The sequence below is a fragment of the Isoptericola sp. b408 genome (genome assembly GCF_030588085.1).
Classification (GTDB): Bacteria; Actinomycetota; Actinomycetes; order Actinomycetales; family Cellulomonadaceae; genus Isoptericola; species Isoptericola sediminis.
In genome coordinates, this window is record NZ_JAUQYQ010000003.1 from 142,319 (window position 1) to 257,661 (window position 115,343).

Genomic DNA, 115,343 nt, shown 5'->3' on the forward strand with positions numbered 1-115,343 from the left:
GTCCTCGTCGAGGGTGCAGGTGGCGGTGATCTCGAAGGGGTCGGTGACCTCGACGGCGTGCTCGGAGGCCTCGACGACCTTGTCGACCGTCAGCGAGCCCGTCTCCTCCTCCTCGAAGACGTAGCAGACGGTCCAGTTGCTGACGTCCGCGAGCTGACCACCGTCGGTGAGCGGCGAGATGTAGTTCTGCGGGGACGGCTCGTCCGGCGGGAGGTACGGGGCCTGGTACAGGTTGGCGTCGTTGCTGCCCTTGACCACCACCGCGAGGATCACGACGCCGGCGTCCTCGCCGTCCTCGGTGATCTCGACGTTGACGGCGGTCTTGCCCTGGTACGCGTCGACGTCGCCGGAGTAGGTGTCCACCGTCGCGGAGATGTTCCCGTCGCTGTTGCCGCTCGTCTCCCCGGTGAGCTCCATCGCATCGGGGAACCCCGCCTCGGCGCAGGAGTTGACGTTGCCCGGGAGGACCGTCGCGCGGGGATCGGAGGAGTCGTCGAGGTGCTCGTCCGCCGTGACCGGTGCCGCAGCGGCGATCGAGAGTCCGATCGCCGCCGCGGCGACCGCGCCGATCCGTCTGATGCTGATGCTGACCATGATCCGAACCCCCGTGTCCGTACTCCTGCGATCTTCTCGGAGTGTAGATCTCGGGGGCCGGCGGACGGCAGGGTATTCACCCCTGGGCGGGACGCGTCATCGACAGCACGTCGAGGGCCTCGTCGAGCTGGGCCTCGGTGACCTCGCCGCGCTCGACGAACCCGAGCGCCACCACGGCCTCGCGGACCGTGATGCCCTCGGCCACGGCCTTCTTGGCGACCTTCGCGGCGGCCTCGTAGCCGATGACGCGGTTCAGCGGCGTGACGATCGACGGGGAGGACTCGGCGAAGGCGCGCGCCTTGTCCACGTTGGCCGTCAGACCGGTCACCGTCTTGTCCGCGAGCACGCGCGAGGCGTTGGACAGCAGGCGGATCGACTCGAGCACGCCCTGGGCGATGACCGGGATCTGCACGTTGAGCTCGAACGATCCCGTCGCCCCCGCCCACGCGACCGTCGCGTCGTTGCCGACCACGCGCGCCGCGACCATGAGCACGGCCTCGGGGATGACCGGGTTGACCTTGCCCGGCATGATCGAGCTGCCCGGCTGCAGGTCCGGGATGGCGATCTCGCCGAGCCCGGTGTTCGGGCCGGACCCCATCCAGCGCAGGTCGTTGCAGATCTTGGTCACCGACACGGCGATGGTGCGCAGCGCCCCGGAGAGCTCGACCAGGCCGTCGCGGGCCGACTGCGCCTCGAAGTGGTCGCGCGCCTCGGTCAGGGGCAGGCCCGTGTCCTCGCGCAGCAGCTCGATGACGCGCTGCGGGAACCCGGCCGGGGTGTTGATGCCGGTGCCGACGGCGGTGCCGCCTAGGGGGACCTCCGCGGCGCGGGGGAGCGCGGCCTCGACCCGCTCGATGCCGTAGCGGATCGCGGCGGCGTACCCGCCGAACTCCTGGCCGAGCGTGACGGGCGTGGCGTCCATCAGGTGCGTGCGGCCCGACTTCACGACCCCGGCGTACTCCTCGGCCTTCGCACCCAGCGCGTCGGCGAGGTGCTGCAGCGCGGGGATCAGGTCGCGGACGACGCCGGCCGTGGCGGCCACGTGCACCGAGGTGGGGAACACGTCGTTCGAGGACTGCGAGGCGTTGACGTGGTCGTTCGGGTGCACGTCTCGGCCCAGCGAACGGGTCGCCAGCGTCGCGAGCACCTCGTTGGTGTTCATGTTCGACGAGGTGCCCGACCCCGTCTGGAAGACGTCCACCGGGAAGTGCTCGTCGAGCTCGCCCGAGGCGACCTGGTCGGCCGCGGCGGCGATGGCGTCCGCCACGTCGCGGTCGAGCACCCCCAGCTCGGCGTTGGTCAGGGCGGCGGCCTTCTTGACCCGGGCGAGCGCCTCGATGTGACTGCGCTCCAGCGGCGTGCCGGAGATCGGGAAGTTCTCCACGGCGCGCTGGGTCTGGGCGCGGTAGAGGGCGTGGGCGGGCACGCGCACCTCGCCCATCGTGTCGTGCTCGATGCGGTACTCGGTCGCGGGCGCGTCGGCGCTACCGGCGGCGGTGTCGGAAGTCATGCGTCTATGGTGCCGCACCCGGCACCGCCGCCGTGCGTGAGAGGTGTCACGCGCTCAGCGCAGCGGCTCCTCGCCCACGTCGCCGGCGACCTCGATGAGCCGCGCCGAGCCCTCGGCGAGGTCGTACTCGACGCCCACGATCGCCACACGCCCCTCGTTCACGGCGGCGTCGAGCGCCCGCGAGTAGCCCCGCAGGGTCTCGACCGTGTGCCGCACGTGGGCGGTCCGCAGGCGGTCGGCCAGCACCCGCTCGTCCTCCTCCTGGTCGGCCGGGCCGGTCAGCTCGGCGATCGAGGGGATCACCTTGTCGACCACCGAGCGGACGAACCCCGGCGGGTGCTCACCCGTGCGCAGGGTGTGCGCCGTGGCGCCGACGGCCCCGCACGAGTCGTGGCCGAGGACCACGATCAGCGGGGCACCGAGCACCTCGACGCCGTACTCGATCGAGCCCAGCACCGTGGTGTCCACGACGTGTCCCGCCGTGCGCACCACGAACACGTCGCCGAGGCCCTGGTCGAAGACGAACTCCGCCGCCACGCGCGAGTCGGAGCACCCGAAGACCACCGTGTGCGGGTGCTGGGCGGCGGTGAGCTCGGCGCGCCGGACGGACATCGGCGACCTCTCGGCCGGCTGGTCGTGGACGAAGCGCTCGTTGCCGGCACGCAGCGAGGCCCAGGCTTCCTTGGGGGTCATGCATCCTCCAGGTCGTCGATCCACGGCGGGTTCGCCCCCGCACGTGACACGGTCACGGCCGCCACGGCGGCGCAGCGCGAGAGCAGCCGCTCGACCGTGGCGTGGTCGATCGTAGCCAGCGCCTCACGGCGGTCGGCCCCGAGCAGGTCGGCCGACCACAGGCCGTCGAGCAGGGCCCCCATGAACGAGTCCCCGGCGCCGACCGTGTCCACGACCTGGACCGGCCGGGACGGCACGTGCACCTCGCCCGTCGCGGTGACGGCCGTGGAGCCCTCCCCGCCGAAGGTGACCACGACGAGGGCCGCCCCGAGCTCGTGCACCCAGCCGCGCGCGACGTCCAGCGGGGCGGTCTCGGGTGCCAGCCACGCGAGGTCCTCGTCGCTGACCTTGACGACGTCGGCCAGCCGCACGAACGACTCGACCCGTTCCCGCGCCGAGGCCGCGTCGCCCATGAGCACGGGCCGGGCGTTCGGGTCGTAGGTGATGGTCGACGTCGCGCGCGCGGCCTCGACGACGGCCCGCACGTCCGCGGCACCGGGTTCCAGCACCGCGCCGATCGAGCCGGTGTGCACGGCCAGCGTCCCGGCGTCGGCCCGCGTCCCGGCCGGTACCCGCCACTCGAGGTCGAAGTCGTAGGTCGCCGTCCCGGCGGCGTCCAGCGTGGCCCGGGCCACCGAGGTCCGTGTCGCGGCGTCGCTGCCCGGCGTCACCGTGACGCCCGAGGCGGCGAGCCAGGACCGGACCGTCTCGCCCCGGTCGTCCCGACCGATCCAGGTGGCCAGGCGGGCGTCGCGGCCGAGTCGTCCGAGCGTGAGCGCGACGTTGGCCAGCGAACCGCCGGGGTGCTCGGTGCGCGTCCCGTCCGGCCGCTCGACGACGTCGACCAGCGCCTCGCCGACGGCGAGCACGTGCGACGTCATCGGCCCTCACCGTCCGACGACGCGGCCTCGGCGCTCGTGGCGGACTGCGCGGCGGCGAGCCGCTCGCGCGCCCCGTCGAGCCACTCCTGGCAGCGGGCGGCCAGCGCCTCCCCGCGCTCCCACAGGGCGAGCGACGTCTCGAGCGGTTCGCCGCCGGCTTCCAGCCGGGTGACGACCCGGACGAGCTCGTCCCGCGCCTGCTCGTACGACAGGGTGCCGACGTCGGGGGCGTCGGTCGGTCCGTGGGTGGGATCTGCGTCGGTCACGAGGACAGTCAACCGCACGTCCCCGACATCGCGCCCGGCGGGTCCGGGGAGCGGATGGCCGGTCTGCCGGCACCGAAATCCGGTTGCCGTGACGGGCCCCGGCGACGGACGATCCGGACATGGGTCATCTGGAGGTGGCGCACGTGGACCACGTGCTGCCCGACGGACGTGCGCTGCTCGACGACGTGTCCTTCCGCGTCGGGGAGGGCAGCACGACCGCGCTGGTCGGCCCGAACGGGGCCGGCAAGACCACTTTGCTGCGCATCCTGACCGGCGCCACCCGCCCCGACGGCGGCACGGTGACCGTCAGCGGCGGGCTCGGGGTGATGGCCCAGTTCGTCGGCTCGGTGCGGGACACCACGACCGTGCGCCAGCTCCTGGCGTCCGTCGCACCGGAACGGATCCGGCAGGCCGCCCGCGCGGTGGAGACCGCGGAGGACGAGCTGCTCGCCGTCGACGACGAGGCGGCGCAGATGCGCTACGCCCAGGCGCTCGCCGACTGGGCGGAGGTGCGGGGCTACGAGGCCGAGACGCTGTGGGACGTGTGCACCACGGCGGCCCTCGGGATCCCGTTCGAGCGGGCGCAGTGGCGGGAGGTGCGCACGTTGTCCGGCGGCGAGCAGAAGCGGCTCGTCCTCGAGGCGCTGCTGCGCGGGCCGGACGAGGTGCTGCTGCTCGACGAGCCGGACAACTACCTGGACGTCCCCGGCAAGCGGTGGCTGGAGGACCAGCTGCGGGCGACCCGCAAGACGGTGCTGCTGGTCTCCCACGACCGGGAGCTGCTGGCCGGGGTCGCCGACCGCATCGTGGCCCTCGAACCCGGCGCGGACGGCTCCGAGGCGTGGGTCCACGGGGGTGGGTTCGCGACGTTCCACGCCGCGCGCCGCGAGCGGTTCGCCCGGTTCGAGGAGCTGCGGCGGCGGTGGGACGAGAAACACGCGCAGCTCACCAAGCTCGTGCTCACGCTGCGGCAGGCGGCCGCGAACAGCCCGGACATGGCCTCTCGCTACCGGGCGGCCCAGACGCGCCTGCGCAAGTTCACCGAGGCCGGCCCGCCGCCCGAGCCGCCCCGGGAGCAGGAGGTCCGGATGCGGCTGCGTGGCGGCCGGACGGGGACCCGGGCCGTCACCTGCGAGGCGCTCGGGCTCACCGGCCTGATGCAGCCGTTCGACCTCGAGGTCTTCTACGGCGAGCGGGTCGCGGTGCTGGGGTCCAACGGGTCCGGGAAGTCGCACTTCCTACGGCTCCTGGCCGGCGCCGACGTCGCGCACACGGGGGAGTGGCGGCTCGGCGCGCGCGTGGTCCCCGGGCACTTCGCGCAGACGCACGCCCACCCGGAGCTCGCGGGCCGCACGCTGGTGGACGTGCTGTGGGCCGACCACGCGCAGGACCGCGGCGCGGCCATGTCGGCGCTGCGGCGCTACGAGCTCCACGGTGCCGCGGACCGTCCGTTCGACCGGTTGTCCGGCGGGCAGCAGGCGCGCTTCCAGATCCTGCAGCTCGAGCTGGGCGGCTGCACCGCGCTGCTGCTCGACGAGCCGACCGACAATCTCGACCTCGCCAGCGCGGACGCGCTGCAGGAGGGGCTGGAGGCGTTCGAGGGCACGGTCCTTGCGGTCACGCACGACCGCTGGTTCGCCCGCGGCTTCGACCGGTTCCTCGTGTTCGGCGCGGACGGCCGGGTGCGCGAGACCCTCGAGCCGGTCTGGGACGAGGACCGCGTCGAACGCGTCCGCTGACCCCGCACGCGTTGCCCACGACCACGCGGGCAGGTGGGTGAGTCAGGGCGAGGTGGAGGTGACCTCGGCGTCGAGCGCGCCCACGGCGAGCCGGACGTGCACGGGATCACCGGCGGCGACCTCGTCCGCGGCACGCACCACCGCACCGTCGGCACGCTGCACGACGGCGTACCCGCGGTCGAGCGTGGAGGCCGGCGAGAGGGCGCGAACCTGTGCGGCGAGCCGGCCGACGTCGCCGGACGCCGTCAGCAGGGCCGCGCGCAGCAGGTGACGGGCGTGCCGCACGTGCTCGGCGACCTCGGTCGCGCGACCGTCGAGCATCGACTCCGGCCGGGCCAGGACCGGCCGGGAGCGGACGGCGTCGAGACCGTGCTGCTCCCGCTGCAGCATGGCGCGCACCGCGCCCCGCATGCGCTGACGTGCCTGGACGACGCGGTCGCGCTCCTCGGCGACGTCGGGGACCACGCACTTGGCGGCGTCCGTCGGGGTCGAGGCCCGGTGGTCCGCCACCAGGTCGACCAGGGGGGTGTCGGTCTCGTGCCCGATGGCGCTGACCAGCGGCGTCGTGCACGCCGCGACACGCCGGACCAGGGCCTCGTTGCTGAACGGCAGCAGGTCCTCGACCGACCCGCCGCCGCGCGCCAGGATGATCACGTCGACGCTCGGGTCGGCGTCCAGCGCCGCGAGGGCGTCGCCGACCTCCGTCACCGCGTTGACGCCCTGGACCGCCACCTCGCGGATCTCGAAACGGACCTGCGGCCAGCGGGCGCGGGCGTTGACCACGACGTCGTGCTCGGCCTTGGACTCCCGGCCGCACACCAGGCCGACGACGGACGGCAGGAACGGCAGCGGGCGCTTCCGCTCGACGTCGAACAGCCCCTCGGCCGCCAGGACCCGGCGCAGCTGCTCGATCCGGGCGAGCAGCTCGCCGACGCCGACCTGGCGCACGGCGGCGGCTCGGAGGGACATCCGCCCGGCCTTGATCCAGAACTCCGGCTTGGCGTGCACCACGACGTGGTCGCCCACCTGGGGCTTGGCGTCGAGGCCGTCGAACGCCCGGGTGAGCATGTTGACGGGCAACGACGCCTCGACGTCGGTGTCCCGCAGGGTGAGGAACTGCATCCCGGACCCGCGCCGGTAGGTGTGCTCGACGACCTGACCCTCGACCCACACCGGGGACATGCGCGCCACGTAGTCGCGGATCTTGTTCGACAACAGGCGCACGGGCCAGGGCCGCTCGGCGGTCGTCTCGGCGGCCCGCTCGGGCAGCGGCTGGACGTCGTGGCCCGTTCGGTCGGGTCCGGTCGCGTCGGTCACGGCCCCCAGCATGCCCCACGCCACCCACAGCGCTCCTGACGTGGGAGGTCCTGCGGCGTCGGCCGTCACCGACCCTCCACACGGGCCTCCTACACTGTCACCGTGACTGCGACCGCACCGGCCCCCGTCCCCCCGACCTCGACCAAGCGCGTCCTGCTCGCCGCGCCGCGCGGCTACTGCGCCGGCGTCGACCGCGCCGTGGTCGCGGTCGAGAAGGCGCTGGAGAACTACGGCGCCCCTGTGTACGTGCGCAAGGAGATCGTGCACAACAAGCACGTCGTCGAGACGCTGCGCGAACGGGGTGCGATCTTCGTCGAGGAGGCCGACGAGGTCCCGCGCGGGGCCCGCGTGGTCTTCTCCGCCCACGGCGTCTCCCCGGCCGTGCGCGAGTCCGCAGCCTCCCGCGACCTGCAGACCATCGACGCCACCTGCCCGCTGGTGACGAAGGTGCACAAGGAGGCGGTGCGGTTCGCCAAGGCGGACAAGACGATCCTGCTCATCGGCCACGACGGCCACGAGGAGGTCGAGGGCACCGCCGGCGAGGCGCCGGAGCACACCATCGTGGTGAACTCGCCCGAGGAGGCCGACGTCGTCGAGGTCCCGGACCCCGACAACGTGGTGTGGCTGTCCCAGACGACGCTGTCCGTCGACGAGACGATGGAGACGGTGCGCCGCCTGCGCGAGCGGTTCCCGAACCTGGCCGACCCGCCCAGCGACGACATCTGCTACGCCACCCAGAACCGCCAGGTGGCGGTCAAGAAGCTCTCCCCGGAGTGCGACCTGGTCATCGTGGTGGGGTCGGCCAACTCGTCGAACTCCGTGCGTCTGGTCGAGGTGGCGCTGGACGCCGGGGCACGCACGTCCTACCGCGTGGACCGGGCCGCCGAGATCCAGGACTCCTGGTTCGAGGGTGTGACCACCGTCGGCGTGACCTCGGGTGCCTCGGTGCCGGAGATCCTCGTCGACGACGTGCTGCGCCAGCTCGCCGAGCGCGGCTACGGCGAGCCCGAGGAGGTGCGCACCGCGACGGAGGACCTGGTGTTCTCGCTGCCGCGCGAGCTGCGCCCGCCCCGCGACGCGCGCCAGCTCCCGATCCAGCCCGCCTGAACCCGGCCACTCCGGTCCGGGACCCGGCCGCGCCTGCCGGGCTCAGCCGGCGGCGGACTCGCCGCGGGGGGTGTCGGCCTGTGCGCGCTGCAGCGCGCGGCGGTCCGTGTCGACGAGGTCCTCGACCGAGTCGCGGTCGTCGTCGATGCTCACCTGGCCGATGCCGACCACGCCGCCCTCCTCGGCGGCGAGCAGCTCCGGCTTGGTGATGGGGCGGGTGGTCTCCTCGAGGCCCTTCATCTCGTCGATCTCGTCCCGCGCGTCGACGACGTCGAGCTCGACCATGCGGCGCGCGGACGTGAGCACGTTGCGTTCCAGCGAGCCGATCATCTTGTTGTAGTTCTTCGTGGCGCCGTCGAGGGACTTGCCCATCTTCGTGACGTGGTCGGTCATCGTCACCAGGCGGGAGTGCAGCTCCTTGCCCACCTTGAGCACGCGCTGGGCGTTGTCGGCCAGGGCCTGCTGGCGCCAGGAGTAGGCCACGGTGCGCAGCAGGGCCAGCAGCGTCACGGGGCTGGCCAGGATGACGTTCTTGCGTGCGGCGTCCTCCATGAGCGCGGGGTCGCGCTCCAGCGCCGCCGACAGGAACGACTCGGCCGGCACGAACATGACGACGAACTCGGGGGCGTTGTCGAACAGGTCCCAGTACCGCTTGGACGCCAGGTCGTCGACGTGCTTGCGCATGTGCCGCACGTGCGCCGCCATGCGCTGGTCGCGCACCGCCGGGTCCTCCGACTGCTGGGCCTCCAGGTAGCCGAGGAACGCGACCTTGGAGTCGACCACGATGTGCTTGCCGCCGGCCAGGTTCACGACGAGGTCGGGGCGCAACGTCTCGCCGTCGTCGTTGGTCGCCTGGACCTGGACGTCGAAGTCGACCTGCTCGATCATGCCCGCGGCCTCGACGACACGCTGGAGCTGCAGCTCGCCCCAGGCGCCGCGCTCCTGCGAGGAGCGCAGGGCGGTCACCAGGTCGCTGGTGCCCTTGCGCAGCTCGCCCGAGACGTCGGCGAGGCTGCGCATGTTCTCGGTGAGACGGGAGTCGAACTCGATGCGCCGCTTCTCCTGCTCGGCCACCTCCGTGCGGACCTTCTCCAGGCTCTGGCCGATCGGGTCGACGAGCGCCTTGAAGGCCTCCTCGCGCTGGGCGAGGGCCTCGTCGTGCCGGACGGTGGACTGCTTGAGGCGCTGCTCGGCCAGCTCCAGGAACTGACGGTTGGAGGACGACAGGGCCTCGCCGGCCAGCGAGCGGAACTGCTGGGCCATGCGCTCCTGGTCACCCTTGACCTCGGCCACCTGGCGCTCGGCCTGCTCGCGCACCGCGGTCACCTCGCGCTGGTGGCGCTGCTCGGCCTCGGCCACCCGACGGTCGCCGTCGCCTCGCGCGAGCTCCACCTGCTCGCGCAGGTGGGCGATCTCGCGGCGCGCTCCCTCGAGCTCGCTGTGCAGGCGGACGGTCTCGATCTCCTCGGAGCGGTTCCGTCCGACGGCCCGCGAGGAGTGCCAGAGCCACCCGAGCACCACCCCCACCGCGAGGGTGCCGAGTGCGAGCAGCAGAGCGGTCGTCGTCTCCATGCACGCCAGGCTGCCACGGCCCACCGACACCGCGAGGACGACCCACCGTGAGCAGGTGCGACGGAGGGCTACGGTGGGGCCGTGACGCATCCCGCCGTGCCCCCCGACACCACCGCGGCCCTCAGCCTGCGGGGCCTGTGGAAGCGGTTCGGCCAGAAGATCGCCGTGGCCGGGATCGACCTGGAAGTGCCCGCCGGGTCGTTCTACGGGCTCGTCGGGCCCAACGGCGCAGGCAAGACGACGGCGCTGTCGATGGCCACCGGTCTCCTGCGACCGGACTTCGGGACGGCGCACGTGCTCGGCGTCGACCTGTGGGCCGAACCGGACCGGGCCAAACCCCTGCTCGGGGTGCTGCCGGACGGTCTGCGGCTCTTCGACCGCCTCACCGGCGCCCAGCTGCTGACCTACGCCGGGCTGCTGCGCGGCCTCGACCGCGACACCGTGGCCCGGCGCAGCGAGGACCTGCTCGCGGCGATGGACCTCGCCGCCGACCGCGACACCCTCGTGGTCGACTACTCCGCGGGCATGACCAAGAAGATCGCGCTGGCCGGCGCGATGATCCACGCGCCGCGCGTGCTGGTGCTCGACGAACCGTTCGAGGCCGTCGACCCGGTCAGCGCGGCCAACATCCGCGACATCCTGCGGCGCTACGCCGACGACGGCGGCACCGTGGTCGTCTCCAGCCATGTCATGGACCTCGTGCAGCGCACGTGCACGCACGTGGCGGTCATCGCGGGTGGTCACGTGCTCGACGCCGGCACCGTCGACGCCGTGCGCGCCGGGCAGAGCCTGGAGGACCGGTTCGTCGACCTGGTCGGGGGCCGCAAGGAGTCGGAGGGGCTGGAGTGGTTGCGCACCTCGTCCGACTCAAGCTGACCCTGCTCGGCAACACCCTGCGCCGCAGCGTGTGGCACACCATCGGGCTCGTGGTGGCGACGCTGTACGGGCTGTCTCTGGTGTTCCTCGGCGTGGGCGCCGCGGTCGTGGGCGGCCGGGCCGACCCGGTGCTGACCGGGCAGTTCGTGACGCTGGTGGGCTCCGTCGTCGTGCTGGGCTGGTGGGTCGTGCCGCTGTTCGCCTACGGGCTGGACGCGACGCTCGACCCCCTCCGGTTCACGACCTACGCGATCCCGCGCCGGCAGCTCGTCGCGGGGCTGGCCGCGGCCGCGCTCGTCTCGGTGCCGGCCCTGGTCACGTCCCTCGCCGCCCTCGGGGTCTCCTTCGCCTGGGCCTCCGACCCGGTCGCGCTGGTCGCTGCGCTCGCGGGCGCCGTCCTGGGGGTCGGGCTGTGCGTCGTCGGGGCGCGGGCCTCCACGGCGCTCTGCGCGCCGTTGCTGGAGTCGCGGCGCTACCGCGAGGTCCTCATGGTCGTCGCGGTGATCCCGCTGCTGGCGATCGGTCCCTTCTTCGCCTGGCTGTCGTCGAGGACCGCCGCACGGGGCGAGGTGACGGTCGGTCCTGACGAGCTCGTGCCGTCGGCCCTGGCGCCGGCGGCACGCGTCCTCGCCTGGACGCCGTTCGGGGCGCCCTGGTCGATCCCGGCGGCGGTGCACGACGGCGCGTGGGGACTCGCCGGCGCGCGGGTGGCCGTCGCGGCGGGGACCCTGGCGCTGCTCGCCGTGATCTGGGACCGGGCGCTGGCCCGGGCGCTGGTCAGCCCGCGCGGAGGTGCCGCCGCGGGAACGGCCCGGGGGCTCGGATGGTTCGGCCGGCTGCCCGCGACCCCCATGGGCGCCGTCGCGGCGCGGTGCGCCACCTACTGGCTGCGGGACCCGCGGTACGCGACGTCGCTGGCGGTCGTCCCGCTGCTCCCGGTGGTCCTCGTGGTCGTCGGAGTCTCCAGCGGGTCGGGTGCCGGGCTGCTCGTGCTCGTGGTCCCGGTCGTGGCGTTCGTCCTCGGCTTCGCGGTGTCGAACGACGTCGGCTACGACAACACCGCCTTCGCGCTGCACGTGGCGACCGGTGTGCCGGGCCGCGCCGACCGCTGGGGGCGCATGCTGCCGGTGCTGGCGCTCGGTGTCCCGCTCGTGGCCGCGCTGTCCGTCACGAGTGCCGGGGTCGCCGGGCGGTGGGATCTGCTGCCCGCGTTGCTCGGCGGCGGCCTCGGGGTGCTCGGAGCCACGCTGGGCACCTCCAGCGTGGCCTCGGCGCGCCTCGTCTATCCCGTACCGAGACCGGGCGAGAGCCCTTTCCGGACGCCGCAGGGCGCGACCGTGGCGACGCTGGTGGCGCAGATGGCCGCGGTCGCCGTCATCGTGGCCCTGCTCCTGCCGACCGTGGGAGCGGGTGTCGCGGCAGCCGTCACCGGGGCCGGAGCATGGTGGTGGGCCACCGGCGTCGTCGGCGTCGCCACCGGCGGGGCCGCCGTCGTCGTCGGTGCGCGGTGGGGCGCCCGCGTGTACGAGCGGCGTCTACCCGAGCTGTTGTCGCAGGTCAAGAACTTCGCCTGACGACCCCCGCGCTCGGGCGTGTCGGGTCGACCTGGAAGAATGGGTGTCGTGAATCCCGAGAACGACCGACCTTCCGTGACGCTGCCCGAGGGCTGGACGGTGGTGGTTCCGGACCTTGCCGACGTGCCCCGGCTGGGCGAGCTCCGGGCGCTGCAGGCCGCTCCGCACACCGGATCCGACACCGCCGACACCGCCCAGATCGAGAACGAGATCGCCGGCGCCGCCTCCTGGACGCGGCGCCACCTGGCGATCAAGGACCCCGACGGCGTGATCCGCGCCTGGGCCCACGCCCACGACCGCGCGGCCGGCCGCAGCGTGCTGGGCATCGAGATCGACCGCTCGCTGCCCGAGGGCACGCAGGACCTGCTCGCGGCCTGGTGCTACGCCGAGCTCGCCCAGATCGGGCGAGAGATGGCCCAGCTCCGCGGCGAGTCCACCACCCAGCTCGACGCCGGTGCCTTCGCCGGGGACGACCGGTTGCGCGGCTGGCTCACCGACGCCGGGTTCCGGCACGTGCGCACCTGGTGGCAGATGTCGCGTCCGGTCACGCCCGCCGACGCCGAGCCAGGGGCCTTCCCGGACCCGAAGCCCGGCGTGTCGATCCGGCGGGTGGCCCAGCACGACAACGGCATGCCCGTCGCCGAGGACCTCAACGCCGTCCACCAGGTGCTCGAGACCGCGTTCACGGACCACTTCAACTCCTACCAGGAGTACTTCACGGAGTTCGTGCAGCGGCTGCGCGAGGACCCCGGGCACCGCTGGGACCACTGGTGGCTCGCCTGCCTCGACGTCCCGGAGGACCCGGAGGCCGAGGAGTTCCCCGCCGGCGCGCTGGTGGGGTCCGAGCTGGCGCCGGACGACTCCGGGGTGCGGGGCACCTACGTCGACTACATCGGTGCGCTCGCCGAGGCGCGGGGCCGGGGAGTCGCGACCGCCCTGCTGTACGCGGTGATCGCCGACGCCGCCTCCCGCGGGCGCAACCGGGTCGGCCTGGAGGTCGACGCGGACAGCCCCACCGGTGCCGAGTCGCTGTACACCAAGCTGGGCTGGCGCACGAAGTACGTCACCGAGTCCTGGCACCGGGACATCTCGGTCGACTGACGCGGTCCTCCCCGGGGATCGACCCGTCCGGACCGGGATCGACCCGCCGTCGATCCCGGCCCCGAGGGGTCGATCTCACAGGGGACGGGCCCCGCGTGGCGCGTAGGATGGGCCGACGTGGCACTCACTATCGGCATCGTCGGCCTGCCCAACGTCGGCAAGTCCACGCTCTTCAACGCACTGACCCGGAACTCCGCGCTCGCGGCGAACTACCCGTTCGCGACGATCGAGCCCAACGTCGGGGTGGTCCCGCTGCCCGACGAGCGGCTGGGCAAGCTGGCCGAGATCTTCTCCTCGGACCGGGTGCTGCCGGCCACGGTGTCGTTCGTCGACATCGCCGGCATCGTCAAGGGCGCCTCCGAGGGCGAGGGCCTGGGCAACCAGTTCCTGGCCAACATCCGCGAGGCCGACGCGATCTGCCAGGTGACCCGCGCCTTCGACGACGGTGACGTCATCCGCGTCGAGGGCTCCACCGACGCCTCCGGCGACATCGAGACCATCTCCACCGAGCTCATCCTGGCCGACCTCCAGACGCTCGAGAAGGCGCTGCCGCGCATGGAGAAGGAGGTCAAGATCAAGAAGGGCGACCCCGTCCTCTACGCCGCGGCGAAGAAGGCCCAGGAGATCCTCGAGGAGGGCACCACCCTCTTCCAGGGTGCGGCCGCCGCCGGCCTCGACCTCGCCGAGGTGGCCCCGCTGCAGCTCATGACGGCCAAGCCGTTCATCTACGTCTTCAACACCGACGACGCCGGGCTGGCCGACGAGGCCATGCAGGCCAAGATGCGCGAGCTCGTCGCCCCGGCCGAGGCGATCTTCCTGGACGCCAAGTTCGAGGCCGAGCTCGTCGAGCTCGAGCCGGACGAGGCCGCGGAGATGCTTGCCGAGACCGGCCAGGAGGAGTCCGGTCTGGACCAGCTCGCCCACGTCGGCTTCGACACGCTGGGCCTGCAGACGTACCTGACCGCCGGGCCCAAGGAGGCCCGGGCGTGGACGATCCGCAAGGGCTGGACCGCCCCGCAAGCCGCCGGCGTCATCCACACCGACTTCGAGCGCGGCTTCATCAAGGCCGAGGTCATCTCCTTCGAGGACCTCGTCGAGGCCGGTTCCGTCGCCGCCGTGAAGGCCGCGGGCAAGGCGCGTGTCGAGGGCAAGGACTACGTCATGCGCGACGGCGACGTCGTGGAGTTCCGCTTCAACGTGTGACGGGCTGACGCCACGATCGGCCGAGAGGCTGGTCAGGCAGTGCGACCCCACGGAAGGGGCCAGATCGTCGGGTCTGGCCCCTTCCTTGTGTCCTGGCCCGGGCTGGCAGGGTGCAACGGCACGAGCTCCTCGGTGTGGATGACGTGGGCATGGTGGAGCAGCCGGTCCACGGCCGCGGTGGCCATCCGCGACGGCGTCCTCACGCACAGCGTGCAGGGCGGTACCTGACTGACATCATGGAAAGGTCCGAGGGAACAACAATCCTTGACGGATTCAACTCTTGATGGTGAGAGGTTGTCATGAGCGTGTACCGGGTGATCGACGTGATCGGGACGAGCTCCTCCTCCTGGGAGGACGCTGCGGCAGAGGCCATCAGAACCGCGAAGGGATCGCTGCGTGACATCAGGGTGGCTGAGGTGACCCAGCAGGACGTCGTCATGGGTGATGGCGGGGAACTGGTCTACCGGACCCGGCTCCAGCTGTCGTTCAAGTACGAGTCGGAGTAGCCAGCGCCGGGTATCCGTGAGCCGCTGAGTGTCGCGCGCGGACGTTCACGTCGTCGCACGTCCACGTCGGTACGCCGTCAGCGGCATGACCTCGAGGTGCATCGCCGTCCGCCCGGACTCGGGATCAGGGGCGAACACGACCCGGATCGGGGAGAGCCCGGCGGGCGTCAGGTCGAGGCGGAACGCGAAGGGGTCCTCCGGGTCGTCGGGCGCCAGCTCGACCCCACGGTAGAGGAACGGGACCGGGTGGAGGCAGCGCAGCACGAGCCGGCCCCGGCGGACGAGCACCTGGATCCCGGCCCCGACGACGGAGCGCAGCCGCAGGTCGCCGAGCGCGCCCGGGAGCGTGTACGTGCCGCAGACCTGGTTCCAGACCTCGGGGCGCTGGGCGACGTCGGTCCGCACCGCAGCGGGCGGGACGCCGAGGACCCGCCGGAGCAGCGTGTTGGCCTCGTCGGGGACCCAGAACATGCCCAGCCGTGCCCCGGTCACCACGAGGAAGACGGCGGTCCGTGCGTCGGGGGCGAGGACCAGGACGGAGTCGAAACCGGGGATGATCCCCTGGTGCTCGGCGGTCGGGTGATCGCCCAGGCGCCCGCGGAAGAACGCGAGGCCCATCCCGGGGATCCGCGGGTCCGGCTGGTAGTGCGGCGCGTCCATCTCCGCGACGGTCCCGGGAGCCAGCGCGCGACCGTGCGCGTTCGCTCCGCCGCCGACCAGTGCCTCGGCGTACCGCAGCATGTCGACCGGCGTCGACCAGGCGGCTGCCGCGCCGATGGTGGCCATGTTCGTCACGGGCACCGGGCGGGGCCCCCGCGCCGTCAGGCGGTAGCCGGTGGCCCGCCGCGGGTCCCCGGGCCGGGACTGGTCGAGGTCCGTGCTGGTCATGCCCCACGGCGCGAAGACGTGCTCCGCGAGGTGGTCGGCCAGCGGGGAGCCGGTGACGTCCTCGACGATCTGACCGAGGGTCGCCGGTCCGTGGTTCGTGTAGCAGAACCGGGTGCCGGGCTCGGCCACACCGTGCAGGACACCGCCGTAGTAGTCGCCGAGGGCCGGTGCCGGGACGTCGGCCGGGGTGCTCTCCCCGAAGTCCGGCCGGACCGCGTGACGCAGGGACAGCGACTCGGGGAGCCCGGCGGTGTGGGTCAGGAGCTGCCGCACGGTGATTGGCGCCGGTCCCGGCGGTGCGAGCCGGAAGCTGCGCAGGTAGTCGTTCGCGGGGGCGTCGAGATCGACGAGTCCCCGTTCCACGAGCTGCAGGACGGCGACGCCCGTGAAGGTCTTGGTGATCGACGCGACCCGGAAGGCGGTGTCCGCCGAGACCGGGGAGCCGGTGGCCAGGTCGGCGAGGCCGCTCGTCGCGACCTGCGTCGTCACGCCGTCCTCGACCAGGCCGACGGCGATCCCGACCGCCGCCCGGCGGTGACGGATCGCCTCGACCTCCGCGTCGAGGTCGATCGCCGTGGCTGCCGACATGTCGCCAGGATAGGCAGCGGCGTCGGCACCCGCCCGTGGCGTGGGCGCCCCCGCGCGGGGGTCAGCCGAGGCTCCACCCGCCATCGGTGGCGATCACCGATCCCATGACGTACGACGACTCCGGTGAGGCCAGCCACCACAGCGCCGCGGCCGCCTCGTCGGCACCGCCGAGCCGCTGCGCTGGCACCTCGCGGCGCACGGCCTCCTGGAACTCCGGGTCGGCCACCGTCTCGGGCGGGAAGTAGGAGGGGTTCTCGATGAAGTTCGGGGCGATGCCGTTGACCCGCACACCGCGCCCGGACACCTCCCACGCCACGCTCCGCACGAGAGCGGCCTGGGCGGCGCGCGCCGACTCGTACCCCGCGATCGGGTTCGACGCGGTGCGCAGGGCGGTGGCCGACGTCGGCACGACGATCCAGCCGCGCCCGGCCTCGAGCATCGACGGCAGGCAGGTCGCGAAGATCCAGTACAGCGGCCGCACCAGGCGGGCGTGCAGCTCGTCGACGACCGCGTCGTCGTAGGCGGTCACGGGTGCCACGGTGATCGGGGCCTCGAGGTTCGCGACCACGACGTCGAACGGCCCCTCGGCGGCGACGACCGCCTCGAGGTCGGCGCGCGAACCCAGGGGCTCGCTCAGCGCGGTGACGTCCTCGCCCTCCGCGGTGAACCGCTCGACGGCGGCCGGCCCGAGGAACTCCTCGGCGTCGGTGACCAGGACGCGGCGGGGTGCGTGCGATGCCATCGTCGGAGGCTACGTCCCCACCAGGAGTCCGGCCAGCCGCCACTCGAGCGCTCCGTCGACGGCCCGGCGGGCCTCGAACCCCTGCTCCACGAGCAGCCGGGCGGCGTCGTGGGCCAGGACGCAGTAGCGGCCGCGGCAGCAGGCGACGATCTCCGCGTCCCGGGGCAGCTCGGCCAGCCGCCCGACCAGCTCCTCGACCGGGATGTTGCGGGCACCCGGCAGGTGCGCCGCGTCGAACTCGGCCCGCGGGCGCACGTCGAGCAGCACGGTGTCCGTCTCTGCGAGCCGGCGCCGCAGCTCGGCGGTGCCGACGGCCTCGGTGTCGTCCGGGCCCAGGTACGTCCGCCGGGCGGCGTCGGTCTGCGGGCGCCGGTCCTGGGCGACCTGGCGCAGTGCGGCCCACAGCGCGGCCACGTCGTCACCGGCCAGGGCGTAGAAGACGCGCTTGCCAACACGTCGCGAGGAGACCAGCCCGGCCTCGCGCAGGGTCTGCAGGTGCGCGGAGCACGTGCTCGTGCCGAGCCCGGCGGTCGCGGCGAGGTCCTCGACGCTGCGGGGTCCCTGGGCCAGCAGGTCGACGAGCTCCAGGCGCCCGGGGTTGCCCAGGGCCTTGCCGACGGCGGCGAACTGCGTGAACAGGGCGTCCTTGGCGCGGCGCTCACCCATGACGTTCCTCCGCGGGATCGGGGCGGTGCAGGGTCTCGTACATGCGCACCGCGACGACGACGCCGGACGCGGCGGTCAGCGCGGCGACGGTCCAGACGGCGGCGCGGACGCCGAGCAGGTCGGCGACGACACCGGCCAGCAGCGCCCCGGCGACGAAGCCTCCGTCACGCCAGAGCCGGTAGACGCCGACGGCGCGGGCGCGCCAGGCCGGGTGGGCGACGTCGCCGACGGCGGCGAGAAGCGTGGGGTAGACCAGGGCGGTCCCGGCGCCCAGCAGCACGGCCGCCACGGCCCAGGCCGTGAAGTCGTCCGCGACGGCGACGAGGGCGAGGGCGCCGGCCTGGAGCCACATCCCCGCGACGATCATCGGCTTGCGGCCCCAGCGGTCGGACAGGGCGCCGGTGACGAGCTGGCCGGCGCCCCACACGGCGGGGTAGAGCGCGGCGAGCACACCGATCCGCCCGACGGACAGGCCGGCCCCCGCGAAGAGGATCGGGAAGAGGCCCCAGGCGAGCCCGTCGTTGAGGTTGTTGACGAGCCCGGCCTGGCTGGCCGACGACAGGGCGCGCTCGCGGAAGCTGGTCTGGGTGAAGACCTGGCGGTCGGTGAGTCCCGCGTGCAGGTGGTCGTGGCGGCCGTCGGGTCGCGGTACGTGGTGGGCCGCCTCGAGGCGGGCGTGGTCGCGGGTCTCGCGCACGAGCAGCGTGGACAGGCCGAGGCCGACGGCAGCGAAGGCGATGCCGAGCAGGAACGGTGCGGGGCGCAGCCCGTAGGCCTCCGCCAGGTACCCGGTGGCCAGCGCGGTGACGGCGACCGCGGCGTACCCGGCCGCCTCGTTGAACCCCATGGCCAGGCCGCGGCGGGCGGGTCCCACGAGGTCGATCTTCATCACCACCGTGGTGGACCAGGTCAGGCCCTGGCTGACGCCGAGCAGGACGTTCGCGACGATCACCCAGCCCCACGTCGGTGCCCAGATGAGCAGCAGCGGCACCGGGAGGGCCACGAGCCACCCGGCGACCAGCACGGGCTTGCGCCCCCAGCGGTCGGCCCAGGTGCCCGCGACGTAGTTGACGGCGGCCTTGGACAGGCCGAACACCGCGATGAACGTCAGGCCGGCGGTGTAGGCGCGCAGCCCGAACTCCTGCTCCCCGAGCAGGGGCAGGACGGTGCGCTCCTGGCCGAGCATGCCGCCGACGAGCGCGTTGACCGCGACGAGCAGGGCGAACTGCGGCGCGTTCTGGCGCAGCCCGAGACGGATCGGGAGGGTTGACCGTGCCGGGGAGGTGGGGGTGCTCATGCCTCGTGCTTCACCTGATCGTTCCATGGATTGATGGAATGACCGTACCAGGGGCCGACGACCGTCGTCCCGTCCTACCGGTCGACGGCGTCTCCCGTGGTGGAGGGCACGAGGCACAGCAGTCGCGTCCGGTCGCGGTCCCGGGCGCGTTCCAGCCGGCTCAGGGCGCGGGGCGTCGCCACGGTCGCGCGGTGCTGCGGTCCGACGGCGAACAGCGGAACCACGGTGCCCGATCCAGCGGTGGCGGCCTCGACGGGCAGCCAGGTCAGCGCCTCCTCGCCGTGGCCCACGGAACGCAAGGTGGCGAGCGTGACGTCCGTGCCGAACGCCCGCCGCCGGGCGGGCATGCGCCGCCGCCACGCGGCGCCGATCCCTTGGACGGTGTCCCCGGCGCGGCCGGGCACGTAGTGCACCCGGCTCGACCCCAGCACCCCGGCGGCGAGTCCCATCGCCACCGCGTTGTGCTCGACCGAGCCGCCGGTCACGACGGCGGAACCGATGCCGGCGTCCGCGAGCATGACGGGCAGCTCGTCGGCGTCGAGTCCTTCGGCGAAGAGGTCGTACGGGCGCTCCTGCTCGGCAGGCTCCGCGACGTCGCCGGTCACCACGACGACGGGGACGCCGGCCTCGGCGAGGCGCGTCGCCAACGGGCGTGCGACGGCCTCGGGGCCGAAGAACGCCACGCCGCCCGGGACCCGGCGACTGACGCCGAGCAGACGCGCCACGACCGGTGAACCGAACCCGTACACGATGCCGGCCCCGATGATGACCGCGAAGGTGACGGGCACGACCGGTCCCGGATCGAGCCCTGCGGCCGACAGGGAGATCGCGTAGGCCGACACGGTGGACGCCGCGACGACGCCCCGGGGCGCCACGGAGGCCACGAAGCCGCGCTCGGCCCGGGTCAGCGAGGTGCGCACCGTGCTGAGGAGCGTGGCCAGCGGACGGGCCGCGAGCACCAGCACGCCGAGCAGGACGAGCGAGGGGACGAGGACCGCACGCAGGTCGTCGAGCTGGATCTGCGCAGCGAGCACGATGAACAACACGCCGATGACGAGGGTTCCGACGGTCTCCCCGAAGGAGCGGACCCGGGAGACGAAGGCCCACCGCTGGTTGGCGAGGACCAGCCCTGTCGTCAGGGTGGCGAACAGTCCCGCCTCGGGAAGCAGCGAGGTGGCCACGACGAAGACGGCGACCGCCATCATGAACGCCACCGGGACCTGCAGGTCGTCGGGCACGAGGAAGTACCGCAGGGAGGCCACGAGCACCATGGCACCGGCGAGACCGACGGCGATGCCGAGGCCGGCCGTGGCGAGGAGCTGGCCGGCCCCCTCGAGGACGGCTCCCGAGGTGACGACGGTCAGCACAGCGACGCCGAGGGCCGCACCGATCGGGTCGAGGAGCGTCCCTTCCCAGGTCAGCAGCTTGCTGAGTGCGGACGACGGACGTGCTTGCGCCAGGATCGGTCCGACGACGGTCGGTCCCGAGACCACGAGGACGGCCCCGAGGAGCACCGCGACGCCCGGTGCGAGCCCGAACACGAGGTAGGACGCCGCGGCGCCGACTGCCCAGGTGACGACCAGCCCGACGGTGACCAGCCGCAGGACGACCGTACGGCTCTGACCGATGTCGGCGAAGCGGAGCGAGAACCCGGCGTCGAAGAGGAGCAGCCCGACCGCGAGGGTGATCAGCGGGTCGAGGCTGTCGCCGAAGAGGGCCGGCGGGTCCACGAGGCCGGTGACCGGACCGGCGAGGATGCCCGCGAACAGCAGCAGCACGATGGCGGGGGCGTGCAGGGTGCGCGCCAGCCACTGGGCGCCGACGCCGAGGGCGACCACGGTACCCACGTTCACGAACACGTCCACGTCGTCCACGACGGATCCCTCCCGGGCCGCGCCGGCAGACGCCGCCGTACTCAGTGAACCGCCGCCCGCGCCCGGGCGCACGGGGACGGGTTCCCGGTCGGTCGCGGTGGCCGGGCCGTGCGGAACCGGGTCAGGCGGCGCGCACGGCGGCGGCGATGTCGCCGGGGGACCCGTGGAAGGGGGTGCCGTGCCCGGGCAGGACCCACGAGGCGCTGAGGTCGGCGAGCCGGTCGAGGGAGGCCAGGGCCGCTGCCGGGTCGTCCGTGAAGGGGGCGGGCTGCGCGCCCTCGCGCCCGGTGAGCACGTGACGGGTCGTGAGGGCGTCGCCGACGAACACGGCGTCCACGGCCGGCACGTGCACGGCGATGCTGCCGGGGGAGTGCCCGGGCAGCCCGACGACGACCGGGCGGCCCGGCAGGTCGAGCGTCTCGCCGTCGGTGACCGTCACGACGTCCTGCACGTACCGGGTCCGCAGCCCGTTCTTGGACAGGCTGTAGGCCAGGAAGCCGACCATCGGGCCGAACCGTGCGGGGCCCATCGGGACCTTCGGCTTCTCCCCGGTGCGCACCCGGTGCGCGTCGGCGTCGTGGACCAGGACCGGGACCCCGGCCTCGCGGCGCAGACGTTCGGCGAAGCCGATGTGGTCGGAGTCCCCGTGCGTGAGCACGACGCCGCGGACGTCGGAGAGCGGGCGGCCGATCGCGTCCAGCTCGCGGTGCAGGTCGCGCCAGTGACCGGGCAGCCCGGCGTCCACGAGCGTGATCCCCTCCGGCAGGTCGACGAGGTACGAGGCGACGATGTCGTTGCCCAGGCGGTGCAGGTGCGGTGCGATCTTCATGGCGGACCTCTCTCGGTTGACATGGCTACGGTACGTAGCCATGATGGCTAACGTCAATAGCCAAAGGAGGGCGGACGTGCCGACACCCCGACGCACGACGAACGCGCAGGTCGTCGCTGCCGCGCAGGAGGTCCTCGAGGCCGCCGGGCCGGCGGGGCTCACCATGCAGGCCGTCGCCACGCGTGTCGGTGTCCGTGCCCCCTCGCTGTACAAGCGGTTCCACGACCGGGAGGCGTTGGTCGCCGCGGTGAGCCGGGCGTCCGTCGAGGAGCTCGGCCGGTGCCTCGAGGCGGCGGCACCCGAGCTCGAGGCTCTCGCCGTCGCCTACCGCGCCTTCGCCCATGAACGGCCCGAGGCGTTCCGGCTGATCTTCGCCGTCTCGGCCCCGCAGGAGGTCCTGCGGCGCGCAGCGGGGCCCGTCGTGGACGCGTGCGCCCTCGTCGTCGGTGAGGATCACGCGCTCGACGCGGCCCGGCTGTTCACCGCGTGGGCGACCGGGTTCCTGCACATGGAGCTCGCCGGAGCGTTCCGGATGGGTGGGGACATCGACCAGGCCTTCGACTACGGCCTGCGCCACCTCGTGGCCGGACTGCGGGCCTGACCTCGCCCGGCTCGGGGTCGGCGCCCTCGCCACCCCGCACCGGACGCCGGCGTCCGGTCAGCGGGACTCGTCCGGCGAGGACGGCGGATCGGCCGTATGGTCACGGAAAGGCGTCGCTGTCAAAACGGCTCGACAGGCGCAATTCCCTCCATCATCGCCATTCCATAACATGGAAATAGGACGAATATGTGATGGAATCTGAACGGTGTTTCTTCGCGGTTTCGGCGCAACCGCCGCGTTCGTCGCCCGTGATTCTTGGCAGTCTCAGATCCATAACGATCACCTCCAATTCCGGAAAGTGGCATTTTCGGCTGCGGATCGCTGGGTACGGTGTGGCGAACACCACGGACCCTCCGGCGGTGAGGTTGGCCACTCGCAACTCGAGCGGTCGGTCACGCCAGGCGGGGGGCCCTTCCCATGAGGAGGAACCCAGTGAAGATCAGGCGTGCAAGCGCGGCCGTCGCGGCCGTCGCCACCGGCGCACTCCTGCTGTCGGCCTGCTCCAGCCCGGCAGCGGACGACCAGCCGGAGACCGAGGAGTCGATGGCGGAGGAGTCCGCCGACACCGAAGAGATCAGCGACCCCTGCAAGGTCGACACCGGTGTCACCGAGTCCGCGGACGGCGAGATCCAGTACTCCGCCGGCGAGGTCCAGTGGGCGGGCTACAACGGCCTGCTGCCGGACACCTACTCGACGTACAACTCCGTCGTGAATGACCGCATGATGGGCGGCTTCATGTACTTCGGCGTCGACGGCACCATCTGCCAGGACGAGGAGTACGGCACGTTCGAGGCCATCTCCGAGGACCCGCTGCAGGTGGAGTACACCCTCGCGGACGACGCGGTGTGGTCCGACGGCACCCCGATCACCTACGCCGACTACCTGCTCGACTGGGCCACCCAGGCGATCACCGCCGACGGCGCGGTCACCGAGGACGCCTCGGAGGAGCCGCTGTTCAACCACGTCTCCGGCCTGACCCTGGGTGACTACGTCCCCGAGGGCCCGCAGGCGGACTCGCCGGACGCCAAGTCGTTCCAGTACGACTACGAGCGCGTCTACGCCGACTGGCAGCTGAACGTCTCGGGCGCCTTCCCGGCCCACATCGTGGCCGACCAGGCCGGCGTCAGCCTCGAGGAGCTCGTCACGGCCATCGAAGAGGTCGACATGTCGGTCCTCAAGCCGGCGGCCGAGTTCTGGAACACCGGCTGGCTGTCCTCGACCCCGGGCGAGCTGCCCGACCCGGAGACGGTCCCGGTCTCGGGTCCGTACATGCTCAAGGAGGACGGCTGGATCGCCGGTCAGTCCATCACCCTGACGGCCAACGAGAACTACTGGGGCACGCCGCCCGCGACGAAGGAGCTCACGTTCCGCTTCGCCGCCGCGGACACCCACGTGCAGGCGCTGCAGAACGGTGACCTCGACGTCATCGAGCCGCAGGCCACCGTCGACACGATCCCGCAGCTCGAGCAGATCGGCTCGTCCGTCGAGGTCCTCACCGGTCAGACCCTGATCTGGGAGCACCTGGACTACAACTTCGGCGACAGCTCGGTGTTCGCCGACAACCTGGCCGCCCGTGAGGCGTTCGCCTACTGCGTGCCGCGTCAGAAGATCGTCGACGACCTGATCAAGCCGATCGACGAGAACGCGGTCGTCATGAACGCCCGCGAGGTCTTCCCGTACCAGACCGAGAAGTACGACGAGGTCACCGCCGAGTCCTACGACGGCCGTTACGACGAGGTCGACCTGGAGATGGCCACCGAGAAGTTCGAGGAGGCCGGTCTCGAGGAGGGCACCGAGATCCGCATCGGTTACTCCGCGCCGAACCCGCGTCGTGCCGACGAGGTCGCCGCCATCAAGTCGTCGTGCGACCAGGTGGGCTTCAACATCGTCGACGCCGGTGACCCGGAGTTCTTCGCCGCCGGTGGTGCGCTGGAGACCGGTGACTGGGAGATCGCCCTGTTCGCCTGGGCCGGTTCCGGCCAGATCGCCTCCGGCCAGAACATCTACGCCACGGGTCGCCCGCAGAACTTCAGCGGCTACTCGAACGAGACGGTCGACGAGGCCTGGGAGACCCTGGCCTCCACGGTCGACGAGTCGGTCCACCTGGAGCAGACCAAGGTGATCGAGAAGGAGCTGTGGGACTCGCTGTTCGGTATCCCGCTGTTCGCTCACCCGGGTGTCGTCGCGCACTCGGCCGACCTGGAGAACGTCCGCTTCACCGCGGCCCAGGACGGGATCGTCTGGAACGCCGAGCAGTGGTCTCGCGCCTCCTGACGTCCTGACGTCCTGACCGCCTGACAGGCAACGTGTGGGGGCAGGGAAGACCTCCCTGCCCCCACACGCCTGCCTTGACCGTAAAGGGGCACAACGTGCTCAAGTTCATCCTTCGACGCCTGGGGATCTCGTTCCTCGTGCTGTGGGCGGCCTCGCTGCTCATCTTCGTGCTCACGATCAACTCGGGTGACCCCCTGGCAGATCTGCGCGAGTCCAACGCCGAGAACCGAGACAGCCTCATGGCCCTGCGCACCGCGCAGATGGGGCTCGACCAGCCCTGGTACGAGCGGTACCTCGAGTGGCTGTCCGGCGTGGGTGGCTGCTTCACCGGCAGCTGCGACCTCGGGACGACAGTCAACGGCGCCAACGTCCTCGACCTCACCGCGCAGGCCGCCGGTTCGACGCTGCGGCTCGTCACGCTCGCCACGCTGCTGGCGATCGTCGTCGGCATCGCCGCGGGCATCGTCTCGGCGATCCGGCAGTACGCCGGGTTCGACTACACCGTCACCTTCCTCGCCTTCCTCTTCTTCTCGCTGCCCGTCTTCTGGGCGGCGGTGCTCCTCAAGGAGTACGGCGCGATCCGCTTCAACGACTGGATCGCCAGCGGCGACATGGAACCACCGATGATCCTCGGCTTCGCCCTGTTCGCCGGGCTGATCATCCCCGCCGTCCTCGGCGGGCCGTGGCGACGTCGGATCTACACCGGCGCGGCCACCTTCACCTTCGTCGCGGTCCTGCTCTACGTGCTCAACGTCCTGAACTGGTACCGCGCCCCGTTCTTCGGTCTCGGGATGGTGCTGCTGACCTCGCTGGGCGCAGCCGTCCTGGTGACGGCCATCATCGCCGGGCTCGGCAACCGCCGGGTGCTCTACGCGGCCCTGACGACGGCCGTCGTCGGGACGCTGAGCTACCTGCTCTTCAGCGGGATCCTGCTCGAACCGACCTGGCCGCAGCTCATCGGGCTCTTCGTGCTGGCGATCGCGGTGTCGATCGGGATCGGCGCCGCGTGGGGTGGTTACGCCCGCAAGCAGGCGATGTTCATCTCCGCGGTCACCGGGATCATCACCTCCGGTGTGATCGTCTTCGACATCCTGGTGGCGCACTGGGCCGGGTTCCTGCAGCTCAAGTCGCGGCCGATCTCGACGATCGGGTCCCAGACGCCGAACTTCACCGGCGACTTCTGGGAGTCCGTGCTCGACTCGGGCCTGCAGCTCATCCTGCCCACGATCGTGCTGACCCTGGTCTCGGTCGCCTCGTACTCCCGGTACACGCGGTCCTCGATGCTCGAGGTCATGAACCAGGACTACGTGCGCACGGCCCGGTCCAAGGGCCTGTCCGAGCGGGCGGTCATCACCAAGCACGCCTTCCGCAACGCGCTGATCCCGATCACCACCATCGTGGCCTTCGACTTCGCGGGCCTCATCGGCGGTGCGATCATCACCGAGCGCGTCTTCGGCTGGCGGGGCATGGGTGCGATGTTCCAGGAGGGGCTGAACCGGGTCGACCCCGACCCGGTGATGGCGTTCTTCCTGGTGACGGGCACCGCGGCGGTGCTGATGAACATGCTCGCCGACATCGCCTACGCCTACCTCGACCCACGGATCCGGCGGTGAGACCCATGACCGGACCCCGTACGCACCACACCTGCGGAGCGCACCATGACTGAACTCCAGAATCCGCCGGCCGAGGAGAAGTCCTACAGCCAGGGCCAGCTCGTGCGGATGCGGTTCTTCCGCCACAAGGGCGCCATCATCTCGATGGTGGTCATGGCGCTCGTGATCCTCGTCGCCTTCACGTCCATCGGTATCGGGCCCATCCCGGGCTGGTGGGACAAGGTGCCCGAGCTGCAGTACCCGAAGATCGACGACGGCTCCCCGACGTGGACGCACCCCTTCGGTCAGGACACGGGCGGCAAGGACTACTTCTCGCTCGTCATGCTGGGCACCCAGAAGTCGCTGATCATCGCCTTCGGGGTGGGGCTCATCTCGACCGTCATCGGGACGCTCGTCGGCGCGCTGGCCGGGTACTTCCGGGGGTGGATCGAGTCGGTGCTCATGCGCATGACCGACCTGCTGCTCGTCATCCCGCTGCTGGTGCTCGCCGCCGTGCTCGGCAAGATGGCCAGCTCCTGGGGCATCTGGGGGTTGACGCTCATGCTCGGCATCGTCACGTGGACCGGGCTCGCCCGGCTCGTGCGCGGCGAGGTGCTCTCCCTGCGGGAGCGTGAGTTCGTCGTGGCGGCCTACGCCGTCGGCACGAGCAGCAGCCGGACGATCTTCAAGCACATCCTGCCCAACGCCATCGGGACGATCATCGTCTCGGCGACGCTGACGATCTCGGCAGCGATCCTGCTCGAGTCGGCGCTCAGCTTCCTCGGGTACGGCGTGCAGGCACCGGACACGTCGCTGGGTCTGCTCATCTCCGAGTACCAGACGGCGTTCACGACGCGCCCGTGGCTCTTCTGGTGGCCGGGACTGATGATCCTCGCCATCGCCCTGAGCGTGAACTTCATCGGCGACGGTCTGCGCGACGCGTTCGACCCCCGCCAGAACAGGACCAAGGCCTGATGACCACCCTCGACCTCTCCTCCGCACCGGACGCCACCATCCCCGGCGAAGCCGTGCTGTCCTTCACCGACCTCGAGGTCACCTTCGGCACCGAGTTCGGCGACGTCCACGCCGTCAAGGGCATCTCCCTCGAGGTGCACCCCGGCGAGGTCGTGGCGCTCGTCGGTGAGTCCGGGTCCGGCAAGTCCGTGACGTCGACGACGGCGCTCGGTCTGCTGCCGGGCAACGCCCGGGTCTCCGGACGTGTCCAGGTCGGCGACCAGGTGGTCGGCGACCTGGACCCGGCGGGTCTGCGCAAGATGCGCGGCAACGACATCGCCATGGTGTTCCAGGAGCCGATGACGGCGCTGAACCCGGTGCTGACGATCGGTGACCAGCTCACCGAGGCGCTGCAGCTGCACGGCATCGCGTTCGGCAAGCAGGCGATGGCCCGAGCGGCCGAGCTGCTCGACATGGTCGGCATCCCCGAACCGCAGCGTCGCCTCAAGCAGTACCCGCACGAGCTCTCGGGCGGGCAGCGGCAGCGTGTCGTCATCGCGATGGCGATCTCCTGCGACCCGAAGGTGATCATCGCCGACGAGCCGACCACCGCGCTCGACGTCACCGTGCAGGCCGACATCCTCGACCTGCTGCGGTCGCTGAAGGACAAGCTCGACACGGGCATCCTGCTCATCACCCACAACATGGGCGTGGTGGCCGACATGGCCGACCGCGTCGCCGTGATGTACAAGGGCGACATCGTCGAGACCGGCAGCGCCCACCAGGTGCTGACCGACCCGCAGCACGACTACACCAAGCGTCTGCTCAAGGCCGTGCCGCACCTCGGCGAGGGCAAGGGGCAGGACGACGAGGCGGTGGTCCGCTCCGCGGACACCGAGGACGCCGGCGGGAGCACGCCGGCCCTCGAGCTCGACCAGCTCGTCATCGAGTACCACCGGCTCGGCAAGCCGCCGTTCCGGGCCGTCGACGACGTCTCGTTCACCGTCGGCGCGGGGGAGATCGTCGGTCTCGTGGGCGAGTCCGGGTCGGGCAAGTCCACGATCGCCAAGTGTGCTCTCGGGCTCATCCCCGCGCGGTCCGGTTCCGTGCGCATCCTCGGCGAGGACTTCGGCGCGCTGCGCAAGAAGGAGCTCAAGGACCTGCGCCGTCGCATCGGCGTCGTGTTCCAGGACCCGGCGGCCTCGATCAACCCCCGCTTCCCCGTGGGTGAGGCCATCAACGAGCCGCTCGCCGTGCACAAGATCGGTGACCCCGCCTCGCGCGAGAAGCGGGTCATGGAGCTGCTCGACGCCGTCGAGCTGCCGCGGTCGTACTACAACCGGTACCCGCACGAGCTGTCCGGCGGGCAGCGCCAGCGCGTCAGCATCGCTCGCGCCCTCACGCTCGAACCGGAGCTGATGGTCGCGGACGAGCCGACGTCGGCGCTGGACGTGTCGGTGCAGGCGTCGGTGCTGGAGATGTTCCTCTCGCTGCAGCGCGAGTTCGGGTTCGCCTGCCTCTTCGTCAGCCACGACCTGGCCGTCATCGACCTCCTGGCCCACCAGGTGGTCGTGATGCAGGAGGGACGCATCGTGGAGAAGGGCACCCGGGACGAGGTGCTGCGCTCACCGCGCGAGGAGTACACCAAGCGGCTGCTCGCCGCGGCCCCGGTGCCGGACCCGGACGAGCAGCGGCAGCGCCGGGAGGACAGGCACCGGCTGCTGGCCGAGTTCGGCGACGAGGTCGCCGAGATCCGGCTGCGCGACCAGGCCTGACCGCTCGCCATGGTGCGCACCGCGTGGCGGCGTGCCGTCGCGCACCGCGGCCTCCTCGCCCTCGTCACCCTGCTCGTGGCCGCGATCGCGGCCACGAGCGGGGTGACCGCGGGAGCGGTCGCCGCCACGACGACGGACGCCGCCCGGGCGGCCCTCGGCGGCGGCTCGACGGCGTCGCTGCAGGTGACGACCCGACTCGCCGAGGACCCGGCGGCCCAGGACGCCCGGGTGCGCTCCACGGTCGCCGACCTGTTCGGCGACGCGCCGCTGCGCATCGACCGCGCCGAACGCCCCGACGGTGACGACATCCCGTTCGTCGAGTGGACCCTCGTCCCCGTCGTCGGCGAGGTCCTGCCCGCGGACCTGGCCGGGTTCGCCGCGGGCGGTAGCACTCTCCACGGTGCGCTGCGCGCCGCCGACGCCGTGGCCGTCCGCGGCCTGACCGTCGAGGGGGACCTGGCGCAGCGCGCGGCCGCCGAGCAGGAGGCCCAGGCCGCCGCCCGGGCGGTGCTCACGGTGCCGGTCGTGCTGCTGGTCCTCGTCGCCCTGGTCGCGCTGGTGCAGGTCGCACGCCTGCTCGCCCAGGCGCGGGAGCGGGAGACCGAGATCCTCGTCGCGCGCGGCGCCGACGGCCGGCAGATCACCGCCGCCGCCGGCCTCGAGGCACTCGTCGTCTGCCTGGGGGCCGCCACGCTCGGGACCGCGGCGGCCGCGGCCGCGCTGGCCGCGACCGGGTCGCCCCCGCCGGCGTCGACGGTGCTGGTGGCCGGCGGCGTGCTCACCGCGTTCGCCGGGACCACCGTGCTCACCGTCGTGACCGGCACCCGGGCCCGAGCGGTCGCGGGCCGCCGGGTCGCCGACCGGTCGGGGCGGCTGCGGCGCGCCGCGACGGCAGGCACGGTCGTCGGTGTCGGGCTGCTCGCTGCCGCGAGCACGTGGCGGCTGGTCGACCTGGGGTCGCCGCTCGTGGTCGCCGACGGCGGCACGACCTGGGACCCCCTCGCCGCCGCCGGACCGGCGGTGGCCCTGTCCGCGCTCGGACTGCTCACGCTGGCTCTCCTCGGCCCGGCCGCGCGGGCCGCGGCCCGACTGGCCGCGCGGCGCGACGGGGCCACCGCGGTGCTGGCCTCGCGGCAGGTGTCCCGTGCTCTGGGGGTCGCCGCGGTCCCGGTGGTGCTGCTGGTGCTCGCCGGGGGAGCGTCCGTCCTGGCCGCCGCCTATGCCGGCACGGCTCCGCAGGCCCGCGCCGACCTGGCCGCGCAACGGCTCGGCACCGACGTCCGGGCCGTCGTGGCGCCGGGTGCACGGCTCGCGCCGGGCCGGCCCCCGGTGCGGACCGAGCCGCTCGCCCGGACGGAGGGGGCGGCGGGAGCGATGCCCGTGCTGGCCGAGGACGCAACCGTCCAGGGAGATCCGCTCGGGCTGCTCGCGACCCCGGTCGGGGCCGTCCACGGGGTCGTCCGCCCGGCGTCCGCGGCCGACGCGACCACCCCGCTGCGCGGTCCGGACCCCTTCGCCGGCGCGCCGTCGCTGCCGGAGGGTGTCACCGCGCTGGAGGTCGACGCGGCGGGGCTCGCGATCGCCGACACGTCGCTGCTGGCTCCCCTCTACCGGGGTCGCGTGGACCCGACCCTGGACGTGGCCGTGACGCTGTGGGTCGCCGACGCGACCGGCAGCCTGACGATGCTCGACGCCGGTCGCCTCGAGCTCGGGGAGGAGCCGGTCGACGAACGGCTGGACGTGCCGTTGCCCGAGGGCCTCGCCGCCGCCGACGACCTGCGGCTGGCCGCCGTCGAGTGGGACCTCGACGGCGTCCTGGTGCCGACGGAGGCCACGGTGGCGGTGCGCGGGATCGACGCCCGGACCGCCGGGGGCACCACCCCGCTCGACCTCGCCGGCACGGCCTGGTCCCGCGCGGGGACGGCACCGGCCGTCACGGACGGGGACGTCCTGGGTGCGGAGCTGACCCTGGAGGAGCGGGACGGGACGTGGTTGCGCCTGGTGGCCCACGACGGGACGGCCGCCCCGGGGGCCACCGACCGCCCGGTCGTGCCCGCCGTGCTCACCCGTGCCGCGGCGCAGCGGTGGGACGCCGCCGTCGGTGAGGAGCTGGAGATCACGCTGACCGGGACCGAGGTCGTCCTGCAGGTCGCCGGGACCACGGACGTCGTGCCCGGCCGGCCGACGGCGGAGGCGGCCTGGGTCGACCTGGGCCGTCTGGACGCCGTGCTGCTGGCCACGACCGGCCAGCTGCCCCGGCCCGCCGAGGCGTGGGTGGGCGCTGCCCGCCCGGTGGACCCTTCCGCGGTCGGGGACCTGGCGCAGGCCGTCGAGGGCGCCCTGGGTGGTGCCGGTGGGGCGGACGGGACCGAGGTGCGGACAGCCGCCGACGTCATCGGGTCCGACGGCGGCTCCCCGGTCCGGCTCGCCATGGTCCTCGCCGCCGCCGGTGCGACGGCTCTCGCGGTCCTGGGGCTCGCGGTCGTCGCCGCGGCGACGTCCGCCACCCGCCGGCACGAGGTCGTGGTGCTGCGCGCCCTCGGCGTCGGTCCGCGGTCCCAGGGGCGGGGGCGCGCCGTCGAGCTCGTCGTCCTCGGCGCGGTGGGGCTCGGCGCCGGGGTCCTGGCCGGGGCCGGGGTGGCGGCGGTCACCGTGCCCGGTCTCGCGCACGCCGTGGTCCGCGGCGGCGTCGTCCCCGACCTCGTCATCAGCCCCGGCGTGCTCGCGCCGCTGCTCGCCACGGCCGCGCTCGGGGTCGTCCTCGTGGCGGGTGCGGTCTCGTCGCGGGTCGCCGCCCAGGCGCGGGACACCGCCTACCGGACGGAGGTGCGATGAGCCTGCTCCTGCTGGTGCGTCGTCACCTGCGCACCGCCGCCGGTGCGACCGCCGCCCTCGTCGCGGTCACCCTGCTGGCCGCCGGCACGCTCTCGGCGGTGCCGCGCGCGGTGGCGGCCGTGCACGCCGACCAGCTCGCCCACGTGACGGCGCAGTCGTCCCCCCTCGCCGCCGACCTCATCGCCACGACCCCGGCCTTCCCCGGGTACGGGGAGGGGTACGAGACGTACGGCGGCGTGCACCGCGAGGAGACCGGCGACGACGACGCGGGTGTGGTGCCGCCGGAACCGGACCTGGACGGCTACCTGGCCGCGCTGCAGGACGTGACGGCCGACCAGCCCGCGCCCCTGTCCGCCGTCCTCGGTGCTCCCGACCTGCTCGTGGCGGCGGACCGCACGGTCGTGGAGCGGGTCGACGGCAACGACGTCGCGCAGCCGGGCGTCGTGCCGCAGGCCGGGCCGTCCGCTCCGGAGCACGTGGAGGTCGTCGACGGACGGTGGCCGCAGGTGACGCGCGTGCCGTCCGACACGGCGCAGCTGCTGCCCGGTTCGGACGGTGTCGTCGAGTTCGAGCCGGACCCGATGGAGGTGGCGGTCTCGACCGCCGTCGCCGCCGAGCTCGACTGGACGCTCGGGTCGGTGCACGCCACCGGCGAGCCGCTCCTGCCGCCGCTGCGGGTGGTCGGCCTGTGGGAGCCCCGGGACGGTGCCGCCGACTACTGGACCCACGTGCCGCGCACGACCACTCCCGAGATCGTCTTCGACCCGAACATCGGCAAGATCGTCACGGCGGGCGTGTTCGCCGACCCCGCGACGCTGGGTGCGTGGGTGGACGCCCCGTCGACGCGGATCTGGTACCCGGTCGACACCTCCGACGTCTCGGCCCAGGGCGCGCCGGCGCTGCTGTCCCAGCTGCGGGGTCTGACGGCGCGGACCACCACCGTCGTCGAGGGGGACGCCGCGGTGCTCGAACCGGCGTCCGGCCTGCTCGACGTGCTCGAGACGACCCTGGGGCAACGGGCAGGGGTCGACGCGATCGTCACGGTGCTCGCGGTCGGTCCGCTGGGTGCCCTGGTGGCCGTCCTGGTGCTGGCCGCCGGCCTGGTGGTCGACCGGCGGCGTCCGACCCTCGCGCTGCTGCGGGCGCGGGGTGCCTCCATGACCGGGGTCCGTGCCGTGGTGGCGCTGGAGGGTGCGGTCGTCGGGCTGCCCGCCGCTGCCGTCGGGCTGGCCGTGGGGCTCCTCGTCGTGCCCGGTGAGGTGACGGTCGGTCAGCTGGCGGCGACGGCCGCGTGCGGGGTCGCCCCGGCGCTCGTCCTGGCCGCCGTCACCCCGGCCGCCGGGCTGCGCGCCGCCCGCGCGGACCTCGGGACGGTCCCGGCACGGCGCCGGCGGGCCCGCCTCGGCATGGAGGTCGCGGTCGTGGCGGCGGCCGCGGGGACGTCGTGGCTGGCGGTCGACCGCGGCGTCGTCGCGTCCGGTGCGGGGGCCGGCACCACCGGCGTCGACCCCCTCCTGGCCGTGGCGCCGCTGCTGGTGGGCGTCGCCGTCGCCCTGCTCACGCTGCGCCTCGTGCCGCCCGTGGTGCGCGCCGCCGAGCGGGTCGCGGCGCGACGACCGGGGATCGTGCCGTTCCTGGGTGCGGCGCGTGTGCGGCGCGACCCGGCCGGAGGTCCGTTGCCGGCGGTCGCGCTCGTGCTCGCCGTCGGGGTCGCGATGTCGTCGCTCGTGTTGTCCGGCACCGTGCGCCAGGCGATCACCGAGGAGGCCTGGAGCGAGGTCGGGGGAGACCTGCGGGTCGCGGGCCCCGTCGTCGACGCCGAGACCGTGCCCGCGCTCGAGGCCGTCGCGCAGGTCGACGCGGCGGCGTCCCTGGCCGACGCCGGCCGCTACCCGCTGGGCCGCGTCGGCAGCGGCACGCCGGTGACGGTCTGGACGACGGACACCGACGCCCTGGGACGCGTCCAGCGCGAGGTCCCGGGTGCCCCGAGCGGCCTGGACCGGCTCTCGACACCCGACGACGGCCGGCTCCCCGTCGTCGCGGCCGGGAACGCCGCGAGCGGACCGACCGAGGGGCAGGTGCTGTCCGGACCCGGCGGTGCCCGCGTGGAGATCGTCGTGGTCGACCGCGTCGACGCGCTGCCGGGCCTGCCCCCGTCGTCGGGTGCGCTGCTCGTGGACACAGCGCTCGCCGGGGAGCTGGCCGGGATCGAGCCGGGTACCGCACGACTCGCGCTGCTCGGCCTGGCCGACGGCACGGACCGCGCCGGCCGGGACCGGGTCGAGGCGGAGATCGCCGCTCTGCTGCCGACCGCCGTGGTCGACGACCCCCGGGCGGGGGAGCGGGCGCTGCTCGCCGCGCCGGCCACCGGCGGCCTGGCGGCGGCGTTCACCGTCGCCGTGGTGCTCTCGGTGGCGCTGTGCGTCGCCACCGTGGCGCTCATGCTCGTGCTCGGCACTCCGGCGCGCAGCCGGGTGCTCGCGGTGCTGCGCACCCTCGGCCTGCCCCGGCGCGCCGAGCGGGGACTCGTGGCCTGGGAGGTCGGCCCGTGGGCCGGCGCCGCGCTGCTGGCCGGCGGCGTGGTCGGCCTCGCGGTGCCGGCGCTGGTGGTCGCCGTGGTCGACCTGACACCGCTGACCGGGGGTGACGGTGCCCCGGCGCTGGTCGTGGACCCGTGGGGCCCGGTCGCGCTGGCGGCCGGGCTGCTGGTCGCCGTGGTGGCGGGGACGTCGCTGGTGCGGATCACCGGCCGGGGCCCCGGGACCGACGCGTGGCGGACGGCGACGGACTGACGAGGGAGAGGACGGACGATGAGCGAGATCCTGTGCCGCGGTCTGGTGCGCATCTTCGCCACCGACGGCGTGGAGGTGCAGGCCCTCCAGGGCCTGGACCTGGTGGTCGAGGCCGGCGACCTGGTGGCCGTGGTCGGGGCCTCCGGGTCCGGGAAGTCCACGCTGCTGGGCATCCTGTCCGGTCTGGACACGCCGACCGGGGGCTCCGCCGTCGTGGCGGGCACCGACCTGCTGACGATGGGACGTCGTGACCGGGTCACCTACCAGCGCCGGACGGTCGGCTTCGTCTGGCAGCAGACCTCCCGCAACCTGCTGCCGTACCTGACCGCGGCCGAGAACGTCCGCCTCGTGCTCGACCTCGGTGGCGGCTCCCGGTCGGAGCGGGCCGAGCGCACGACCGAGCTCCTCGACCTGCTGCAGGTGGCCGACGTCGCCGACCGGTACCCGGCCGAGATGTCCGGCGGGCAGCAGCAGCGGGTGGCGATCGCGGTGGCCGTGGCCAACCGGCCCCGGGTGCTGCTGGCCGACGAGCCGACGGGGGAGCTCGACGAGGCCACCAGCGCGGACGTGCTGGAGGCGCTCCGGGCCGTGAACGCGGCCACGGGCACCACGACCCTCATAGTCACCCACGACCCGGCGGTGTCGGAGCACGTGGCCCGCACCGTGCAGATCCGTGACGGCCGGACCTCCACGGAGGTGCTGCGCCGTACCGCGACGGACGCGGACGGCGTGCAGCGGGACGTCGCCGAGGAGTTCGCCGTGCTGGACCGCGTCGGCCGCCTGCAGCTGCCGCACGACGTGGTCGAGACGCTCGAGCTGCGCGACCGGGTCCGGCTGCGGCTCCGGGACGACCACGTGCAGGTCCGGCCGGACCGTGACCCGACGGGGGAGAGGCAGTGATGACGACGCCGGTGGTGCGGACCGAGGACGTCCGCCGTACGTTCGGCCGGGGGGCCGGTGAGGTGCACGCGCTGCGCGGGGTCTCCGTCGCCGTCGCGCCGGGCGAGCTCCTGGTGGTGCGGGGCCCGTCGGGCTCGGGCAAGACGACGCTGCTCAACGTGCTCGGCGGCCTGGACCGCCCGACATCGGGCCGGGTGTGGCTCGACGACCGCGAGCTGACCGCGATGGACGAGGACACGGTGCTCGCCCTGCGCCGGGACGAGATCGGCTACGTCTTCCAGTCGTTCGGCCTGCTCCCGGTGCTCTCGGCGGCGGAGAACGTCGAGGTCCCCCTGCGCCTGCGCCGGGTCCCGGCCGCGGACCGGACGCGACGGGTGGCCGACGCGCTGGACCGGGTCGGCCTGGCGGAGCACGCCGACCAGCGGCCCTACGAGCTCTCCGGCGGGCAGCAGCAGCGGGTGGGCATCGCCCGCGCCCTGGTGGCCGCGCCGCGGGTGCTGCTGGCGGACGAACCCACCGGTCAGCTCGACACGGCGACCGGTCGCCGGGTGATGGACGTCCTCGCGGAGCTCGTGCACGCCGAGGGCGTCGCGGCGGTGGTCACGACCCACGACCCGGAGCTGGTCCGGCGGGCCGACCGGGTCGTGGACCTGCACGACGGAGCGGTCGACGTCACCCTGTGAGGTGCGTCACATTCCGGTGCCACGGGGTGCATGGGAACGCTCCCAGATGTACGCCACGTTCCGATCAGGTCACGATCGCGCCATCAATTCCGGCAGATGGTGACCGGGGCCACGATCCAGGGGTTAGGCTCCTTGGCGCATCTTGTGCTGCGGGAGCGGATCAGCTCCCGCCCCCCTCGCTGCCGGAGCATCCCTCCGGTGGCGTGCACACCAACTCAGGAGGACACGTGACACCTCGAGGACGTTTGGCAGGCATCGGGGCCTTCACCCTGGCCTCGGCCCTGCTTCTCTCCGCCTGCGGCGGCTCCGGAAGCTCCGAGGAAGGCGACTCGACCGCATCGGGCGACGGCGAGAGCGCCGGCATCGTCTCGATCAGCAGCGGTGAGCCGCAGAACCCGCTGACCCCGGGTATGACCAACGAGGTCTACGGCGGTCTGGTCGTCAAGAACATCTACTCCGGCCTCGTCTACTACACGGCGGACGGCGCGATCGAGAACGAGGTCGCCGAGTCCATCGAGTCGGAGGACAACAAGACCTGGACGATCACCATCCAGGACGGCTGGACCTTCTCGGACGGCACGCCCGTCACGGCGAGCAGCTTCGTCGACGCGTGGAAGTACGTCGCGAACCTGGACAACGCCCAGAACCAGCAGTACTTCTTCAACGGCTTCGAGGGCTTCAGCTTCGAGGAGCCCTCCGACATCGCCGTCGAGGTCGTCGACGACCTGACCTTCACGGCCGAGCTGTCGGAGCCCGCGTCGGACTTCCCGCTGTGGGTGGGCTACTCGGCGTTCAACCCGATGCCGGAGGCCTTCTTCGAGGACCCCGAGGGCTTCGGTGAGGACCCGATCGGCAACGGCCCCTACGAGCTCGAGTCGTGGGAGAACGACAGCCTCATCACGCTCGTGCCCCGCGAGGGCTACGAGGGTCCGCGCCAGCCGGCCAACGGCGGGCTCGAGATGGTCGCGTACGTCGAGGAGGACACGGCGTACAACGACATGCTCGACGGCAACCTCGACGTGCTGCCGAACGTGCCGTCGTCGGCCTTCGCCACCTTCGAGGACGACCTCGGTGAGCGTGCCGTCAACCAGCCGGCCGCGGTGATCCAGGTCATCAACGTGCCCGAGTGGCGCGAGGAGTTCCAGGGTGAGGCCGGCGTCATGCGTCGCAAGGCCATCTCCATGGCGATCGACCGCCAGACCATCACCGAGCAGCTCTACGGCGGTGCTCGTACCCCGGCGAAGGACTTCACCTCCCCGGTCATCGACGGCTACTCGGAGGACATCCCGGGCTCCGAGATCCTCGAGTACGACCCCGAGGCCGCCAAGGAGATGTGGGACGAGGCCGAGGACATGGACCCGATCGGCGACTACACGCTGCAGATCTCGTCCAACGCCGACTCCGACCACCAGGACTGGATCGACGCGGCGTGCAACACCATCCGCGCCGACCTGGAGATCGGTTGCGAGTTCGCGCCGTACACCACGTTCGACGAGTTCCTCGACGCGCGTGACAACGAGACGGTCGAGGGCATCTTCCGCGGTGGTTGGCAGGCCGACTGGCCGTCGATGAGCAACTTCCTGGGGCCGATCTACGGCACCGGGGCCGGCTCGAACGACATGAACTACTCGAACGAGGAGTTCGACGCCAAGCTCGCCGAGGCGGCCGCCGCCGAGGACCAGGAGACCGCCGTCGAGCTGTACAAGGAGGCCCAGGAGATCCTGTTCCAGGACGTCCCGGGTATCCCGCTCTGGTACCAGAACGCGACCGGCGGCTACGCCGAGACCGTCGAGAACGTCGAGTTCGGCTGGGACAGCGACCCGATCCTGTACCAGATCACCAAGGAGTGATCCACCGCTGACACGGACGGGGCACCCGCCTCGGGTGCCTCGTCCGTCGTCTGTTTTCGAGTAGTCGACCCGATCCGGTACGGTCTGCGTCGACCACTCGTCGCGAGGGGCGGGGGTGCCCATCGGCACCCCCGCCCCACCGCTGTCCGCGTCCTCCTTCGGTCGCGGCACGATGAAAACCCGTAGCCTGGGGGGACCCCCTGGGCACACGAGGAGACAAATCGCATGCTCTGGTATCTCGGACGCAGGCTCCTACAGGTGATCCCTGTGTTCCTCGGGGCCACCCTGCTGCTCTACGCCATGGTGTTCCTGCGGCCCGGTGACCCGGTGGCCGCGCTCGGTGGTGAGCGCGGGCTTCCCGAGGCGGTGCAGGAGCAGATCCGGGCCGAGTACAACCTGGATCAGCCCTTCATCATTCAATATCTGTTGTTCCTCCGCGGTGTCGCGACGCTGGACTTCGGCGTCGACTTCCGCGGCCGCGAGATCACCGAGGTGATCGCCAACGCCTTCCCCGTCACGATCCAGCTCGCTCTGATGGCTCTGGTCATCGAGGCGGTCTTCGGCATCGGCTTCGGGCTCGTCGCCGGGATGCGCAAGGGTGGCATCTTCGACGCGACGGCGCTGGTCGTCAGCCTCGTCTTCATCGCGGTCCCGACGTTCGTCGTCGGTTTCGTCCTGCAGATCGTGGTCGGCGTCCAGCTCGGCTGGCTGCCCGTCACCGCAGGACGAGATCCCGACTTCATCAGTCTGCTGATGCCGGCGATGGTGCTGGCGGCCGTGTCCTTCGCGTACGTGCTGCGACTGACGAGGACGTCGGTGGCCGAGAACCTCTCGGCCGACTACGTGCGCACGGCGCGCGCCCGCGGTCTGCGTCGCACGCAGGTCACCGGCCGGCACGTGCTGCGCAACTCCCTCATCCCCGTCGTGACGTTCCTCGGTGCCGACATCGGCGCCCTGATGAGCGGTGCGATCATCACCGAGGGCATCTTCAACATCAACGGTGTGGGCGGGACGCTCTACGACGCGATCATCCGTGGCGAGAGCATCACCGTCGTGTCGCTGACCACCGTGCTGGTGCTGGTCTACATCGGAGCGAACCTCCTGGTCGACCTGCTCTACGCCGCCCTCGACCCGAGGATCCGTTATGCCTGAGAACCGTTACGAAGAACCGCTCGGCGCGCCGGCGGTCCCGGCCCCGCGCCCCGGGCAGGAGCACTTCACCGCACCGAGCGACGAGGGCGGCCTCGGCGCCGTCGACGCGGTCAAGACCGACGAGACGCCCACCAGCCTCTGGCGCGACGCGTGGAACCAGATGCGCCGCCGGCCGCTGTTCTGGATCGCCGGGACGGTCATCGTCGTCGTCGTCCTGGTGGCGGCGTTCCCCGGGATGTTCACGTCGATCAACCCGCGTGTGTGCGACCTGTCGAAGGCTCTGGAGGGCGCCCAGCCGGGCCACCCGTTCGGCTTCGACCGGCAGGGCTGCGACATCTACTCGCGCACGATCTACGGCGCCCGCGCCTCGGTCGTCGTCGGCGTGCTCGCCACGTCGATGGTCGTGATCCTCGGCACCACGATCGGTGCGATCGCCGGCTACTACGGCAAGTGGTTCGACACGATCCTCAGCCGCGTCACGGACATCTTCTTCGCGATCCCGCTGGTGCTCGGTGCCATCGTGATCATGTCGGTGTCCAGCAACCGCACGAGCCTCCTGGTCGCCGGGGTCCTGGCGATCTTCGGCTGGACGCAGATCGCCCGCATCACCCGCGGCACCGTGCTGTCGGTGAAGAACAACGAGTTCGTCACCGCCGCGATCTCGCTGGGCATGGGGCGCGGCCAGATCCTGCTGCGGCACGTGCTGCCGAACTCGGCCGCTCCGATCATCGTCTACGCGACCGTGGCCCTGGGCCAGTTCATCGTCGCCGAGGCGACGCTGAGCTTCCTCGGCATCGGTCTCCCGCCGGACGTGGTCTCCTGGGGTGGCGACATCAACGCCGCCCAGGGTGCGATCCGGACCGACCCGGAGATCCTGCTCTACCCGGCCGGCGGCCTGGCCGTGACGGTGCTCGGCTTCATGATGATGGGCGACGTCGTGCGCGACGCCCTCGACCCGAAGGCTCGGAAGCGATGACGACACAGTTCCCCGTGAGCAACGGCGACGCGAAGTCCGAGAACGGTCCCGCGGTCGTCGACCCCAACACGCCCCTGCTGGAGATCAGCGACCTGCAGATCTCCTTCACCACCGGGGTCGGTGAGGTGCACGCCGTGCGCGGCGCGAACCTCACCGTCTACCCCGGCCAGAACGTGGCCATCGTCGGCGAGTCCGGATCGGGCAAGTCGACCACGGCGGCCGCGATCATCGACCTGCTGCCCGGGACCGGCAAGGTCACCGGCGGGTCCATCCGCTTCGCCGGCCGTGAGCTCGTCGGTGCGCCCCGCGCCGAGAAGGAAGCGCTGCGCGGCCGCGCGATCGGCATGGTCCCGCAGGACCCGATGTCCAACCTCAACCCGGTCTGGCGCATCGGCACCCAGGTGACCGAGGCGCTGAAGGCCAACGGGTTCAAGGGATCCAAGGCCGAGCTGCGCACCCGCGTCGCGGACGTGCTGGCCGAAGCCGGCCTGCCGGACGCCGAGCGCCGGGCGCGCCAGTACCCGCACGAGTTCTCGGGCGGCATGCGCCAGCGCGCGCTCATCGGCATCGGTCTGGCCTCCCGGCCGCAGCTGCTCATCGCGGACGAGCCGACCTCGGCCCTGGACGTGACCGTGCAGCGCCAGATCCTCGACCACCTGGGCGAGATGACCCGGGACCTCGGCACCGCCCTGCTGTTCATCACGCACGACCTCGGGCTCGCCGCCGAGCGTGCCGAGCACCTCGTGGTGATGTTCAAGGGGCAGATCGTCGAGTCGGGCCCGGCCCAGCAGATCCTCGCGGACCCCCAGCACCCGTACACCAAGCGACTGGTGGCCTCGGCGCCGTCGCTGGCGTCGCGCCGCATCCAGTCGGCACACGTCCAGGGCCGGGAGTCCGAGGAGCTGCACGCCCACCACCTGGGGCAGAAGCCGCCGGCCACGAACGAGGCGGTCAAGGTCACCGACCTGACCAAGGTGTTCCAGATCCGCGGGGCGCGCCCCGGGTCGTCGACGGACTTCACCGCGGTCGACGACGTCTCGTTCACGCTGGGACGCGGCCGGACCCTCGCCCTGGTCGGGGAGTCGGGCTCGGGCAAGTCCACGGCGGCCAACATGGTGCTGGGCCTGCTGGAGCCGACGTCGGGCACCGTCGAGTTCGACGGCACCGACGTCTCCACGCTCAACCCGAAGCAGGCGTTCGAGTTCCGGCGTCGGATCCAGCCGGTCTTCCAGAACCCCTACGGGTCCCTGGACCCGATGTTCTCGATCTTCCGCTCCATCGAGGAGCCCCTCAAGCTGCACGGCGTGGGGTCCAAGAAGGGACGGGAGAAGCGGGTCCGCGAGCTGCTCGACATGGTCTCGCTGCCGCAGTCGGCCATGCGCCGGTTCCCGAACGAGCTCTCCGGCGGTCAGCGCCAGCGCATCGCGATCGCGCGTGCCCTGGCGCTCAAGCCGGAGGTGGTCGTGCTCGACGAGGCGGTCTCCGCCCTCGACGTGCTCGTGCAGGCCCAGATCCTGGACCTGCTCGACGACCTGCAGTCGGACCTCGGTCTGAGCTACCTGTTCATCACCCACGACCTCGCCGTCGTGCGGCAGATCGCCGACGACGTCGTGGTCATGCAGAACGGCAAGGTGGTCGAGCAGGCCACGACCGACGAGGTCTTCGACAACCCGCGCAAGCAGTACACACGCGACCTCCTCGACGCGATTCCCGGCGCTCACCTGGTCGGGAACGTCGCGGGCGGCTGACCAGCGCCGCACCGCACCCGCGCGACCCAGGACGCCGCGGACCCCACCGGGTCTGCGGCGTCCTGCGGTTGCCGTTCTTCCCTGATGCCGACAGTCTGAGAGTTATGCCACGCCGACCATCGACCCTCGCACCCGCTGTCTTCTATCCCGCAGGTGGACTGATCCTGGTCTTCGTCCTCCTGGGAATCTTCGCCACCGACTGGTTGGCGGACCTCATGTCGACCCTCCAGGCCATGGTCATCAACGGCTTCGGCTGGTACTACGTCCTCATCGTGGCGCTCTTCGTGGTGTTCGCGATCTACGTCGGGCTGAGCCGCTTCGGTGACATCACCCTCGGCAAGGACGACGAGACGCCCGACTTCAAGCTCCCCGTGTGGTTCGCGATGCTCTTCGCGACCGGCATGGGCATCGGCCTCGTCTACTTCGGCGTGGCGGAGCCGCTGTGGCACTACACCGATCCCAAGCCGGGCGTCACCGGTGACTCCGCCTCCCTCGCCGGTCAGGCGATGGGGCAGACCTACCTGCACTGGGGCTTCCACGCCTGGGCGATCTACGTCGTCATCGGCCTGGCCCTGGCGTACGCCATCCACCGCAAGGGCCGCCCGGTGTCCATCCGCTGGGCCCTGGAGCCCCTGCTGGGGGAGAAGCGCGTCAACGGCTGGCTCGGCAACCTCATCGACGTGCTGGCCATCTTCGGCACCGTCTTCGGTGTCGCCACGTCGCTCGGCCTCGGCGTGCTGCAGCTCTCGGCCGGCCTCGAGTACCTCGGTGTCGCCGAGTCCACCGTCGCCCTGCAGATGGGTCTGATCGTCGCCATCACGGCGACCGCGGCGCTTTCCGTGGCCTCCGGCCTGGAGCGCGGCATCAAGTGGCTGTCCAACGGCAACATGATGCTCGCCGGCGCCCTGATCGTCGTCGTGCTGCTCCTCGGCTCCTCCCTGTTCGTGATGCGCGAGTGGGTCCAGTCCCTCGGCTTCTACCTGCAGAACGTCATGCAGATGACCTTCGACACCCTGGCGTTCCAGGGGCAGGACGGACTCGCCTGGGAGTCCAGCTGGACCATCTTCTACTGGGGCTGGTGGATCTCCTGGGCGCCCTTCGTGGGGCTGTTCATCGCGCGCATCTCCCGCGGCCGGACCGTGCGTGAGTTCGTCCTCGGCACGCTCCTCGTGCCGATGCTGGTGACGACCGTCTGGTTCAGCGTGTTCGGTGGCGCCGCCCTGCGGCAGGAGATGATGGAACCGGGTTCGATGCTGGACCCGGAGACCGGGACCGTGAACTCGGACACGGCGATGTTCCAGCTGTTCGACACGTTGCCCGGCGGGGGCGCCTGGCTCGCCGTCATCGCGATGATCCTCGTCGTGGTCTTCTTCGTGACCTCGTCCGACTCGGGCTCGTTCGTCGTGGACATGCTCGCCAACGGCGGCGACCAGAACCCGCCGCTGTGGAGCCGTCTGTTCTGGGCGATCCTCGAGGGCGCCGTCGCGGCGGCCCTGCTGTACGCCGGCGGGCTCGCCACCCTGCAGACCGCCTCGATCCTCACCGCCCTACCGTTCTCGGTGGTGCTCCTCGCGATGATGGTCTCCGTGTGGAAGGCCCTGGAGACCGAGCATCGGGCGATCATGCGTGCCGAGCGTCGGCTGCGGCAGCGCGAGTTCAAGCAAGAGGTCACCGAGCACGTGACGGAGCACGTGACGGTGCACGTCAACGAGCAGCTCTCGGAGATGACCGGGCAGACCCCCGTCGTGGAGAACCCGGAGCGTGAGGGTGCCGGGACCCCCGTGACCGCACGTCGTCGCGGTCCGAAGGCCTGGCGCCGCCGCACGGCGGGGCCGGGCCCCGAGGGCTCCGGACCGGGCCCCGAGGGCTCCGGTCCGGGCACGACGGACACCTCCGGGTAGGATGGTGCGGCCCCGGGATCCCGGGGCCGCCCCCTCCACGGAAAGAGAACCCTTGATGTCTGTGCGCTCCGACCTGCGCAACGTGGCGATCGTCGCTCACGTCGACCACGGCAAGACCACCCTGGTCGACGCCATGCTGCGTCAGGCGGGTGCCTTCGCCGCGCACCAGCAGGTGGACGACCGGGTCATGGACTCCGGTGACCTGGAACGTGAGAAGGGCATCACGATCCTCGCCAAGAACACGGCGATCCGGTACGCCGGACCGTCGGCGGCGGAGGCCGGGGAGTCCGACGGCGTCACGATCAACGTCATCGACACCCCCGGCCACGCCGACTTCGGCGGCGAGGTCGAGCGGGGTCTGTCCATGGTCGACGGCGTCGTGCTGCTCGTGGACGCCTCCGAGGGTCCGCTGCCGCAGACCCGGTTCGTGCTGCGCAAGGCGCTGGCCGCCAAGCTGCCGGTGATCGTCGTCGTCAACAAGGTCGACCGCCCGGACTCGCGCATCACGGAGGTCGTCGCCGAGACGACCGACCTGCTGCTCGGGCTGGCGAGCGACCTGGCCGACGAGGTCCCCGACCTCGACGTGGACGCCGTCCTCGACGTGCCGGTGGTCTACGCCTCGGCCAAGGCGGGGCGTGCCTCCACCGAGCAGCCCGCCGACGGCGAGCTGCCCGCGAACGAGGACCTCGAGCCGATGTTCTCCACGATCCTGCGGACCGTCCCGGCGCCGACGTACGACGAGACGATGCCGCTGCAGGCGCACGTGACGAACCTCGACGCCTCGCCGTTCCTCGGCCGTCTGGCCCTGCTGCGGGTCCACAACGGCACGCTGCGCAAGGGCCAGACGGTCGCCTGGGCGCGCCAGGACGGCACGCTGAGCCAGGTGCGGATCACCGAGCTGCTCGAGACGAAGGCGCTGGACCGCGTCCCTGCCGAGTCCGCCGGCCCGGGTGACATCGTCGCGGTGGCGGGGATCGCCGACATCATGATCGGCGAGACGCTCACGGACGCCGACGACCCGCGTCCGCTGCCGCGCATCACGGTCGACGACCCGGCGATCTCGATGACCGTCGGCATCAACACCTCCCCGCTGGCCGGCAAGGGCGGCAAGGGGCACAAGGTCACCGCCCGGCAGGTCAAGGACCGCCTGGACGCCGAGCTCATCGGCAACGTCTCGCTGCGGGTCCTGCCCACCGACCGGCCGGACGCCTGGGAGGTGCAGGGACGCGGCGAGCTCGCCCTGGCGATCCTCGTCGAGCAGATGCGCCGCGAAGGGTTCGAGCTGACCGTCGGCAAGCCGCAGGTCGTCACCAAGCAGATCGACGGCAAGACCTGCGAGCCGATGGAGCGCATGACGATCGACGTGCCCGAGGAGTACCTCGGCGCCGTCACGCAGCTCATGGCGGCCCGCAAGGGCCGCATGGAGACGATGGCGAACCACGGCACCGGCTGGGTCCGGATGGAGTTCGTCGTGCCGGCCCGCGGCCTCATCGGGTTCCGCACCCGGTTCCTCACCGAGACGCGCGGCACCGGCATCGCCTCCTCGTACGCCGAGGGCTACGAGCCGTGGCACGGAACCATCGAGTCCCGCCTGACGGGGTCCCTGGTGGCCGACCGTGCCGGCGCCGTGACGCCGTTCGCCATGATCAACCTGCAGGAGCGCGGCACGTTCTTCGTGGACCCCACCCAGGAGGTGTACGAGGGCATGATCGTGGGCGAGAACTCCCGCAACGAGGACATGGACGTCAACATCACCAAGGAGAAGAAGCTGACGAACATGCGGTCCTCGACCGCCGACAGCTTCGAGAACCTGGTGCCGCCGAAGAAGCTGACGCTCGAGGAGTCGCTGGAGTTCGCGGCCGAGGACGAGTGCGTCGAGATCACGCCCGAGATCGTCCGTATCCGCAAGGTCAACCTCAACGCCACGGAGCGCGCCCGGGCCGCCGCACGGGCCAAGCGTTCCTGAGTCCGGTCGTGCGTCCGGGGGAGACCACGTCGCCGGGGACCCGGTCGGCTGATCCGTCGGTCGGGCCCCTGCTGGCGGTGCACGCGCACCCCGACGACGAGACGCTGGCGACCGGTGCGCTGCTGGCGACCTGGGCGGCCGCGGGAGCGCCGGTGACCGTGGTGACGTGCACGCGCGGCGAGCGGGGCGAGGTCATCGACACGCCCACCCATCCCACCGGGGTGGCGCACCTGGAGGGTGACGGCCCGGCCCTGGCCGCCCACCGGGAGCAGGAGCTCGCGGCCGCGCTCGACGCGCTCGGCGTGACGGACGGGCTGTTCCTCGACACCGTCGGCGGACCCGGGCGCCTGGAGGACTCGGGGATGGCCTGGGTCGCCCCGGGCATCGCCGGTCCGGCACCGGACTCCGGTCCGACGGCGTTCACCCGCGTGCCGCTCGACGCGGCCGCGGGCCGCCTGGCCGCCGTGCTGCGCGACCGCCGTCCGGCCGTCGTCGTCACGTACGAGGCCGGCGGCGGCTACGGGCACCCCGACCACGTGCGCACCTACGAGACCACCGTGCGGGCGCTCGACCTCGCGGCGGACCCCGGCGCCGACGTCGACGGCGAACCCTGGCGTGTCCCCGAGCGCTGGGAGGTCGTGGTCCCGGCCGACCGCTGGCATGCCGCGCGTACCGAGGTGGCGGCGTCCGCGCGGCACCGCGCACTCGCCACGGAGGCGGGGCTGACCCTGCCCGCACCGGACGTGGACCCGCCGCCGGTCGCCGTCCCCGACCCCGAGCTGGCGGCCGACGAGGTCGTCACCGTCGCGGTGGAGCCGGTGCTCGACCGGGTGCTCGCCGCCCTGCGGGCCCACGCCACCCAGGTGCAGCACGCCGGGGCCACCGACCTGCCGGGGGTGTGCGCGCACTACGCGCTGAGCAACGGCGAGCTCGCCCCGGTTCTCGTCGACGCGACCGTCCGGGTGCGCCGGTAGGGTCTGTCCGGTGATCTCGCCCCCGCCCCACCACGTGCAGCGCGCGCCCCGCGCGGGCAGCCCCCTGCTGGTCGTCTGGCGGCTGCTGCTCGGGCTCCTGCTCGGCGCCGTCGTCGGGCTCATCGGTACGGTCGGTCACCGGATGCTCTGGGGCGACCTGCCCGTCGGGCCCGCGCTGGCCCTGGCGCTGACGTTGTCCGCGGCGGTGCTCTGCCGCGCGTGGTCCGGTGTCGGCACGTTGCTGGCGTGCGGTGCCGGGTGGCTCGTGACCGTCCAGGTGCTGGCCGCCGAGGGGCCGGGCGGTGACGTGCTCGTGCCGGCCGACGCGATCGGGTACGTCTGGACCTACGGTGGCCTGGTGCTCTTCGCCGTGGCGGCGTTCCTGCCCCGGCGATGGTTCGTGGACGACCCCGACGCGGGGTGACCTGCGCCGAGTAGGATGCCTACTCGCGTGGCGTCCGCCACGCCCAGGACGTCCCGGGGGTCGTGGGACCCCCACGAGAGACCAGCACGGAGCGTGTCGATGGGCCAGCCGACCGACGGTGACGACCGGGTTCCCGAGCAGCGGGACCCAGGGCGGTCGCCCGCCGACGCCCCCGACGAGGACGTCCCGTACCAGCCCCCGGTGCGTGCGTGGGAGGAGCCCGCGACGTCGCCGTCCGACGCCGCGCCGGCGGAGCCCACCGGCTCCGACGAGCCGGTGGACGCGGCGGACGAACCGGACGCGACCCGAGCCGCACCCGACCAGCCGCAGCCGGAGCAGCCGCAGCCGGACGAGTCGCAGCCGGACCAGCCGGGGACGCCGGGTCCCGCCGACGCGGCTCCGGAGCCCTCCGAGTCCTCGTCGCCCGCGGCGGCCACCCCGCCGTCCGGCGCCTCGTCGCCGGAGCCCGAGGAGTCCGAGGTCCCCTACGAGCCGTCCGTGCGCGCCTGGGAGCGTCCTCGTCAGGTCGGGACCGTCCGCGCGCCCGGCGGAGCGCCGGCCGCCCCCACCGAGGCCATCCCCGCCGTGTCGTCGACGTCGGCGGGCAGCTCCACGAGCCCGTCCTCGGCGGACGGGGCCACCGGCTCGCGGTCCGGCGGCATCGGCGCGACCCTCGGCGGCCTGCTCGGCGACGGCGCACCCAGCCGCACCCCGAAGGTGCTGCTCGGTGTGCTGACCGGGCTCGTCGTCCTCGCCGGCCTGTACGTCGGCGCGCAGTGGATGGTCGCGGACACCGTGCCGAAGGGCACGACGGTCGCCGGCGTCGACGTCGGCGGTCTGACCGCGCCGGAGGCGGCCACGGCGCTGGACGAGGGCCTCGGACCGCGTGCCGCCGAGCCGCTGACCGTGCGTGCCGGCGACGCCACGAGCACGATCGACCCGGCCGAGTCGGGGCTGCGGCTCGACTCCGCGAAGTCGGTGGAGGACCTCACCGGGTTCACGCTGGACCCCTCCCGGTTGCTGGAGCATCTCGTCGGCGGCGACGAGGTGGCGCCGGCCGTGACGGTCGACCGCGGTGCCCTGACGGCGACGGTGAACGGTGTCGCCGAGTCGCTGGCGACCGAGCCGGTCGACGGCAGCGTCCGGTTCACCGACGGCGAGGCGGTGGCCACCGAGGCCGTCGCCGGGACGCAGGTCGTCGTCGCCTCCGCCGACGACGCGATCGTCGACGCCTGGCTCGTCTCGGAGGGTCCGGTCGACCTGCCGACCGAGTCGGTGGACCCCGCGATCGACCAGGCCGACACCGACGCCGCCCTCGTCGAGGCCCGGGAGATCGTCTCGGGTCCGGTCACGGTCCAGGTGGACGCCCAGAACCCGGAGCTCCCCGCCCGGGTGCTGGCCCGCTCCACGTCCTTCGCCGCGCAGGACGGCGAGCTCGTCGCGCGGTTCGACGGTGACCGGCTCACGTCCGCCATCGTCGAGCGGACCAACGACCTGCTGCGCGAACCGAACGACGCCCACTTCGAGTTCTCCGACGGCAGGCCGGTGATCGTCGGCGGGGAGACGGGCACGACCCTCGACCCGCAGCAGGTCGCCGAGGCCGTCGGCGGCGCGGCGCGCGCCGCGGAGCGCTCCACGCAGGTGGAGCTCGTCGAGTCGGACCCCGAGGACTCGCGGGCCTCGCTCGAGGAGCTCGGCGTCCAGGAGGTCGTCTCCGAGTTCTCGACCCCGCTGACCGCCGAGCCGATCCGCACCAAGAACCTGGTGCGCGGTGCCGAGCTGGTCAACGGCACCCTGGTCCGGCCGGACGAGACCTTCTCGCTCGTCGACACGCTCTCGCCGATCGAGGAGTCGAACGGCTACTTCGCGGCCGGTGTGGTGAGCAACGGCGTGCACGTCGACGCCGTCGGCGGCGGTCTCTCCCAGATGGCCACCACCACCTACAACGCCGGTTTCTTCGCCGGGTTCGACGACGTCGAGCACCGTCAGCACAGCTACTGGTTCAGCCGGTACCCGGCCGGACGCGAGGCGACGATCTACGTCGGCGCCATCGACATGAAGTTCCGCAACGACACCCCGTACGGCGCACTGCTGCAGAGCTACGTCTCGGGCGGACGCCTGCACGTGAAGGTCTGGTCGACGAAGTACTACGACGTCGAGGCCTCCGACTCCGGCAAGCAGGACGTGGTGCCGGTCTCCACGGTGAACAAGTCCGGCGACCCCGACTGCGAGCCGTACTCCGGGGGCGAGGCGGGGTTCGCCATCACCGTGTACCGCAAGGTGTACCACGACGGTGACCTCGTCAAGGACGAGTCCGACTTCTGGCGCTACAAGCCCGACGACGCCGTGAGCTGCGAACCGGAGAAGGACTCCGAGAAGAAGGACGGGGGCGACTGATGCTCGGACGCGTCTCCCGCGAGTCGTCGGCGCACGCCGCGGCGGCCGCCCACGAGGCCGGCTGGTCCGGTGTCGCGCCGGGCTCGACGGTGGTGTCGGCCGTGCGTGACGAGTCGACCGAGCTGCTGGACCTCGGGACCATCGCGCAGGCGCTGGCGACCGTGGCGGGCATCGACGACCTGGCGGCCGTCGTCCACCTCGGGCACCCGGAGCAGCCGTCGCCCGCCTTGGAGCAGGCGCTGCTCGCCGGTGACCCACGGCTGATCCTCACCGCTGCCACCACCGTGCGGACGCGGTGGACCTGGGTCGCGCCGCCGGGCGTCGTCGGTGGGCAGGTCGTCGTCGACGAGGCCGGCATGCGGGACTGCGCCGACGTGCTGCGCACCATGGGTGTCAGCCCGCGGCTGGTGCCGACGGCGACGCCCGTCGCGGAACGGGCGGCGCTGGCGGGGGAGCAGGGGTCGCTGGTCGTGGAGCGCCCCCGGGTCCCGGCCGGCTGGACCGAGGTGCCCGGCAGCGAGCACCTGAACGAGCTGGCGCCGGTCTGGTACGGGCTGCTCGAGGCGCGGGCCGCGTGGCCGCGGTTCACCGCACCGGCCCAGGTCTGGCTCGCGTTCGGCCCGAGCGACGACCACCGCGGGTCGCTGCGCCAGACGCTGGGGGTGCTCGTCGACGCCGGCGTCGACCTGCAGCACCTGCGCAGCCATCCCTCGACCTACGGCCCGCACGTGTTCTTCACGTCGTTCCGGTGCCCGGACGTCGCCGTGCTCGACGGCCTCGTCGCGGAGCTGGACGCCCGGTCGGTCGCGCACCGCACGCTCGCGGTCCTGCCGGGCGACCGCTTCGCGCCCGGACCCGAGGGACTGACCCCGCGATGGGTCGGCGCGTGAGGGTCGCCTACCTGGGCCCGGAGGGGACCTTCACCCACCAGGCGGCCCGGCTCTGGACCGACCGTGCGGCCACGGGTGCCGAGGTCGTGCCCTGCGCGGACGTCCAGGGCGTGCACGACACGGTCGCCGCCGGGTCCGCCGCGGTCGGCGTGGTGGCGATCGAGAGCTCGGTCGAGGGCTACGTGGTGCCGTCCCTGGACGCCCTGCTCGCCAGCGCGGACGTCGTCGCCGTCGACGAGGTCGTCCTGGACATCACCTTCGACGCCTTCGTGCGCCCCGGCCACGGCGAGCTCGTCGAGGCGACCGCCCACCCGCACGGGCTCGCGCAGTGCCGCCGGTTCGTCGAGGCGCGCGGCCTGACACCCGTCCCGGCGCCGTCCAACGCGGCCGCGTGCCGGGACGTGGGCGACCACCAGGTCGCCCTCGGGCCGCCCGTGGCCGGGGAGCTGTACGGCCTGGAGACGCTCGCGCGGTCCGTGGCCGACTTCGCCGGTGCGCGCACCCGGTTCCTCGTCCTGGACCGGCGCGACCGGGCCCGGGACCACCTCGCCGAGGACTCCGGACGGGCCAACACCTGGCGCACCATGCTGGCCGTCACGCCGACGATCACGGGGCCCGGTGTGCTCGCCCGCGTCACGGACGCGTTCGCCGTGCGCGACGTCAACATGTCGAGCCTCGTCACCCGCCCGCTCAAGGCGCGCGAGGGCCAGTACGTCTTCGTGGTGACCCTGGACGCCGCTCCGTGGGAGCCCGCCGTGCGGGACCTCTTCGGCGACCTGCTGGCCGCCGGGGACGCGCTGAAGGTGCTGGGTGCCTACCCGGCCTCGCCGGGAGAGGGCGGGCTCGACGGCGCGCTCGCGGACGAGGCGCCCACCGGGTCGGTGCGTGCGGGCGACCCGGAGGCCGTCCTGGCCGAGGGGCTGCTGTGGTGACCGGCGACGCCGCCCCGTCCGGGCGTGTCGCGGTCGTCGGCCTGGGGTTGATCGGGGGGTCGCTGGCCCGGCTGCTGGTCGCGCGCGGAGCCGAGGTGGTGGCCACCGACGCCTCCCCGTCCGTCCGCGGGGCGGCGCGTCGGGCAGGGATCGCCGTGACGGACGACGTGGCCGGCTGCGTGACGGGGGCCGACCTCGTCGTGCTGGCGGTGCCGCTGCGCGCCATGGCGTCGGTGGCGGAGCAGGTGGCCGTCCACGCGTCGCCGACCGCCACGATCACCGACGTCGGCAGCGTCAAGACCCCGGTCCGCGCGGCGATGGCCGACGCCGGGCTCGCGGGCCGCTACGTGGGCGCCCACCCGATGGCGGGGACCGAGCACAGCGGGTTCGGGGCGTCCGACGCCGGGCTGCTCGACGGGGTCGTGTGGGCGGTGACCGTCGACGACGCCGTCGCGGCCGAGACGGAGCGTGTGGCCGAGGTCCTGACCTGGGTGACCGGGCCGTGCGCCGGCCGCGTGGTCGTCCTCACCGACGACGTCCACGACGAGGCCGCGGCGCTGGTCAGTCACGTGCCCCACGTGGTCGCCACCCAGCTGCTCAACGCGGTGGCCGGTGCGCCGGTGGGTCCGGTGGCCCGACTGCTGGCGGCGGGCAGCTTCCGCGACGGCACCCGGGTGGCGCTCACCGACCCGGCCCGGACCGAGGCGATGGTGACCGAGAACGCGACCTGGGTGGCACCCGCGCTGCGCAAGGTGGTGCGCGACCTGGAGCTGGTCGTCCACCGGCTCGAGTCGAACGCCTCCGTGCACGACTACTTCCACGCGGCGGACTCCCTGCGCGCGGAACGCCGGGACGCGGCGGGGAAGGGTGCCGACGCGCCGGGCGAGCCCGTCGCCGTGCCGCGGACCGCCGGGTGGCCGGCGGTGCTGGTCGAGCGCTGCACCGCGGGAGCGGTCGTCGTGGGTCTGGACGACGACACCGTCCGGCTGACGGCGCCGCGACACGCCTGACGGGGCACGCCCCGTCCAGCCGCGAGTCAGGACGGTCTCTCGCGAGTCAGGACGATCTCTCGCGAGTCAGGACGGTCTCTCGCGAGTCAGGGCGCCGGGCCGCGAGTCAGGTCGCCCGGCCGCGAGTCAGCCCTGGCTGCGAGGACGCCGTTCCGGGCGTGGTGGCAGGATCCGCGTCGCCTCGATGTCCTCGGCGGCGATCCGGACCTCGACACCCGCGTCAGGGGCCGACGGCCGGGCCGGGTCGCGGCGCAGCGTGATGCCCGAGGTGTCGGATCTCACCACCACGCCGATGACGTCCGTCCAGCGTTTGCCGCTGGTCAGCGCCTCGTCGGGGGAGAGCCGGCGTCGCACCACGGCGCGGGTGCCGACCGGCCAGTCTCGCCAGTCGGACGGACCGTCGGCGGCGTGCTGGTTTCTCACGTGAGCGATACTAGAGTGAGCCCCCGAACCACCGGAGCGTTGCTCCCCGATCCCCCGGAAGGGAACTGCAGTGACCTACGTGATCGCTCAGCCGTGCGTCGACCTCAAGGACAAGGCGTGCATCGAGGAGTGTCCCGTGGACTGCATCTACGAGGGGAAGCGGTCGCTCTACATCCACCCGGACGAGTGCGTGGACTGTGGTGCGTGCGAGCCGGTCTGCCCGGTCGAGGCCATCTACTACGAGGACGACGTCCCCGAGGAGTGGACCGACTACTACCGGGCCAACGTCGAGTTCTTCGACGACCTGGGCTCCCCGGGCGGCGCGGCGAAGATGGGCGTCATCGAGAAGGACGACCCGATGATCGCCGCCCTGCCCCCGCAGGGCTGACCCCGGACGCCGGATGGGTTTCGCCGACCTGCGTGACCTGCCCTATCCCTGGGACACCCTGGGCGACGTCCGTTCGACGGCGGCCGCTCACCCCGGCGGGATGGTCGACCTGTCCGTCGGCACCCCCGTGGACCCCACGCCCCAGGTCGTCCAGGACGCCCTGAGAACGGCGGCGGACGCCCCCGGCTACCCGACAACCCACGGCACCCCGGCGCTGCGCGAGACGGTCGTCGACTGGTTCGCGCGGCGCCGGGGCGTGCCCGGGCTGGACCCCGCCGGCGTGCTGCCGACGGTCGGCTCCAAGGAGCTGGTAGGTCTGCTCCCGTCTCTGCTGCGCCTCGGCCCGGGTGACGTCGTCGTCCACCCCGCGGTCGCCTATCCCACCTACGACGTCGGCGCGCGGCTCGCGGGGGCGACGGCGCTGCCGAGCGACGACGTCGCCACGTGGGCCGGGCGCGCCGACGTGCGTCTGGTGTGGGTCAACTCCCCGTCCAACCCCACCGGCGCCGTGGCCGACGTCGAGCACCTGCGCGCCGTGGTCGCGGCGGCCCGCGAGATCGGCGCGGTCGTGGTGTCCGACGAGTGCTACGCCGAGCTGGCGTGGGACGCGCCGTGGGCGGGCGCCGACGGCGTCAGCACGGTGCCCAGCCTGCTCGACCCCCGGGTGACCGACGGCTCGCTCGACGGCCTGCTCGTCGCCTACTCCGCGTCGAAGCAGTCGAACATCGCGGGGTACCGCGCGGCGTTCGTGGCCGGGGACTCCCGCCTCGTCGCGGACCTGGTCGCCACCCGCAAGCACCTGGGCATGATCATGCCCGCACCCGTGCAGGAGGCGCTGCGCGCAGCCCTGCGTGACGATGCGCACGTCGACGCGCAGCGGGAGCGGTACCGGCGTCGCCGTGCGGCCCTCCTGCCGGCGTTGCGGCAGGCCGGGTTCGTCGTCGATCACTCCGAGGCCGGCCTCTACCTGTGGGCCCGGTGGGCCGACGGCGCCGCCGACGGGACGACCTCACGCGACCTGGCGCGGTGGTTCGCGACCCGTGGGATCCTGGTCGGACCGGGAGAGTTCTACGGAGTCGCGGGCGGGTCGCACGTGAGGGTGGCCTTGACGGCTGCCGACGATGCCGTGACCGATGCTGTGGCACGGCTCACATCTTCTTGACGTGACGATTGGAACCGCATGGGATGAGGGGGGTATTTTGATCTGCAGGCCGAGGCTGCTCTGCGGTGACACCGTCCAGGCGGGCACGTCAGGTAGTCCGTGACCATGCCATGAGTTCACGTGCCGGAGCCTCCGACGACGGAGGCCGAGGGCCCGTCAGGGAAGGAAGACATGACGTCAACCCAGCAGACCGCCACGGTCGAGCTCAGCGTCGACGGCACGCGCCGAGAACTGCCCGTGGTGGCCGCGACGGAGGGTAACGACGGCATCGTCGTGTCCTCCCTGCTCAAGGACACCGGGATGGTGACCGTCGACCCCGGTTTCACCAACACGGCCTCCTGCGAGTCCGCGATCACCTACATCGACGGCGGCCAGGGCATCCTGCGCTACCGCGGCTACCCGATCGAGCAGCTCGCCGACTCCTCGTCGTTCCTCGAGGTGTCCTACCTGCTGATCCACGGCGAGCTGCCGTCGCCCGCCCAGCTCGAGGCGTTCACCGACCGCATCAACCGCCACACCCTCGTCCCGGAGGCCTTCCGGACCTTCCTGGGAACCTTCCCGCGCGGCGGTCACCCGATGGCGATCATGGCCTCGGCCGTGAACGCGCTCGCCACGTACTACCCCGAGTCGCTCGACCCGCACGACGACGAGGCGGTCGAGCTCGCGACGGTGCTGATCCTCGCCAAGATCCGCACCATCACCTCCTACGTGCACCGCTCCATGCGGGACGAGCCGCTGCTGTACCCCGACGCCGCCCGCGGGTACGTCGACGACTTCCTGCGGATGACCTTCGCCCGGCCGTACGAGGAGTGGCAGGCCAACCCGACCCTCGTGGCGGCGATGGACAAGCTGCTCATCCTGCACGCGGACCACGAGCAGAACTGCTCGACCTCGACGGTGCGCGTCGTCGGTTCCTCGAACGCGACCCTCTACGCCTCGGTGTCGGCCGGCATCAACGCCCTGTCCGGCCCGTCGCACGGCGGTGCCAACGAGGCCGTGCTGCTCATGCTGGAGAACATCCGCTCGGGCGAGGACTCCGTGGAGACCTTCATGAAGAAGGTCAAGAACAAGGAGGACGGCGTCCGGCTCATGGGCTTCGGCCACCGGGTGTACAAGAGCTACGACCCGCGCGCCGCGATCGTCAAGAAGCACGCCGACGCCGTGCTCGACGAGCTCGGTGCCAAGGACGAGCTGCTCGACATCGCCCGGGGCCTCGAGGAGATCGCGCTCAACGACGACTACTTCGTCGAGCGCAAGCTCTACCCGAACGTCGACTTCTACACGGGCCTCATCTACAAGGCGATGGGCTTCTCGCCGGCCATGTTCACCCCGCTGTTCGCGCTGGGTCGCATGCCGGGCTGGATCGCCCAGTGGCGCGAGATGATGAAGGACCCGCAGACGAAGATCGGCCGTCCCCGGCAGATCTACACCGGTCCCACCGAGCGGCCCTACGTGCCGCTCGACCAGCGCTGAACTTCCTCAGCGAGAGAGCGGGCGGGCACCGCCCCGCACGGTCGCGTTCACGGGCGCTTCGCGTCTGACGACCGTGCGGGACGGCGCCCGCCCGCTCGTGCGCTTCCTGACATCCCGACGGGCGGCCCTCGCCCGGGCGGTCGTCAGCCGGCGGGCTGGATGACGCGGATGCGCACGACGCCGTCACGCGGGGGGTCCTCGTCCGCGCCCAGGGTGGACCACGTGCCCGACTCGCGGGTCCAGACCTGGTCCGCGGCGCGGACCTCGGTGGCCCCGGTGGCGTTGGCCGTCGCCACGGCCCAGTGCGCCACCGTCCACGTCCCGCGGTCCGTGTCCCCCTCGTGCAGTCCGGCGGCATCGACGCGGACCGTGGCGCCGTCCGAGCGCACCGCGTCGGCCCCCAGGCCCAGATCCCGGTCCAGCCGCTCGGGGACGCCGACGTGCGCCGTGGCGGGATCGGCCGGTCTCAGCGTGCAGGTGACCGACCCGGGGGAGTGGCCCGTCAGCGACGACGCCCACGCCCGGGCACGGGACTCGTGCTGGGCGTACGCGGTCGGGAACGCCGAGCGCTGCACGGCCTGCGCGGCATCGGTCACCGCCATGGTCGGCCACCCCTCGACCTCGACGAGCCCGTCGTAGAAGGCTCCGGTGGAGTAGACGGGGTCCAGGATCTCGTCCGGGGTGCCCCATCCCTGCGAGGGACGCTGCTGGAACAGGCCGAGGGAGTCACGGTCCCCGTAGTCGATGTTGACCAGCTGGGACTCCTGCAGCGCGGTGGCCACCCCGATCGTGCCGGCGCGCGCGGGCAGGGACCTCTGGATCGTGGTGCCCACGATCAGCGCGGCGTTGTGCGCCTGGACGGTGCTGAGCGACCACTCCGTCCCGTCGAGACGGGCCGTGCACTCCTGCGCGCCGGGGCGGCCGTCCTTGACCCCCTGGTAGAGCAGCGTGCCGGTCACCGCGGCGGCGCCGACGGCGAGCACCGCCACGACGGCGCCGGCCCCCGGGGCCGGCCGCCGCCGCGTCGACATCAGTTCGCGTGCAGCGCGGCGTTCAGCTCGACGCCGACGCCGCTCCGCGTCAGGGCCTCCACGGCGCCGGTGCGCGAGTTGCGCCGCAGCAGCAGGCCGTCACGGCCGGAGAGGTCACGGGCCTTGACCACGCGGGGTTCGCCCTCGTCGCCCATCTCGTCCAGGACCGTGACCTTGGTGCCTGCGGTGACGTAGAGACCGGCCTCGACGACGCAGTCGTCGCCCAGCGCGATCCCCAGACCGGCGTTCGCTCCCAGCAGGCAGCGCTCGCCGAGGGAGATGACCTCCTTGCCGCCCCCGGACAGCGTCCCCATGATCGAGGCGCCGCCCCCGACGTCGGACCCGTCGCCGACGACCACGCCCGCGGAGATGCGCCCCTCCACCATCGAGGAGCCGAGCGTGCCGGCGTTGAAGTTCACGAAGCCCTCGTGCATCACCGTCGTGCCCTCGGCCAGGTGCGCGCCCAGGCGGACACGGTCGGCGTCCGCGATGCGCACGCCCGTCGGGACGACGTAGTCGACCATGCGCGGGAACTTGTCGACGCCGTAGACGGTGACCGGGCCGTCACCGGCGGCGCGCAGCCGGAGCCGCGTGGTCTCGAAGTCGGCCACGGCGCACGGCCCGCGGGAGGTCCACACCACGTTGGTGAGCTTGCCGAAGATGCCCTCGACGTTGAGCCCGTGCGGCGGGACCAGGCGCGCGGAGATCAGGTGCAGACGCAGGTAGGCGTCCGCGGTGTCGGCCGGCGGCGCGTCCAGGTCGATCTCGGTGCGCACCACCGAGACGTCCACGCGGCGGGCGTCGTCGCGCCGGGTGAGCGCGGCCAGGTCGACGGGGACGTCGACGTCGTCGGGCGCGGTGCCGAGCACGGGCGCCGGGTACCAGACGTCGAGCGTGCTGCCGTCGTCGGCGACCGTGGCGAGGCCGAGGCCCCAGGCGGTGCGGGGAGAGGTGCTGGGCGTCGTCATGGGCCCAGCCTATCCGCGTGAGGTGGCACGATGACGGGGTGACCGACACGCAGACACGACTCGACCCGGCCCTGACGGATCCCGCGACCCTCCCGAGCTCCGACCTCGTGGACCTGCTCGCCGCGATCTGCGACATCGAGTCCGTCTCGGGCGACGAGACCGCCCTGGCCGACGCGGTGGAGGCGCTGCTGCGCGACCAGCCGCACCTCGACGTGCACCGTGATGGCGACGCCGTCGTCGCGCGCACGACGCTGGGCCGGGACCGTCGCGTCGTGCTCGCGGGGCACCTCGACACCGTGCCGCTCACCGATCCGCCGAACCTGCCCACGCGGTTGACGGGTACCGGGGACGACCGGGAGCTCTGGGGACGCGGCACCGTCGACATGAAGGCCGGGATCGCGGTCATGCTGGCGCTCGCCGTCGAGCTGGGCCGTCCGGGCGCCGAGCCGGTCGCCGACGTGACGTACGTGTTCTACGACCACGAGGAGGTCGAGGAGTCCAAGAGCGGGCTCGGGCGCCTCGCCCGGAACCGTCCGGACCTGCTCGCGGGAGACTTCGCCGTGCTCGGGGAGCCGACGTCGGCGGACATCGAGGGCGGTTGCCAGGGCACGCTCCGCGTCGACGTGCGCACCCGAGGGGTGGCGGCCCACTCCGCTCGGTCGTGGCGGGGCGAGAACGCCATCCACGCCGCGGCACCGATCCTCGCGCTGCTCGCCGGCTACGACGCCGCACAGGTCGAGGTCGACGGGCTCGTGTATCGCGAGGGGCTGAACGCCGTGGGCATCACCGGCGGCATCGCCGGCAACGTGGTGCCCGACGCCTGCACCGTGACGGTCAACTACCGCTTCGCGCCGTCGCGCACGCTCGCGGAGGCCGAGCAGCACCTGCGTGAGCTGTTCGCCGACCACGAGGTCGTCGTCACCGACGCCTCCCCGGCGGCGCGTCCGGGCCTGGACGACCCGCTGGCCGCCGAGTTCGTCGCGGCCGTCCTGGCGCGGACCGGGGGAGCGCCGAAGCCGAAGTTCGGCTGGACGGACGTGGCGCGCTTCGCCGAGCTGGGGATCCCCGCGGTCAACTTCGCCCCCGGGGACCCGCTCCTGGCGCACGCCGACGACGAGCGAGTGCGGGTCGCCGAGCTGGCCGTCTGCCGGGGCGCCCTGCGCGACTGGTTGCGCGGCGCGTAGGCACGCGATCCGGACACCACGCGACGAAGCCGGTGGCGCCACCCCGAGGGGCGGTGCCACCGGCTTCGGTGTGAGGGACTCAGCCCTGGTTGCGGCGGCGGACGATCATGATCCCGGCGCCGGTGCCGATGAGCAGCAGGGCGGCGAGGGCCGCCATGGCCATGTCGGCACCGGTCCGCGGCAGCGGCGGCGTCGGCGGCGTGACCGGGACGTCGCGGCAGATCTCCACGGATGCCGAGTCGCGGTCGAGCTCGGTGTCACCGTCGAGGAGGTAGGCCTCGTTGGTGACGTCCAGGCACTCGCCCTGCTCGACCATGACGGTCGTGCTCACCGGGAACTCCGTGACGGCTCCGGGCTTGCTCGCCTCCACGGTCCCGAGCAGCACCGGCGGGAGGCTGGGGCTGGTCACGCCGCCCCAGATGGTGAAGTCGTCCCAGACCTCCACCGACGTCGGCCCGTTGTCGGTGACGCTCGGGTCGATGTCGACCTGGTCGGAGGCCATGTCGGTACCGGCGTTCTCCGGGTCGTCGACGTCGTCCTGGGTCTGCGGGTACTCCCCGAGGTCCCAGGTGACGGTGGCCCCGAGCGTGCCCTCGAAGTCGTTGACGTTCTCGCAGGTGAACGTCAACGCCGTCTCGCCCGGCCCGAACGAGTACGGGCCGTCGAGCACGACCTCCTCCTCGCCCTGGCCGGCCGTGATCGTGCACGAGCTGGCCTCGAACATCGCCTCGACGGTGCCCATGACCGGGTGGTCGTTCGGGTTGGACACCACGGAACCCGCCTCGAGGGTGGCGTCGTCGACGGTCGTCGGTCCCTCGACGACCCGCACCGTGAACTCGACGGTGGTGTGGGCCTGGTCGGCGGGCAGGGTGACCGGGTGGGTCTCGGCCTCCTTGTCGACGGTGAAGGTGCGGCTGACGAACTGCTCACCCATCCCCATCACGTCGATGTCCAGCGGCTCCCAGATCAGCGGGTCGACGAAGGTGAGGGCCTTGTCGTCTTCCGTGGCCAGGGTGACCGTCTGGCTGCGCTGGGCGGGCAGCAGGTAACCCTCGGGGGCGACCGTCTCGGTGACCGTGTACTCGCCGAAGTAGACGACGTCCTCGAACGTGTACATCCCGTTCTCGTCGACCGTGAACTCCAGCGGGTCGTCACCGGACGGGTCGACCGGGTTCGGGCTGATCTCGAAGGTCGCGCCGGCCAGCGGCTCGCCCTCCTCGTCCTCCTTGTAGATGGTCAGGTCGGCTCCGTCCTCGCGGCAGACCTCGACGACCTCGGTGGCGGAGTCGATGCGTTCACCGTCGGCGCTCGCCTCGACCTCGACGATGTAGCCGTCGTTGACGACCAGGATGCACTCGCCCAGCGGGACCTCGATCACTCGCGTGACCGGGAACTGGGTGGTGTTCTCGCTTCCCGTGGCCTCGACGGTGCCGAGGAGCTCGGGCTCGAAGTCCGGGTTGGTGAAGTCGTCCCAGACGTCGACGGCCTGCAGGCCGTTGTCGGTGGTGACGGTCTCGAGGTCGAGGCTGTCGGTCGCCTCGCCCGCGGGGGCGTTCTCCGGGTCGTCGACGTCGTCCTGGGTCTGCGGGTACTCCCCGCGGTCCCAGGTGACGGTGGCGTCGACCGTGCCGAACAGCGGCGGGTTCGGGCACTCGACCATCAGCACGGTGTCGCCCGAGGTGAACGAGTTCTCCCACTGGTTGAGCTCAGTGCCCATGTAGGTGCAGTAGGCGCCGTCGATGGTGACGTCCACCAGGCCGGTCACCGAGCCCGCGTTGGGGTTGTTGACGGTGACCGCGACCGAGCGGTTGGGGTTCTCCGCCGGGTCGAGGAACGTGTCGCTCTCGTACACCTCGACGGTGTACTCCAGCTCGATCGACTCCTGGTCGGCCGGCAGCAGGACGGTGTCGTTGCCGTCGACCTGCTTGTCGTTGGTCCAGGTCCGGGTCACGAACTGGTCGGCTGAGACGTCGACCGTGAGCGGCTCCCAGATCAGCGGGTCGACGAAGGTCAGGGCCTTGTCGTCGCCGGTGGCCAGGGTGACCATCTGGCTGCGCTGGGCGGGCAGCAGATAACCCTCGGGGGCCACGGTCTCGGTGACGGTGTACTCGCCGAAGTAGACGACGTCCTCGAACGTGTACATCCCGGTCTCGCCGGTGCTGAACTCGTACGGCTCCTCGCTCTCGGGGTCCGTGGGGTTCGGGCTCATCTCGAAGGTCGCGCCGGCCAGCGGCTCGCCCTCCTCGTCCTCCTTGTAGATGGTCAGGTCCGCCCCGTCCTCACGGCAGACCTCGACGACCTCGGTGGCCGAGTCGATGCGGTCGCCGCCGGCGCCCGCGTCGACCTCGACGATGTAGCCGTCGTTGACGACCTCGACGCACTCACCCAGCGGGACCTCGATCACCTGGGAGACCGGGAACGTCGTGGTGTTCTCGCTCCCTGTGGCCTCGACGGTGCCGAGGAGCTCGGGCTCGAAGTCCGGGTTGGTGAAGTCGTCCCAGACGTCCACGGACGGCAGGCCGTTGTCGGTGGTGACGGTCTCGAGGTCGAGGCTGTCGGATGCCTCGCCCGCGGGGGCGTTCTGCGGGTCGTCGACGTCGCCCTGGGTCTGCGGGTAGTCCCCGCGGTCCCAGGTGACCGTGGCGTCAACAGTCCCGAACAGGGGCGGGTTCGGGCACTCGACCATCAGCACCGTGTCGCCCGAGGCGAACTCGTTCTCCCAGGCGTCGAGGTCGGTGCCCATGTAGGTGCAGAACGCGCCGTCGAGCTCGACGGTGAGCATGCCCGTGACCGCACCCGCGTTGGGGTTGTTGACGGTGACCGTGACCGAACGGTTCGGGTCCTCCGCCGGGTCGAGGAACGTGTCGCTCTCGTACACCTCGATCATGTAGTCGAGCTCGATCGACTCCTGGTCGGCCGGCAGCAAGATCTGGTCCTCGCCGTCCACCCGCTTGTCGTTGGTCCAGGTCCGGGTGACGAACTGTTCCGCTGACAGCTCCAGGTCCAGCGGCTCCCAGATCAGCGGGTCGACGAAGGTCAGGGCCTTGTCGTCGCCGGTGGTCAGGGTGACCATCTGGCTGCGCTGGGCGGGCAGCAGGTAGCCGTCGGGAGCGACCGTCTCGGTGACGGTGTACTCGCCGAAGTAGACGATGTCCTCGAAGACGTAGACGCCGTTCTCGTCGACCGTGAACTCCAGCGGGTCCGGACCCTCGGGGTCGACCGGGTTCGGGCTGATCTCGAAGGTTGCGCCGGCGAGGGGCTTGCCCTGCTCGTCCTCCTTGTAGATGGTCAGGTCGGCGGGGGCTTCGCGGCAGACCTCGACGACCTCGGTGGCGGAGTCGATGCGTTCGCCGTCGGCGCCCGCCTCGACCTCGACGATGTAGCCGTCGTTGGTGACCAGGATGCACTCGCCCAGCGGGACGAAGATCTCCTGGGTGACGGGGAACTGGGTGGTGTTGGCGCTGCCGATGGCGTCGACCGTGCCCAGGTAGGTCGGGGGCAGGTCCGGGTTGGTGAAGTCGTCCCAGACGTCCACGGACTGCAGGCCGTTGTCGGTGGTGACGGTCCCGAGGTCGAGGCTGTCGGACGCCTCGCCCGCAGGAGCGTTCTCCGGGTCGTCGACGTCGCCCTGGGTCTGCGGGTAGTCCCCACGGTCCCAGGTGACCGTGGCGTCAACGGTGCCGAACAGGGGCGGGTTCGGGCACTCGACCATCAGCACCGTGTCGCCCGAGGCGAACGCGTTCTCCCACTGGTCCAGGTCGGTACCCATGTAGGTGCAGAACGCGCCGTCGATGGTGACGTCCACCAGTCCGGTCACCGGGTCCGCGTTGGGGTTGTTGACGGTGACCGTGACCGAACGGTTCGGGTCCTCCGCCGGGTCGAGGAACGTGTCGCTCTCGTACACCTCGATCATGTACTCGAGCTCGACGGACTCCTGGTCGGCCGGCAGCAGGACGGTGTCGTTGCCGTCGACCTGCTTGTCGTTGGTCCAGGTCCGGGTCACGAACTGGTCGGCTGTGACGTCGACCGTGAGCGGCTCCCAGATCAGCGGGTCGACGAAGGTGAGCGCCTTGTCGTCGCCGGTGGCCAGGGTGACCATCTGGCTGCGCTGGGCGGGGAGCAGGTAGCCGTCGGGGGCCACGGTCTCGGTGACGGTGTACTCGCCGAAGTAGACGACGTCCTCGAACGTGTACTCGCCGTTCTCGTCGACCGTGAACTCCAGCGGGTCCGGACCCTCGGGGTCGACCGGGTTCGGGCTGATCTCGAAGGTCGCGCCGGCGAGCGGCTTGCCCTCCTCGTCCTCCTTGTAGATGGTCAGGTCGGCGGGGGCTTCGCGGCAGACCTCGACGACCTCGGTGGCCGAGTCGATCCGGTCGCCGTCGGCGCCCGCCTCGACCTCGACGATGTAGCCGTCGTTGGTGACCAGGATGCACTCGCCCAGCGGGACGTCGATCACCTGGGAGAACTCGAACGTGGTGGTGTTCGCGCTGCCCGTGGCCTCGACCGTCCCCAAGAGTGTCGGCGGCAGGTCGGGGTTGGTGAAGTCGTCCCAGACGTCCACGGACTGCAGGCCGTTGTCGGTGGTGACGGTCTCGAGGTCGAGGCTGTCACTGGCCGAGTCGGTACCGGCGTTGTCGGGGTCGTCGATGTGCTCCTGGGTCTGCGGGTAGTCCGCCAGCTCCCAGGTCACCGTGGCATCGACCGTGCCGAACAGCGGCGGGTTGGGGCACTCGACCATCAGGACGGTGTCGCCGCTGGCGAACGAGTTCTCCCACTGGTCCAGGTCGGTACCCATGTAGGTGCAGAACGCGCCGTCGATGGTGACGTCCACCAGGCCGGTCACCGTGCCCGCGTTGGGGTTGTTGACGGTGACCGTGACGGAGCGGTTCGGATTCTCGTCGGGGTCGAGGAACGTGTCGCTCTCGTACACGTCGATCATGTAGTCGAGCTCGACGGACTCCTGGTCGGCCGGCAGCAGGACGGTGTCGTTGCCGTCGACCTGCTTGTCGTTGGTCCAGGTCCGGGTCACGAACTGGTCGGCTGTGACGTCGACCGTGAGCGGCTCCCAGGCCAGGGGGTCGACGAAGGTGAGCGACTTGTCGTCGCCGGTGGCCAGGGTGACCATCTGGCTGCGCTGTGCCGGCAGCAGGTAGCCATCGGGGGCCACGGTCTCGGTGACGGTGTATTCACCGAAGTAGACGACGTCGGAGAACGTGTACTCGCCGTTCTCGTCGACCGTGAACTCCAGCGGGTCGTCGCCGGCCGGGTCGACCGGGTTCGGGCTGATCGTGAAGGTCGCGCCGGGCAGCGGCTGCTGGTCCTCGTCGACCTTGAAGATGGTCAGGTCGGCGGGGGCTTCGCGGCAGACCTCGACGACCTCGGTGGCCGAGTCGATCCGGTCGCCGTCGGCGCCCGCGTCGACCTCGACGATGTAGCCGTCGTTGACGACCTCGACGCACTCGCCCAGCGGGACGAAGATCTCCTGGGTGACGGCGAACTGCGTGGTGTTCGCGCTGCCCGTCGCGTCGACCTGCCCGAGGTAGACCGGGGGCAGGTCGGGGTTGGTGAAGTCGTCCCAGACGTCCACGGACGGCAGGCCGTTGTCGGTGGTGACCTGCTCCAGCTCGAGGCTGTCACTGGCCGAGTCGGTACCGGCGTTGTCGGGGTCGTCGACGTCGCCCTGGGTCTGCGGGTAGTCCCCACGGTCCCAGGTGACGGTGGCGTCGACGGTGCCGAACAGCGGCGGGTCGTCACAGACGACCATGAAGACGTTCGCACCGCTGGCGAACTCGGTCTCCCACTGGTTCAGGTCGGTGCCCTCGTAGGTGCAGAACGCGCCGTCGAGAGTGACGTCCAGCAGGCCCGTGACGGGGTCCGCGTTGGGGTTGTCGACCGTGACGGTGACCGAGCGGTTCGGGTCCTCGGCCGGGTCGAGGAACGTGTCGCTCTCGTACACCTCGATCATGTAGTCGAGCTGCACGGACTCCTGGTCGGCCGGCAGCAGGACGCTGTCGTTGCCGTCGACCTGCTTGTCGTTGGTCCAGGTCCGGGTGACGAACTGCTCCGCCGACAGCTCCAGGTCGAGGGGCTCCCAGATCAGGGGGTCGACGAAGGTGAGCGACTTGTCGTCCCCGGGAGCGAGCGTGACCACCTGGTCGCGGTCGGCGGGCAGCAGGTAGCCGTCGGGGGCGACCGTCTCGGTGACGGTGTACTCACCGAAGTAGACGACGTCGGAGAAGGTGTACTCGCCGTTCTCACCGGTGCTGAATTCCAGCGGGTCGTCACCGGACGGGTCGACCGGGTTCGGGCTGATCGTGAAGGTCGCCCCGGGCAGCGGCTGCTGGTCCTCGTCGACCTTGAAGATGGTCAGGTCGGCCGGGTTCTCGCGGCAGACCTCGACGACCTCGGTGGCGGAGTCGATCCGGTCGCCGTCGGCGCCCGCCTCGACCTCGACGATGTAGCCGTCATTGGTGACCTCGACGCACTCGCCGAGGCCGACCTCGATCACCTGGGTGACGGGGAACTGGGTGGTGTTCTCGCTGCCCGTGGCGTCGACGGTGCCAAGGAAGACGGGCGGCAGGTCGGGGTTGGTGAAGTCGTCCCAGACGTCCACGGCCTGCAGGCCGTTGTCGGTGACGTCCACGACGATCTCGGCCGAGTCGGAGGCCGAGCCGGTACCGGCGCTCCCCGGGTTGTCGACGTGATCCTGGGTCTGGGGGTAGTCGCCCAGGTCCCAGGTCACGGTCGCTGTCACGGTGCCGTCGGTGATGTCGTTCGGGCACGTGACGCCGAAGACGGTGTCACCCGCGGCGAAGTCCAGCTGCAGCCCGGGGGCGGGGTCGACGTCCACCGCTCCGTCCACGGTGCAGACCTGACCGTCCATGTCGACCTCGAGCGTGCCCCGTACCGGTGCGTCGTTCGGAGCCTCGTTCGGGTTGTTCACCGTGAGCTCGATGGTGCGGTCCTCGTCGGTCACGACGGTGGGGCCCTCGTACACCTCGACGATGTAGTCGAGCTCGATCGACGCCTGGTCGGCCGGCAGCAGGACGGTGTCGTTGCCGTCGACCTGCTTGTCGTTCTCCCAGGTGCGGGTGACGAACTGCTCGGACGCGCCGGTGACGTCGATCGTCAGCGGTTCCCACGGCAGCGGGTCGACGAAGGTCAGCGACGCGGACTCGGCCGGGCCGACGGTGATCGTCTGGGTCCGCTCCGCCGGCATGAGGTAGCCGTCCGGTGCCGCGGTCTCGGTGACGGTGAACTCGGTGCCCCACAGGTCCTGCCCGATCTCGGGGAAGGTGAAGGTGCCGTCCTCACCGGTGGTGAACTCGAACGGTCCTTCACCACCGTTGGGGTCCGGGTCGATCGTGAACGTCGCACCGGCCAGCGGGGTGCCGTCCTCGTCCTCCTTGAGGATCGTCAGGTCGGAGCAGAGACTGGGCACGTCGACCTCGCCGCTGGCGTTGTCCTTGAGCGCCGAGTTCGTGGACGCGCCGGTCTGGGTGCGCATGTTCAGCGCGCTGAACCCCTGGGCGGGGCAGAGGTTGCCGATGCCGAGGTCGGTGAGGTTCAGCGAGGCCTCGACGAACTGGTCGGCGGGGATCTCGCCGTTCACCGCGTTCGGGGAGCTGAAGTAGTCGGTGATGGACTGGCTGTTGACCGCGACGTCGGAGATGCCGGCACACGGCTGGCCGTCGGCCCAGGCCGCCCCGTTCCAGGTGTCGACGCCCAGGCACTGGAGATTGCTGTTGCCGTCTTCCTGCACGGCGATCCGGATGTCACCCACCGTCCGGTTCGGGTTCAGTGCGTTGAGATTGTCCTTTTGGTTGAGCTCGATCCAGTAGTTCACCGTGCCGGTGCCACTCTGGCGGTCCCAGCCGAGGTGCAGCCACTGGCTGTACATCCCGCCGTCCTCGACGATCTCGCTGTCCACCAGGACGTTACCGAGGTCGGCCTTGCCGGAGACGGTTCCCGTGTTGCCGGCGCCCCAGTTCGGCCACCCGCTGGCCTCGGAGTCCCCGCCGGCGAAGGTGGTGTTGTCGTTGTTGCCGATCGGGTCCGGGATGACGTCGGGGTTCGCCGTCTCCCAGTCGAGCGTGGCGTCGGTGGTCTGGTTGCCGTCGATCTCGAACGTGCTCGGCACGGCGGCCGCGCTCGTGCTCAGCGCGACGACGGACCCGAGGGCGAGCGTCGTGGCGGCCAGAGCGGCGACGGGGCGGGCGATCCGGCCCTTCCGGAGAGCTGTCGTGGACTTGCGGTGGGAACCCCTGGTGCGCATGTTCTTCTGTCCGATTCATCCGGGCGGGCCCTGTCTCGGCAGACGTGGCAGACGTCACATCCGATTGGAGCGTATCCCCGCTCCGGCGCCACTCACAGGGCAGGACGCAGATATCACCCGCTCGTCGCGGACCGGGGTCGTGAACGGTGTGATGCCGGGCCTCCGGAGCCCTGCTGGGCGAGCCGGTCGGGGCGCTTCCGGAGCCCTGAACCGACCGGTGACCGCCGATGGCGAGCGGGGGAGAGGCCGGGCACGACGAAGCCGGTGGCGCCGCCCCGAGGGACGGCGCCACCGGCTCCGGTGTGAGGGACTCAGCCCTGGTTGCGGCGGCGGACGAACATGATCCCGGCGCCGGTACCGATGAGCAGCAGGGCGGCGAGGGCCGCCATGGCCATGTCGGCACCGGTCCGCGGCAGCGGCGGCGTCGGCGGCGGCGTCACCGGGACGTCGCGGCAGACCTCGACGGAGGCCGAGTCGCGGTCGAGCTCGGTGTCACCGGCGAGGATGTAGGCCTCGTTGGTGACGTCCAGGCACTTGCCCTGCTCGACCGTCACGGTCGTGCTGACGGGGAACTCGGTGACAGCTCCGGCCTTCTTCGCCTTCACGGTCCCGAGCATCGTCGGTTCGAGGTCCGGCGTGGAGAAGTCGTCCCAGACCGTGACCTCGGTCGGCCCGTTGTCGATGACGGTCGGGTCGATGTCGATCGCGTCGGAGGCGCTGCCCTCGCCGGCGTTCTCCGGGTCGTCGACCTGCTCCTGGGTCTGCGGGTAGTCCCCGAGGTCCCAGGTGACGGTCGCCGCGAGGACGCCCTCGAAGTCGTTCACGTTCTCGCACGTGAGCGTCATGAGGCTCTCGCCGGACGGGAACCAGAACTGGATCCCGTCCATGCCCTCGTCGGCGTCCTCGGCGTCGATCAGGCACGCCTCCTCCTCGAACGTCGCGGCCACGGTCGCCATCACCGGGTTGTCGTTCGGGTTCGAGACCTCCACCGAGGCCCGGAGGGTGGCGTCGTCGAGGGTCGTCGGACCCTCCACCACCTGGACCATGAACTCGACGGTGGTCTGCGCCTGGTCGGCCGGCAGTTTGACCGGGTGGGTCTCGGCCTCCTTGTCGACGGTGAAGGTGCGGCTGACGAACTGCTCGCCCTCGCCCATCACCTCGATGTCCAGCGGCTCCCACTTCAGCGGGTCCACGAAGTAGACCTCGGTGGTCTCACCCTCGAACAGCTCGACCATCCGCACCCGCTCGTCGGGCGGGGGCAGGAGGTAGCCCTCGGGAGCCGCGGTCTCGGTGACCGTGTACTCGCCGAAGTCGGCGATCTGCTCGATCGTGTACGTCCCGTCCTCACCGGTCACGACGACCAGCGGGTCCTCGCTCTCCGGGTCGAGCGGGTTCGGCATGATCTCGAAGGTGGCACCCGGCAGCCAGACGTCGTCGTCGTCCTCGTGCAGCTTCTGGGCGGCCTTGACGATCTTCAGCTCGGCGGGGGCGTCGCGGCAGATCCTGACCTCGGCGTCGTCCTCGTCGATCCGGTCACCGTCGGCACCGTCTCCGGTCTCGACGATGTAGGCGATGTTGGTGACGTCGATGCACTCGCCCTGGGCCACCTCGATCTCCTTGGAGAACTCGATGGTCGTGGTGGTCGCCTCGCCCTGGGACGTGACGGTCTGCAGGAACTCCGGCGCCTCGTCGGGGTTGGTGAAGTCGTCCCAGACGTCCACCGACTGGATGCCGGTGTCGAAGGTTCCCTCCTCGAGGTCGAAGCTGGCGGACGCCTCACCCTGCGGGGCGTTCTCCGGGTCGTCGACGTCGTCCTGCGTCTGCGGGTAGACCCCGCGGTCCCAGGTGACGGTCGCGTCGACCGTGCCGTACAGCGGCGGGTCCTCGCACACGACCGACAGGACGGTCTCGCCGCTGGCGAACTCGTTCTCCCACATGTCGAGCTGGGTGTCGTCGTACTCGCAGAACTCGCCGTCGAGCTCGACGGTGAGCATGCCCGTGACCGGTCCGGCGTTGGGGTTGTCCACCGTGACCATGACCGAGCGGGCCGGGTCCGCCGTCGGGCTGAGGAACTCGTCGCTCTCCATGACCTCGATCGTGTAGTTGATCGTGGCCGAGGGTTCGTCGGCCCGCAGGTCGATCGTGGTGGCGTCCGCCTCCTTGTCGTTGGCCCACGTCCGGGTGATGTACTGCGTCGCGTCGACGTCGATGTCCAGCGGCTCCCAGATCAGCGGGTCGACGAAGGTCAGTGCCTTGTCGTCCCCGGTGGCCAGGGTGACCGTCTGGCTGCGCTCGGCCGGCAGGAAGTAGCCCTCGGGCGCCTGGATCTCGGTGACGGTGTACTCGCCGAAGTAGACGACGTCGGAGAACGTGTACATCCCGTTCTCGCCGGTGGTGAACTCCAGCGGGTCGTCGCCGGCCGGGTCGACCGGGTTCGGGCTGATGGTGAAGACGGCACCGGGCAGCGGCTGCTCGTCCTCGTCGACCTTGTAGATGGTGAGGTCGGCGGGAGCCTCGCGGCAGACCTCGACGACCTCGGTGGCGGAGTCGATGCGGTCGCCGTCGGCGCCCGCCTCGACCTCGACGATGTAGCCGTCGTTGGTGACCTCGATGCACTCACCGAGGGGGACCTCGATCACCTGGCTGACCGGGAACTCCTCGGAGCCCGCGTCCTGGGTGGCCTCGACCATGCCGAGGTACGTCGGCGGCAGGTCGGGGTTGGTGAAGTCGTCCCAGACGTCCACGGCCGGCAGGCCGTTGTCGGTGGTGATGATCATGGTGCTGTCGGACGCCTCGCCCTGAGGAGCGTTCTCCGGGTCGTCGACGTCCTCCTGGGTCTGCGGGTAGACCCCGCGGTCCCAGGTGACGGTGGCGTCGACCTCGCCGTTCAGCGGCGGGTTGGGGCACTCGACCGACAGGACGGTCTCACCACTGGCGAACGCGTTCTCCCACGCGTCCAGGTCGGTCCCCATGTACTGGCAGAAGTCGCCGTTGAGGTCGACGCTCAGGTTGCCGGTGACCGGTTCGTCGTTGGGGTTGTCGACCGTGACCTCGACCGTGCGGCCGCCCTGGTCGAGCATCGTGTCGCTCCAGGACACCTCGACGACGTAGTCGAGCTCCACGGACTCCTGGTCGGCCGGCAGCAGCAGGACGTCGTCACCGTCGACCTGCTTGTCGTTCTCCCAGGTGCGCGTCACGAACTGCTCGGCCGTGACGTCGATCTCCAGCGGCTCCCACGGCTTGGGGTCGGTGAAGGTCACCGACGCCGACTCCGCCGGGCCGACCGTGATCGTCTGCGACCGTTCGGCCGGCAGCAGGTAGCCCTCGGGCGCCTCGATCTCGGTGATCGTGAACTCGGTGCCCCACAGGTCCTGGCCGATCTCGGGGAAGGTGAAGCTGCCGCTCCCCATGGTGAACTCGAAGGGCTCCCCGCTTTCGGGGTCGTTGGGGTTCGGGCTGATCGTGAAGGTGGCGCCCGGCAGCGGCTCGCCGTCCTCGTCCTGCTTGATGATCGTCAGGTCGGAGCACAGGCTCGGCACGTCGATCTCGCCGGTGGCGAGGTCCTTGAGCGCGGAGCCGGCGGCCTCACCGGTCTGGGTGCGCATGTTCAGCGTGCTGAAGCCGGCCGCGGGGCAGAGGCTGCCGATGCCGAGGTCGGTGAGGTTCAGCGAGGCCTCGACGAACCGGTCGGCGGTGATCTCGCCGTTCACCGCGTTCGGCGAGTTGAAGTAGTCGGTGATCGACTCCGTGTTCACGGCCACGTCGGAGAGGTCTCCGGAGCAGGCCTGGCGGTCGCTCCAGTCCGAGCCGTCCCAGGTGTCGACGCCGATGCAGGTGAAGCCGGCGTTGCCGTCCTCCTCGACGACGATCCTGATGTCTCCGACCGTGCGGTCGGGGTTCATCATGTCGAGGTTGTCCTTCTGGTTGAGCTCGATGAAGTAGTTCACCGAGCCCGAGTCACCGTCGCGGTCCCATGCCAGGTGCAGCCACTGGGTGTAGTCCCCGCTGTCCTCGGCGATCTCGCTGTACACCAGGACGTTGCCGAGGTCGGACTTGCCGGAGTTGGTGCCCGGGTTGCCCGGTGACCAGTTGGGCCAGCCCTGGGCGGGGTTGTTGGGGTCCTCCTTGTCGGACCCGGCGAACGTGGTGGTGTCGTTGTTGCCGATCGGGTCGCGGACGACGTCGGGGTCGGCCGTCTGCCAGTCGATGGTCGAGTTGGTGACCTGGTTGCCGTCGATCTCGAAGGTGCTCGGGACGGCGGCGGCGGCACTGGTGCTGATCGCGACGACCGACCCGAGGGCGAGCGTCGTGGCGGCCAGTGCGGCGACGGGGCCGGAGAAGCGGGCCCTGCGTGGAGCTGTCGCGTCCTTGCGGTGTGAACTCCTGATGCGCATGTGTCTCGTCCGATCTATCCGATCTGCCCACATACCGGCAGGTGTGACGAATGTCAAGTCCGCTTGGAGCGTATCCACGTTCTCTTCACGCGCACAGTGCAGGATGCGGAGTTCACCCGCTCCGAGATTCCGGAACTGGTCATAGGCTCGAACCATGAGCGAACGGACCGACGAAGGCGTCCCCGAGGTCGGCCGCGGGTACCGCAAGGGACCGCTGCTGCTGCGGGGCACGCAGATCCCCACCTCGACCACCGACCAGCGTCTGCTGGCACCGGGGGAGGGGACCGAGTGGGTCCACTCCGACCCGTGGCGCGTCATGCGCATCCAGGCCGAGTTCGTGGAGGGTTTCGGTGCGCTCGCCGAGGTCGGTCCCGCCGTCTCCGTGTTCGGGTCGGCCCGCACCGCACCCGACCACCCCGACTACGCGCTCGGGGAGCTGGTCGGCAAGCTGCTGGTCGCCTCCGGGTACTCGGTGATCACCGGCGGCGGGCCCGGGATCATGGAGGCGGCGAACAAGGGCGCCGCCGAGGCGGGCGGCACCTCCGTCGGCCTGGGGATCGAGCTGCCCTTCGAGCAGGGGATGAACGAGCACGTCAACCGGGGCGTGAGCTTCCGGTACTTCTTCGCCCGCAAGACGATGTTCGTCAAGTACGCGCAGGGGTTCGTCGTCCTGCCCGGCGGCTTCGGCACCTTCGACGAGCTCTTCGAGGCCCTCACCCTCGTCCAGACCCACAAGGTGACCGAGTTCCCCGTGGTGCTCGTCGGCAGCGACTACTGGGGCGGCCTGCTGGACTGGCTGCGGACCGTCGTCGCCGCGCGCGGCATGATCAAGGAGTCCGACCTGGACCTGCTGTACGTGACCGACAGCGCGGAGGACGCCGTCTCCCACGTCATCCGCCGCGGGCGGCAGCTCGCCGCCGAGCGTCGCGCGTGATCCCACCGGCCGGCACCCCGCTCGTCCTGCGTGGTCGCGAGGTCGGCCGGGACGCCGACGGGGCGCGGCGACCGGTCGTCATGGCGATCGTCAACCGCACGACCGACTCCTTCTACGCCCCGGCTCGGCTCGCCGACGACGGCGCGGCGCTGACCGCCGCCCACCGGGCGTGGGAGGACGGCGCTGCGATCCTCGACATCGGCGGGGTCCGCGCCGGCGTCGGACCCACGGTCAGCGCGGCGGAGGAGATCGACCGGGTCGTCCCCTTCCTGGCCCGGGTCCGCCGAGAGATCCCGCAGCTGCTGCTGAGCGTCGACACCTGGCGCTCCGAGGTCGCGGCGGCGGCGATCGAGGCCGGGGCCGACCTCGTCAACGACACCTGGGCGGGGCACGACCCGGGGCTCGTCGAGGTGGCGGGCGCGGCCGGGGTCGGGGTCGTCTGCTCCCACACCGGCGGGGCGCAGCCCCGGACCGACCCCTACCGGGTGGCCTATCCGGTCGCCGACGGGGCCGACGCCGGCGACCCCCGCGACGGCGTCGTGCACGACGTGCTGGCCACGCTGCGGGCCGGCGCGGAACGGGCGGTCGCCTGCGGGGTGCCGCCGTCGTCCGTCCTCGTCGACCCCACGCACGACTTCGGCAAGAACACGTGGCACTCCCTGCACCTGCTGCGTCGGACCCCGGAGCTGGTCGCGCTCGGGTACCCCGTGCTCATGGCGCTCAGCCGCAAGGACTTCGTGGGCGAGACCCTGGACCTCCCCCCGGAGGAGCGGCTGCCGGGCACCCTCGCCGCCACCGCGCTCGCGGCGTGGCACGGTGCGCAGGTGTTCCGGAGCCACGACGTCGCGGCCACCCGCCAGGCGCTGGAGATGGTCGCCGCCGTGCGGGACGAGGCGCCCCCGCGGGTCGCCCTGCGCGGCCTCGCCTGACACCGGCTGTCCGGGTCGGCCAGTAGAATGGTGAGACGCACCTCATCCTGCCACGTGCAGTAACGGGGCGGAGGAACCGGACAACGGAATGGAGAGCCACACATGGCTGCGATGAAGCCGCGGACGGGCGACGGGCCCCTCGAGGTCACCAAGGAGGGACGCGGCATCGTCATGCGTGTTCCGCTGGAGGGCGGTGGTCGGCTGGTCGTCGAGCTGAACGCGACCGAGGCCGGCGAGCTGGGCGAGGCCCTCCAGGGTGTCGTCGGCTGACGACATCGGCAGCAGACTCCCGTGACGGACGGGCGTGGGACGGGGTGCGGCCCCCGGACCACGCCCGTCGCGTCTTTCCGGGACCGGTGCGGGCGTCCCTAGCGCCGGACGGCGAGCAGCAGCCCGTCCCCGGTGGGGACCATCGCCGGGACGAGCCGGTCGTCCGCGCGGACGGCGAGCGCCACCGCCCGGACGGCCGCGGCCGTCTCGCCGTGGCCCTCGGCGTCGGTGGCACGGCCGGCGAGCGCCGCGTCGACGACGCCCAGCACACCGCCGGGCCGCAGCAGCCCGATGGCCGCCTCCACGTGCGGAGCGAGCGAGAGGGCGTCGACGGCGACCAGCACCACGTCGTACGCCCCGTCGGTCAGGCGCGGCAGGACGTCCAGCGGAGGTCGCGTGATGACGCGCGTGCGGGAGCCCGCGACCTGCTCGTCGGCGAACACCGCCTTCGCGGCGCGCTGTCGGGCCGGGTCCGGGTCGATCGTGGTCAGGACACCGTCGGGCAGCATGCCCCGCAGCACCCACAGCGCCGTCACACCGGCGTCGCTGCCGATCTCGACCGCCGTCCGTGCCTGGGTCGCCGCCGCGACCACCCGCAGCAACGCACCCGTGCCGGGGGAGATGGTGGGGCAGCCCAGCCCGAACGCCCGTTCGCGGGCACGCCGCAGCGTCGCGTCCTCGGTGAGGAACGACTCGCTGAACGCCCAGGCGACCCGGCGGTCGTCCTGGGCCTCCGCCTCGGTGAAGATGACTCGGCCCCCCTGATCGCTGGGCCGATGGTACGTGGGAACCTCCCAGGTTGCTCACACGTTCGCATGGCACGATGACCGTGATGACCGAGACAGCCGGTGGCGGCACCGCCACGTGGGTCCCACCGACGTGGGACGAGATCGTGCGCGAGCACTCCGCACGGGTCTACCGGCTCGCCTACCGGCTGACCGGTGACCGCCAGGACGCCGAGGACCTCACCCAGGAGACGTTCCTGCGGGTGTTCCGGTCGCTGTCGAGCTACACCCCCGGGACGTTCGAGGGCTGGCTGCACCGCATCACCACGAACCTCTTCCTCGACCAGGTGCGGCGCAAGAAGCGCATCCGCTTCGAGGCCATGGGCGAGGACGCCTCGCGCGTCCAGTCCACCGACGACCGCAGCCGGCCCGAACGCGGGTACGAGCACGGCAACCTCGACCACGACGTCCAGGCCGCGCTGGACGGGCTGCGGCCCGAGTACCGCGCCGCCGTCGTCCTGTGCGACATCGAGGGGCTGAGCTACGAGGAGATCGCGGTCACGCTGGGCATCAAGATCGGGACCGTGCGGTCGCGGATCCACCGGGCCCGTGCCCAGCTGCGGGACGTCCTGGACCACCGTCGCGCGGACGTGGGCCGATGAGCGCCCACCTCGGGGACCGCGTGAGCGCGCTCGCGGACGGGCAGCTGCCGCCGGGGGAGGCGGAGCGCGCCCTGGCCCACGTCGCGTGCTGCCCGCTGTGCTCCGCAGAGCTCGAGTCCGCTCGTGCGGCCCGCCGCCGGCTGGCCTCCGCCGCGGACGTGCACCCCACGGCCGAGCTCACCCAGCGCCTGCTGGACCTGTCCGCCTCGATCCCGCCCGCGGACGGCGACCCGCTGCGTGCCCCGGAGCGGGACACGGGGTGGGCCGCGCCGGAGGCGTGGCACACCACCCTGACGGGTGACGTCGTCGGCGCCGAGCGACGCCGCCGCCGCCGTCGGGCTCTGCTCGTCGGTGCCGGGGGTGCGGGCGTGCTCGGCTGTGCCCTGTTCGTGCTCGGTCAGGCGCCGGTCGTCACGCCGGACACCTCGCGCGTGTCCGCCCTGACGACCCTCGCCGGATCGGACGCCGCCGCCGGTGAGCCGGTGAGCGAGGCCGGCCTCGGCGGCACCGGGTTCGCGACGCCGTCGTCGCTGCCGCCCGGCTACGAGGTGGCGGCCGTGCGTGCCGGGGCGACGTCCTGCGTGATCGACCTGACCGGTCCCGACGGCCCCGTCGTCGTCCGGCAGCAGGTCGGGCGGCTGGCGGAGCAGACCGGTGCGTCGGTCCGGGCCGGCGAGGCCGGCCGCGACGACGTCGTCGTCCTCTCGCGCGACCCCTGGCACGTGGCGTGGCAGGCTGGGGACGTCGTCGTCGAGGTGACCACCGACGCACCCGAGGACGTCCTCGCCGAGATCGTCGCCGCTTTCCCGGAACGTGACTACGACGCCGGAGTCCTGCCGCAGATCACCCGTGGCTGGTCGACCGTGACTGGAGCCCTCACCCTCCCATGACATCCCCGGACCACGACCTCTTCGCCACCCCGGAGCCCCCGGCCCGTCGCCCCGACCCCGCGCCGACGCCCGCCGCCCGGGTTCCACGTCGTGCCGAGGACGCCGGCGCCGACCGTCCCGAGGAACGGCCCGCCGACGAGCACGTCGAGCACGACGCGGGGCCCACGGCTCCGCAGGCGCCGGTGGCCCCCACGACCGCCCCGACCGCTCCACCGCCGCACGCCGCCCACCGTCGGCGTCCGGTGTCCCTCGGCGCCGGGCGGACGGCGCTGGTCGTCGTCCTGGCGCTCGTCGTCGGGCTGCTCGGCGGGCTGCTCGGCGGCCGGATCACCGACCGCGCGGGCGAGGACGCCCCGGTCAGCGCCGACCTCCCGGTCAGCGCCGGGGTGCAGGACGACGGTGCGGACGACTCGCGGCCGGCCGGGTCGCACGCCGCCATCGCGGCCGGCGTGCTGCCCTCGGTCGTGTCCCTGGAGATCACCCGCTCCGGGGGCGGGGGCTCCTCCGGGTCCGGGTTCGTGCTGCGCGAGGACGGGTACATCCTCACCAACGACCACGTGGTCGCGCCGGGTGCCGGCGGGGGCGGTGACGTCGTGGTCGTGCTCGCCGACGGCAGCGAGCACGACGGCGAGATCGTCGGGCGCACGAGCGACTACGACCTGGCCGTGGTCAAGATCGACGTCGACGGACTGACCCCGCTCGTGCTCGGCGACTCCGACGACGTCGTCGTCGGTGACGCGGTCCTGGCCGTCGGTGCGCCGCTCGGGCTGGACTCGACCGTCACCGCGGGGATCGTCAGCGCCCTGCACCGTCCGGTGCAGGCCGGCGACCAGGCGACGACGGCGTTCATCGACGCCATCCAGACCGACGCGGCGATCAACCCGGGCAACTCCGGGGGACCGCTGGTCGACGCCGACGGCGAGGTCGTCGGCATCAACTCCGCGATCGCCCAGCCGCCGGGTGCGACGCAGGCCACCGGCAGCATCGGCCTGGGATTCGCGATCCCGGCCAACCAGGCGCGCACCACGGCCGAGCAGCTCATCGAGACCGGGCAGGCCACCTACCCCGTCATCGGCGTCCTGCTGGACACCTCGTACTCGGGGGAGGGCGTCCAGGTGTCCACCGAGGCGCAGGAGGGCATCCCGCCGGTCACGCCGGACGGCCCGGCCGACGTCGCCGGGGTCCGGGCCGGCGACGTGATCCTCGCGATCGACGACCGGCCGGTGTCCCGCAGCGACGAGCTGATCGTGGCGATCCGGGCCCGCCAGCCCGGCGACGCGGTGACGCTGCGCGTGCGCAGCGACGGCGAGGAGCGCGAGGTACGGGTGGTGCTGCAGGAGCGCGCCAGCGAATGACGACGGCGCGGTACCGCCCGCGAGTCGGGACGGACTAGGCTGTCGGACGTGGGAGTCTTCGGCATCAACGGGGGCGAGCTCGTCGTCATCATCGTGCTGGCGCTGGTGCTCGTCGGCCCCGAGCGTCTGCCGCGTTACGCCGCGCAGCTCGGGCGGCTGGTCCGTCAGGGCAAGGCGATGCTGCAGGACGCCAAGACCCGGGTGGACGACGAGCTGGGCGACGAGTTCCGCGACGTCGACTGGCAGAAGCTCGACCCGCGTCAGTACGACCCCCGACGCATCGTCAAGGAAGCCCTGCTCGACGACCCCCCGGCCCGACCCGCGCAGCGGGCGTCCGCACGGGCCGGTGCGGCGGCAGGGGCCGCGGCCGGAGCGACGGCGACGGCAGGAGGTCTGGGCGTGGCCGGCAACACCGCCGTGCCCATGGCGTCGGCCGGCCCGCCCACGCCCGCACGGCCCCCGGGCGACGCGCCCCTCGACGGGCCCGCACCCTTCGACGACGAGGCCACGTGACGGTCTCGCCCCGCGCGTCCCACGACCTCGACCTCCCGGGTGATTCAGGCCCACCCGTCAGACCTGCCAGAATGAAGACCATGTCCGCATCCCCCTCCGCACCGGGCGCACCGTCCGGCACCCGCCCGCGCATCCTGTCCGGCATGCAGCCGACCGACACCTCGCTGCACCTGGGCAACTACCTGGGTGCGCTCACGCAGTGGGTGGCCCTGCAGGACGACTACCAGGCGCTGTACTGCGTGGTCGACCTGCACGCACTGACCGTCAACCCGGAGCCGGCGGCGCTGCGCGAGCGGACCCGGGCCACGGCCGCGCAGTACCTGGCGGGCGGCGTCGACCCGGCCCGCTCGGCCCTGTTCGTGCAGTCCCACGTGCCGGAGCACACCGAGGTCGCCTGGTTGCTGAGCTGCCAGACGGGGTTCGGCGAGGCCAGCCGCATGACGCAGTTCAAGGACAAGTCGGCGCGCCAGGGCACCGACGGCACCACCGTCGGGCTGTTCACCTACCCCGTGCTGATGGCGGCGGACATCCTGGTCTACGACGCCGCCCTGGTGCCGGTCGGCGAGGACCAGCGTCAGCACCTCGAGCTGACCCGGAACCTCGCCGAGCGGCTCAACGCCCGGTTCGGCGCAGGGACCGCCGTCGTGCCCGAGGCCCACATCGTCACGGCCACCGCCAAGATCCAGGACCTGCAGAACCCCACCGCGAAGATGTCGAAGTCGAACGCGGGCGGCAAGGGCGTGATCTGGCTGCTGGAGAACCCGAAGAAGGCCGCGAAGGCCATCAAGTCGGCGGTCACCGACGCCGACGACTCCTACGCCGTCTACTTCGACCGGGAGAAGAAGCCCGGGATCTCCAATCTGTTGTCGATCTACTCGGCCGTGACCGGCCGGGAGGTGGACGACATCGCCGCGGAGTACGACGGGCGCGGGTACGGGTACCTCAAGGTCGACCTCGCCGACGCCGTCGTGGCCTTCCTCGAGCCGTTCCAGGAGCGCGCGAACACCTACCTGTCGGACCCGGCGGAGCTCGACAAGGTGCTCGACGACGGCGCGGCCCGGGCCCGTGAGATCGCCGGCGGGGTGAAGGACCGGCTCTTCGACCGCTTCGGGCTGCTGCCGCGGGGCGTCCGGTGAGGATCCCTCCTCGGGGCCCCGGCCAGGTGCGGATCGGCATCGCCATCGCGGTGCCCGAGCCGTACGCCTCGCAGCTGCAGGACGCCCGGTCGCGGTTCGAGGACCCCTTGGCCCAGGCGATCCCGCCGCACATCACCGTCATCGGGCCGACCGTCGTGGACCGTGCCGACATGCCCACCGTCGGCGAGCACCTGCGGAAGGTCGCCGACGAGATGCCCCCCTTCCGGGTGCACCTGCGGGGTACCGGCACGTTCCGGCCGGTGTCCCCGGTCGTGTTCATGACGCTGGCCGAGGGCATCGCCGAGTGCGAGCTGCTCGAGCAGCAGACCCGGTCCGGGGTGCTCGCCCAGGAGCTCCGGTTCAACTACCACCCGCACGTCACGATCGCTCACGAGGTGCCCGAACCCGCGCTCGACCGCGCCTTCGACGAGATGGCCGGCTACGAGGCCGTCTTCGAGGTCACGGAGATCTGGCAGTACGAGCACGGGGACGACGGCGTCTGGCGTCCCCAGCGTCCGTTCACGCTGCGCGGCCGGAAGCAGATGCTCCGGCCGTCCTGACCGCGGCCGCCGCCGCGCCGACCGCGACGCCCCACCGCCGACGGGACCGGCGGCTAGGGTCGAGGACGTGTCCGAACGTCTCGATCGGTGGAAGGACCGGGCGACCCGCCTGGTCGGGTGGGTCAAGGACCGGCGTGAGGTCCGCGCGCTGCAGTGGTACATGGCCCGGCGCGGCAACCTGCTGTCGGGCGGGATCGCCTACACGGCGCTGTTCGCCCTCGGTGCGGGTCTGACGATCGGCTTCTCGGTGTTCTCCAGGACCCTGGGCAGCAACGACGAGCTGATGGCGCAGGTGACCGACGAGATCGAGCTGTGGCTGCCCGGGCTGATCGGTGACGGCGAGAACCAGCTCGATCCCGCGGACCTGGTCGTCCAGGACCTCTGGAACGTGACCACGCTCGTCGCCGCCGTCGTGCTGCTGTGGACCGCCATCAGCTTCATGGGCGCGCTGCGCCACTCGATCCGCACCATGTTCGACGCGCCCGTCGTCGGGGTGAACCCCGTGCTGGCGAAGGTCTGGCAGCTCGCCGGGTTCGTCCTGCTCGGCTCCATGATCGTCGTGACGGCGGCCGCGAGCATCGTGACCACCCAGGTCGAGGACTGGCTCGGTGACTCGGGTGCCCTGGGCGCGCTGCTCTCCGCCGGGAGCCTGGCGGTCGCCCTGGTGCTGGACGCCGTCATCGTCTTCCTCATGGTGCGCGTCCTGAGCAGGGTCCGGCCGCGCCGGGCTCGGGACCTGGTCATCGGGTGCCTGGTGGCCGCGGCGGTCTCGGGGGCGCTGCGCTCCGCGGGGACCTCGCTGGTGACGTCGAGCGTGTCGAGCAACATCCTGCTCGGTTCCTTCGTCACCCTCGGCACGATCCTGCTGCTCGCGAACGTGCTGTCCCGCGTGCTGCTGATGATCTGCGCCTGGATGCACGACCCCCCGCGGATGGACGAGGTGGTCCGCGCCGAGGAGGAGGTCGAGGCGATGCGGCACGCCGAGGAGATCGAGCGCATGGCTCGCCAGGGCGCCGGTCACGGGAAGCCGTACAGCCCGGTGGTCCGCGGGGTGCGCCGCGCACGCTACACCCCCTGAACCGCTGAACGGACGGCGAAGCCCGGCACGACGACCGTCGTGCCGGGCTTCACCGAGTGAGGCAGGTGCTCAGAAGGCGCGGGTGATCATCGCCCGCTTGACCTCCTGGATCGCCTTGGTGACCTCGATGCCGCGCGGGCAGGCCTCGGTGCAGTTGAAGGTCGTGCGGCAGCGCCACACGCCCTCCTTGTCGTTGAGGACCTCCAGGCGCTGGGTGCCGCCCTGGTCGCGGGAGTCGAAGATGAACCGGTGGGCGTTGACGATCGCCGCCGGGCCGAAGTACTGGCCGTCGGTCCAGAACACGGGGCAGGACGACGTGCACGCCGCGCACAGGATGCACTTGGTGGTGTCGTCGAACCGGTCGCGGTCGGCCTGCGACTGGATGTTCTCCCGGCTCGGCTCGTTCCCCGAGGTGATGAGGAACGGCATGATCTCGCGGTAGGAGGCGAAGAACGGCTCCATGTCGACCACGAGGTCCTTGAGCACCGGGAGGCCCTTGATGGCCTCGACGGTGATCGGCTTGTCCGGGTTGATGTCCTTCAGGAGCGTCTTGCACGCCAGCCGGTTGCGGCCGTTGATCCGCATGGCGTCCGAGCCGCACACGCCGTGCGCGCAGGACCGGCGGAACGTCAGCGAGCCGTCGAGCTCCCACTTGATCTTGTGCAGGGCGTCCAGGACACGGTCGGTGCCGTGCGCGGTGACCGTGTGCTCCTCCCAGTACGGCTCGGAGGCGACCTCCGGGTTGTACCGGCGGATCTTCAGCGTGACCTGGAAGGAGGAGACGGCACCCGCCTGCGACTCCGAGCCGGAGGTGTCGGTCGAGTTCTCGAGAACAGCAGTCATCAGTACTTCCGCTCCATCGGCTCGTAGCGCGTCATGGTGACGGGCTTGGACCCGAGGACGACCTTGTAGTCCCCGAAGTCCTCGACGTGGTCGAAGTAGCCCGCGACATGCCCGTCGGCGGCGTCGGGGGCCGACGTCGGACGGCGGTACGCCATCGTGTGCAGCATGTAGTTGTCGTCGTCCCGGTCCGGGAAGTCCTCGCGGTAGTGACCGCCCCGGGACTCGCGCCGGTTGAGCGCCGCGACGACGGTGACCTCGGCGATGTCGAGCAGGAAGCCCAGCTCGATCGCCTCCAGGAGGTCGGTGTTGAACAGCGAGCCCTTGTCCTGGACCGACACGTTGCGGTACCGCTTCTGCAGCTCGCGGATCTCGGCGGCGGCCTTGTTCAGCGACTCGTCGGTGCGGAAGACCTGGGCGTTGGCGTCCATCGTCTCCTGCAGCGCCTGGCGCACGTCGGCGACGCGCTCGCCGTCGGGGCGGTCGCGCATCTCGGAGAGCTGCGCCTCGACCCGTGCCGTCGGCTCCTCGACGATCGGCAGGTGCTGCTCGACGGTCTGCGCGTAGGCGGCGGCCGACCGGCCGGCCCGCTTGCCGAAGACGTTGATGTCGAGCAGGGAGTTGGTGCCCAGACGGTTGGACCCGTGCACGGAGACGCAGGCGACCTCACCGGCGGCGTAGAGCCCCTTGACGACGTTGTGGCCGTCGCGCAGGACCTCGCCCTTGATGTTCGTCGGCACGCCACCCATCGCGTAGTGCGCGGTGGGGTAGACGGGCACCGGCTCGGTGTACGGCTCGATGCCGAGGTAGGTGCGGGCGAACTCGGTGATGTCCGGCAGCTTGGCGTCGATGTGCGCCGGCTCGAGGTGCGTCAGGTCCAGCAGGACGTAGTCCTTGTTCGGGCCGGCTCCGCGGCCCTCGCGGACCTCGTTCGCCATGGACCGCGCCACGATGTCGCGGGGCGCGAGGTCCTTGATGGTCGGGGCGTAGCGCTCCATGAACCGCTCGCCGTCGGCGTTGCGCAGGATGCCGCCCTCGCCGCGGGCCGCCTCGGACAGCAGGATGCCCAGGCCGGCCAGACCCGTGGGGTGGAACTGGAAGAACTCCATGTCCTCCAGCGGCAGGCCGCGGCGGTAGGCCAGCGCCATGCCGTCACCGGTCAGGGTGTGGGCGTTGGAGGTCGTCTTGAAGATCTTGCCCGCACCGCCGGTGGCGAACACGACCGCCTTGGTCTGGAAGACGTGCAGCTCGCCGGTGGCCAGGTCGTAGGCGACCACGCCGGTGGCGTTGACCTCGGCGCCGTCCTCGATCTGCTCGGTCGTCAGGTCGTGGTCGGTGAGCAGGTCCAGCACGTAGAACTCGTTGTAGAACTCGACGTCCTGCTTCACGCAGTTCTGGTACAGCGTCTGCAGGATCATGTGACCCGTGCGGTCCGCGGCGTAGCAGGCGCGACGCACGGCCGCCTCACCGTGGTTGCGCGTGTGCCCGCCGAAGCGGCGCTGGTCGATCCGGCCCTCCGGCGTGCGGTTGAACGGCAGTCCCATCCGCTCCAGGTCGAGCACGGCGTCGATGGCCTCCTTGGCCATCACCTCCGCGGCGTCCTGGTCGACGAGGTAGTCGCCGCCCTTGATCGTGTCGAAGGTGTGCCACTCCCAGTTGTCCTCCTCGACGTTCGCCAGGGCGGCGCACATGCCGCCCTGGGCGGCGCCGGTGTGGGAGCGCGTGGGGTACAGCTTGGAGATGACGGCGGTGCGGGCGCCCTTGGACGCCTCGAGCGCCGCGCGCATGCCGGCGCCACCTGCGCCGACGATGACGACGTCGTACTGGTGGGTCTGCATCGGTTCCGATGCCTCCTGCGGACGGTGGTGGTTCAGCGGGTGGGGTGGTGCGCGCGGCTCAGGCCGTGCAGAACGAGGCGAGCAGCTCCGCCGGGGCGTCCGGCGGGCACGGGTCGAAGGTGAAGATCACCAGCGTGCCGAGCACGACGGTGATGGTGAACGCCAGGTACAGCAGGCTCTTGAGCACGCCGCGGGTGACGTCCCGCTGGGCGTAGTCGTTGATGATCGTCCGGACGCCGTTGGTGCCGTGGATCATGGCCAGCCAGAGCATCAGCAGGTCCCAGATCTGCCAGAAGGGGCTCGACCACTTGCCGCCGACGAACGCGAAGTCGATGGCCTTGACGCCGTCGCCGACCATGAGGTTGACGAAGAGGTGCCCGAAGACCAGCACGACGAGGAGGACGCCGGAGGCCCGCATGAAGACCCACGAGTAGAGCTCGTAGTTGCCCCGGGTGGTCTTGCGACGCACGTACGGGGAGCGGGGCGTGGGGATGTCGGTCTGCGTAGTCATCATTCGGCTCCGAACACGTTCATCAGGTGGCGGGGCAGGAATCCGGCCATCGTCACGACGAGCAGGCCGAGCACGACCCAGAGCATGACTCGCTGGTAGCGGGCCCCCTCCGACCAGAAGTCGACGAGCGCGATGCGCAGGCCGTTGAACGCGTGGAAGACGATCGCGGCCACCAGGCCGGCCTCTCCCAGCCCCATGATCGGCGTCTGGTAGGTGCCGATGACGGCGTTGTACGCCTCGGGGGAGACGCGCACGAGCGACGTGTCGAGCACGTGCACGAGCAGGAAGAAGAAGATCGACACGCCGGTCACGCGGTGCGCGACCCAGGACCACATGCCTTCACGGCCGCGGTAGAGCGTGCCAGCGGGGGCAGTCGGCACGGTGGGGCCTCCATTGGCGGATGCTGGCGGGGTTACGTGAGGACACTGTAGTGACACCCGGTTGCGATCGGGTCACGGCCGCCGGAAAAATGGCGTCCGCGTGGTGGATCTGTGATCGATCCCACAGGGGTCACGTCGTCCCGACGCCCGGCGTCACTATGCTGCGAACATGCTTTCTGCTATTCCCGGGTTCCGTGCCGTCATCCCCGCCGGGGGGTCCGGGACCCGTCTGTGGCCGCTCTCGCGCGCGGGCGCCCCGAAGTTCCTGCACGACCTGACCGGTTCCGGGCGCAGCCTGCTGCAGGGCACCGCCGACCGGTTGACGCCGCTCACCGGTCCGGACGGCGTCGTCGTCGTCACGGGCACGGCGCACGCCGCCGCCGTGCGCGCCCAGCTCCCCGGGCTCGGCGAGGACCAGGTGCTGGCCGAGCCGTCGCCGCGCGACTCGATGGCGGCGATCGGGCTGGCCGCGGCCGTGCTGGAGCGACGCCACGGCGAGGTCGTCCTCGGGTCCTTCGCCGCGGACCAGGTCATCTCCGGCACCCGCGAGTTCGAGCGCTCGGTGCGCGAGGCGGTGGAGGCCGCCCGGGCGGGGTACGTCACGACGATCGGCATCGCCGCGTCCCGCCCCTCGACCGCGTTCGGCTACGTCCACGGGGCCGAGCCCCTCGGCCTCGAGGGGGCGCCGAGCGCCGTGCACGTCAGCGGGTTCACGGAGAAGCCCGACGCCGAGACGGCGCGCACCTACCTGGCCTCGGGGGAGTACCGCTGGAACGCCGGGATCTTCGTCGCGAGCACGGACGTGCTGCTCGGTCACCTGGCCGCGCAGCGCCCGGCGCTGCACGACGGGCTGCGCCGGATCGCCGCGGCGTGGGACACGCCGGACCGTGACCGGGTGCTGGCCGAGACCTGGCCGGGGCTGGAGCGGATCGCCATCGACCACGCCGTCGCCGAGCCGGTCGCCGCGGACGGCGGCGTCGCCATGGTCCCGGGCCCGTTCGGCTGGGACGACGTCGGTGACTTCAACTCCCTGGCGGCGCTGCTGCCGGCCGACGACGACGCGGGGTCGAAGGTGCTCGGCGAGAGCGCCGACGTCGTCCGGGTCCAGAGCGCCGGGTCGGTCGTCGTCCCGGCGAGCGGCCGGACCGTGACGTTGCTGGGCATCGACGACGTGGTCGTCGTCGACACCCCCGACGCCGTCCTGGTGACCACGCGTGCCCGGGCCCAGCAGGTCCGGAGCATGGTCGACGCGGTCCGCGACCACGGGCGGGAGGACCTGCTGTGAGCGGGGCGGCGCAGGCACGCCTCGACGAGGTCGTCGCCGCCCTGGAGGACGAGGTCGTGGCGGTGCGCCGTGACTTGCACGCCCACCCGGAGACGGCGCGTCAGGAGGTCCGGACGACGGCGGTGCTGGCCGAGCGGCTGCGGGCCGCCGGGCTGCAGCCCCGGCTGCTGGACGGGACCGGGCTGACGTGCGACGTCGGCCCGGACGTCCCGGGCCGGGGGCGCACGGCCCTGCGCGCGGACATCGACGCCCTGCCCCTGGACGACGTGTGCGGCTGCGACTTCGTCTCGACCGTGCCGGGGGTGGCGCACGCGTGCGGCCACGACGTCCACGCGGCGGTCGTCCTCGGCGCCGGTCTCGCCCTGGCGCGGCTCGCCGAAGAAGGCCTCCTGGAGACCGGGGTCCGCCTGATCTTCCAGCCGGCCGAGGAGATCATGCCCGGCGGTGCCCACGACGTCCTGGCCCAGGGGGTCCTGGACGGTGTGGAGCGGATCGTCGCGGTGCACACCGAGCCGAAGCTCGACGTCGGGCGGCTCGGGACGCGGATCGGCCCGATCACCTCCGCCTCCGACCTCGTCACCGTGACGCTCTCCTCCAGCGGCGGGCACACCTCCCGGCCGCACCTGACCGGTGACGTCGTCTACGCCCTGGGCCAGGTCATCACCCAGGTGCCGGCGGTGCTCGGGCGACGGCTGGACCCGCGTTCGGGCGTCAACCTCACCTGGGGCGCCGTCGAGGCGGGCAACGCCCACAACGCCATCCCGGCCACGGGGGTGGCCAAGGGCACCCTGCGGTGCCTGGACGTGCGGGCGTGGGAGCGGGCCGGCCAGGTCCTGCTCGACGCCGTCGAGCAGGTCGTGGCCCCGTACGACGTCGAGGTCAGCGTCTACCACCTGCGCGGCGTCCCGCCGGTCGACAACGACGCCGAGGTCACGGCCGCCCTCGAGGCGGCGGGTGCCGCGGTGCTCGGCGAGGACGGCGTGGTGCTCACCGAGCAGTCCCTGGGCGGGGAGGACTTCGCCTGGTACCTGACCAAGGTGCCCGGGGCGATGGCACGGCTCGGCACCGCGACCCCGGGGCAGCGCCGGTACGACATCCACCAGGGCGACCTGGTCGTCGACGAGCGTGCCATCGCGATCGGTGCGCGGGTCCTGGCGAGGGTCGCGCTCGGGTGATCCCGACCGGCTGTGACGTACGTCATTCCGCCGTCGTTCCCATTCGATAACGACTCGGACACGGGTTGGGCTCGTGGTCCTGCGGGCCCGCACGCATGGTTAGGCTGTCATCTCTGATCGTGAGACGGGGACGATCCCGGGCTCACCCACCACCCTCATCGACAGGAGCGACAGGTGAAGAGTGCGATCAAGTTCACCGCCCTCGCCGGCGCGGCCGCGCTGACCCTCGCGGCGTGCGGAGCGGCCCCGGAGGACACGGCCGACGAGAGCACGGAGACGGGGGCCGAGACCGAGGCCGTCGACTTCTCCCCGTGCATCGTCTCCGACCAGGGCGGCTTCGACGACAAGAGCTTCAACCAGCTCAGCTTCGAAGGCGCCCAGCAGGCGGCCGAGGAGCTCGGCGCCGAGCTGACGGACGTGCAGTCGCAGTCCGAGACCGACTTCCAGCCGAACCTGCAGTCGCTGGTCGACCAGGGCTGCGACGCCATCGTGTCGGTGGGCTTCGCCCTCTCGGCCGACACGGTCGAGTCGGCGAACGCCAACCCGGAGACCCACTACATCCTCGTCGACGACGCCGCGGACAACGACTTCGACGGCGAGACCGACGCGGACAACATCAAGCCGCTGCTGTACAACACGGCCGAGGCCGCGTTCCTGGCGGGCTACCTGTCGGCGGGCTACTCCGAGGCCGGCAAGGTCGGCACCTTCGGCGGCCAGCCGTTCCCGACCGTGACGATCTTCATGGACGGCTTCAAGCAGGGCGTCGAGCACTACAACGAGGTCAACGACGCGGACGTCGAGGTCATCGGCTACTCCGGTGGCGAGGACGGTGCCTTCACCGGCGGCTTCACCGCCAACGAGACGGCCAAGACCACGGCGAAGAACATCCTCGACCAGGGTGTCGACGTGATCCTCCCCGTCGGTGGCCCGATCTACCAGTCGGCCATCGCGGCGATCGAGGACTCCGGGCGCGACGTCGCGCTCGTGGGCGTCGACGCCGACTTCTACGAGACGGACCCGACCACCCAGGAGTACGTGCTGACCTCCATCCTCAAGCGGATGGACGTCTCCACCTACGAGGCCGTCCTCGCGGCGGGTCAGGGCGAGTTCGACCCGGAGACCTACGTCGGCACGCTGGAGAACGAGGGCGTCGGCCTGGCTCCGCTGCACGACTTCGAGGACAAGGTGGACCCGGAGCTCATGACCGAGGTCGACGAGCTGCGCCAGCAGATCATCGACGGCGAGCTCGAGGTCACGTCCTACCTGGCCGAGTGACCGGCTGAGGACCGACTGCCGCGACGGCGGGACACGGTGGGTTCGCCCACCGCGTCCCGCCGTGCGGCGCGGCCTAGGCTGGCCGGCAGAAACGTAAGGAAAGGGCGGCTGACCGCGATGAGGCTCGAGCTGCGTGGGATCACCAAGCGCTTCGGCGCGCTGGTGGCGAACGACCACATCGACCTGGTGGTCGAACCGGGGGAGATCCACTGCCTCCTCGGCGAGAACGGCGCTGGCAAGTCCACGCTGATGAACGTCCTGTACGGGCTCTACGACGCCGACGAGGGCGAGATCCTCCTGGACGGCGAGGTCCAGAACTTCCAGGGCCCCGGCGACGCGATGGGCGCCGGGATCGGCATGGTGCACCAGCACTTCATGCTCGTGCCGGTGTTCTCCGTGGCCGAGAACGTCATGCTCGGCCACGAGACGACGTCGGGTCCGGGCATCCTCGACCTGGCGGCGGCGCGCGAGACCGTCCGCAGCACCGCCGACCGCTTCGGGTTCCACGTGGACCCGGACGCGCTCGTGGAGGACCTGCCCGTCGGTGTCCAGCAGCGCGTGGAGATCATCAAGGCGCTCAGCCGTGACGCCCAGGTGCTCGTCTTCGACGAGCCGACCGCGGTGCTCACCCCGCAGGAGACCGACGAGCTGATGGCGATCATGCGTCAGCTCAAGGACGAGGGCAAGGCCATCGTCTTCATCACCCACAAGCTGCGCGAGGTGCGCGAGGTCGCCGACCGCATCACCGTCGTCCGGCACGGCAAGGTCGTCGGCGAGGCCGAGCCGACCGCGTCGGACAACGAGCTCGCCTCGCTCATGGTCGGCCGAGCGGTCCAGCTCACCGTCGACAAGGAGCCCCCGCGGCACGGCGAGAACGAGCTCGCCGTGGAGCACCTCGTGGTCGCGCGCCCGGACGGCCAGGTCGTCGTCGACGACGTCAGCTTCACCGTCCACGGCGGCGAGATCCTCGTGGTCGCGGGCGTGCAGGGCAACGGGCAGACGGAGCTCACCGAGGCGCTCATCGGCCTGTACCCGGACTTCGAGGGGTCGATCCGGCTCGACGGCGAGGAGCTCAAGGGCCGCAGCGTCCGCAAGGTCCTCGACGCGGGAGTCGGCTTCGTGCCCGAGGACCGCAGCACCAGCGGCCTGGTCGGCGAGTTCACCATCGCCGAGAACCTCATCCTCGACCGGACCGACGGCGCACCGTTCGTGCGGGCGGGGTCGCTGCAGCTCGGCCTGCGCGACGAGTTCGCGCGCGAGAAGGTCGACGAGTTCGACGTCCGGACGACGGGTATCGACCTGCCGGTCGGTCGCCTGTCCGGCGGCAACCAGCAGAAGGTCGTCCTCGCGCGGGAGATGTCCCGCGAGCTGCGGCTGCTCGTGGCGGCCCAGCCGACCCGCGGCGTCGACGTCGGCTCCATCGAGTTCATCCACAAGCGCATCGTCGAGACCCGTGACCAGGGGATCCCGGTCGTCGTGGTCTCGACGGAGCTCGACGAGGCGGTGGCCCTCGCCGACCGGATCATGGTCATGTACCGCGGTCGCGTCGTCGGCATCGTGCCCGCCGACACCCCGCGCGACGTGCTCGGCCTCATGATGGCCGGCGTCGCGCCCGAGAGCGAAGGAGACGCCGCGTGAGCGAGACTCCGGACCGGCACTCCGCCGACTCCTCCGACAACCGGCTCGCGGCCGACATGGAAAAGGTCGACCCCGCGGCCGACCCGGGCCTCGCCGAGGCGCTGGAGCAGGACCGCGCCCGCGAGGCCGAGCTCGCCGAGGAGGACGGTCGCTGGCAGGACGCCTTCCACCGGATCATCTCCGGTGGCTGGGCCGTGTCGCTCGGCGCGATCCTGCTCGCCGTCCTCGCCGGGTCGCTGATGATCATCGTCACCGATGAGGCCGTCCAGCAGGCGTCCGGCTACTTCTTCTCCCGGCCCTCCGACACGTTCGCGGCGGTCGGAGAGGCCGTCGGGGGCGCCTACTCGGCTCTCTTCCAAGGGGCCGTGTACAACTTCCAGGCCGAGACGTTCGCCGGAGCCATCCGGCCGCTGACGCAGACGCTGACCAACGCGACGCCGTTGATCGCCGCCGGTCTCGGCGTGGCGATCGCCTTCCGCGCGGGCCTGCTCAACATCGGTGGTCAGGGCCAGATGCTCATGTCCGCCGCTGCGGCCGGCTGGGTCGGCTTCGGCGTCACCGGACTGCCGTTCCCGCTCCACCTGATCCTCGCCCTGGTCGCGGGCATCCTCGCCGGAGCCCTGTGGGCCGGTATCGCGGGTCTGCTCAAGGCACGCACCGGGGCCCACGAGGTCATCGTGACGATCATGCTCAACTACGTCGCGTTCTACCTGCTGTCGTACTTCCTGGCGACGCCCGGGCTGATGCAGGCCCCGGGGTCGGCGAACCCGAAGACCCCGCCGACGCCCGAGTCCGCACAGCTGCCCCCGCTCCTCGGTGAGCGGTACAACCTGCACTGGGGCTTCATCCTGGCGCTGATCGCCGTCGCCGTCGTGTGGTGGATCCTCAACCGCTCGGCCATCGGCTTCTCCTACCGGGCCGTGGGGCAGAACCCGCGTGCTGCGCGGGTCGCCGGCATCGACGTCTCGCGGTCCACCGTCTCGGTGATGCTCGTCGCCGGTGCGCTGGTCGGTCTGGCCGGCGTCACCCAGGTCCTCGGGACCGTGACCACCGGGTTCGGTGCGGACATCGACGCCGGGATCGGCTTCGACGCCATCACCGTGGCCCTGCTGGGCAACTCGAACCCGATCGGCGTGCTCGGTGCGGGCATCCTCTTCGGCGGGTTCAAGGCGGGTGGTTCCGCGATGCAGGCCGCCGAGGGCATCCCCATCGAGATCGTGCTCGTCGTGCAGTCCCTCATCGTGCTGTTCATCGCGGCGCCGCCGCTGGTGCGCGCGATCTTCCGGCTCCCGCAGCCGGGCAGCAAGCCGAAGAAGAAGCGGTCGCAGGCCGCGCGGAAGGAGGTGGCGGCATGACCGCCCCGACCGTGGACGGCGCCACCACGGGTGCGCCGGACGCGCCCCGCACCGTCAGCACCATCTCGTGGAAGACGCCGATCGCCCTGGCCGTCGTGCTGGCGCTGTACGCCCTGCTGATGCTGCTCGCCCCGCGCGAGGGCAGCGCACGCTTCGCCCTGTCCACCCCGACGGACTTCTTCCAGATCCCGGTGTACGTGATCCCGGGCATGGGCACCGCCTGGGTGTGCGCCGCCGTCGCCGCGGCGCTGCTCGTCGTCTCGGTCCTGGCGACCCGTGACGGTCGCCGGACGCCGCTGTGGGTGACCAGCGTGTACGCCGCCGCCCTGCTCTTCGGCTTCCTCGCCTGGGCCGCCGCGGGCAGCCCGCGCGACCTGTCCGTCGTCGGGCTCCTCGGTGGCGCCGTCGCGCTGTCCGTACCGCTGGTGTACGGCTCGTTGAGCGGTGTCATCGGTGAGCGGTCGGGCACGATCAACATCGCCATCGAGAGCCAGCTCCTGGCCGGTGCGTTCACCGCGGCGGTCGTGGGGTCGCTGACCAACAGCCCGTGGGCCGGGCTGGTGGCGGCCATGATCGCCGCCGCGCTGGTCGGCCTCGTCCTGGCGGTCTTCACGATCACCTACCGGGTGAACCAGATCATCGTCGGTGTGGTCCTCAACGTGCTGGTGATCGGCCTGACGAGCTTCTTCTACTCGCTGGTCCTGGTCCCCAACACCCAGACGCTGAACTCCACGACCCGGTTCGAGCGCCTGCCGATCCCGTTCCTCGAGCGGATCCCCGTCATCGGCCCGGTGCTGTTCGACCAGACGATCGTCGTGTACCTGATGCCCGTCGTCGTCTTCCTCGTCTGGTACGGCCTGTTCCGCACCCGGTGGGGGCTGCGGCTGCGTGCCGTGGGCGAGCACCCGCGCGCCGCCGACACCGTCGGCATCGAGGTGCTGCGCACCCGGTACCGCGCGCTGCTGATCGCCGGTGCCGTGGGCGGCATGGGCGGTGCGTTCTACACGGTGGTCTCCATCAACCAGTTCAACCGCGAGATGACCGCGGGCGCGGGCTTCATCGCCCTGGCCGCGATGATCTTCGGCAAGTGGAACCCCGTCCGGGCGGCCCTGGCCGGCCTGCTCTTCGGGTTCGCCACGAACCTGCAGAACGTGCTCTCGGTCGTCGGGTCGCCGGTGCCGAGCCAGTTCATGCTGATGCTGCCGTACATCGTGACGCTGTTCGCCGTCGCCGGGCTCGTCGGCCGGTCGCGGCCACCAGCAGCGCTGGCCAGGCCGTACACGAAGGAGTAGCGCCGTGACGTCCTCGATCGACTGGGACGCCCTGCGGTCGGCCGCTACGGACGTGACCCGCCACGCCTACGTGCCGTACTCCGGGTACGCCGTCGGCGCGGCGGCGTACGCGGACGACGGCCGGCTGCTGGTGGGCTGCAACGTCGAGAACGCCGCCTACGGCGTCACGCTGTGCGCCGAGTGCTCCCTCGTCTCGGCCCTGGTGACCGGTGGTGGCGGGCGGCTGACCGCCTTCACGTGCGTCGACGCCCGCGGCCGCGTCATCACCCCCTGCGGCCGTTGCCGCCAGCTGCTGTGGGAGCACGGCGGTGCCGACCTGATCGTCGAGACGCCACTCGGCGTCGTACCCATGTCCGACCTGCTGCCGCAGGCGTTCGGACCGGAGGACCTGGAACGATGAGCGAACCGTTCGACGCCGTCGACGTCATCCGCACCAAGCGGGACCGACACCACCTGTCGGACGCCCAGATCGACTGGGTGATCGACGCCTACACGCGGGGTGTCGTCGCCGAGGAGCAGATGTCCGCCCTCGCGATGGCGATCCTGCTCAACGGGATGAGCCGGGGCGAGATCTCCCGCTGGACGCAGGCGATGATCGCCTCCGGCGAGCGGATGGACTTCTCCTCGCTGACGCGACCGACGGCCGACAAGCACTCGACCGGTGGCGTGGGGGACAAGATCACCCTGCCGCTGGCCCCGCTGGTCGCGGCGTTCGGTGTGGCCGTCCCGCAGCTCTCGGGCCGCGGTCTCGGCCACACCGGCGGCACGCTGGACAAGCTCGAGTCGATCCCCGGGTGGCGCGCCGCGTTGAGCAACGAGGACGTGCTCGCCCAGCTCGACGACGTGGGCGCCGTCATCTGCGCCGCCGGTGCGGGACTCGCCCCGGCGGACAAGAAGCTCTACGCGCTGCGGGACGTGACGAGCACCGTCGAGGCGGTGCCCCTCATCGCGAGCTCGATCATGTCCAAGAAGATCGCCGAGGGCACGGGCGCGCTCGTCCTGGACGTCAAGGTCGGCTCCGGCGCGTTCATGAAGGAGCTGGCCCAGGCGCGCGAGCTCGCCCGCACCATGGTCGAGCTGGGCACCGACGCCGGGGTCCGCACCGTCGCCCTGCTGACCGACATGTCGGTCCCGCTCGGGCGCACGGCCGGGAACGCGCTGGAGGTCCGGGAGTCAGTCGAGGTGCTCGACGGCGGCGGCCCGGACGACGTCGTCGACCTGACCGTGGCGCTGGCCGTCGAGATGCTCGCCGCGGCCGGTCGTCCCGCGGACGAGGACGACGTCCGCCGCGCCCTGAGCGACGGACGGGCCATGGACGTCTGGCGGCGCATGATCGCCGCGCAGGGCGGTGACCCGGACGCGCCGCTGCCGACGGCGACGCACCAGCACCAGGTCGTCGCCGACCGTGACGGCGTGGTCACCGAGCTCGACGCCTACGCCGTCGGCGTCGCGGCCTGGCGCCTCGGTGCGGGTCGCTCCCGCAAGGAGGACCCGGTGCAGGCCGGCGCCGGCGTCGAGATCCATGCGCGGCCGGGCGAGCAGGTGGTGGCCGGTCAGCCGGTCCTGACGCTGCACACGGACACGCCCGAGCGGTTCGAGCGTGCCCTGGACGCGCTCGACGGCGGGTGGTCGCTGGGCCCGGTCGGCACGGCCGTGTCGCGTCGTCCGATCGTCCTGGACCGTCTGCACTGAGCCACCTCGCGTCGAGGCGCTCGGCACGACACCATGGGGGCATGAGCACCACCCCGAACGACGCCTGGCGGGACGCGGGTCTGGAGACCCCCGACGACACCACGAGCCTGGTCGAGGAGGCCGGGGCGCCGCCTGCGCGGCCGCAGCACGAGGCCGAGGTCGAGGACTACCACCCGGGCTTCCCCCGGCCGGACCTGGAGGGGTCCGCCAACGAGGCGGACGTGGTCGAGCAGGACATCGAGGTGCCGTCCGACGATCCGGACGACCTCGGCGGCACCGCGTCCGCGTGAGTCCGCTCACGGCGCGGCGGAGGAGTCCTCCGCCGTGCCGTGGGCGCAGGTAGGTTGGGGGCCATGACGCAAGCCCTTCTCGACGCCATCGGCGATCTGCCCAAGGTCCTGCTGCACGACCACCTCGACGGCGGGCTGCGGCCGCAGACGGTGCTCGAGCTCGCGGACGCGGTGGGGCACGAGCTGCCCGCGAACGACGCCGACGCGCTCGCCACCTGGTTCCGCGACGCCGCCGACTCCGGGTCGCTGCCGCGCTACCTCGAGACCTTCGACCACACGATCGCGGTCATGCAGACGCCGGAGGCGCTGGCCCGGGCGGCACGCGAGGCCGTGCTGGACCTCGCCGCGGACGGCGTGGTCTACGCCGAGCAGCGCTGGGCGCCCGAGCAGCACCTGCAGCGGGGGATGTCCCTGCCCGACACCGTGGAGGCCGTGCAGCACGGCATCGACGAGGGTGTGCGCGAGGCGGCCGAGCAGGGCCGCACCATCCGGGTCGGCCAGCTCGTCACCGCGATGCGCCACACCGACCGCTGGGTCGAGATCGCCGAGCTCGCCGTCGCCTACCGCGACGCAGGGGTCGTCGGCTTCGACATCGCCGGGCCCGAGGACGGTTTCGCCCCGGACCGGCACGCCGAGGTGTGGCGCTTCCTGGCGGAGCAGAACTTCCCGACCACGATCCACGCGGGTGAGGCCGCCGGCCTGGAGTCGATCTCCCAGGCGGTGCACCTGGGCCAGGCCGACCGGCTCGGGCACGGCGTGCGGATCATGGAGGACATCGTCTTCTCGGAGCACGACCGGTCCGCCACGCTCGGCCGGCTCGCGCACTGGGTCCGCGACCACCAGATCGCCCTGGAGGTGTGCCCGGTCTCCAACCTGCAGACCGCCGCCGCGCCCGGTGTCACCACGGTCGCCGACCACCCCATCACCCGCCTGAAGGAGCTCGACTTCGCCGTCACGCTCAACACGGACAACCGGCTGATGTCGCGGACGTCGATGTCGCACGAGATGCGGCTGCTCGTCTCGGAGGCGGGCTGGACGATCGACGACCTCGCCGACGTCACCATGACGGCCGCGTGGAGCGCCTTCATCCACCACGACGAGCGGCGCGCGCTCGTCGACGACCTGATCCTGCCCGGCTACCAGAAGATCGAGGGGGCTCTGCGATGAGCACCGAACCCATGACCGACCCGACCGTCCCGACCGACCGTGCCGCGCTGGCCCGCTACGTCGACCACACGCTGCTGAAGCCCGAGGCGACGGCCGCCGACGTCTCCGCGCTGGTCACCGAGGGTGCCGCGCTCGGGGTCTTCTCCGTCTGCGTCTCACCCACCTTCGTCTCGCACGCGGTCGAGTCCGCCGGGGGCCGGCTCGCCGTCGCCACGGTGTGCGGGTTCCCCTCGGGCAAGCACGCCTCGGAGATCAAGGCCGCCGAGGCCGCGCGCTCGGTGCTGGACGGTGCCGACGAGGTCGACATGGTCATCGACATCGGTGCGGCCAAGGCCGGCGGCTTCGACCTCGTCCAGGAGGACATCGCCGCGGTCCGTGCCGCCGTGCCGTCGGACAAGATCCTCAAGGTCATCATCGAGTCCGCCGCTCTCACGGACACCGAGATCGTCGCCGCCTGCCGCGCCGCCGAGGCGGCCGGGGCCGACTTCGTGAAGACCTCCACGGGCTTCCACCCGGCCGGCGGAGCCTCGGTGCACGCCGTCGAGATCATGGCCGCCACGGTCGGCGGCCGCCTCGGGATCAAGGCGTCGGGCGGCGTGCGCACCCTGGACGACGCGCAGGCGATGATTGCCGCCGGCGCCACCCGGCTCGGTCTCTCCGGCACCGGTGCGGTGCTCGCCGGGTTCGACGAGGGCGGTGCGGACGAGGCGCCCGCCGGGACCGACGGCTACTGATCCGGGGCCGCCCCCGCTGACGGGTCCGCCGCCGGAGGTTAGGCTTGCCTACCATGACTGACACGACGGCGAGCCGCGGTGCTCCGCCCGCGGTCCGGCGCACGCCGAGGACCGCGACGGTCAGCGCCGTGCGCCGGCTGACCCCGCACATGGTCCGGGTGACCCTGTCCGGGGGCGACCTGCCCGACGTCGACCCGACCGGGTGCACCGACCGGTACGTCAAGCTCGTGCTGGGGCCGCCCCCCGTCGAGGGAGCGCGCCCGGTGGTGCGGGCCTACACCATCCGGGCTGTCCGGGGCGCCTCCTGGGACCTGGACGTCGTGGTGCACGGCGACGAGGGCCTCGGCGGGCCCTGGGCCGCCACGGTCCAGCCGGGGGACGAGGTCACGTTCCTCGGACCCGGCGGCGGTTATGCGCCCGACCCCGCTGCTCCCTGGCACCTGCTCGTCGGTGACGAGTCGGCGCTGCCCGCCGTGGCGGCGGCGCTCGAGGCGCTGCCGGAAGGTGCCCGGGCGCACGCCGTCGTCGAGGTGGCCGGTCCGCAGGACGAGCTGCCGGTCGACACGGCGGCGGACGTCACGCTGACCTGGGTGCACCGCGGGACCGCGACGCTGGAGGACACCGTCCGGGGACTGCACGCGGCCGGCGAGCTGCCCGACGGCGTCCCGCACGCGTTCCTGCACGGGGAGGCCGGCAGCGTCCGCGAGCTGCGCCGGTGGGCCCGCACCGTGCTGGGCGTGCCGCGCGAGCTGCTGTCGGCGTCCGGCTACTGGCGACGTGGTCACGACGACGAGTCCTGGCGCGCCGTGAAGAAGGACTGGAAGTCCGCCGTGGAGCAGGACGACGCCGCCATCGCGGCCACCCCGTCCTGACCGCCCCCGAGGAGATCCCCTCCGTGACCACCCCCTCGTGACCGACGAGCGTGCTCGTTCGGTCCCTCATCTCATCGGATGAGGGACCGAACGAGCACGCTCGTCGGTGACGGTGACGGTGACGGTGACGGTGACGGTGACGGTCGGCGGAGGGCGAGTGGCGTCAGAAGCCCAGCGCCGCGTTCATCTCCTTGGCGAGGGAGTTCAGCCGCTCCCGGGCCTCGACCCGGGCCGTGCCGACGTCGAGAGCCGTCGCGTCGACCCCGACGTCCGTGACGACCTCGAGGTAGCACTTCAGCTTCGGCTCCGTGCCCGACGGGCGCACCACGACCCGCGTGTCGTCCTCGGCAAGCAGCAGGACGCCGTCCGTCGGCGGGAGTCCTTCGTAGCCGTCCGCCAGGTCCGCGACGACCCGCACCGGTGACCCCCCGAGCTCGCGAGGCGGTTCGGCGCGGAGCCGTGACACGGCGGCGGGGATCTCGGACAGGTCGCTGAACCGGGCCGAGAGCTGGCCCGTGACGAACAGGCCGTGCGCGCGGGCCACGTCGTCGAGCGCGTCGATGAGCGTGCGGCCCGAGGCCTTGAGCCGTGCGGCCAGGGAGGCCACCACGACGGCGGCGCTGATCCCGTCCTTGTCCCGGACGTGCTCCGGGTCGACGCAGTATCCGAGCGCCTCCTCGTAGCCGAACACCAGGCCGGGTGCGCGGGAGATCCACTTGAACCCCGTCAGGGTCGTCGTGTGGTCCACCCCGGCGTCGGCGGCGATCCGCGCCAGCGCACGGGAGGACACCACCGAGCTCGCGACCGTCGAACCGGGACGGCCGACCGACCGGGCCACCGCCTCGCTGCCGAGCAGGATGCCGACCTCGTCGCCGTGCAGCATCCGCCAGCCGCTCGACCGTGCGGTCTCCACGCCCTGGTGGGTGCCCTGGGTGATGTCCAGCACCGCGACCGCGCAGCGGTCCGCGTCCGGGTCGTTGGCGATCACCAGGTCGGCGCCGCAGTCGATCGCCAGCCCGAGCGCCAGGTCCATCGCCCCGGCCTCCTCGGGGTTGGGGAACGCGACCGACGGGAAGTCGGGGTTCGGCGCGACCTGCTCCTCGACGGGGATGACGCGCGTGAACCCGGCGTCGCCGAGGGCCCGTGCGAGCATCGGCCCGCCCACGCCGTGCAACGACGTCGTCACGATCGTCAGGTTCACGGCCGCGTCCGGTGCGGCGGTGCGCAGCGGCGCCAGCGAGGCGAGGTACTCCTGGACGATCTCCCGCCCGAGCACCGTCCACCCGTCGTCGGCGCGGGGGACCTCGTCGGCCGGGCCCACGTCCGTGACGTGAGCCGCGATGCGTTCGTCGTGGGGCGAGACGAGCTGGGCGCCCTGTCCCTCGTCGGTGACGACACGACCCCCGAGGTAGACCTTGTAGCCGTTGTCGGCGGCGGGGTTGTGGCTCGCGGTGACCATCACGCCCGCGTCGGCGTCCAGGCGCCGGACGGCGTAGGCGAGGACCGGCGTGGGCAGCGCGGCCGGCAGGAGCAGGACCTCGACGCCGGCGGCGGTGAGGACCGCGGCGGTGTTCCGGGCGAAGGTCGCCGACCGGTGGCGGGCGTCGTAGCCGACCACGACGCGCGGACCGGCACCGGGGCCGAGCGTGTCGTGCAGGTAGGCGCCCAGCCCGGCTGCGGTACGCACCACGACGGCGCTGTTCATGCGGTTGGGGCCGGCCGCCATCGTGCCGCGCAGACCGGCCGTGCCGAACTCCAGGGTGCCGTCGAACCGGTCCCGCAGGTCCGCCAGCGCCGACGGGTGCCGGGTGCCGCCGTCGGCGGAGGCGTACCCGACCAGGCGGGTCAGCTCGTCGACGTCCGTGTCGTCGATGTCGTGTCGAATCCAGTGCTCGACGCGGACGAGCAGCTCGTCCAAGGACTCCGTCATCCTGGTCTTCCCCCTAGATCTCGCGGACGATGCGGGCCAGCAGGTCGCTGATCCGCGGGCCGGCGGCCTGTCCGGCCTCGAGCACCTCGGCGTGCGACAGCGGGTGCGGGCTGACACCGGCTGCGAGATTCGTCACCAACGAGATCCCCATCACCTCCATGCCGGCGTGCCGCGCCGCGATCGCCTCCAGCGTGGTGGACATCCCCACGAGGTCGGCGCCCAGCACGCCGGCCATCCGCACCTCGGCGGGCGTCTCGTAGTGCGGGCCGGGGAACTGGGCGTACACGCCCTCCGGCAGCTCCGGGTCGACGGTCCGCGCCAGGTCGCGCAGCCGCGCCGAGTACACCTCGGTGAGGTCGACGAAGGTGGCCCCCTCCAGCGGGGAGGTGGCGGTCAGGTTCAGGTGGTCCTTGATCAGCACGGGCTGCCCGGGGCGCCAGGCCATGTGCAGGCCGCCGCACCCGTTGGTCAGGACCGCCGTCGTGCAGCCGGTGGCCGCCGCGGTCCGCACGCCGTGCGCGACGCGCCGGACCCCACGGCCCTCGTACAGGTGGGTACGTCCGCCGATGACGAGCGCGTTGCGGGTGGAACCGTCCGGCCGCTCGACCCGGATCGAGCGGGTCGTGGCGACGTGCCCGTCCACCGAGGGCCGCGCGAACCCGGGGATCTCGTGGGTGGGGAACTCGGCCACGACGTCGCCGACCAGCTCGGCGGCGCCGCCCCAACCGGACCCGAGGACGAGCGCGACGTCGTGGCCGCTGACGCCCGTGACCTCGGCGATGTGGTCGGCTGCTGCGCGGGCGACGTCGAACGGGTCGGTGGCCGGATCGTCGAGATCCGGCGTCGTAGCAGGTGTGGTGCTCATGGACCCGAGGGTATCCCTGCGAACGGCGGTCCGCCGGTGCTGCCACAATGGCACCCGTGATGGCCGAGAAGACTGCCCCTGCCGGACCCAACCGCACCGTCGTCGTCATCGGCGGCGGTCCCGGAGGCTACGAGGCCGCGCTCGTGGCCCGACGTGCGGGAGCCGAGGTGACGGTGGTCGAGCGCCACGGGCTCGGCGGCGCGGCCGTGCTGACCGACGTCGTCCCCTCCAAGACGCTGATCGCCACCGCCGAGTGGCTCACGTTCGCCGAGTCCGCCCCCGAGCTCGGCATCCGCACCGGTGGGTCCCCGGTCGTCCCCGGGGACGACCAGGAGACCCGGCGGGCGCTGGTCGACCTGGAGGCCGTCAACGCCCGGGTGCTGGCCCTGGCGGCCGCCCAGTCGTCCGACATCCGGTCCCGTCTCGAGCGTGAGGGCGTCGTCGTGGTGGAGGGCTCCGGGCGTCTCGACGGCCCCAGCCGGGTGGTCGTGACCCCGTCCGCCGGCGGCGCCGAGCAGACCCTGGACGCCGACATCGTGCTGCTCGCCACCGGCGCCACGCCGCGCACGCTGCCGACGGCCGAGCCGGACGGCGAGCGCATCCTCACCTGGACCCAGCTGTACGACCTCGACGAGCTGCCCGAGCGGCTCATCGTCGTCGGGTCGGGCGTCACCGGCGCCGAGTTCGCCGGGGCGTACCAGGCGCTCGGGTCCGACGTCGTGCTCGTCTCCTCGCGCGACCGGGTGCTGCCCGGTGAGGACGAGGACGCCGCCGAGCTGCTCGAGGGCGTGTTCCGGTCCCGCGGCATGACCGTGATGTCGCGCTCGCGGGCCGCCGCCGCCGAGCGCACCGAGGACGGTGTCGCCGTCACGCTGGAGGACGGCCGCGTGGTCGAGGGCTCCCACGTCCTCATCGCCGTCGGCGGCGTGCCGAACACCGAGGGGCTCGGGCTGGCCGAGGCCGGCGTCGACGTGCGCCCGTCCGGTCACGTCGACGTCGACCGCGTCTCGCGCACCTCGGTGCGCGGCGTCTACGCCGCGGGCGACTGCACGGGGGTGCTGCCGCTGGCGTCCGTCGCGGCCATGCAGGGCCGGGTCGCGATGGCGCACGCTCTGGGCGACGCCGTCGCGCCGCTGCGTCTGGGCACGGTGGCCGCCAACATCTTCACCGCCCCGGAGATCGCCACGGTGGGCGAGTCCGAGGCCCGGCTGCGCGAGCGCGGGTCGCGCTACATCACCACGACCCTGCCGCTGGCGCGCAACCCGCGCGCGAAGATGCACGGGGTGCACGACGGCTTCGTCAAGCTGTTCGCCCACCCGGAGGCCGGGGTCGTGCTCGGCGGCGTCGTCGTGGCCCCCCGCGCCAGCGAGCTGATCTTCCCGATCACGCTGGCGGTCTCCCACCGGCTCACGATCGACGACGTCGCGGACGCGTTCACCGTCTACCCGTCGCTCACGGGCACGATCGGGGAGACCGCACGGGTCCTGCACGGCCAGCTGACGGACTGACCCGGGGCCGTCGGCGACGGACGCGGAACCGCCCCCTTCGCCGTCGTCGGCAGGCGAACCGGCGACGGGAAGGGGGCGGCGTCGTGCGGGCCGGACCTCCCCGGCTCCTGATGCGGTGTCCGTGTCCCTACGTGTTCTTGCCGTGGCCGACAGGTGCTCCGAACGAGAACGACTCGTCGCCGAACGAGTAGAACGCCCCGCTCGTCTCGTCCTCGATGGAGATGTTGGTCCAGGTGCCGGCGGTCAGCGTGGAGGTCTGTCCGCCGGGGCACTCCAGGACGTCGGCGGCCGGGACGACCGCGAGGGTCACCGAGCCCACGATCTGTCCGTTCTTCCCCGCGGTGAACGTGTCGCTGCCGGAGACCTGCGTGGTGATCGTGGTCTTCTTCGGGTCGGCCGGGTTGTTGCCCCCGCCGTTGATGCACTGGTACGTCGCCTCGAGATCGGCGTACGCGGTGATCGTCTCGACGGCGCCGCTCGGAAGACCTGCTTCCTTGAACGAGACCGTGAGGTCGAAGTCGCCGTCGACGGACGCCTCCATGAAGTTCCCGATGAAGTGCGGGTTGCCGTTGGGTGCGGCCAACGCCGGACTCGCGGTGATCAGCAAGGCTGCCCCTGCCGCTGCCAGGGCAGCGGCGACTCGCTGGGTGAACATGGTCGATTCCTCTCCAGGGAACCGCTGATACCTGGGCGTCCCCGGACCCGGCCGACGCCCCCGTTGCGTCGATGCGGATTCCCTTTATCACATTACGCCGGGCTCCGCAGGACTTCTAGGGTCGACATCAACCCGGCCGCACCGCGTGCTCCCCGCGGACCGGCCCTAGCCCGCCGTCCCGTCGGCGCCCTCGACGGTCACCAGGAGCGGCCGGTGGTCGGAGGCGACGACGTCCAGCACCTCGAACGACGTGACCGTCAGGTCCGCGGAGACGAAGACCCAGTCCACGCGGTAGCGGGGAGCAGCGGCCGGCGAGGTCAGTGCGGCCGGGTCGCCGGCGGCGTCCTGGGCACTGACCAGCCCGGCGTCGTCGAGGACCCCGAGCTCGGGCCAGCCGGGTTCGGCGTTCAGGTCGCCGGCCAGCAGGTAGGGTCCGTCGACCGGCTCGGCGGCGATCAGGGCCTCGAGCTGGTCGCGCCGGGTCGCCCCGTTCTCCTCGCGATGCTGCAGGTGCGTGACCACGACGCGGACCTGCTCGGTGCTCGCCGGCCCGGCCGTGTCGAGCGGACGGAACGTCGCGGCCAGCGCGGACCGGTCCTGCGGGCCCTCCCCGTACGGCAGCTCGACGCGCTCCACGTCGCTCGCCGTGACGCGGGCCGGGTCCCACAGCAGCGCGTTGCCGAACCGCCGGTCCGCCGCGGGGACGAACGCGTGCTCCAGGCCCGTCTCGTGAGCCAGGAAGGTCAGCATGTCGGCCCCGCCGCCGACCACCCAGCCGCGGGAGACCTCCTGCAGAGCGACGACGTCGGCGCCGGAGGAGCGGATGACCTCGGCCATCTCGCCGAGGCGCACCGACGGGTCGGCGCTGACGCCGTAGTGCACGTTCCAGGACAGCACGGTGAGCTGCCCGCGGTCCGCCGGGCCGGGAGCGGTCGTACCGTCGCGGCCCGTGCCCGCGGTGGCCGTCACCACGACGCCGACCACCGCCAGCGCGGCCACCGCACCGGTGAGCAGGGGCCCCGCGGTCGGGGTCAGGCGGGCCAGCCGGCGTGAGCCGATGAGGGAGGGCAGGGCGACCGTCGCGGCCGTGACCACGGGCACCAGGCCGGCGGGCACCGGCAGGGGGACGTCGAAGTGCACCTGGTAGAGCAGCAGCGGCAGCGCCGTGCCCAGGCCGGTGGCCGCCGTGACCCCGACCAGCCGCCGGCCGCCGAGGTCCCGCGCCGGTCGCGACCACGCGGCGGTCAGCGTCCGGGCCCCGGCGGCGGGCAGCACCGCCGCCACGAGGAGCAACGTCACCGACCAGACCATCGGCGGGTCGGCGAGGCGGGGCACGGTGAGGAACAGCAGCCAGGTGCCGCCGACGAACGTCACGGCGGACGCCCACGGCCCGACGACGGGGCGGTGCACGGACAGCGCGACCCCGACCGCGAGGGCTGCGAGAGCCGTGCCGGCCGCCGCGACCGCCATCGGCAGCTCGGTGGTCGCGGCGACGAAGGCCGGGTTCGCGAACGACTGCACCCCGAGGGCGACGAACGGCCCGAGCAGCCACAGCCCCCGGGCGCCCGGCCGTGCCGGGCCGCGGCGCAGACGCACCGCGGTCCACAGGGCTCCGGCGCCGAGAGCGGCCGTGACGGTCCAGCCCGCCACGTCCGCGCGCCAGACGGCGTCCCAGGTGTCCAGCAGCACGAGCACGGCGGCGGAGCCGAGCAGACCCAGCGTCACGCCGCGGGCCACGAGGGAGCCCGGCGCGGGGGCGCGGTCCTGCCCGGTGCCGGCGGCCGCGGGCGGGGTCCCGGAGGCGAGCGCGGCGACCAGGACGAGCGTGCCGAGGCCGAGGGCGACGGTGCCCAGCCCGCCGTAGAACCGGACCACGCCCAGCTCGGGGGCCAGCGGCACGGCGGCGATCCGCGTCCCGAGCAGCTCGAGGGCGAGGCGCGCGGCCACCAGCACGGACACCGCGACCAGCACGGTGCGCCCCGTGACCGGCCGGCCGAGGGTCAGCGCGGCGACGACGACCGTCGGCGCGAGGTACGTGACCAGTGCGGCGACCGACGCCGTGGCGACGCCGTCGGCCAGGGCGTGGTCGAGCAGCGGTCCGCTCGCCCGGACGAGCTCGGCGACCACCGCCGTGACCAGCGCGAGCAGCACGAGCAGGTGCCGGTCGCGCGAGGTCGGGTTCACCCTCGGGAGGCTATCGCGAGCAGGCGCGGCACGGCCTCGGCGAACGCGGGATGCAGCGGCAGCTCGGCCAGGGCCGGGACCGGCACCCAGGCCACCTCGATGCTCTCGTGGTCGGTCGCCGCCGGGACCAGCTCGACGCCGTCGGCCACGTGACCGACCACGGTGGTGTAGGTCCACACCCCGTGGTCGAGCACGTGCTCGCCGACGACGAGCACCCCGGCCGGGTCGATCCCGGCCTCCTCGGCGGCCTCGCGCAGGGCACCGGCCTCGGGGGACTCGGTCGGGTGGACGGCTCCGCCCGGGATGCCCCACGTGCCGCCCTCGTGGGACCACGTCGCGCGGTGCTGCAGGACGACGTGCGTGGCCTCGCCGGAGGAGTCGACGTCGCGGCGCACCAGGAAGAGCCCGGCGGCGCCGTGCAGGCCCCAGTGCCGGTGGTCACCGCAGACCACCCAGCCGTCACCGGGGTGACGGTGGTGCGCAGGACCGGGCAGCACGGGACGCACCGGTCAGGAGATCTCGCAGATCGCGGTGCCCGCCGAGACGCCGACGCCCGGTGCCAGGGTCAGCGCGGTCACGGTGCCCGCGCGGTGGGCCGTGATGGGCTGCTCCATCTTCATGGCCTCGAGCACCACCACGAGATCGCCCTCGGCCACCTCGTCCCCCTCGGTGACGGCGACCTTGACGATGGTGCCCTGCATGGGCGAGGCGAGGGTCGTGCCGGCGTTGCCGCCGCCGGTCGGGCGCCCGTTGCGCCGCGCGCGGCGCGCCGGGCGTGCGGCGTCGGCACGTCGGGCACGGCCGGCGGCCATGCCCAGACCGGCCGGCAGCACGACCTCGAGCCGGCGCCCGCCGACCTCGACGACGACGCGTTCCGGCGCCTCCTCGACCGCGTCCTCGGTCTCGGCGGCAGGTGGGGCGCCGGTGGGGGACAGGGACGGGAGAGTGTCGGCGAAGTCGGTCTCGATCCAGCGGGTGTGCACGGCGAAGTCCTCGCCGCCGGACGGCACGAAGTCGGGGGCCTCCAGCACGGCGCGGTGGAACGGGACCACCGTGGGGATGCCGGCGACCTCCAGCTCGCGCAGCGCGCGGCGGGCGCGCTGCACGGCCTGCGTGCGCGTGGCGCCGGTGACGATCAGCTTCGCGATCATCGAGTCGAACAGGCCCGAGACGCTGTCACCCTCGACGACGCCGGTGTCGACACGCACGCCCGGCCCGGACGGCCAGCGCAGCGTCGACACGGTGCCCGGTGCCGGCAGGAACCCGGCAGCCGGGTCCTCGCCGTTGATCCGGAACTCCAGGGAGTGGCCGCGCACGGTCGTGCTGTCGTAGCCGAGCTCCTCGCCGGCGGCGATCCGCAGCTGCTCGCGCACCAGGTCGATGCCCGTGACCTCCTCGGTGACCGGGTGCTCGACCTGCAGGCGGGTGTTGACCTCGAGGAACGACAGCGTGCCGTCGGTGCCCACGAGGAACTCGCAGGTGCCGGCGCCCACGTACCCGGCCTCGCGCAGGATGGCCTTCGACGCCCGGTCGAGCTCGGCCTCCTGCTCGGCGGTGAGGAACGGCGCGGGGGCCTCCTCGACGAGCTTCTGGTGGCGGCGCTGCAGCGAGCAGTCACGGGTGGAGACCACCACGACGTTGCCGTGGGTGTCCGCGAGGCACTGCGTCTCCACGTGCCGGGGCCGGTCCAGGTAGCGCTCGACGAAGCACTCGCCCCGGCCGAAGGCGGCGACGGCCTCGCGCACGGCGGAGTCGTACAGCTCGGCGATCTCGTCGTCCGTGCGCGCCACCTTCAGGCCGCGGCCGCCGCCGCCGTAGGCGGCCTTGATGGCGATCGGCAGCCCGTGCTCGGCGGCGAAGGCGCGGACCTCGGCCGCGTCCGCCACCGGGTCGGCGGTGCCGGGCACCAGCGGCGCGCCGGCCCGCTGGGCGATGTGCCGGGCGCTGACCTTGTCGCCGAGGGACTCGATGGCGGCGGGCGGCGGGCCGATCCAGGTGAGTCCGGCGTCGATGACGGCCTGGGCGAACCCGGCGTTCTCGGACAGGAACCCGTAGCCGGGGTGCACGGCGTCGGCGCCCGAGCGGCGGGCGACGTCGAGCAGCTTGTCCACGTCCAGGTAGGTGTCGGCGGCGCGAGCGCCGTTCAACGCGAACGCCTCGTCGGCGAGCCGGGCGTGCAGCGCCTGCCGGTCCGGGTCGGCGTAGACCGCGACGGAGGCGATGCCGGCGTCGGCGCAGGCACGGGCGATGCGGACGGCGATCTCACCACGGTTGGCGATGAGGACCTTGCTGATGGAGGGCACGGCTCACGGTAACGCGCACCGACCGCTCAGCCCGTACTCCCCGCGCCCTCGGGGAGAAGTCTGTGCCGGGTGCCAACGCCGGTCACGGCCGTTTGTGCACATCCCACATGGACCGGGGGTCCGGGGGCCCGGGGGAGGGGCGTGCGTTGGCGGTTTCGTCAGGCTCCGGTGCCGTTGCGCAGGGTGTGCCACCGCACGTCGATCTCCGCCAGCAGCGCGCGCAGCAGCGGCAGGGACACCCCGACCACGCCGTGGTGGTCGCCCTCGAGCCGCTCGACGTACGGGCCGCCGAGACCGTCGATGGTGAAGGCGCCCGCCACGTGCAACGGTTCGCCGGTGGCGACGTAGGCGTCGATCTCCTCGTCGTCGAGGTCGGCGAACCAGACCGTCGTCGAGCTCGTGGCGCCGAGAGTCGCGCCGGTGCCGCCGTCGTCCGGGTCGCGGGCGTCGACGACCCAGTGGCCGCTGTGCAGCACACCCGACCGGCCGCGCATCGTGCGCCAGCGCTCGCGTGCCTCGTCCGCGTCGGCCGGCTTGCCGACGACCTCGCCGTCGATCTCCAGCATCGAGTCGCAGCCCAGCACCAGGCCGTCGGTGTCGCCCGCGTCGCCCTCCTCGATCCGGCGGGCCACCTCCTCGGCCTTGGCCTGGGCCAGGACGAGCACGGCGTCCGACGGCGGCAGGTCCGGGTAGCGTTCCCGGGCCGCGGCGAGCACCGCGTCCTCGTCGACGCCGCTCACCAGCACGGCAGGGTCGACGCCGGCGCTGCGCAGGGTGGAGAGGCGGGCGGGGGACTGGCTGGCCAGGACGAGTCGCGTCACGCTCGGCACCCTACCCGCCCCACCCCCGACGTTGTGGGCATGAGATCTGCAGCCCTCGCCGGGGGCGGGGCCGCAGATCTCATGCCCACGACGTCCGGAGCGACGTCAGGTGAGCAGGGCGGCCGCGGCGATCATCACCACGGGCGAGGCGAGGGTCGTCATGAGCACCGTGTCCCGGGCCAGCACCTCGCCCCGCCGGAACCGGGCCGCGTAGTTGTAGATGTTCTGCGCCGCCGGGAGGGCCGCGAGCGTCACCGCCGTCGCGACCGCCTCGTCGTCCAGGCCGAACCCGAACCGGGCGACGGCGAACGCGACCGCGGGCATGACCAGCGCCTTGAGCACGGTCGCCACGACCACGGGCGCCCGGCCCTCCTCGCCGCGCAGCGGCCGCGAGCCGTGCAGGGACATGCCGAACGCCAGCAGGATCATCGGCACCGCGGCGCCGCCGAGGATCTCCAGCGGGGCCAGCACGACGTCGGGGACCGTCACGCCGGTCAGGGAGACCGCCGCCCCGGCCAGGGCGCCCAGGATGATGGGGTTGCGCACCGGCTGGCTGAGGACGAACCCGAGCGACACCCGTCGGCTGGTGGCCGAGTCCAGCAGGAGCAGCACCAGCGGCGAGACGATGAGCAGCTGCAGGCCGATGATCGGCACCACCGCCGTGGCGTCGCCGATGACGTACGCGGCCACCGGCAGGCCGATGTTGCCGGCGTTGACGTACCCCGATCCCAGCGCGCCGATCGCGGTCTCGGGGACCTCCAGCCGCCACCAGAGGCGGTTGACGACCACGAACACGCCGGCCGCCGTCAGCGCCGCGACGAGCTGGACGAGCAGCGGGGCCCCCAGCAGCCGGCCCAGGTCGGCGTCGGCCACGATCGTGAACAGCAGGGCCGGGGAGGCGATGAAGAACCCGACCCGGTTCAGCGCCTCCCGGGCGTGGACCCCACCGATCCGCAGCCGGGCGGCGACGTAGCCCGCCGCGACGACGAACCCGATGATCGCGAAGCCGGTGAGGACCCCCTGCACGTCAGGCGAGCGAGGAGCGCAGCACGTCCAGCCCGACCGACCCCAGACCCAGCGCCCGGGCGTGGAAGGCCCGCAGGTCGAACTCCTCGCCCCGGGCCTCCGCCGCCGCGCGGTGCTCGTCGCGGATCTGCTCCCACAGCCGCTGGCCGACCTTGTACGACGGCGCCTGTCCCGGCCAGCCGAGGTAGCGGTCCAGCTCGAAGCGCAGGAAGTCCGCGTCCATGTCCGCGTTCGAGGTCAGGAAGTGCCAGGCCTTGTCGGCGTCCCAGGTGCCGCCGCCCCACTCCTCCGGGCACGGCTTGCCCAGGTGCACGCCCAGGTCGAGGACGACGCGGGCCGCCCGCAGCCGCTGGGCGTCGAGCATGCCGAGGCGGTCACCCGGGTCGTCCAGGTGCCCGAGGTCGGCCATGAGGCGCTCGGCGTACAGCGCCCAGCCCTCGCCGTGGCCGGAGACCCAGCAGGCCAGGCGGCGCCACCGGTTCAGCGTGTCCGACGCGGACACCGCCGCGGCGCACTGCAGGTGATGCCCCGGCACCCCCTCGTGGTAGACGGTCGTCGTCTCGCGCCAGGTCGTGAACTCCGTGACGCCCGGCGGGACCGACCACCACATGCGGCCCGGACGGGAGAAGTCGTCGCTCGGCGGGGTGTAGTAGATGCCCCCGGTCTGGGTGGGCGCGATGCGGCACTCGACGGTCCGGACCGGGCCCTCGATGTCGAAGTGCGTGCCGGCCAGGGCCTCGATCGCCGCGTCGGCGGTGGTCTGCATCCAGGTGCGCAGCGCGTCGGTGCCGTGCAGCTGCCGCTCGGGGTCGGCGTCCAGCACCGCGACGGCGTCGGTGACGGTCGCGTCCGGGCCCGCGATCTCCCGGGCGACGGCCTCCTGCTCGGCCACGATGCGGGCCAGCTCGGCCAGCCCCCACTCGTAGGTCTCGTCCAGGTCGACCGTGGCGCCGAGGAACGCGCGGGAGGCCAGCGCGTAGCGCTCGCGGCCGACGGCGTCGTGCTCCGGGGCCTGCGGTGCGAGCTCGTGCTCCAGGAAGTCCGCCAGCTCGCCGTAGGCCGCGCACGCGGCGGCGGCACCCCGCTCCAGCTCGGCCCGCACGAGGCTGCAGGCGGCCGAGTCGTCCAGCACGCGCGCGGCGTCGTCACCCCGCACCAGGGCGGTGAACGTCGACTCCGGACCCGCGAGGTCGCGGGCCTGCCCGATGGCGGCGCGCACCTGACGGATCGCCGCCACGCGGCCCCGCTCGGCGCTCCAGCGCAGCGACGCGGTGTAGCCGGCCAGCGCCTCCGGGACGGCGTTCAGCCGCGCGGCGATGTTCTCCCAGGCCTCCACGGTCCCGGTGGGGACCACGTCGAACACGTCGCGCAGCTCCTGGACCGGGGAGGCGATGTTGTTCAGCATCGCCTGCACCTCGCCCGCGGCGTGCAGTTCGAGGCCCAGGCCGATGCGCTCGCGCATCGCCGCCAGGGTGACCCGGTCCACGTCGTCGACGGGTGCCTCGCCGGCGGCCTCCAGCTCGTCGAGCTCACGCAGGATCGCGCGGTCCAGGTCGGCACGTGCCTCGTGACCGGCGGGCGAGAAGTCCGGCAGCTCGTGGTCGTGCCCGGGCAGGCCCATGAACGAGGCCGCGACCGGGTCGAGCGCGGCGGACCGCAGGACGTAGGCGTCCGCGGCGGCGTCGAGAGCGGTGGGGGTGCGGGGCGTGGTGGCGCTCGAGGTGGCGGCGCCGAGGGTGTCGTGGGTCACCCGACCGAGGCTATCCCAGCGTGTCGAGGGGATTCGCTCCGGTCGTCCCCCGCCGTGGTCGCGGTGAGCAGCGCGCGGAGCCGTCGGCGGTGCTCCGTCGCCAGGCCGACGACGTCGAACGCCTCCTCGGTGCGTGCCGCCACCTCGGCGACGAGCGGCGTCGAGCGTGACACCCAGGACTCCACCTGTGCCGTGGTCCACGTCTGCTGCCGGTCCGCCGTCGGTGCGTGGGACGGTCGGCCCGCCATCGCGCGGACGGACGCGGCGTAGTCGTCGGCCACGTCGTCCGGGGAGACACCCGCGTGCCCCAGCAGCAGGGCGCTGATCATGCCCGTGCGGTCGCGTCCCGCGGAGCAGTGCACGAGCACCCCGGGCCCGGCGTCCGCGACCGCCTCGAGGGCGGTGCGCACGAGGTCCGGCAGGATCCGCCAGTTGTGCGGCCAGTACTCCGGGGAGTCGAGGATCGGGAAGCAGGTCCGGCGGAACTCGGGGTCGGCGCGGTCCTCGGTGGGTGCCGCCACCATCGTGACGCCGTCGTGCGCCGTCCGCGGGACCACGGGGTCGCCGTCGCGGGGGCCGACCTCGTCGGCGCAGCGCAGGTCCACGACGGTGCGCACGCCCCAGGTACGGGCCGCCGTCCAGCCCGCCGCCGTGAGCCGTTCACGGCGCGGCCCGCGGGCGACCCGCCCCGTCAGCGTCCGGCCCGTCGGTGACAGTGGCGTCACCAGACCTCCGAGGTCACGGACGTTCGGGTAGCCGTCCCAGGGCAGGTCACGCATCGCGGCACCCTACCGGGCACAGGTCGAGCGTCTCTGCTGTGCCGGACCACAGGTCGTGCGGCACGAACAGAGACGCTCGATCACGAGGGCGAGAGGAACCTCACGCCGGCGGCGGTGTGCGGTCTTCGTAGCGCTCCACCCGGTGGTGCGTGCGCTGCCGGTTCTGGACCAGCCCGAGGATCAGCGCCAGGATCCCCGCCGCGATGCAGATGTACCCGACGATGTTGAGGTTGACGACCTCCCAGGTGTCGGGCGCGATCGCGAAGGCGAGGATCGCCCCGACCACGATGAGGAAGATTCCGCTTCCGATGCCCATCGGCACTCCTCCGTTCCCGGACGCCGGTGCGTCCGTCGCCCCGATGGTTGCCGAGATGTCGCATCTTCGCGACACGAGGGCGTGGGGGAAGACGCCGTCAGCGGGTCCGGCGGCGGACCTGGTCGGCCCAGTCGCGGTGGTAGCGGGCCACGACGTCGTCGGAGCCCGGGGCCCACCACACGGCGACGGGATCGCCCGGGCGCGGGCCGAGGGGGTCGCCGTCGGACACGAGCAGCGACCACGTGTCCTCGGCCGTGTCGTCGTCGCGGGGGTAGCTGAGCAGTCCCCGCAGCATGACGCCGTCGGCGACGGGACGTTCGGAGACCGTCACCGAGCCCGTCGTCGACCGGGCGTCACGGCGCAGCGCCTCCACGCCCCGGGTCTCCCGGGCGAGCCGCTGGTCGTCGCGGTAACGGACCAGGGCCGCCACGGCGGTGACGGCCAGCAGGGCGAGCAGGGCCAGCATCAGGCCGAGCTCCAGCTCGCCCGAGGGGTTCTCGACCAGGCGCTGCGTCGCGTACACGCCGGCGGTCGCCGCCAGGGCGGGGGCCCACAGCCAGCGGCGCAGCCAGCCGGGCCGCTCGGGGGTCGGCAGGTCGCCCAGGGGTGCCTCGACGGCGGCGGCCGACCCGGCCTGCTCCCAGCGCACGCTCACGACCGGAAGCTCCAGCGCCAGGCGTCCACGTTGTGGCGTCCGGACCGGCCGCCGAAGCTGCGGGCCGTGGCCGCACCGTTGCCGCGCAGGTTCCGGGCGTGGTTGGTCCACTCGTCCACGGGAGCGACGTCGTCGGGCAGGTCGTCCTGCGCCGACACGGCCGCCAGACCGGCCACGAGCGCGGCGACCTCGAGATCGTCGGGCGCCCCGCGCACCACGCGTACCTGGGGGGTCATGCGTCCTCCTCGTCGTCGGGGTCGTTGCCGAAACCCGGGGCCAGGCCGCGCGAGGCGGCCCACTCCATCACCTGGTACCCGCCGTCGGTCATCCGTGTCGCCGCGTCCTGACCGGCCTCGTCGAGCAGCTCGATGACGCCGTCGAGCGTCATCGACGCCCCGGGCGGCGGGTCGGCGACGACGAAGCCCAGGTAGAACACCTCCGCGGAGACCGTGCCCTCGGGCAGGTCCTCCTCGTCGGTCGCGGGCCGGCTGCCGGGCTCCGGCTCCCAGACCGACGTCGTCAGGTCCGGGTGCATCCCGAGCGCGTCGTGCAGCGTGTCGAACAGGGCGGCGTTGAGCGTGCCGACCTGGTTCTCCAGCGCGAGGATCCGCGGGTCCTCGTCGGCCTCGGTGGCGCCGAACTCGGCCCGCACCCCGACGGCCGCGTCGACGTACCGGTGCAGCGCCTCGGCGAGCGAGTCCACGGCGCGGTGCATCGGGTCCGGGTCGACGTCGCCCAGCGGCGCCGGTCCGTGGGTGGCGTCCTCGTGGCTCATCGCTCGATCTTCTCAGACACGTCCCTCACAGGGGGATGTTGCCGTGCTTCTTCGGCGGCAGGCTGGCGCGCTTGGTGCGCAGGGCACGCAGCGACCGGACCACCTGGACGCGGGTCTCCGAGGGGCGGATCACCGCGTCGACGTAACCGCGCTCGGCCGCGTCCCACGGGTTGACGATCGCGTCGGTGTACTCGTCGGTGAGCCGGGTCCGCTCGGCCTCGACGTCCTGCCCGTCCGCCGCCGCGGTCTTCAGCGCCCGCCGGTGCAGGATGTTCACGGCCCCCGAGGCGCCCATGACGGCGATCTGCGCCGTCGGCCACGCGAGGTTGACGTCGGCGCCCAGCTGCTTGGACCCCATGACGATGTACGCCCCGCCGTACGCCTTGCGGGTGATCACGGTGACCAGCGGCACCGTCGCCTCGGCGTAGGCGTAGATGAGCTTGGCGCCGCGGCGGATGATGCCGTCGTGCTCCTGGCCGACACCGGGGAGGAACCCCGGCACGTCGACGAAGGTCAGGACCGGGATGTTGAACGCGTCGCAGGTGCGCACGAAGCGGGCGGCCTTCTCCGAGGCGGCGATGTCCAGGGTGCCGGCCATCGACTGCGGCTGGTTGGCGATGACCCCGACGCTCTGACCCTCGACGTGGCCGAACCCGACGAGCACGTTCTGCGCGTACAGCGGCTGCACCTCGAGGAACGAGTCCGGGTCCAGGACCGTCTCGATCACCGTGCGCATGTCGTACGGCTGGTTGTCGCCGTCCGGGACGATCGCGTCCAGCGCCTCGTCGTCCGGCGTGGCCTCCAGCGCGGTCTCCTCCTCGGGCGGGAACGTGGGCGCGTCCGAGAGGTTGTTCTGCGGCAGGTACCCCACCAGGTGGCGCACGTAGTCGATCGCGTCGTCCTCGTCGGCACCCAGGTAGTGCGCGACGCCGGAGGTGGCGTTGTGCGTGTGCCCGCCGCCGAGCGTCTCGAAGTCCACGTCCTCGCCGGTGACGGTCTTGATGACGTCCGGGCCGGTGATGAACATGTTCGACGTCTGGTCGGCCATGACGATGAAGTCGGTCAGCGCCGGGGAGTACACGGCGCCGCCGGCGCTCGGCCCCAGGATGAGCGAGATCTGCGGGACGACGCCCGAGGCCGCGACGTTGCGGCGGAACATCTCGGCGAACTGCGTCAGCGCGGCCACACCCTCCTGGATGCGGGCCCCGCCGCCGTCGGAGATGCCGATGATCGGCACCCCGATCCGCAGCGCGAGGTCCTGGACCTTGGCGATCTTCTCGCCGTGCACCTCGCCGAGGGACCCGCCGAAGACGGTGAAGTCCTGGGAGAACACGCAGACCTGGCGGCCGTCGATGGTGCCGTGGCCGACCACGACACCGTCGCCGGGCAGGCGCTTGCTGTCCATGCCGAAGTTGCGGCTGCGGTGCATCGCCAGGGCGTCCAGCTCGGTGAAGCTGCCCCCGTCGAGCAGGTCGTCGATGCGCTCGCGTGCGGTCTTCTTGCCGCGCGCGTGCTGCTTGGTGCGGGCGTTCTCCTCGGGCTCGGTGACCGCGGCCGCGCGGCGTCGGTCGAGCTCGGCGAGCTTCTCGGCAGTGGTCTTCACACTGGCGACCCTAGGACTCCCCGGCGCGTGGGGCGATGCGCGACAGGCCGTGTCGACCCCGGTGATCTTGGAGGATTCCTACAATCCGCCCCCGGACGGTCCCGAGAACCCGCCGCGAGGCACCACGATGGAGACATGACGCGCCCACCTCTCGACGTCGCCGCGCTGCGACCCGCCCTGCTCGCCCCGACCGGACCTCTCGCCCGGGTCGACGTGGTGGAGACCGCCGCGTCGACCAACAGCGACCTCGTCGCCCGCGCCCGCGCCGGGTCGCAGATCCCCGCGGCGCTCGTCGCCGAGCACCAGCAGGCGGGGCGCGGTCGGGCCGGCAGGGCGTGGCAGACGCCGCCGCGGGCGGCGCTGACGGTGTCGTTCCTGCTGCGTCCCCAGGTCCCGGCCGACGAGCTCGGCTGGGTGCCGCTGCTGACCGGGCTGGCCCTGGCGCGCACCCTGCGCGCCGAGGGGGTCTCGGCGTGGGTCAAGTGGCCCAACGACGTCCTCCTGCCGGCCCCCTCGGAGTGCGAGGGACTCGGCCGTCACCGCAAGGTCGCGGGTGTCCTGGCCGAGGTGGTGCCGGACGCCGCCCCGACCGGTGCCGGGGAGGGGCAGGAAGGCACCGCCGTCGTGGTGGGCGTGGGGCTCAACGTGGACCAGTCGGTCGACGAGCTGCCGGTGCCGGCCGCGACGTCGTTGGCGCTCGCGGGGCAGGAGCTCGACCGCGGTGAGCTGCTCGTCGGGCTCACGGGGGAGCTCTTCACGCTGGTCGCCCGCTGGGAGGCCACCGGGGGCGACGCGGTCGAGGCCGGGCTCGCGGGGGAGTACGCCGAGGTCAGCGCCACGCTCGGCCGGGCCGTGCGGGCCGAGCTCGCGGGCGGTGGCGACGTCGTCGACGGCGAGGCCGTCCGGGTGGCCGACGACGGGGCGCTCGTCCTGGCCACGGCCGCCGGGGAGCGGGTCGTCACCGCGGGCGACGTGCACCACCTGCGCGCGG

At 72.4% G+C, this 115,343-nt stretch carries 94 protein-coding genes (1 of these 94 cut by a window edge); 56 read left to right on the forward strand and 38 right to left on the reverse strand.

Features of this window, described 5'->3' with window-relative positions:
- The 5 genes from Q6347_RS09275 to Q6347_RS09295 all read right to left on the reverse strand — a co-directional run.
- On the reverse strand, positions 1–594 hold a 594-nt coding region (locus Q6347_RS09275; protein WP_304607201.1), incomplete at its 3' end, for a hypothetical protein.
- A 76-nt stretch (positions 595–670) separates the two neighbouring features.
- On the reverse strand, positions 671–2,104 hold the full coding sequence (locus Q6347_RS09280) for an aspartate ammonia-lyase (protein ID WP_304607202.1): 1,434 nt from the start codon (positions 2,102–2,104) through the stop codon (positions 671–673).
- 54 nt (positions 2,105–2,158) lie between these two features.
- Positions 2,159–2,797, reverse strand: a complete 639-nt coding sequence (locus tag Q6347_RS09285) for a carbonic anhydrase (protein WP_304603429.1) — start codon at positions 2,795–2,797, stop codon at positions 2,159–2,161.
- Positions 2,794–3,717, reverse strand: coding sequence for a carbohydrate kinase (locus Q6347_RS09290; protein ID WP_304603430.1), 924 nt, complete (start codon positions 3,715–3,717; stop codon positions 2,794–2,796). The genes Q6347_RS09285 and Q6347_RS09290 overlap by 4 nt, the downstream gene beginning before the upstream one ends.
- Positions 3,714–3,983, reverse strand: coding sequence for an exodeoxyribonuclease VII small subunit (locus Q6347_RS09295; RefSeq protein ID WP_304603431.1), 270 nt, complete (start codon positions 3,981–3,983; stop codon positions 3,714–3,716). The genes Q6347_RS09290 and Q6347_RS09295 overlap by 4 nt, the downstream gene beginning before the upstream one ends.
- A gap of 119 nt (positions 3,984–4,102) precedes the next feature.
- Here Q6347_RS09295 and Q6347_RS09300 point away from each other — a divergent pair, with 119 nt between their 5' ends.
- Positions 4,103–5,722 (forward strand): ABC-F family ATP-binding cassette domain-containing protein, encoded by a 1,620-nt coding sequence (locus Q6347_RS09300; RefSeq protein ID WP_304603432.1) that lies wholly within the window; start codon positions 4,103–4,105, stop codon positions 5,720–5,722.
- A 42-nt stretch (positions 5,723–5,764) separates the two neighbouring features.
- Here the strand turns inward: Q6347_RS09300 and xseA are convergent, their stop codons facing one another.
- Positions 5,765–7,051 carry an exodeoxyribonuclease VII large subunit gene (gene xseA / locus Q6347_RS09305; RefSeq protein WP_369810843.1) on the reverse strand — a complete coding sequence of 429 codons (1,287 nt, stop codon included), beginning with the start codon at positions 7,049–7,051 and terminating at the stop codon, positions 5,765–5,767.
- A gap of 90 nt (positions 7,052–7,141) precedes the next feature.
- On the opposite strand from xseA, the gene Q6347_RS09310 reads away from it, so the two are divergent.
- A complete protein-coding gene (locus Q6347_RS09310) occupies positions 7,142–8,146 on the forward strand; it encodes a 4-hydroxy-3-methylbut-2-enyl diphosphate reductase (protein WP_171247851.1) in 1,005 nt (334 codons plus the stop codon).
- Positions 8,147–8,188: 42 nt separating this feature from the next.
- Here Q6347_RS09310 and Q6347_RS09315 read toward each other — a convergent pair whose 3' ends face one another.
- A complete protein-coding gene (locus tag Q6347_RS09315; RefSeq protein WP_304607204.1) occupies positions 8,189–9,718 on the reverse strand; it encodes a DNA recombination protein RmuC in 1,530 nt (509 codons plus the stop codon).
- 81 nt (positions 9,719–9,799) lie between these two features.
- On the opposite strand from Q6347_RS09315, the gene Q6347_RS09320 reads away from it, so the two are divergent.
- The 5 genes from Q6347_RS09320 (at position 9,800) to Q6347_RS09340 (ending at position 14,978) form a co-directional block, all read left to right on the forward strand.
- Positions 9,800–10,594 carry an ABC transporter ATP-binding protein gene (locus tag Q6347_RS09320; protein WP_304607205.1) on the forward strand — a complete coding sequence of 265 codons (795 nt, stop codon included), beginning with the start codon at positions 9,800–9,802 and terminating at the stop codon, positions 10,592–10,594.
- Complete coding sequence (locus tag Q6347_RS09325; RefSeq protein WP_304603437.1) at positions 10,564–12,168, forward strand: hypothetical protein; 1,605 nt, start codon at positions 10,564–10,566, stop codon at positions 12,166–12,168. The genes Q6347_RS09320 and Q6347_RS09325 overlap by 31 nt, the downstream gene beginning before the upstream one ends.
- 48 nt (positions 12,169–12,216) lie before the next feature.
- The gene (locus tag Q6347_RS09330) at positions 12,217–13,269 is read left to right on the forward strand and encodes a GNAT family N-acetyltransferase (protein ID WP_304603438.1); all 1,053 of its coding nucleotides are present in this window, start codon (positions 12,217–12,219) and stop codon (positions 13,267–13,269) included.
- Between the two features lie 117 nt (positions 13,270–13,386).
- Complete coding sequence (gene ychF / locus Q6347_RS09335) at positions 13,387–14,472, forward strand: redox-regulated ATPase YchF (protein WP_171247846.1); 1,086 nt, start codon at positions 13,387–13,389, stop codon at positions 14,470–14,472.
- Between the two features lie 314 nt (positions 14,473–14,786).
- On the forward strand, positions 14,787–14,978 hold the full coding sequence (locus Q6347_RS09340) for a dodecin family protein (protein WP_304603439.1): 192 nt from the start codon (positions 14,787–14,789) through the stop codon (positions 14,976–14,978).
- Between the two features lie 45 nt (positions 14,979–15,023).
- On the opposite strand, the gene Q6347_RS09345 is transcribed toward Q6347_RS09340, so the two are convergent.
- From Q6347_RS09345 to Q6347_RS09370, 6 genes are all read right to left on the reverse strand, one after another.
- Entirely contained in the window at positions 15,024–16,454 is a 1,431-nt protein-coding gene (locus Q6347_RS09345; protein WP_304607206.1) for a serine hydrolase, read from the reverse strand.
- Between the two features lie 61 nt (positions 16,455–16,515).
- A complete protein-coding gene (locus Q6347_RS09350) occupies positions 16,516–17,196 on the reverse strand; it encodes an SDR family oxidoreductase (RefSeq protein WP_304603441.1) in 681 nt (226 codons plus the stop codon).
- 9 nt (positions 17,197–17,205) lie between these two features.
- Entirely contained in the window at positions 17,206–17,862 is a 657-nt protein-coding gene (locus Q6347_RS09355) for a metalloregulator ArsR/SmtB family transcription factor (RefSeq protein WP_304603442.1), read from the reverse strand.
- Positions 17,855–19,159: an MFS transporter gene (locus Q6347_RS09360; RefSeq protein WP_304603443.1), complete on the reverse strand. Its 1,305-nt coding sequence runs from the start codon at positions 19,157–19,159 to the stop codon at positions 17,855–17,857. The genes Q6347_RS09355 and Q6347_RS09360 overlap by 8 nt, the downstream gene beginning before the upstream one ends.
- A 74-nt stretch (positions 19,160–19,233) precedes the next feature.
- On the reverse strand, positions 19,234–21,033 hold the full coding sequence (locus tag Q6347_RS09365; RefSeq protein WP_304603444.1) for a sodium:proton antiporter: 1,800 nt from the start codon (positions 21,031–21,033) through the stop codon (positions 19,234–19,236).
- Between the two features lie 121 nt (positions 21,034–21,154).
- Positions 21,155–21,862 carry an MBL fold metallo-hydrolase gene (locus tag Q6347_RS09370; protein WP_304603445.1) on the reverse strand — a complete coding sequence of 236 codons (708 nt, stop codon included), beginning with the start codon at positions 21,860–21,862 and terminating at the stop codon, positions 21,155–21,157.
- Positions 21,863–21,938: 76 nt separating this feature from the next.
- Between Q6347_RS09370 and Q6347_RS09375 the strand changes: the two genes are divergently transcribed.
- The 21 genes from Q6347_RS09375 (at position 21,939) to Q6347_RS09475 (ending at position 52,488) form a co-directional block, all read left to right on the forward strand.
- A complete protein-coding gene (locus tag Q6347_RS09375) occupies positions 21,939–22,463 on the forward strand; it encodes a TetR/AcrR family transcriptional regulator (RefSeq protein WP_304607207.1) in 525 nt (174 codons plus the stop codon).
- A 432-nt stretch (positions 22,464–22,895) separates the two neighbouring features.
- Positions 22,896–24,737, forward strand: a complete 1,842-nt coding sequence (locus Q6347_RS09380) for an ABC transporter substrate-binding protein (protein ID WP_304603447.1) — start codon at positions 22,896–22,898, stop codon at positions 24,735–24,737.
- Positions 24,738–24,832: 95 nt separating this feature from the next.
- Positions 24,833–26,350 carry an ABC transporter permease gene (locus tag Q6347_RS09385; protein ID WP_304603448.1) on the forward strand — a complete coding sequence of 506 codons (1,518 nt, stop codon included), beginning with the start codon at positions 24,833–24,835 and terminating at the stop codon, positions 26,348–26,350.
- Between the two features lie 45 nt (positions 26,351–26,395).
- Entirely contained in the window at positions 26,396–27,304 is a 909-nt protein-coding gene (locus tag Q6347_RS09390) for an ABC transporter permease (protein ID WP_304603449.1), read from the forward strand.
- Positions 27,304–29,058, forward strand: a complete 1,755-nt coding sequence (locus Q6347_RS09395) for an ABC transporter ATP-binding protein (RefSeq protein WP_304603450.1) — start codon at positions 27,304–27,306, stop codon at positions 29,056–29,058. Before Q6347_RS09390 ends, Q6347_RS09395 begins: the two co-directional genes overlap by 1 nt.
- 9 nt (positions 29,059–29,067) lie before the next feature.
- Positions 29,068–31,893: an FtsX-like permease family protein gene (locus Q6347_RS09400; RefSeq protein ID WP_304607208.1), complete on the forward strand. Its 2,826-nt coding sequence runs from the start codon at positions 29,068–29,070 to the stop codon at positions 31,891–31,893.
- Entirely contained in the window at positions 31,890–34,685 is a 2,796-nt protein-coding gene (locus tag Q6347_RS09405; protein WP_304607209.1) for an FtsX-like permease family protein, read from the forward strand. The genes Q6347_RS09400 and Q6347_RS09405 overlap by 4 nt, the downstream gene beginning before the upstream one ends.
- An 18-nt stretch (positions 34,686–34,703) precedes the next feature.
- Positions 34,704–35,585, forward strand: a complete 882-nt coding sequence (locus Q6347_RS09410; RefSeq protein WP_304603453.1) for an ABC transporter ATP-binding protein — start codon at positions 34,704–34,706, stop codon at positions 35,583–35,585.
- Positions 35,585–36,268 (forward strand): ABC transporter ATP-binding protein, encoded by a 684-nt coding sequence (locus Q6347_RS09415; RefSeq protein WP_304607210.1) that lies wholly within the window; start codon positions 35,585–35,587, stop codon positions 36,266–36,268. The genes Q6347_RS09410 and Q6347_RS09415 overlap by 1 nt, the downstream gene beginning before the upstream one ends.
- Before the next feature lie 245 nt (positions 36,269–36,513).
- Positions 36,514–38,118 carry an ABC transporter substrate-binding protein gene (locus tag Q6347_RS09420; RefSeq protein ID WP_304603455.1) on the forward strand — a complete coding sequence of 535 codons (1,605 nt, stop codon included), beginning with the start codon at positions 36,514–36,516 and terminating at the stop codon, positions 38,116–38,118.
- A 225-nt stretch (positions 38,119–38,343) separates the two neighbouring features.
- On the forward strand, positions 38,344–39,270 hold the full coding sequence (locus tag Q6347_RS09425) for an ABC transporter permease (RefSeq protein WP_171247825.1): 927 nt from the start codon (positions 38,344–38,346) through the stop codon (positions 39,268–39,270).
- The gene (locus Q6347_RS09430; RefSeq protein WP_171247824.1) at positions 39,263–40,246 is read left to right on the forward strand and encodes an ABC transporter permease; all 984 of its coding nucleotides are present in this window, start codon (positions 39,263–39,265) and stop codon (positions 40,244–40,246) included. The genes Q6347_RS09425 and Q6347_RS09430 overlap by 8 nt, the downstream gene beginning before the upstream one ends.
- A complete protein-coding gene (locus Q6347_RS09435) occupies positions 40,243–41,994 on the forward strand; it encodes an ABC transporter ATP-binding protein (RefSeq protein ID WP_304603456.1) in 1,752 nt (583 codons plus the stop codon). Before Q6347_RS09430 ends, Q6347_RS09435 begins: the two co-directional genes overlap by 4 nt.
- A 104-nt stretch (positions 41,995–42,098) precedes the next feature.
- Positions 42,099–43,895, forward strand: coding sequence for a BCCT family transporter (locus Q6347_RS09440; RefSeq protein ID WP_304603457.1), 1,797 nt, complete (start codon positions 42,099–42,101; stop codon positions 43,893–43,895).
- Between the two features lie 55 nt (positions 43,896–43,950).
- Positions 43,951–45,861, forward strand: a complete 1,911-nt coding sequence (gene typA / locus Q6347_RS09445; protein ID WP_304603458.1) for a translational GTPase TypA — start codon at positions 43,951–43,953, stop codon at positions 45,859–45,861.
- A gap of 77 nt (positions 45,862–45,938) precedes the next feature.
- Positions 45,939–46,835 carry a PIG-L family deacetylase gene (locus Q6347_RS09450; RefSeq protein ID WP_304607211.1) on the forward strand — a complete coding sequence of 299 codons (897 nt, stop codon included), beginning with the start codon at positions 45,939–45,941 and terminating at the stop codon, positions 46,833–46,835.
- A gap of 10 nt (positions 46,836–46,845) precedes the next feature.
- Entirely contained in the window at positions 46,846–47,259 is a 414-nt protein-coding gene (locus Q6347_RS09455; protein ID WP_304603460.1) for a DUF6113 family protein, read from the forward strand.
- Between the two features lie 99 nt (positions 47,260–47,358).
- Complete coding sequence (locus tag Q6347_RS09460) at positions 47,359–49,656, forward strand: VanW family protein (RefSeq protein ID WP_304607212.1); 2,298 nt, start codon at positions 47,359–47,361, stop codon at positions 49,654–49,656.
- Positions 49,656–50,546 (forward strand): hypothetical protein, encoded by an 891-nt coding sequence (locus Q6347_RS09465; RefSeq protein ID WP_304603462.1) that lies wholly within the window; start codon positions 49,656–49,658, stop codon positions 50,544–50,546. The genes Q6347_RS09460 and Q6347_RS09465 overlap by 1 nt, the downstream gene beginning before the upstream one ends.
- Positions 50,543–51,478, forward strand: a complete 936-nt coding sequence (locus Q6347_RS09470; RefSeq protein WP_304607213.1) for a prephenate dehydratase domain-containing protein — start codon at positions 50,543–50,545, stop codon at positions 51,476–51,478. Before Q6347_RS09465 ends, Q6347_RS09470 begins: the two co-directional genes overlap by 4 nt.
- A complete protein-coding gene (locus Q6347_RS09475; protein WP_304607214.1) occupies positions 51,475–52,488 on the forward strand; it encodes a prephenate dehydrogenase/arogenate dehydrogenase family protein in 1,014 nt (337 codons plus the stop codon). The genes Q6347_RS09470 and Q6347_RS09475 overlap by 4 nt, the downstream gene beginning before the upstream one ends.
- Before the next feature lie 126 nt (positions 52,489–52,614).
- Here the strand turns inward: Q6347_RS09475 and Q6347_RS09480 are convergent, their stop codons facing one another.
- Positions 52,615–52,911, reverse strand: a complete 297-nt coding sequence (locus Q6347_RS09480) for a DUF6725 family protein (RefSeq protein WP_304607215.1) — start codon at positions 52,909–52,911, stop codon at positions 52,615–52,617.
- A 70-nt stretch (positions 52,912–52,981) separates the two neighbouring features.
- Here Q6347_RS09480 and fdxA point away from each other — a divergent pair, with 70 nt between their 5' ends.
- The 3 genes from fdxA (at position 52,982) to Q6347_RS09495 (ending at position 55,934) form a co-directional block, all read left to right on the forward strand.
- Positions 52,982–53,299, forward strand: coding sequence for a ferredoxin (gene fdxA / locus Q6347_RS09485; RefSeq protein WP_171247815.1), 318 nt, complete (start codon positions 52,982–52,984; stop codon positions 53,297–53,299).
- Between the two features lie 13 nt (positions 53,300–53,312).
- Entirely contained in the window at positions 53,313–54,461 is a 1,149-nt protein-coding gene (gene dapC / locus Q6347_RS09490; protein WP_304603466.1) for a succinyldiaminopimelate transaminase, read from the forward strand.
- A 171-nt stretch (positions 54,462–54,632) separates the two neighbouring features.
- Positions 54,633–55,934, forward strand: a complete 1,302-nt coding sequence (locus Q6347_RS09495) for a citrate synthase (RefSeq protein ID WP_171247814.1) — start codon at positions 54,633–54,635, stop codon at positions 55,932–55,934.
- 143 nt (positions 55,935–56,077) lie between these two features.
- Here Q6347_RS09495 and Q6347_RS09500 read toward each other — a convergent pair whose 3' ends face one another.
- Both Q6347_RS09500 and dapD read right to left on the reverse strand, forming a co-directional pair.
- A complete protein-coding gene (locus tag Q6347_RS09500) occupies positions 56,078–56,965 on the reverse strand; it encodes a hypothetical protein (protein ID WP_369810832.1) in 888 nt (295 codons plus the stop codon).
- Positions 56,965–57,933, reverse strand: a complete 969-nt coding sequence (dapD, locus tag Q6347_RS09505; protein ID WP_304607216.1) for a 2,3,4,5-tetrahydropyridine-2,6-dicarboxylate N-succinyltransferase — start codon at positions 57,931–57,933, stop codon at positions 56,965–56,967. Before dapD ends, Q6347_RS09500 begins: the two co-directional genes overlap by 1 nt.
- Positions 57,934–57,971: 38 nt before the next feature.
- On the opposite strand from dapD, the gene dapE reads away from it, so the two are divergent.
- On the forward strand, positions 57,972–59,117 hold the full coding sequence (dapE, locus tag Q6347_RS09510) for a succinyl-diaminopimelate desuccinylase (protein WP_369810833.1): 1,146 nt from the start codon (positions 57,972–57,974) through the stop codon (positions 59,115–59,117).
- A gap of 79 nt (positions 59,118–59,196) precedes the next feature.
- Here dapE and Q6347_RS09515 read toward each other — a convergent pair whose 3' ends face one another.
- Together Q6347_RS09515 and Q6347_RS09520 are read right to left on the reverse strand one after the other, a co-directional pair.
- A complete protein-coding gene (locus tag Q6347_RS09515) occupies positions 59,197–67,392 on the reverse strand; it encodes a SpaA isopeptide-forming pilin-related protein (RefSeq protein ID WP_304607217.1) in 8,196 nt (2,731 codons plus the stop codon).
- 311 nt (positions 67,393–67,703) lie between these two features.
- Complete coding sequence (locus Q6347_RS09520; RefSeq protein WP_304607219.1) at positions 67,704–71,786, reverse strand: prealbumin-like fold domain-containing protein; 4,083 nt, start codon at positions 71,784–71,786, stop codon at positions 67,704–67,706.
- 154 nt (positions 71,787–71,940) lie between these two features.
- Here Q6347_RS09520 and Q6347_RS09525 point away from each other — a divergent pair, with 154 nt between their 5' ends.
- From Q6347_RS09525 to Q6347_RS09535, 3 genes are all read left to right on the forward strand, one after another.
- Positions 71,941–72,720 (forward strand): TIGR00730 family Rossman fold protein, encoded by a 780-nt coding sequence (locus Q6347_RS09525; RefSeq protein ID WP_304607220.1) that lies wholly within the window; start codon positions 71,941–71,943, stop codon positions 72,718–72,720.
- Positions 72,717–73,649 carry a dihydropteroate synthase gene (gene folP / locus Q6347_RS09530; protein ID WP_304607221.1) on the forward strand — a complete coding sequence of 311 codons (933 nt, stop codon included), beginning with the start codon at positions 72,717–72,719 and terminating at the stop codon, positions 73,647–73,649. Before Q6347_RS09525 ends, folP begins: the two co-directional genes overlap by 4 nt.
- Positions 73,650–73,751: 102 nt before the next feature.
- Complete coding sequence (locus Q6347_RS09535) at positions 73,752–73,919, forward strand: DUF3117 domain-containing protein (RefSeq protein WP_171247429.1); 168 nt, start codon at positions 73,752–73,754, stop codon at positions 73,917–73,919.
- A 98-nt stretch (positions 73,920–74,017) separates the two neighbouring features.
- Here Q6347_RS09535 and Q6347_RS09540 read toward each other — a convergent pair whose 3' ends face one another.
- Positions 74,018–74,668 carry a class I SAM-dependent methyltransferase gene (locus tag Q6347_RS09540; protein ID WP_171247620.1) on the reverse strand — a complete coding sequence of 217 codons (651 nt, stop codon included), beginning with the start codon at positions 74,666–74,668 and terminating at the stop codon, positions 74,018–74,020.
- Positions 74,669–74,751: 83 nt separating this feature from the next.
- Between Q6347_RS09540 and sigE the strand changes: the two genes are divergently transcribed.
- From sigE to Q6347_RS09575, 7 genes are all read left to right on the forward strand, one after another.
- The gene (sigE, locus tag Q6347_RS09545) at positions 74,752–75,306 is read left to right on the forward strand and encodes an RNA polymerase sigma factor SigE (RefSeq protein ID WP_304603472.1); all 555 of its coding nucleotides are present in this window, start codon (positions 74,752–74,754) and stop codon (positions 75,304–75,306) included.
- Positions 75,303–76,196, forward strand: a complete 894-nt coding sequence (locus Q6347_RS09550; protein ID WP_304607222.1) for a zf-HC2 domain-containing protein — start codon at positions 75,303–75,305, stop codon at positions 76,194–76,196. The genes sigE and Q6347_RS09550 overlap by 4 nt, the downstream gene beginning before the upstream one ends.
- Complete coding sequence (locus tag Q6347_RS09555) at positions 76,193–77,551, forward strand: S1C family serine protease (protein ID WP_304607223.1); 1,359 nt, start codon at positions 76,193–76,195, stop codon at positions 77,549–77,551. The genes Q6347_RS09550 and Q6347_RS09555 overlap by 4 nt, the downstream gene beginning before the upstream one ends.
- A gap of 48 nt (positions 77,552–77,599) precedes the next feature.
- Positions 77,600–78,064 carry a twin-arginine translocase TatA/TatE family subunit gene (locus Q6347_RS09560; RefSeq protein WP_304603475.1) on the forward strand — a complete coding sequence of 155 codons (465 nt, stop codon included), beginning with the start codon at positions 77,600–77,602 and terminating at the stop codon, positions 78,062–78,064.
- Between the two features lie 80 nt (positions 78,065–78,144).
- Positions 78,145–79,200: a tryptophan--tRNA ligase gene (gene trpS / locus Q6347_RS09565; protein WP_304607224.1), complete on the forward strand. Its 1,056-nt coding sequence runs from the start codon at positions 78,145–78,147 to the stop codon at positions 79,198–79,200.
- Positions 79,197–79,760, forward strand: a complete 564-nt coding sequence (locus tag Q6347_RS09570; protein ID WP_304603476.1) for a 2'-5' RNA ligase family protein — start codon at positions 79,197–79,199, stop codon at positions 79,758–79,760. Before trpS ends, Q6347_RS09570 begins: the two co-directional genes overlap by 4 nt.
- Before the next feature lie 67 nt (positions 79,761–79,827).
- Entirely contained in the window at positions 79,828–80,838 is a 1,011-nt protein-coding gene (locus Q6347_RS09575; protein ID WP_304607225.1) for a YihY/virulence factor BrkB family protein, read from the forward strand.
- A 69-nt stretch (positions 80,839–80,907) separates the two neighbouring features.
- Here the strand turns inward: Q6347_RS09575 and Q6347_RS09580 are convergent, their stop codons facing one another.
- The 4 genes from Q6347_RS09580 to sdhC are packed head-to-tail and all read right to left on the reverse strand — an operon-like array spanning position 80,908 to position 84,362.
- A complete protein-coding gene (locus Q6347_RS09580; protein WP_171247436.1) occupies positions 80,908–81,681 on the reverse strand; it encodes a succinate dehydrogenase iron-sulfur subunit in 774 nt (257 codons plus the stop codon).
- Complete coding sequence (gene sdhA, locus Q6347_RS09585) at positions 81,681–83,516, reverse strand: succinate dehydrogenase flavoprotein subunit (protein WP_171247437.1); 1,836 nt, start codon at positions 83,514–83,516, stop codon at positions 81,681–81,683. Before sdhA ends, Q6347_RS09580 begins: the two co-directional genes overlap by 1 nt.
- A gap of 58 nt (positions 83,517–83,574) precedes the next feature.
- Positions 83,575–84,027: a succinate dehydrogenase hydrophobic membrane anchor subunit gene (locus Q6347_RS09590; protein ID WP_171247438.1), complete on the reverse strand. Its 453-nt coding sequence runs from the start codon at positions 84,025–84,027 to the stop codon at positions 83,575–83,577.
- Positions 84,027–84,362 carry a succinate dehydrogenase, cytochrome b556 subunit gene (sdhC, locus tag Q6347_RS09595; protein WP_216077620.1) on the reverse strand — a complete coding sequence of 112 codons (336 nt, stop codon included), beginning with the start codon at positions 84,360–84,362 and terminating at the stop codon, positions 84,027–84,029. Before sdhC ends, Q6347_RS09590 begins: the two co-directional genes overlap by 1 nt.
- Positions 84,363–84,576: 214 nt before the next feature.
- Between sdhC and Q6347_RS09600 the strand changes: the two genes are divergently transcribed.
- From Q6347_RS09600 to Q6347_RS09655, 12 genes are all read left to right on the forward strand, one after another.
- The gene (locus tag Q6347_RS09600) at positions 84,577–85,692 is read left to right on the forward strand and encodes a mannose-1-phosphate guanylyltransferase (protein WP_304603478.1); all 1,116 of its coding nucleotides are present in this window, start codon (positions 84,577–84,579) and stop codon (positions 85,690–85,692) included.
- A complete protein-coding gene (locus Q6347_RS09605) occupies positions 85,689–86,867 on the forward strand; it encodes an amidohydrolase (protein ID WP_304607226.1) in 1,179 nt (392 codons plus the stop codon). Before Q6347_RS09600 ends, Q6347_RS09605 begins: the two co-directional genes overlap by 4 nt.
- A gap of 174 nt (positions 86,868–87,041) precedes the next feature.
- Positions 87,042–88,142 carry a BMP family protein gene (locus Q6347_RS09610; RefSeq protein WP_171247442.1) on the forward strand — a complete coding sequence of 367 codons (1,101 nt, stop codon included), beginning with the start codon at positions 87,042–87,044 and terminating at the stop codon, positions 88,140–88,142.
- Positions 88,143–88,259: 117 nt separating this feature from the next.
- On the forward strand, positions 88,260–89,780 hold the full coding sequence (locus Q6347_RS09615; RefSeq protein WP_304603480.1) for an ABC transporter ATP-binding protein: 1,521 nt from the start codon (positions 88,260–88,262) through the stop codon (positions 89,778–89,780).
- Positions 89,781–89,836: 56 nt separating this feature from the next.
- Positions 89,837–91,135, forward strand: coding sequence for an ABC transporter permease (locus Q6347_RS09620; protein WP_304607410.1), 1,299 nt, complete (start codon positions 89,837–89,839; stop codon positions 91,133–91,135).
- Entirely contained in the window at positions 91,132–92,427 is a 1,296-nt protein-coding gene (locus Q6347_RS09625; protein ID WP_304603481.1) for an ABC transporter permease, read from the forward strand. Before Q6347_RS09620 ends, Q6347_RS09625 begins: the two co-directional genes overlap by 4 nt.
- A gap of 4 nt (positions 92,428–92,431) precedes the next feature.
- On the forward strand, positions 92,432–92,827 hold the full coding sequence (locus Q6347_RS09630; RefSeq protein ID WP_171247445.1) for a cytidine deaminase: 396 nt from the start codon (positions 92,432–92,434) through the stop codon (positions 92,825–92,827).
- Positions 92,824–94,119 carry a thymidine phosphorylase gene (locus tag Q6347_RS09635; protein WP_304607227.1) on the forward strand — a complete coding sequence of 432 codons (1,296 nt, stop codon included), beginning with the start codon at positions 92,824–92,826 and terminating at the stop codon, positions 94,117–94,119. Before Q6347_RS09630 ends, Q6347_RS09635 begins: the two co-directional genes overlap by 4 nt.
- A gap of 41 nt (positions 94,120–94,160) precedes the next feature.
- Positions 94,161–94,409, forward strand: a complete 249-nt coding sequence (locus Q6347_RS09640; RefSeq protein WP_171247447.1) for a hypothetical protein — start codon at positions 94,161–94,163, stop codon at positions 94,407–94,409.
- 63 nt (positions 94,410–94,472) lie between these two features.
- Positions 94,473–95,576, forward strand: coding sequence for an adenosine deaminase (locus Q6347_RS09645; protein WP_304603483.1), 1,104 nt, complete (start codon positions 94,473–94,475; stop codon positions 95,574–95,576).
- Complete coding sequence (gene deoC / locus Q6347_RS09650) at positions 95,573–96,310, forward strand: deoxyribose-phosphate aldolase (RefSeq protein WP_304603484.1); 738 nt, start codon at positions 95,573–95,575, stop codon at positions 96,308–96,310. Before Q6347_RS09645 ends, deoC begins: the two co-directional genes overlap by 4 nt.
- A 53-nt stretch (positions 96,311–96,363) precedes the next feature.
- Positions 96,364–97,182: a siderophore-interacting protein gene (locus Q6347_RS09655; RefSeq protein WP_304607228.1), complete on the forward strand. Its 819-nt coding sequence runs from the start codon at positions 96,364–96,366 to the stop codon at positions 97,180–97,182.
- A 163-nt stretch (positions 97,183–97,345) separates the two neighbouring features.
- Here Q6347_RS09655 and Q6347_RS09660 read toward each other — a convergent pair whose 3' ends face one another.
- Together Q6347_RS09660 and Q6347_RS09665 are read right to left on the reverse strand one after the other, a co-directional pair.
- Complete coding sequence (locus Q6347_RS09660) at positions 97,346–99,112, reverse strand: phospho-sugar mutase (RefSeq protein WP_304607229.1); 1,767 nt, start codon at positions 99,110–99,112, stop codon at positions 97,346–97,348.
- A 13-nt stretch (positions 99,113–99,125) separates the two neighbouring features.
- A complete protein-coding gene (locus Q6347_RS09665) occupies positions 99,126–99,977 on the reverse strand; it encodes a purine-nucleoside phosphorylase (protein WP_171247451.1) in 852 nt (283 codons plus the stop codon).
- Positions 99,978–100,036: 59 nt separating this feature from the next.
- Here Q6347_RS09665 and Q6347_RS09670 point away from each other — a divergent pair, with 59 nt between their 5' ends.
- A complete protein-coding gene (locus Q6347_RS09670) occupies positions 100,037–101,485 on the forward strand; it encodes an NAD(P)H-quinone dehydrogenase (protein ID WP_304603486.1) in 1,449 nt (482 codons plus the stop codon).
- A 127-nt stretch (positions 101,486–101,612) separates the two neighbouring features.
- Here the strand turns inward: Q6347_RS09670 and Q6347_RS09675 are convergent, their stop codons facing one another.
- The 13 genes from Q6347_RS09675 to Q6347_RS09735 all read right to left on the reverse strand — a co-directional run bounded on the left by Q6347_RS09675 (position 101,613) and on the right by Q6347_RS09735 (position 114,352).
- The gene (locus Q6347_RS09675; protein WP_304603487.1) at positions 101,613–102,140 is read right to left on the reverse strand and encodes a hypothetical protein; all 528 of its coding nucleotides are present in this window, start codon (positions 102,138–102,140) and stop codon (positions 101,613–101,615) included.
- 165 nt (positions 102,141–102,305) lie between these two features.
- Positions 102,306–104,324 (reverse strand): endonuclease/exonuclease/phosphatase family protein, encoded by a 2,019-nt coding sequence (locus Q6347_RS09680; RefSeq protein ID WP_304607230.1) that lies wholly within the window; start codon positions 104,322–104,324, stop codon positions 102,306–102,308.
- Positions 104,321–104,818, reverse strand: coding sequence for an NUDIX domain-containing protein (locus Q6347_RS09685; RefSeq protein WP_304607411.1), 498 nt, complete (start codon positions 104,816–104,818; stop codon positions 104,321–104,323). Before Q6347_RS09685 ends, Q6347_RS09680 begins: the two co-directional genes overlap by 4 nt.
- A gap of 15 nt (positions 104,819–104,833) precedes the next feature.
- Complete coding sequence (locus Q6347_RS09690; protein ID WP_304607231.1) at positions 104,834–106,627, reverse strand: biotin carboxylase N-terminal domain-containing protein; 1,794 nt, start codon at positions 106,625–106,627, stop codon at positions 104,834–104,836.
- A 158-nt stretch (positions 106,628–106,785) separates the two neighbouring features.
- Positions 106,786–107,448: a nucleoside triphosphate pyrophosphatase gene (locus tag Q6347_RS09695; protein WP_304607232.1), complete on the reverse strand. Its 663-nt coding sequence runs from the start codon at positions 107,446–107,448 to the stop codon at positions 106,786–106,788.
- A gap of 105 nt (positions 107,449–107,553) precedes the next feature.
- Complete coding sequence (locus tag Q6347_RS09700) at positions 107,554–108,474, reverse strand: AEC family transporter (protein ID WP_304607233.1); 921 nt, start codon at positions 108,472–108,474, stop codon at positions 107,554–107,556.
- Between the two features lies 1 nt (position 108,475).
- Complete coding sequence (locus tag Q6347_RS09705; RefSeq protein WP_304607234.1) at positions 108,476–110,224, reverse strand: DUF885 domain-containing protein; 1,749 nt, start codon at positions 110,222–110,224, stop codon at positions 108,476–108,478.
- Positions 110,221–111,003, reverse strand: a complete 783-nt coding sequence (locus Q6347_RS09710) for a tyrosine-protein phosphatase (protein WP_304607235.1) — start codon at positions 111,001–111,003, stop codon at positions 110,221–110,223. The genes Q6347_RS09705 and Q6347_RS09710 overlap by 4 nt, the downstream gene beginning before the upstream one ends.
- A gap of 100 nt (positions 111,004–111,103) precedes the next feature.
- Positions 111,104–111,319: a DUF6458 family protein gene (locus Q6347_RS09715; RefSeq protein ID WP_304603494.1), complete on the reverse strand. Its 216-nt coding sequence runs from the start codon at positions 111,317–111,319 to the stop codon at positions 111,104–111,106.
- Between the two features lie 97 nt (positions 111,320–111,416).
- The gene (locus Q6347_RS09720; RefSeq protein WP_304607236.1) at positions 111,417–111,974 is read right to left on the reverse strand and encodes a hypothetical protein; all 558 of its coding nucleotides are present in this window, start codon (positions 111,972–111,974) and stop codon (positions 111,417–111,419) included.
- Positions 111,971–112,210: an acyl-CoA carboxylase epsilon subunit gene (locus tag Q6347_RS09725; protein ID WP_304607237.1), complete on the reverse strand. Its 240-nt coding sequence runs from the start codon at positions 112,208–112,210 to the stop codon at positions 111,971–111,973. The genes Q6347_RS09720 and Q6347_RS09725 overlap by 4 nt, the downstream gene beginning before the upstream one ends.
- On the reverse strand, positions 112,207–112,749 hold the full coding sequence (locus tag Q6347_RS09730; protein WP_304607238.1) for a hypothetical protein: 543 nt from the start codon (positions 112,747–112,749) through the stop codon (positions 112,207–112,209). Before Q6347_RS09730 ends, Q6347_RS09725 begins: the two co-directional genes overlap by 4 nt.
- A 25-nt stretch (positions 112,750–112,774) precedes the next feature.
- Complete coding sequence (locus Q6347_RS09735) at positions 112,775–114,352, reverse strand: acyl-CoA carboxylase subunit beta (RefSeq protein WP_304603498.1); 1,578 nt, start codon at positions 114,350–114,352, stop codon at positions 112,775–112,777.
- A 135-nt stretch (positions 114,353–114,487) separates the two neighbouring features.
- Between Q6347_RS09735 and Q6347_RS09740 the strand changes: the two genes are divergently transcribed.
- A protein-coding gene (locus Q6347_RS09740) for a biotin--[acetyl-CoA-carboxylase] ligase (RefSeq protein ID WP_304607239.1) crosses the window boundary here: on the forward strand, positions 114,488–115,343 show its 5' portion. Its footprint extends 5 nt past the window's final position; only the first 856 of its 861 coding nucleotides appear in the window; its start codon is at positions 114,488–114,490; its stop codon lies beyond the right edge, outside the window.

Coding starts and splice junctions, on each gene's coding strand:
- Q6347_RS09280 (WP_304607202.1), bottom strand. CDS start 2,104: ATGACTTCCGACACCGCCGCCGGTAGCGCCGACGCGCCCGCGACCGAG.
- Q6347_RS09285 (WP_304603429.1), bottom strand. CDS start 2,797: ATGACCCCCAAGGAAGCCTGGGCCTCGCTGCGTGCCGGCAACGAGCGC.
- Q6347_RS09290 (WP_304603430.1), bottom strand. CDS start 3,717: ATGACGTCGCACGTGCTCGCCGTCGGCGAGGCGCTGGTCGACGTCGTC.
- Q6347_RS09300 (WP_304603432.1), top strand. CDS start 4,103: ATGGGTCATCTGGAGGTGGCGCACGTGGACCACGTGCTGCCCGACGGA.
- xseA (WP_369810843.1), bottom strand. CDS start 7,051: ATGCTGGGGGCCGTGACCGACGCGACCGGACCCGACCGAACGGGCCAC.
- Q6347_RS09315 (WP_304607204.1), bottom strand. CDS start 9,718: ATGGAGACGACGACCGCTCTGCTGCTCGCACTCGGCACCCTCGCGGTG.
- Q6347_RS09345 (WP_304607206.1), bottom strand. CDS start 16,454: ATGTCGGCAGCCACGGCGATCGACCTCGACGCGGAGGTCGAGGCGATC.
- Q6347_RS09350 (WP_304603441.1), bottom strand. CDS start 17,196: ATGGCATCGCACGCACCCCGCCGCGTCCTGGTCACCGACGCCGAGGAG.
- Q6347_RS09355 (WP_304603442.1), bottom strand. CDS start 17,862: ATGGGTGAGCGCCGCGCCAAGGACGCCCTGTTCACGCAGTTCGCCGCC.
- Q6347_RS09360 (WP_304603443.1), bottom strand. CDS start 19,159: ATGAGCACCCCCACCTCCCCGGCACGGTCAACCCTCCCGATCCGTCTC.
- Q6347_RS09370 (WP_304603445.1), bottom strand. CDS start 21,862: ATGAAGATCGCACCGCACCTGCACCGCCTGGGCAACGACATCGTCGCC.
- Q6347_RS09390 (WP_304603449.1), top strand. CDS start 26,396: ATGACTGAACTCCAGAATCCGCCGGCCGAGGAGAAGTCCTACAGCCAG.
- Q6347_RS09395 (WP_304603450.1), top strand. CDS start 27,304: ATGACCACCCTCGACCTCTCCTCCGCACCGGACGCCACCATCCCCGGC.
- Q6347_RS09400 (WP_304607208.1), top strand. CDS start 29,068: ATGGTGCGCACCGCGTGGCGGCGTGCCGTCGCGCACCGCGGCCTCCTC.
- Q6347_RS09405 (WP_304607209.1), top strand. CDS start 31,890: ATGAGCCTGCTCCTGCTGGTGCGTCGTCACCTGCGCACCGCCGCCGGT.
- Q6347_RS09410 (WP_304603453.1), top strand. CDS start 34,704: ATGAGCGAGATCCTGTGCCGCGGTCTGGTGCGCATCTTCGCCACCGAC.
- Q6347_RS09415 (WP_304607210.1), top strand. CDS start 35,585: ATGACGACGCCGGTGGTGCGGACCGAGGACGTCCGCCGTACGTTCGGC.
- Q6347_RS09425 (WP_171247825.1), top strand. CDS start 38,344: ATGCTCTGGTATCTCGGACGCAGGCTCCTACAGGTGATCCCTGTGTTC.
- Q6347_RS09430 (WP_171247824.1), top strand. CDS start 39,263: ATGCCTGAGAACCGTTACGAAGAACCGCTCGGCGCGCCGGCGGTCCCG.
- Q6347_RS09435 (WP_304603456.1), top strand. CDS start 40,243: ATGACGACACAGTTCCCCGTGAGCAACGGCGACGCGAAGTCCGAGAAC.
- Q6347_RS09440 (WP_304603457.1), top strand. CDS start 42,099: ATGCCACGCCGACCATCGACCCTCGCACCCGCTGTCTTCTATCCCGCA.
- typA (WP_304603458.1), top strand. CDS start 43,951: ATGTCTGTGCGCTCCGACCTGCGCAACGTGGCGATCGTCGCTCACGTC.
- Q6347_RS09460 (WP_304607212.1), top strand. CDS start 47,359: ATGGGCCAGCCGACCGACGGTGACGACCGGGTTCCCGAGCAGCGGGAC.
- Q6347_RS09465 (WP_304603462.1), top strand. CDS start 49,656: ATGCTCGGACGCGTCTCCCGCGAGTCGTCGGCGCACGCCGCGGCGGCC.
- dapC (WP_304603466.1), top strand. CDS start 53,313: ATGGGTTTCGCCGACCTGCGTGACCTGCCCTATCCCTGGGACACCCTG.
- Q6347_RS09495 (WP_171247814.1), top strand. CDS start 54,633: ATGACGTCAACCCAGCAGACCGCCACGGTCGAGCTCAGCGTCGACGGC.
- Q6347_RS09500 (WP_369810832.1), bottom strand. CDS start 56,965: ATGTCGACGCGGCGGCGGCCGGCCCCGGGGGCCGGCGCCGTCGTGGCG.
- dapD (WP_304607216.1), bottom strand. CDS start 57,933: ATGACGACGCCCAGCACCTCTCCCCGCACCGCCTGGGGCCTCGGCCTC.
- Q6347_RS09515 (WP_304607217.1), bottom strand. CDS start 67,392: ATGCGCACCAGGGGTTCCCACCGCAAGTCCACGACAGCTCTCCGGAAG.
- Q6347_RS09520 (WP_304607219.1), bottom strand. CDS start 71,786: ATGCGCATCAGGAGTTCACACCGCAAGGACGCGACAGCTCCACGCAGG.
- Q6347_RS09525 (WP_304607220.1), top strand. CDS start 71,941: ATGAGCGAACGGACCGACGAAGGCGTCCCCGAGGTCGGCCGCGGGTAC.
- Q6347_RS09535 (WP_171247429.1), top strand. CDS start 73,752: ATGGCTGCGATGAAGCCGCGGACGGGCGACGGGCCCCTCGAGGTCACC.
- sigE (WP_304603472.1), top strand. CDS start 74,752: ATGACCGAGACAGCCGGTGGCGGCACCGCCACGTGGGTCCCACCGACG.
- Q6347_RS09550 (WP_304607222.1), top strand. CDS start 75,303: ATGAGCGCCCACCTCGGGGACCGCGTGAGCGCGCTCGCGGACGGGCAG.
- Q6347_RS09555 (WP_304607223.1), top strand. CDS start 76,193: ATGACATCCCCGGACCACGACCTCTTCGCCACCCCGGAGCCCCCGGCC.
- trpS (WP_304607224.1), top strand. CDS start 78,145: ATGTCCGCATCCCCCTCCGCACCGGGCGCACCGTCCGGCACCCGCCCG.
- Q6347_RS09580 (WP_171247436.1), bottom strand. CDS start 81,681: ATGACTGCTGTTCTCGAGAACTCGACCGACACCTCCGGCTCGGAGTCG.
- sdhA (WP_171247437.1), bottom strand. CDS start 83,516: ATGCAGACCCACCAGTACGACGTCGTCATCGTCGGCGCAGGTGGCGCC.
- Q6347_RS09590 (WP_171247438.1), bottom strand. CDS start 84,027: ATGACTACGCAGACCGACATCCCCACGCCCCGCTCCCCGTACGTGCGT.
- sdhC (WP_216077620.1), bottom strand. CDS start 84,362: ATGTGGTCCTGGGTCGCGCACCGCGTGACCGGCGTGTCGATCTTCTTC.
- Q6347_RS09600 (WP_304603478.1), top strand. CDS start 84,577: ATGCTTTCTGCTATTCCCGGGTTCCGTGCCGTCATCCCCGCCGGGGGG.
- Q6347_RS09615 (WP_304603480.1), top strand. CDS start 88,260: ATGAGGCTCGAGCTGCGTGGGATCACCAAGCGCTTCGGCGCGCTGGTG.
- Q6347_RS09620 (WP_304607410.1), top strand. CDS start 89,837: ATGGAAAAGGTCGACCCCGCGGCCGACCCGGGCCTCGCCGAGGCGCTG.
- Q6347_RS09625 (WP_304603481.1), top strand. CDS start 91,132: ATGACCGCCCCGACCGTGGACGGCGCCACCACGGGTGCGCCGGACGCG.
- Q6347_RS09635 (WP_304607227.1), top strand. CDS start 92,824: ATGAGCGAACCGTTCGACGCCGTCGACGTCATCCGCACCAAGCGGGAC.
- Q6347_RS09640 (WP_171247447.1), top strand. CDS start 94,161: ATGAGCACCACCCCGAACGACGCCTGGCGGGACGCGGGTCTGGAGACC.
- Q6347_RS09645 (WP_304603483.1), top strand. CDS start 94,473: ATGACGCAAGCCCTTCTCGACGCCATCGGCGATCTGCCCAAGGTCCTG.
- deoC (WP_304603484.1), top strand. CDS start 95,573: ATGAGCACCGAACCCATGACCGACCCGACCGTCCCGACCGACCGTGCC.
- Q6347_RS09655 (WP_304607228.1), top strand. CDS start 96,364: ATGACTGACACGACGGCGAGCCGCGGTGCTCCGCCCGCGGTCCGGCGC.
- Q6347_RS09660 (WP_304607229.1), bottom strand. CDS start 99,112: ATGACGGAGTCCTTGGACGAGCTGCTCGTCCGCGTCGAGCACTGGATT.
- Q6347_RS09665 (WP_171247451.1), bottom strand. CDS start 99,977: ATGAGCACCACACCTGCTACGACGCCGGATCTCGACGATCCGGCCACC.
- Q6347_RS09670 (WP_304603486.1), top strand. CDS start 100,037: ATGGCCGAGAAGACTGCCCCTGCCGGACCCAACCGCACCGTCGTCGTC.
- Q6347_RS09675 (WP_304603487.1), bottom strand. CDS start 102,140: ATGTTCACCCAGCGAGTCGCCGCTGCCCTGGCAGCGGCAGGGGCAGCC.
- Q6347_RS09710 (WP_304607235.1), bottom strand. CDS start 111,003: ATGCGTGACCTGCCCTGGGACGGCTACCCGAACGTCCGTGACCTCGGA.
- Q6347_RS09715 (WP_304603494.1), bottom strand. CDS start 111,319: ATGGGCATCGGAAGCGGAATCTTCCTCATCGTGGTCGGGGCGATCCTC.
- Q6347_RS09725 (WP_304607237.1), bottom strand. CDS start 112,210: ATGACCCCCCAGGTACGCGTGGTGCGCGGGGCGCCCGACGATCTCGAG.
- Q6347_RS09730 (WP_304607238.1), bottom strand. CDS start 112,749: ATGAGCCACGAGGACGCCACCCACGGACCGGCGCCGCTGGGCGACGTC.